The organism is Rhizobium sp. 10N427, from assembly GCF_056394605.1.
On record NZ_JBFTID010000010.1, the window covers coordinates 57,672 to 170,897 of the forward strand.

108 protein-coding genes (2 of these 108 running past the window's edge) are annotated in these 113,226 nt (G+C 61.1%); 46 read left to right on the top strand and 62 right to left on the bottom strand.

What is annotated here, in order from left to right; genetic code table 11:
- Positions 1–31: the final stretch of a sensor histidine kinase gene (locus AC1DIJ_RS20455; RefSeq protein ID WP_112385580.1), read on the top strand. It extends 1,628 nt beyond the left edge of the window; only the last 31 of its 1,659 coding nucleotides appear in the window; the start codon falls outside the window, past its left edge; its stop codon occupies positions 29–31.
- Between the two features lie 62 nt (positions 32–93).
- Positions 94–576, top strand: a complete 483-nt coding sequence (locus tag AC1DIJ_RS20460; RefSeq protein ID WP_112385581.1) for a DUF992 domain-containing protein — start codon at positions 94–96, stop codon at positions 574–576.
- A 116-nt stretch (positions 577–692) separates the two neighbouring features.
- Here the strand turns inward: AC1DIJ_RS20460 and AC1DIJ_RS20465 are convergent, their stop codons facing one another.
- From AC1DIJ_RS20465 to AC1DIJ_RS20490, 6 genes are all read right to left on the bottom strand, one after another.
- Positions 693–2,087: an NAD(P)(+) transhydrogenase (Re/Si-specific) subunit beta gene (locus AC1DIJ_RS20465; RefSeq protein ID WP_112385582.1), complete on the bottom strand. Its 1,395-nt coding sequence runs from the start codon at positions 2,085–2,087 to the stop codon at positions 693–695.
- Positions 2,088–2,097: 10 nt separating this feature from the next.
- Positions 2,098–2,496: a proton-translocating transhydrogenase family protein gene (locus tag AC1DIJ_RS20470; protein ID WP_112385583.1), complete on the bottom strand. Its 399-nt coding sequence runs from the start codon at positions 2,494–2,496 to the stop codon at positions 2,098–2,100.
- Positions 2,496–3,644 (bottom strand): Re/Si-specific NAD(P)(+) transhydrogenase subunit alpha, encoded by a 1,149-nt coding sequence (locus AC1DIJ_RS20475; protein WP_112385584.1) that lies wholly within the window; start codon positions 3,642–3,644, stop codon positions 2,496–2,498. The genes AC1DIJ_RS20470 and AC1DIJ_RS20475 overlap by 1 nt, the downstream gene beginning before the upstream one ends.
- A 96-nt stretch (positions 3,645–3,740) precedes the next feature.
- On the bottom strand, positions 3,741–3,965 hold the full coding sequence (locus tag AC1DIJ_RS20480) for an aa3-type cytochrome c oxidase subunit IV (protein ID WP_112385585.1): 225 nt from the start codon (positions 3,963–3,965) through the stop codon (positions 3,741–3,743).
- Positions 3,966–4,143: 178 nt separating this feature from the next.
- Positions 4,144–4,896, bottom strand: a complete 753-nt coding sequence (locus AC1DIJ_RS20485) for an N-acyl amino acid synthase FeeM domain-containing protein (RefSeq protein WP_112385586.1) — start codon at positions 4,894–4,896, stop codon at positions 4,144–4,146.
- 143 nt (positions 4,897–5,039) lie between these two features.
- Positions 5,040–7,337, bottom strand: a complete 2,298-nt coding sequence (locus tag AC1DIJ_RS20490; RefSeq protein ID WP_112385587.1) for an EAL domain-containing protein — start codon at positions 7,335–7,337, stop codon at positions 5,040–5,042.
- Between the two features lie 321 nt (positions 7,338–7,658).
- On the opposite strand from AC1DIJ_RS20490, the gene AC1DIJ_RS20495 reads away from it, so the two are divergent.
- Positions 7,659–8,198, top strand: coding sequence for a TRAP transporter small permease subunit (locus tag AC1DIJ_RS20495; RefSeq protein WP_112385588.1), 540 nt, complete (start codon positions 7,659–7,661; stop codon positions 8,196–8,198).
- A gap of 21 nt (positions 8,199–8,219) precedes the next feature.
- Complete coding sequence (locus AC1DIJ_RS20500) at positions 8,220–9,758, top strand: TRAP transporter large permease (RefSeq protein ID WP_112385589.1); 1,539 nt, start codon at positions 8,220–8,222, stop codon at positions 9,756–9,758.
- A gap of 214 nt (positions 9,759–9,972) precedes the next feature.
- On the opposite strand, the gene AC1DIJ_RS20505 is transcribed toward AC1DIJ_RS20500, so the two are convergent.
- Positions 9,973–11,079, bottom strand: a complete 1,107-nt coding sequence (locus AC1DIJ_RS20505) for a TRAP transporter substrate-binding protein (RefSeq protein WP_112385590.1) — start codon at positions 11,077–11,079, stop codon at positions 9,973–9,975.
- Between the two features lie 293 nt (positions 11,080–11,372).
- On the opposite strand from AC1DIJ_RS20505, the gene AC1DIJ_RS20510 reads away from it, so the two are divergent.
- Complete coding sequence (locus AC1DIJ_RS20510) at positions 11,373–12,143, top strand: gamma-glutamyl-gamma-aminobutyrate hydrolase family protein (RefSeq protein ID WP_112385591.1); 771 nt, start codon at positions 11,373–11,375, stop codon at positions 12,141–12,143.
- On the opposite strand, the gene AC1DIJ_RS20515 is transcribed toward AC1DIJ_RS20510, so the two are convergent.
- The 3 genes from AC1DIJ_RS20515 to AC1DIJ_RS20525 form a co-directional block, all read right to left on the bottom strand.
- Complete coding sequence (locus AC1DIJ_RS20515; protein WP_112385592.1) at positions 12,140–13,102, bottom strand: 2-hydroxyacid dehydrogenase; 963 nt, start codon at positions 13,100–13,102, stop codon at positions 12,140–12,142. The genes AC1DIJ_RS20510 and AC1DIJ_RS20515 overlap by 4 nt on opposite strands.
- Positions 13,103–13,117: 15 nt before the next feature.
- Positions 13,118–14,140, bottom strand: coding sequence for a LacI family DNA-binding transcriptional regulator (locus AC1DIJ_RS20520; RefSeq protein WP_112385593.1), 1,023 nt, complete (start codon positions 14,138–14,140; stop codon positions 13,118–13,120).
- A 119-nt stretch (positions 14,141–14,259) separates the two neighbouring features.
- On the bottom strand, positions 14,260–14,772 hold the full coding sequence (locus tag AC1DIJ_RS20525; RefSeq protein WP_112385721.1) for a MarR family winged helix-turn-helix transcriptional regulator: 513 nt from the start codon (positions 14,770–14,772) through the stop codon (positions 14,260–14,262).
- 72 nt (positions 14,773–14,844) lie between these two features.
- On the opposite strand from AC1DIJ_RS20525, the gene AC1DIJ_RS20530 reads away from it, so the two are divergent.
- The 3 genes from AC1DIJ_RS20530 to AC1DIJ_RS20540 all read left to right on the top strand — a co-directional run bounded on the left by AC1DIJ_RS20530 (position 14,845) and on the right by AC1DIJ_RS20540 (position 17,829).
- A complete protein-coding gene (locus AC1DIJ_RS20530; RefSeq protein WP_112385594.1) occupies positions 14,845–15,636 on the top strand; it encodes a creatininase family protein in 792 nt (263 codons plus the stop codon).
- Between the two features lie 127 nt (positions 15,637–15,763).
- Positions 15,764–16,840, top strand: a complete 1,077-nt coding sequence (locus AC1DIJ_RS20535; protein ID WP_112385595.1) for a CobW family GTP-binding protein — start codon at positions 15,764–15,766, stop codon at positions 16,838–16,840.
- On the top strand, positions 16,840–17,829 hold the full coding sequence (locus AC1DIJ_RS20540) for a WD40 repeat domain-containing protein (RefSeq protein ID WP_112385722.1): 990 nt from the start codon (positions 16,840–16,842) through the stop codon (positions 17,827–17,829). The genes AC1DIJ_RS20535 and AC1DIJ_RS20540 overlap by 1 nt, the downstream gene beginning before the upstream one ends.
- 23 nt (positions 17,830–17,852) lie before the next feature.
- Here the strand turns inward: AC1DIJ_RS20540 and AC1DIJ_RS20545 are convergent, their stop codons facing one another.
- A complete protein-coding gene (locus tag AC1DIJ_RS20545; RefSeq protein ID WP_477831537.1) occupies positions 17,853–18,818 on the bottom strand; it encodes a serine hydrolase domain-containing protein in 966 nt (321 codons plus the stop codon).
- Between the two features lie 179 nt (positions 18,819–18,997).
- Here AC1DIJ_RS20545 and AC1DIJ_RS20550 point away from each other — a divergent pair, with 179 nt between their 5' ends.
- Complete coding sequence (locus tag AC1DIJ_RS20550) at positions 18,998–19,954, top strand: NAD-dependent epimerase/dehydratase family protein (protein ID WP_112385597.1); 957 nt, start codon at positions 18,998–19,000, stop codon at positions 19,952–19,954.
- A 44-nt stretch (positions 19,955–19,998) separates the two neighbouring features.
- Here the strand turns inward: AC1DIJ_RS20550 and AC1DIJ_RS20555 are convergent, their stop codons facing one another.
- Together AC1DIJ_RS20555 and odc2 are read right to left on the bottom strand one after the other, a co-directional pair.
- On the bottom strand, positions 19,999–20,589 hold the full coding sequence (locus tag AC1DIJ_RS20555; RefSeq protein ID WP_112385598.1) for a GNAT family N-acetyltransferase: 591 nt from the start codon (positions 20,587–20,589) through the stop codon (positions 19,999–20,001).
- A gap of 188 nt (positions 20,590–20,777) precedes the next feature.
- A complete protein-coding gene (gene odc2 / locus AC1DIJ_RS20560; RefSeq protein WP_112385599.1) occupies positions 20,778–21,911 on the bottom strand; it encodes an ornithine/lysine decarboxylase in 1,134 nt (377 codons plus the stop codon).
- Between the two features lie 552 nt (positions 21,912–22,463).
- On the opposite strand from odc2, the gene AC1DIJ_RS20565 reads away from it, so the two are divergent.
- The 5 genes from AC1DIJ_RS20565 to AC1DIJ_RS20585 all read left to right on the top strand — a co-directional run bounded on the left by AC1DIJ_RS20565 (position 22,464) and on the right by AC1DIJ_RS20585 (position 25,733).
- Positions 22,464–22,679, top strand: coding sequence for an antitoxin MazE-like protein (locus tag AC1DIJ_RS20565; protein ID WP_310296888.1), 216 nt, complete (start codon positions 22,464–22,466; stop codon positions 22,677–22,679).
- A complete protein-coding gene (locus AC1DIJ_RS20570) occupies positions 22,676–23,002 on the top strand; it encodes a type II toxin-antitoxin system PemK/MazF family toxin (protein WP_112385724.1) in 327 nt (108 codons plus the stop codon). The genes AC1DIJ_RS20565 and AC1DIJ_RS20570 overlap by 4 nt, the downstream gene beginning before the upstream one ends.
- 26 nt (positions 23,003–23,028) lie before the next feature.
- A complete protein-coding gene (locus tag AC1DIJ_RS20575; protein ID WP_112385600.1) occupies positions 23,029–23,922 on the top strand; it encodes a LysR family transcriptional regulator in 894 nt (297 codons plus the stop codon).
- Between the two features lie 102 nt (positions 23,923–24,024).
- Positions 24,025–24,666 carry a DUF1007 family protein gene (locus AC1DIJ_RS20580; protein WP_477831533.1) on the top strand — a complete coding sequence of 214 codons (642 nt, stop codon included), beginning with the start codon at positions 24,025–24,027 and terminating at the stop codon, positions 24,664–24,666.
- Positions 24,667–24,686: 20 nt separating this feature from the next.
- Positions 24,687–25,733 carry a nickel/cobalt transporter gene (locus tag AC1DIJ_RS20585; RefSeq protein WP_477831538.1) on the top strand — a complete coding sequence of 349 codons (1,047 nt, stop codon included), beginning with the start codon at positions 24,687–24,689 and terminating at the stop codon, positions 25,731–25,733.
- 3 nt (positions 25,734–25,736) lie between these two features.
- Here the strand turns inward: AC1DIJ_RS20585 and AC1DIJ_RS20590 are convergent, their stop codons facing one another.
- The 4 genes from AC1DIJ_RS20590 to AC1DIJ_RS20605 form a co-directional block, all read right to left on the bottom strand.
- Positions 25,737–25,943, bottom strand: coding sequence for a hypothetical protein (locus AC1DIJ_RS20590; protein WP_112385603.1), 207 nt, complete (start codon positions 25,941–25,943; stop codon positions 25,737–25,739).
- A complete protein-coding gene (locus tag AC1DIJ_RS20595; RefSeq protein ID WP_112385604.1) occupies positions 25,940–26,629 on the bottom strand; it encodes a GNAT family N-acetyltransferase in 690 nt (229 codons plus the stop codon). Before AC1DIJ_RS20595 ends, AC1DIJ_RS20590 begins: the two co-directional genes overlap by 4 nt.
- A 63-nt stretch (positions 26,630–26,692) precedes the next feature.
- Positions 26,693–27,415 carry a tellurite resistance TerB family protein gene (locus tag AC1DIJ_RS20600; protein ID WP_112385605.1) on the bottom strand — a complete coding sequence of 241 codons (723 nt, stop codon included), beginning with the start codon at positions 27,413–27,415 and terminating at the stop codon, positions 26,693–26,695.
- A gap of 104 nt (positions 27,416–27,519) precedes the next feature.
- Positions 27,520–28,158, bottom strand: a complete 639-nt coding sequence (locus tag AC1DIJ_RS20605) for a 2-dehydro-3-deoxy-phosphogluconate aldolase (protein WP_112385606.1) — start codon at positions 28,156–28,158, stop codon at positions 27,520–27,522.
- Between the two features lie 151 nt (positions 28,159–28,309).
- On the opposite strand from AC1DIJ_RS20605, the gene AC1DIJ_RS20610 reads away from it, so the two are divergent.
- The 3 genes from AC1DIJ_RS20610 to trhO all read left to right on the top strand — a co-directional run bounded on the left by AC1DIJ_RS20610 (position 28,310) and on the right by trhO (position 30,676).
- Positions 28,310–28,798 (top strand): CYTH domain-containing protein, encoded by a 489-nt coding sequence (locus AC1DIJ_RS20610; RefSeq protein ID WP_112385607.1) that lies wholly within the window; start codon positions 28,310–28,312, stop codon positions 28,796–28,798.
- Positions 28,776–29,684 carry a CHAD domain-containing protein gene (locus AC1DIJ_RS20615; protein WP_112385608.1) on the top strand — a complete coding sequence of 303 codons (909 nt, stop codon included), beginning with the start codon at positions 28,776–28,778 and terminating at the stop codon, positions 29,682–29,684. Before AC1DIJ_RS20610 ends, AC1DIJ_RS20615 begins: the two co-directional genes overlap by 23 nt.
- A 62-nt stretch (positions 29,685–29,746) precedes the next feature.
- Positions 29,747–30,676, top strand: a complete 930-nt coding sequence (trhO, locus tag AC1DIJ_RS20620; RefSeq protein ID WP_112385609.1) for an oxygen-dependent tRNA uridine(34) hydroxylase TrhO — start codon at positions 29,747–29,749, stop codon at positions 30,674–30,676.
- On the opposite strand, the gene AC1DIJ_RS20625 is transcribed toward trhO, so the two are convergent.
- From AC1DIJ_RS20625 to AC1DIJ_RS20635, 3 genes are all read right to left on the bottom strand, one after another.
- On the bottom strand, positions 30,673–32,880 hold the full coding sequence (locus tag AC1DIJ_RS20625; protein ID WP_112385610.1) for an EAL domain-containing protein: 2,208 nt from the start codon (positions 32,878–32,880) through the stop codon (positions 30,673–30,675). The genes trhO and AC1DIJ_RS20625 overlap by 4 nt on opposite strands.
- A gap of 320 nt (positions 32,881–33,200) precedes the next feature.
- Positions 33,201–34,574 carry a GH1 family beta-glucosidase gene (locus AC1DIJ_RS20630; RefSeq protein ID WP_112385611.1) on the bottom strand — a complete coding sequence of 458 codons (1,374 nt, stop codon included), beginning with the start codon at positions 34,572–34,574 and terminating at the stop codon, positions 33,201–33,203.
- A 152-nt stretch (positions 34,575–34,726) separates the two neighbouring features.
- Complete coding sequence (locus AC1DIJ_RS20635) at positions 34,727–36,325, bottom strand: ABC-F family ATP-binding cassette domain-containing protein (protein ID WP_112385612.1); 1,599 nt, start codon at positions 36,323–36,325, stop codon at positions 34,727–34,729.
- A 239-nt stretch (positions 36,326–36,564) separates the two neighbouring features.
- Here AC1DIJ_RS20635 and AC1DIJ_RS20640 point away from each other — a divergent pair, with 239 nt between their 5' ends.
- A complete protein-coding gene (locus tag AC1DIJ_RS20640; RefSeq protein WP_112385725.1) occupies positions 36,565–36,969 on the top strand; it encodes a DoxX family protein in 405 nt (134 codons plus the stop codon).
- A 48-nt stretch (positions 36,970–37,017) separates the two neighbouring features.
- Here the strand turns inward: AC1DIJ_RS20640 and AC1DIJ_RS20645 are convergent, their stop codons facing one another.
- From AC1DIJ_RS20645 to AC1DIJ_RS20670, 6 genes are all read right to left on the bottom strand, one after another.
- On the bottom strand, positions 37,018–37,383 hold the full coding sequence (locus tag AC1DIJ_RS20645; RefSeq protein WP_112385613.1) for a hypothetical protein: 366 nt from the start codon (positions 37,381–37,383) through the stop codon (positions 37,018–37,020).
- 113 nt (positions 37,384–37,496) lie between these two features.
- The gene (locus tag AC1DIJ_RS20650) at positions 37,497–38,684 is read right to left on the bottom strand and encodes a Gfo/Idh/MocA family protein (protein WP_112385614.1); all 1,188 of its coding nucleotides are present in this window, start codon (positions 38,682–38,684) and stop codon (positions 37,497–37,499) included.
- 189 nt (positions 38,685–38,873) lie between these two features.
- Positions 38,874–39,926 (bottom strand): sugar phosphate isomerase/epimerase family protein, encoded by a 1,053-nt coding sequence (locus tag AC1DIJ_RS20655; protein ID WP_112385615.1) that lies wholly within the window; start codon positions 39,924–39,926, stop codon positions 38,874–38,876.
- Between the two features lie 250 nt (positions 39,927–40,176).
- On the bottom strand, positions 40,177–41,124 hold the full coding sequence (locus AC1DIJ_RS20660; RefSeq protein ID WP_112385616.1) for a substrate-binding domain-containing protein: 948 nt from the start codon (positions 41,122–41,124) through the stop codon (positions 40,177–40,179).
- A gap of 87 nt (positions 41,125–41,211) precedes the next feature.
- The gene (locus AC1DIJ_RS20665; protein WP_112385617.1) at positions 41,212–42,216 is read right to left on the bottom strand and encodes an ABC transporter permease; all 1,005 of its coding nucleotides are present in this window, start codon (positions 42,214–42,216) and stop codon (positions 41,212–41,214) included.
- Between the two features lie 80 nt (positions 42,217–42,296).
- The gene (locus AC1DIJ_RS20670) at positions 42,297–43,820 is read right to left on the bottom strand and encodes a sugar ABC transporter ATP-binding protein (RefSeq protein ID WP_112385618.1); all 1,524 of its coding nucleotides are present in this window, start codon (positions 43,818–43,820) and stop codon (positions 42,297–42,299) included.
- A gap of 165 nt (positions 43,821–43,985) precedes the next feature.
- On the opposite strand from AC1DIJ_RS20670, the gene AC1DIJ_RS20675 reads away from it, so the two are divergent.
- The 3 genes from AC1DIJ_RS20675 to AC1DIJ_RS20685 all read left to right on the top strand — a co-directional run bounded on the left by AC1DIJ_RS20675 (position 43,986) and on the right by AC1DIJ_RS20685 (position 47,733).
- Positions 43,986–45,017, top strand: coding sequence for a LacI family DNA-binding transcriptional regulator (locus AC1DIJ_RS20675; protein ID WP_112385619.1), 1,032 nt, complete (start codon positions 43,986–43,988; stop codon positions 45,015–45,017).
- Between the two features lie 373 nt (positions 45,018–45,390).
- Positions 45,391–47,346: a GAF domain-containing protein gene (locus tag AC1DIJ_RS20680; RefSeq protein ID WP_148194264.1), complete on the top strand. Its 1,956-nt coding sequence runs from the start codon at positions 45,391–45,393 to the stop codon at positions 47,344–47,346.
- Between the two features lie 3 nt (positions 47,347–47,349).
- Positions 47,350–47,733 carry a response regulator gene (locus AC1DIJ_RS20685; RefSeq protein WP_112385621.1) on the top strand — a complete coding sequence of 128 codons (384 nt, stop codon included), beginning with the start codon at positions 47,350–47,352 and terminating at the stop codon, positions 47,731–47,733.
- Positions 47,734–47,808: 75 nt separating this feature from the next.
- Here the strand turns inward: AC1DIJ_RS20685 and xylA are convergent, their stop codons facing one another.
- The 6 genes from xylA to AC1DIJ_RS20715 form a co-directional block, all read right to left on the bottom strand.
- Complete coding sequence (gene xylA, locus AC1DIJ_RS20690) at positions 47,809–49,119, bottom strand: xylose isomerase (protein ID WP_112385622.1); 1,311 nt, start codon at positions 49,117–49,119, stop codon at positions 47,809–47,811.
- A 184-nt stretch (positions 49,120–49,303) separates the two neighbouring features.
- Positions 49,304–50,758, bottom strand: coding sequence for a xylulokinase (gene xylB / locus AC1DIJ_RS20695; RefSeq protein ID WP_112385623.1), 1,455 nt, complete (start codon positions 50,756–50,758; stop codon positions 49,304–49,306).
- A gap of 18 nt (positions 50,759–50,776) precedes the next feature.
- On the bottom strand, positions 50,777–51,802 hold the full coding sequence (locus AC1DIJ_RS20700; protein ID WP_112385624.1) for a LacI family DNA-binding transcriptional regulator: 1,026 nt from the start codon (positions 51,800–51,802) through the stop codon (positions 50,777–50,779).
- Positions 51,803–51,902: 100 nt separating this feature from the next.
- Positions 51,903–52,895 (bottom strand): alpha/beta fold hydrolase, encoded by a 993-nt coding sequence (locus AC1DIJ_RS20705; RefSeq protein ID WP_112385625.1) that lies wholly within the window; start codon positions 52,893–52,895, stop codon positions 51,903–51,905.
- 91 nt (positions 52,896–52,986) lie between these two features.
- Positions 52,987–54,576 carry a DHA2 family efflux MFS transporter permease subunit gene (locus AC1DIJ_RS20710; protein WP_112385626.1) on the bottom strand — a complete coding sequence of 530 codons (1,590 nt, stop codon included), beginning with the start codon at positions 54,574–54,576 and terminating at the stop codon, positions 52,987–52,989.
- Between the two features lie 22 nt (positions 54,577–54,598).
- Entirely contained in the window at positions 54,599–55,819 is a 1,221-nt protein-coding gene (locus AC1DIJ_RS20715) for an HlyD family secretion protein (protein WP_112385627.1), read from the bottom strand.
- Between the two features lie 155 nt (positions 55,820–55,974).
- Between AC1DIJ_RS20715 and AC1DIJ_RS20720 the strand changes: the two genes are divergently transcribed.
- A complete protein-coding gene (locus AC1DIJ_RS20720; RefSeq protein WP_112385726.1) occupies positions 55,975–56,652 on the top strand; it encodes a TetR/AcrR family transcriptional regulator in 678 nt (225 codons plus the stop codon).
- A 158-nt stretch (positions 56,653–56,810) separates the two neighbouring features.
- A complete protein-coding gene (locus tag AC1DIJ_RS20725) occupies positions 56,811–57,560 on the top strand; it encodes a TerC family protein (protein WP_112385628.1) in 750 nt (249 codons plus the stop codon).
- 55 nt (positions 57,561–57,615) lie between these two features.
- On the opposite strand, the gene AC1DIJ_RS20730 is transcribed toward AC1DIJ_RS20725, so the two are convergent.
- Positions 57,616–58,539, bottom strand: a complete 924-nt coding sequence (locus AC1DIJ_RS20730; protein ID WP_112385629.1) for a phytanoyl-CoA dioxygenase family protein — start codon at positions 58,537–58,539, stop codon at positions 57,616–57,618.
- Positions 58,540–58,632: 93 nt separating this feature from the next.
- Between AC1DIJ_RS20730 and AC1DIJ_RS20735 the strand changes: the two genes are divergently transcribed.
- A complete protein-coding gene (locus AC1DIJ_RS20735) occupies positions 58,633–59,466 on the top strand; it encodes an AraC family transcriptional regulator (RefSeq protein ID WP_112385630.1) in 834 nt (277 codons plus the stop codon).
- Here AC1DIJ_RS20735 and AC1DIJ_RS20740 read toward each other — a convergent pair whose 3' ends face one another.
- Positions 59,467–60,012, bottom strand: a complete 546-nt coding sequence (locus AC1DIJ_RS20740; protein ID WP_112385631.1) for a glutathione peroxidase — start codon at positions 60,010–60,012, stop codon at positions 59,467–59,469. It abuts the gene before it with no gap.
- Positions 60,013–60,146: 134 nt separating this feature from the next.
- On the opposite strand from AC1DIJ_RS20740, the gene AC1DIJ_RS20745 reads away from it, so the two are divergent.
- The 4 genes from AC1DIJ_RS20745 to lysS all read left to right on the top strand — a co-directional run bounded on the left by AC1DIJ_RS20745 (position 60,147) and on the right by lysS (position 65,928).
- The gene (locus AC1DIJ_RS20745) at positions 60,147–60,902 is read left to right on the top strand and encodes a bestrophin-like domain (RefSeq protein WP_162705920.1); all 756 of its coding nucleotides are present in this window, start codon (positions 60,147–60,149) and stop codon (positions 60,900–60,902) included.
- Between the two features lie 91 nt (positions 60,903–60,993).
- Positions 60,994–62,763, top strand: a complete 1,770-nt coding sequence (locus AC1DIJ_RS20750) for an SLC13 family permease (RefSeq protein WP_112385632.1) — start codon at positions 60,994–60,996, stop codon at positions 62,761–62,763.
- Between the two features lie 194 nt (positions 62,764–62,957).
- Positions 62,958–64,415, top strand: coding sequence for a glutamate--tRNA ligase (gene gltX, locus AC1DIJ_RS20755; RefSeq protein ID WP_112385633.1), 1,458 nt, complete (start codon positions 62,958–62,960; stop codon positions 64,413–64,415).
- Positions 64,416–64,431: 16 nt separating this feature from the next.
- On the top strand, positions 64,432–65,928 hold the full coding sequence (gene lysS, locus AC1DIJ_RS20760; protein WP_112385634.1) for a lysine--tRNA ligase: 1,497 nt from the start codon (positions 64,432–64,434) through the stop codon (positions 65,926–65,928).
- Between the two features lie 87 nt (positions 65,929–66,015).
- Here lysS and AC1DIJ_RS20765 read toward each other — a convergent pair whose 3' ends face one another.
- Complete coding sequence (locus AC1DIJ_RS20765) at positions 66,016–66,765, bottom strand: hypothetical protein (protein WP_112385635.1); 750 nt, start codon at positions 66,763–66,765, stop codon at positions 66,016–66,018.
- 179 nt (positions 66,766–66,944) lie between these two features.
- On the opposite strand from AC1DIJ_RS20765, the gene AC1DIJ_RS20770 reads away from it, so the two are divergent.
- From AC1DIJ_RS20770 to AC1DIJ_RS20800, 7 genes are all read left to right on the top strand, one after another.
- On the top strand, positions 66,945–67,856 hold the full coding sequence (locus AC1DIJ_RS20770; protein ID WP_112385636.1) for a LysR family transcriptional regulator: 912 nt from the start codon (positions 66,945–66,947) through the stop codon (positions 67,854–67,856).
- A gap of 121 nt (positions 67,857–67,977) precedes the next feature.
- Positions 67,978–69,138, top strand: a complete 1,161-nt coding sequence (locus AC1DIJ_RS20775; protein ID WP_112385637.1) for an ABC transporter substrate-binding protein — start codon at positions 67,978–67,980, stop codon at positions 69,136–69,138.
- A 168-nt stretch (positions 69,139–69,306) separates the two neighbouring features.
- Entirely contained in the window at positions 69,307–70,290 is a 984-nt protein-coding gene (locus AC1DIJ_RS20780) for an ABC transporter ATP-binding protein (protein ID WP_112385638.1), read from the top strand.
- Positions 70,287–71,249 (top strand): ABC transporter permease, encoded by a 963-nt coding sequence (locus AC1DIJ_RS20785; RefSeq protein WP_112385639.1) that lies wholly within the window; start codon positions 70,287–70,289, stop codon positions 71,247–71,249. Before AC1DIJ_RS20780 ends, AC1DIJ_RS20785 begins: the two co-directional genes overlap by 4 nt.
- Positions 71,239–72,054 (top strand): ABC transporter permease, encoded by an 816-nt coding sequence (locus AC1DIJ_RS20790; RefSeq protein WP_112385640.1) that lies wholly within the window; start codon positions 71,239–71,241, stop codon positions 72,052–72,054. The genes AC1DIJ_RS20785 and AC1DIJ_RS20790 overlap by 11 nt, the downstream gene beginning before the upstream one ends.
- A gap of 48 nt (positions 72,055–72,102) precedes the next feature.
- Positions 72,103–73,530 carry a gamma-aminobutyraldehyde dehydrogenase gene (locus tag AC1DIJ_RS20795; protein WP_112385728.1) on the top strand — a complete coding sequence of 476 codons (1,428 nt, stop codon included), beginning with the start codon at positions 72,103–72,105 and terminating at the stop codon, positions 73,528–73,530.
- 173 nt (positions 73,531–73,703) lie between these two features.
- Positions 73,704–74,801 (top strand): helix-turn-helix transcriptional regulator, encoded by a 1,098-nt coding sequence (locus tag AC1DIJ_RS20800; protein ID WP_112385641.1) that lies wholly within the window; start codon positions 73,704–73,706, stop codon positions 74,799–74,801.
- Here AC1DIJ_RS20800 and AC1DIJ_RS20805 read toward each other — a convergent pair.
- The gene (locus tag AC1DIJ_RS20805; protein ID WP_112385642.1) at positions 74,798–75,430 is read right to left on the bottom strand and encodes a YjbE family putative metal transport protein; all 633 of its coding nucleotides are present in this window, start codon (positions 75,428–75,430) and stop codon (positions 74,798–74,800) included. The two genes, AC1DIJ_RS20800 and AC1DIJ_RS20805, sit on opposite strands and share 4 nt — an antisense overlap.
- A gap of 275 nt (positions 75,431–75,705) precedes the next feature.
- Between AC1DIJ_RS20805 and AC1DIJ_RS20810 the strand changes: the two genes are divergently transcribed.
- The gene (locus AC1DIJ_RS20810) at positions 75,706–75,879 is read left to right on the top strand and encodes a DUF1328 domain-containing protein (RefSeq protein WP_112385643.1); all 174 of its coding nucleotides are present in this window, start codon (positions 75,706–75,708) and stop codon (positions 75,877–75,879) included.
- 18 nt (positions 75,880–75,897) lie between these two features.
- Here AC1DIJ_RS20810 and AC1DIJ_RS20815 read toward each other — a convergent pair whose 3' ends face one another.
- Together AC1DIJ_RS20815 and tal are read right to left on the bottom strand one after the other, a co-directional pair.
- The gene (locus AC1DIJ_RS20815; protein ID WP_112385644.1) at positions 75,898–76,563 is read right to left on the bottom strand and encodes a DUF1345 domain-containing protein; all 666 of its coding nucleotides are present in this window, start codon (positions 76,561–76,563) and stop codon (positions 75,898–75,900) included.
- 93 nt (positions 76,564–76,656) lie between these two features.
- A complete protein-coding gene (gene tal / locus AC1DIJ_RS20820; protein ID WP_112385645.1) occupies positions 76,657–77,622 on the bottom strand; it encodes a transaldolase in 966 nt (321 codons plus the stop codon).
- 434 nt (positions 77,623–78,056) lie between these two features.
- On the opposite strand from tal, the gene AC1DIJ_RS20825 reads away from it, so the two are divergent.
- Entirely contained in the window at positions 78,057–79,037 is a 981-nt protein-coding gene (locus AC1DIJ_RS20825; RefSeq protein ID WP_112385646.1) for a sugar-binding transcriptional regulator, read from the top strand.
- Positions 79,038–79,209: 172 nt separating this feature from the next.
- On the opposite strand, the gene AC1DIJ_RS20830 is transcribed toward AC1DIJ_RS20825, so the two are convergent.
- Both AC1DIJ_RS20830 and AC1DIJ_RS20835 read right to left on the bottom strand, forming a co-directional pair.
- A complete protein-coding gene (locus tag AC1DIJ_RS20830) occupies positions 79,210–80,082 on the bottom strand; it encodes a bifunctional helix-turn-helix domain-containing protein/methylated-DNA--[protein]-cysteine S-methyltransferase (protein ID WP_112385647.1) in 873 nt (290 codons plus the stop codon).
- Between the two features lie 69 nt (positions 80,083–80,151).
- Entirely contained in the window at positions 80,152–80,649 is a 498-nt protein-coding gene (locus AC1DIJ_RS20835; RefSeq protein WP_112385729.1) for a DUF2244 domain-containing protein, read from the bottom strand.
- A 22-nt stretch (positions 80,650–80,671) separates the two neighbouring features.
- On the opposite strand from AC1DIJ_RS20835, the gene nth reads away from it, so the two are divergent.
- Positions 80,672–81,451, top strand: coding sequence for an endonuclease III (gene nth, locus AC1DIJ_RS20840; RefSeq protein WP_112385648.1), 780 nt, complete (start codon positions 80,672–80,674; stop codon positions 81,449–81,451).
- Here nth and AC1DIJ_RS20845 read toward each other — a convergent pair.
- A complete protein-coding gene (locus tag AC1DIJ_RS20845) occupies positions 81,416–81,991 on the bottom strand; it encodes a TetR/AcrR family transcriptional regulator (RefSeq protein ID WP_477831534.1) in 576 nt (191 codons plus the stop codon). The two genes, nth and AC1DIJ_RS20845, sit on opposite strands and share 36 nt — an antisense overlap.
- 81 nt (positions 81,992–82,072) lie before the next feature.
- On the opposite strand from AC1DIJ_RS20845, the gene AC1DIJ_RS20850 reads away from it, so the two are divergent.
- Positions 82,073–82,498, top strand: coding sequence for a VOC family protein (locus AC1DIJ_RS20850; protein ID WP_112385650.1), 426 nt, complete (start codon positions 82,073–82,075; stop codon positions 82,496–82,498).
- 1 nt (position 82,499) lies between these two features.
- Here AC1DIJ_RS20850 and AC1DIJ_RS20855 read toward each other — a convergent pair whose 3' ends face one another.
- Entirely contained in the window at positions 82,500–83,213 is a 714-nt protein-coding gene (locus AC1DIJ_RS20855) for a sulfate transporter family protein (protein ID WP_112385651.1), read from the bottom strand.
- A 235-nt stretch (positions 83,214–83,448) separates the two neighbouring features.
- Here AC1DIJ_RS20855 and AC1DIJ_RS20860 point away from each other — a divergent pair, with 235 nt between their 5' ends.
- Positions 83,449–84,306 carry a MurR/RpiR family transcriptional regulator gene (locus AC1DIJ_RS20860; RefSeq protein WP_112385652.1) on the top strand — a complete coding sequence of 286 codons (858 nt, stop codon included), beginning with the start codon at positions 83,449–83,451 and terminating at the stop codon, positions 84,304–84,306.
- Here the strand turns inward: AC1DIJ_RS20860 and AC1DIJ_RS20865 are convergent.
- The 9 genes from AC1DIJ_RS20865 to AC1DIJ_RS20905 all read right to left on the bottom strand — a co-directional run bounded on the left by AC1DIJ_RS20865 (position 84,303) and on the right by AC1DIJ_RS20905 (position 94,319).
- Entirely contained in the window at positions 84,303–85,889 is a 1,587-nt protein-coding gene (locus AC1DIJ_RS20865; RefSeq protein ID WP_112385653.1) for an FGGY-family carbohydrate kinase, read from the bottom strand. The two genes, AC1DIJ_RS20860 and AC1DIJ_RS20865, sit on opposite strands and share 4 nt — an antisense overlap.
- The gene (locus AC1DIJ_RS20870; RefSeq protein WP_112385654.1) at positions 85,889–86,578 is read right to left on the bottom strand and encodes an HAD family hydrolase; all 690 of its coding nucleotides are present in this window, start codon (positions 86,576–86,578) and stop codon (positions 85,889–85,891) included. The genes AC1DIJ_RS20865 and AC1DIJ_RS20870 overlap by 1 nt, the downstream gene beginning before the upstream one ends.
- A gap of 85 nt (positions 86,579–86,663) precedes the next feature.
- Entirely contained in the window at positions 86,664–88,145 is a 1,482-nt protein-coding gene (locus AC1DIJ_RS20875) for a mannitol dehydrogenase family protein (RefSeq protein WP_112385655.1), read from the bottom strand.
- Between the two features lie 102 nt (positions 88,146–88,247).
- Positions 88,248–89,246: an ABC transporter ATP-binding protein gene (locus AC1DIJ_RS20880; RefSeq protein WP_112385656.1), complete on the bottom strand. Its 999-nt coding sequence runs from the start codon at positions 89,244–89,246 to the stop codon at positions 88,248–88,250.
- Positions 89,247–89,264: 18 nt separating this feature from the next.
- A complete protein-coding gene (locus AC1DIJ_RS20885) occupies positions 89,265–90,095 on the bottom strand; it encodes a carbohydrate ABC transporter permease (protein ID WP_112385657.1) in 831 nt (276 codons plus the stop codon).
- 1 nt (position 90,096) lies between these two features.
- Entirely contained in the window at positions 90,097–90,969 is an 873-nt protein-coding gene (locus tag AC1DIJ_RS20890) for a carbohydrate ABC transporter permease (protein WP_112385658.1), read from the bottom strand.
- A gap of 139 nt (positions 90,970–91,108) precedes the next feature.
- A complete protein-coding gene (locus AC1DIJ_RS20895) occupies positions 91,109–92,419 on the bottom strand; it encodes an ABC transporter substrate-binding protein (RefSeq protein WP_112385730.1) in 1,311 nt (436 codons plus the stop codon).
- 145 nt (positions 92,420–92,564) lie between these two features.
- The gene (locus AC1DIJ_RS20900) at positions 92,565–93,518 is read right to left on the bottom strand and encodes a sugar-binding transcriptional regulator (protein WP_112385659.1); all 954 of its coding nucleotides are present in this window, start codon (positions 93,516–93,518) and stop codon (positions 92,565–92,567) included.
- 141 nt (positions 93,519–93,659) lie between these two features.
- Positions 93,660–94,319 carry an exopolysaccharide biosynthesis protein gene (locus AC1DIJ_RS20905; protein WP_112385731.1) on the bottom strand — a complete coding sequence of 220 codons (660 nt, stop codon included), beginning with the start codon at positions 94,317–94,319 and terminating at the stop codon, positions 93,660–93,662.
- Between the two features lie 185 nt (positions 94,320–94,504).
- Between AC1DIJ_RS20905 and AC1DIJ_RS20910 the strand changes: the two genes are divergently transcribed.
- The 3 genes from AC1DIJ_RS20910 to AC1DIJ_RS20920 are packed head-to-tail and all read left to right on the top strand — an operon-like array spanning position 94,505 to position 97,466.
- Positions 94,505–95,164 carry a response regulator gene (locus AC1DIJ_RS20910; protein WP_112385660.1) on the top strand — a complete coding sequence of 220 codons (660 nt, stop codon included), beginning with the start codon at positions 94,505–94,507 and terminating at the stop codon, positions 95,162–95,164.
- On the top strand, positions 95,161–96,495 hold the full coding sequence (locus AC1DIJ_RS20915) for a sensor histidine kinase (protein ID WP_112385661.1): 1,335 nt from the start codon (positions 95,161–95,163) through the stop codon (positions 96,493–96,495). The genes AC1DIJ_RS20910 and AC1DIJ_RS20915 overlap by 4 nt, the downstream gene beginning before the upstream one ends.
- 59 nt (positions 96,496–96,554) lie before the next feature.
- Entirely contained in the window at positions 96,555–97,466 is a 912-nt protein-coding gene (locus AC1DIJ_RS20920; protein ID WP_112385662.1) for an ROK family protein, read from the top strand.
- 49 nt (positions 97,467–97,515) lie between these two features.
- Here the strand turns inward: AC1DIJ_RS20920 and AC1DIJ_RS20925 are convergent, their stop codons facing one another.
- From AC1DIJ_RS20925 to AC1DIJ_RS20965, 9 genes are all read right to left on the bottom strand, one after another.
- On the bottom strand, positions 97,516–100,659 hold the full coding sequence (locus AC1DIJ_RS20925; RefSeq protein WP_112385663.1) for an efflux RND transporter permease subunit: 3,144 nt from the start codon (positions 100,657–100,659) through the stop codon (positions 97,516–97,518).
- A 24-nt stretch (positions 100,660–100,683) separates the two neighbouring features.
- Positions 100,684–101,820: an efflux RND transporter periplasmic adaptor subunit gene (locus AC1DIJ_RS20930; RefSeq protein WP_112385664.1), complete on the bottom strand. Its 1,137-nt coding sequence runs from the start codon at positions 101,818–101,820 to the stop codon at positions 100,684–100,686.
- Between the two features lie 48 nt (positions 101,821–101,868).
- The gene (locus AC1DIJ_RS20935) at positions 101,869–102,474 is read right to left on the bottom strand and encodes a TetR/AcrR family transcriptional regulator (RefSeq protein ID WP_112385665.1); all 606 of its coding nucleotides are present in this window, start codon (positions 102,472–102,474) and stop codon (positions 101,869–101,871) included.
- A 144-nt stretch (positions 102,475–102,618) separates the two neighbouring features.
- Complete coding sequence (locus AC1DIJ_RS20940; RefSeq protein WP_112385666.1) at positions 102,619–103,050, bottom strand: OsmC family protein; 432 nt, start codon at positions 103,048–103,050, stop codon at positions 102,619–102,621.
- Between the two features lie 119 nt (positions 103,051–103,169).
- Positions 103,170–103,949, bottom strand: coding sequence for an SDR family oxidoreductase (locus AC1DIJ_RS20945; RefSeq protein WP_112385667.1), 780 nt, complete (start codon positions 103,947–103,949; stop codon positions 103,170–103,172).
- Positions 103,950–103,960: 11 nt separating this feature from the next.
- A complete protein-coding gene (locus AC1DIJ_RS20950) occupies positions 103,961–104,836 on the bottom strand; it encodes an aldose 1-epimerase (protein ID WP_477831535.1) in 876 nt (291 codons plus the stop codon).
- The gene (gene araH / locus AC1DIJ_RS20955; RefSeq protein ID WP_112385669.1) at positions 104,833–105,783 is read right to left on the bottom strand and encodes an L-arabinose ABC transporter permease AraH; all 951 of its coding nucleotides are present in this window, start codon (positions 105,781–105,783) and stop codon (positions 104,833–104,835) included. Before araH ends, AC1DIJ_RS20950 begins: the two co-directional genes overlap by 4 nt.
- Positions 105,784–105,798: 15 nt before the next feature.
- Positions 105,799–107,304, bottom strand: a complete 1,506-nt coding sequence (gene araG / locus AC1DIJ_RS20960; RefSeq protein ID WP_112385732.1) for an L-arabinose ABC transporter ATP-binding protein AraG — start codon at positions 107,302–107,304, stop codon at positions 105,799–105,801.
- A 71-nt stretch (positions 107,305–107,375) separates the two neighbouring features.
- The gene (locus AC1DIJ_RS20965) at positions 107,376–108,359 is read right to left on the bottom strand and encodes an arabinose ABC transporter substrate-binding protein (RefSeq protein WP_112385670.1); all 984 of its coding nucleotides are present in this window, start codon (positions 108,357–108,359) and stop codon (positions 107,376–107,378) included.
- 211 nt (positions 108,360–108,570) lie between these two features.
- On the opposite strand from AC1DIJ_RS20965, the gene AC1DIJ_RS20970 reads away from it, so the two are divergent.
- A complete protein-coding gene (locus AC1DIJ_RS20970; RefSeq protein WP_112385671.1) occupies positions 108,571–109,326 on the top strand; it encodes a FadR/GntR family transcriptional regulator in 756 nt (251 codons plus the stop codon).
- Between the two features lie 55 nt (positions 109,327–109,381).
- Positions 109,382–110,530 carry a galactonate dehydratase gene (gene dgoD, locus AC1DIJ_RS20975; protein ID WP_112385672.1) on the top strand — a complete coding sequence of 383 codons (1,149 nt, stop codon included), beginning with the start codon at positions 109,382–109,384 and terminating at the stop codon, positions 110,528–110,530.
- An 80-nt stretch (positions 110,531–110,610) separates the two neighbouring features.
- On the opposite strand, the gene AC1DIJ_RS20980 is transcribed toward dgoD, so the two are convergent.
- A complete protein-coding gene (locus AC1DIJ_RS20980; RefSeq protein ID WP_112385673.1) occupies positions 110,611–111,834 on the bottom strand; it encodes an adenylate/guanylate cyclase domain-containing protein in 1,224 nt (407 codons plus the stop codon).
- A gap of 74 nt (positions 111,835–111,908) precedes the next feature.
- The gene (locus AC1DIJ_RS20985) at positions 111,909–112,934 is read right to left on the bottom strand and encodes a LacI family DNA-binding transcriptional regulator (protein ID WP_112385674.1); all 1,026 of its coding nucleotides are present in this window, start codon (positions 112,932–112,934) and stop codon (positions 111,909–111,911) included.
- Between the two features lie 96 nt (positions 112,935–113,030).
- Between AC1DIJ_RS20985 and AC1DIJ_RS20990 the strand changes: the two genes are divergently transcribed.
- Positions 113,031–113,226 carry the 5' portion of a phytanoyl-CoA dioxygenase family protein gene (locus tag AC1DIJ_RS20990; RefSeq protein WP_112385675.1) on the top strand. 992 nt of this gene lie beyond the right edge of the window, so the window shows 196 of its 1,188 coding nt (coding positions 1–196); the start codon lies at positions 113,031–113,033; its stop codon lies off the right edge, out of view.

Sequence of the window (113,226 nt, forward strand, 5' to 3'; positions counted from 1 at the left end):
GGCAACGCGCAGCACGCTGGCCCGCGATTAGAGCCGGCGGGAACAATAAAAAGCGCCGCCCGTTTCGAACAGGTCATTCAAAGGAGAAGGACCATGTTCAAGCAAACGATGATCGCAGCCGCCGCGCTGACCGCTGCAGCCTGCGCCACACCGGCGGCAGCTGCCGACTATGTCAGCCTCGGGCGCCTCGTCTGCGGCTCGGACGGCGGTCAGGGTCTCATCATCAAGTCCGAGAAGAACCTGATCTGCACCTACACGCCGGCAGGCGGCGGCGCGAAGGCCGTCTACGCAGGCAAGATCGAAAAATACGGCATCGATATCGGCCAGACCGGCAAGAGCGTGATGATCTGGCAGGTGCTCGCCAAGACCGGCACCGACTTCCCGCAATTCGCGCTTGCCGGCGAATATTACGGCGTCGGCGCCGATGCCAGCTTCGGCGCTGGGGCCGGCGCCAAGGTGATTGCCGGCGGCACAAACCAATCCTTCATGCTGCAGCCGCTCAATGTCCAGGCCCAGGAAGGCCTGAACCTCGCTGTCGGCGTGGAGAAAATGACGCTGGCGCCCGCTGCGACCTGATCACGGGTTCAGCGCGAGGAAAAGGCCTGCTCCGGCGGGCCTTTTCTGTGCCTGCGCCAGAAAAGCAAAGAGCCCGGCGAAACCGGGCTCTTTCCGTATAGTCACGTTCAAATCAATCAATGCCCGATGGACTTGTTGATCTCTTCGGTGACCTTCTTGGCATCGCCGAGCAGCATCATCGTGCCGTCCTTGTAGAACAGCGTGTTGTCGATGCCGGCATAGCCGGAGCCGAGCGAGCGCTTGACGAAGATGCAGGTCTTGGCCTTGTCGACGTCGAGGATCGGCATGCCGTAGATCGGCGAGGTCTTGTCGTCGCGCGCCGCCGGGTTGGTGACGTCGTTGGCGCCGATGACATAGGCAACGTCGGCCTGGGCGAATTCCGAATTGATGTCCTCGAGCTCGAAGACCTCGTCATAGGGAACATTGGCTTCGGCAAGCAGCACGTTCATATGGCCGGGCATGCGGCCCGCGACCGGATGGATCGCGTACTTCACCTCGACACCGGCCTTCTTGAGATTGTCGGCCAGTTCGCGCAGCGCATGCTGGGCCTGTGCCACCGCCATGCCGTAGCCCGGCACGATGATCACCTTCGAGGCATTGGCCATCAGATAGGCGGCATCCTCGGCCGAGCCGAGCTTGACCGTCTTGTCGGAATTGTCGGCCGCACCGCTCGATGTCTCGCCGCCGAAGCCGCCGAGAATGACCGAGATGAAGGATCGGTTCATGCCCTTGCACATGATGTAGGAGAGGATCGCACCCGACGAGCCGACCAGCGCGCCGGTGATGATCAGCGCTAGATTGCCGAGCGTGAAGCCGATGCCGGCCGCCGCCCAGCCCGAATAGGAATTGAGCATCGAGACGACGACGGGCATGTCGGCGCCGCCGATCGGAACGATCAGCAGCACGCCGAGCGCCAGCGCCAGCACGATGATCGCCCAGAAGTCGAAATGGCTTTCGGTGACGGCAAGGCCGATGATGAAGAAGACAATCAGCACCAGCAGAGCGGCGTTGATAACGTGGCGGAATGGCAGCATGATCGGCTTGCCGGACATCCGCCCGTCGAGCTTCAGGAAGGCGATGATCGAGCCGGTGAAGGTCAGCGCGCCGATGGCCGCACCGATCGCCATCTCGACACGCGCTTCGGCATGGATCGAGCCGATATCGCCGATGCCGAAGGAGAGCGGCGTATAGAGCGCCGATGCTGCGACGAGCACGGCGGCAAGGCCGACCAGCGAGTGGAAGCCTGCAACCAGCTGCGGCATCGAGGTCATCGGAATGACGCGGGCGATATAAGCACCTGCGCCCCCGCCGATCGCCAGACCGAGCACGATCAGGACGAAGCCGATGAAGGACGGTGTGGCCAGCACCAGCGTCGTGAGGATGGCGATCCCCATGCCGATCATGCCGTAGAGATTGCCCTTGCGGCTGGTGGCCGGATGGGAAAGACCGCGGAGCGCCAGGATGAACAGCACGCCGGAGACGAGGTAGAGGAAAGCTGCGATATTGGTCATGCGTCCGGCCTCACTTGTCCTTCTTGCGGTACATCGCCAGCATGCGCTGCGTGACGAGGAAGCCGCCGAAGATATTGACCGAGACGAGAACCAGCGCGACAAAGCCGAAACCGGTTGCCAGACCGCTGGCCGAGATGCCGACCGCGAGCAGTGCGCCGACGACGATGACCGAGGAGATGGCGTTGGTCACCGCCATCAGCGGCGTGTGCAGCGCCGGCGTCACCGACCAGACGACGTAGTAGCCGACGAAGATCGCCAGCACGAAGATCGCCAGCTGGAAGACGAAGGGATCGATCGCCCCGCCTGTCGCAGCACTGGCGACTTCGGGGGCATGCGCGGCAGCCGTTGCCACCGCCGTGACGGCCTGGTCGAGCTGCTCGAGGGCCTTGTCCATTGCTTCACTGGCCATCAGTTATCCCCCTTCTTGGCGCCGCCGAATGCCGGATGCACGACATCGCCTGCATAGGTCAGCATCGTCGCCTTGATCAGCTCGTCGTCGAGATTGATGACCACCGTCTTCGTGTCCTTGTTGACCATGGTCTCCAGGAACGTCAGGAGGTTCTTGGCATAGAGCGCCGAAGCGCTGGCCGCGACACGGCCCGGCATATTGGCATAGCCGATGACCTTGACGCCCTCGACCTCGGCCACCTGATCGGCCACAGCACCCTCGATATTGCCGCCGCGTTCGACCGCGAGATCGACGGCGATGGCGCCGGGCTTCATCGCCTTCAGCATCTCGCGCGTCACGAGACGCGGTGCCGGACGGCCGGGAATCAGCGCCGTGGTGATGACGATGTCCTGCTTGGCGATATGCTCGGCAACCAGTGCTGCCTGCTTCGCCTGATAGTCTTTCGACATTTCCTTGGCGTAACCACCAGCCGTCTCAGCAGCCTTGAACTCGTCGTCCTCGACGGCGATGAACTTGGCGCCGAGCGAGGCGACCTGTTCCTTGGCGGCCGGGCGAACGTCGGTGGCCGAAACCGCGGCACCCAGACGGCGCGCGGTGGCGATCGCCTGCAGACCGGCAACACCGGCGCCCATGACGAAGACCTTGGCGGCCGGCACCGTGCCTGCAGCCGTCATCATCATCGGCATGGCACGGTCATAGACCGCAGCCGCCTCGATGACCGCCTGATAACCGGCGAGATTGGCCTGGGATGAGAGAACGTCCATCGACTGGGCGCGGGTGATGCGCGGCATCAGTTCCATGGCGAAGGCGGAGAGACCGGCACTTGCCATCCCGGCAACCGCTTCGTCATTGCCGTAGGGATCCATGATGGCGATGACGACAGCACCGCTCTTGTATCCGGCAATCTCGGCCGCAGCCGGGCGGCGCACCTTCAGGACAACGTCGGCCGAAGCGGCATCGGCAGCCGTGCCGATCCTGGCACCGGCAGCCTCGAATTCCCCGTCCGGAATACGCGACAAACCACCCGCCCCCGCCTCGACGATCACGTCGAAGCCGAGGCCCTTCATCTTCTTGACGGTCTCGGGTGACGCAGATACGCGCGTCTCCAAGTCCGCCGCTTCACGCGCGACGAATACGATAGTGCCCAACTGCCCCCTCCTCCGGGTCAGCCAGACCGCCGCGGGTCTCCCCGCTTATGGCCAAGCGTCAGAAAATCTTTGGAAAATCGCCCCTCCCTGCCGCGATCAACGCAGCAGGACCAGACCGGCGACGAGAATGATAAGGAAAACCAGAATGCCGCCGAGCAGGCCGCCACCGGTGAAGAAACCAGCCGTCATACCGAGCAGCAGGGCGACGAGGAACATCGTGCCGTACTTTGCGGCAGCGATGAACGTATTGTAAGTGGCCTCATGTTCCTTGTAGTCCATCGGCGCGCCAACTTCGACGGGTCCGGTGTGATGTTCGGCCATGAATATCGTCTCCCTCAAATGCCCGGTCCGCACAGTGAGGCAGACCGCCTGAATGCCATGATCAGCAGCGCTTGCAGCGGATCAATCCCTGCTCAGGGCTTACACAAAGCTTCGGGAAAGCGCAATGCATGACAATGCCGCATGCAGTACGCGGAAACGGCTTTCTTGCGCCATAGCCTCAGAGCGGCAGATCAGTGCCAAGCTCGCCCTCGGGCACGAAGCGCGCCGTTGGGATGATGGTCAGCGCCGGCGGCCCCTGATCCGCGACCCGGCCGAACATCATGCGCTGCTCGCTGGCGCTCGACATAAAGAACGGATAGCGCGTCAGCAGCTTCCGTCCGACTTCGAGCACATTGGTTGCCATCAGCGTCAGGTCGAAGCCGTAGATATCGGCCATCCGCGACGCGACGACGGTATCGGCGTAGAAAACCCGCTTGTAGAAGGCAGCATGGGCCGGACGCACATGCTGCAATACACGGTCGGCGCGGAAATGCGCAGCGGCAACGATATTCGGGCGCAGCGTCAGATAAGGCAGCCAGGGAAGCTCGGCCGCCGCTTCGGGATCGGCCGCGAACCGGGCCGGATCGATCAGCGTCATTCCGGCATCGAGAAAGGCATCCATTTCGCCAGGAAAGATGCCGCCCGACTGCGACACGCGATGATCGGGCGTCACGTGATGAATGCGGATCGTGCTGACCAGTTCTTCATAATAATACAGCCCGAAAACATAGGCCTGACGGTCGAAATCGACATCATCGATCAGCGTGGTGGCCGCGACCGGCAGCACTTCGCGCGCCTTATAGGCCCGGAAGCGCAGGCGCTCCACATCTTCCATGTCCTCGGTGCTTTCAATGCGCCGGTATTCGACATGGTCGAGTATTTCCATCAGCTTCCTGCTGAAATCGCTGGTCGTCGAAAAACCGTCTGCCATCGTGCCCACCGCTTGTTAACGGATCATTAAGCATACCGCCCGTTCTCGCGCAATGATTGCAGACAATGTTAATCACATTTGAATCGTTAAGGTTAACGGCCGCCGCGGTTAGGGTCGCTATACCCCTGAATTCTGAGGGGAAATCAGGCGGCGCCGGTCTTGCGGCGGGACGCGGGGCGCAGATTCGCGGAGAGAATGCCGATGTTCTGCGATGGAACAGGCTGCGAGAAGACGTAGCCCTGGATCAGATCGGCGCTGCGCTGCTTGTTGAGGATGGCAAGCTGATCTGCCGTCTCGACACCCTCGACAACGATCTTCAAACCAAGCTCGCGCGCCAGATTGACCGTGCCACGCAGCAGTTTCAGCCTGCGGGTATCCTGAACGATGTTGCGCACGAAGGAACGGTCGATCTTGACGATATCGAGCGGCAGCGTGTCGAGATAGCTGAGGCTGGAGAATCCGGTGCCGAAATCGTCGATGGCGATGGTGATGCCGCGCGAGCGCAGTTCCGCAAGGATGGCGCGCACCGCCGCCGGCTCGTCGATCAGGCAGCTTTCGGTCACTTCCAGATGCAGGCGCGCGGGTGGCAGACCGGTTCGCGACAGCGCCTCGGAGACCAGCGAGAGAATATCGTTGTCACGCAGGTCACGCGCCGAAAGGTTGACGGAGACGGCGATATGCTCCGGCCAGGTCATGCAGTCGGCACAGGCGCGCAGCAGGATGAAGCGGGTGATATCGGAGATGATGCCCATTTCCTCGGCAAGCCGGATAAAGACATCGGGCGGGATCGAACCCCGTTCGGGATGCACCCAGCGCGCCAGCGCCTCCGCGCATCCGATCCGCGTTCCGTCGGTCTTGTACATCGGCTGGTAGACGGCGTTCAACGCGCCCGCCGCGACGGCATCGCGAAGATCGGCCTTCAGCTTCTGCTGCTCGACATAGCGGCCATCCATCTCGTGTTCGAAACCTGCGATACCGCCGCGTCCACGCGACTTGCTCTCGAACAGCGCCAGATCGGCCTTGATACTCCATTCGTCCATTGCGAACGCATTGCCTTCCAACACCGCGTAACCGGCGCTGAGCGAGATGAGGAAAGTCACCTCGTCGGCCTCGTAGTGGCCCTGGATTGCGGCATGCACGCCCCGCATTTCGCCTTCGAGCGAGTCGCGGCTCTTGGCATGCGGGAAGAAGATCACGAACTGGTCGCCCATCAAGCGCCCGACGATAGCGCTTCCGGCCTTCTCCTTCACCCGTTCGGCGATGGCACAGAGCAGCTTATCGCCAGTGATGTGGCCGCGCATGTCGTTGACATGCTTGAACTCGTCGATATCGATGACCATGAAGCCGAGCGGGCCTTTGCGGCGCGGATGGCGGCCAAGATAATCCTGGACGAGCTGGCCGAAATATTCGCGGTTCGGCAGGCCGCTCAACGCATCGAAGCGAACCATGTGCAGGATTTTCTGCTCCGCCTTCACTCTCCTCGACACATCCTCGAAGATCAGCACCGCGCCGCCATCGACCCGGCGCTTGGCAGAGAATTCCAGCGACAGGTCCTCGGGTAAGTGGATCAGCACTCGCGACATGCTCCCTTCCGCCACCTGCGATAGCTGGCGCAGAATGAGATCGGGCTGCGAGGAATCCATGAAACTGTAGCGGGCGCCATAGCGCAGCACCGCACCGAGATCCCGATCCTTCAGTCTTTCAGGGTCGCCGATCTTCAGGAGCTCACAGGCCTTGCGGTTGATCACCTGGATCCGGTTCGACGGGTCGACCATCACAAGCCCGTGCGGCATGTTGTTCAGCGCCGTATCGAAGCGGTCGGCGATCAGCGAGATCTGCCGGTGGGCGATGACATTTTCATAGAGAAACTCGCGCACCCCGTTTGCCATCGCCCGCGTCGTCAGGCCGAAAGGAATCAGGAAGGCCGACAGGATAGCACGGTAGAAATCCAGCGCCATCAGGCTGCAGATGATCATCGGCAGGCAACAGGCAAGCGTTTGCAGGTCGATCGCCCGCTGCGAACCATAGTTGCGCCCGACCACCGATACCATCGACGCCATCGTCACGGCGATACACGCGAGTTCGGCGAAAGGCTCCTTGAGGATGAAAATGGCGTAGCCGCTGCCGATGCCGAGAATGGCGGCAGTCGAGGTCGCTCCGGCGACGTAGATCGTCTCCCAGCGCTCGATATCGGCACGGGTCAGCGATTGCTTGTCCAGCTTGTCGAACTGGCGGAAGCTGAACATGCGTCCGGCGAAAATGATGAGAAATGCGAGCGCCAGCAGATAATAGAGCGGGGCATCGGCTTTTGCCGCCACTGCGGCGAAAGCGACAGCATGAACCACGACACCGGCCACAAGCGTCATGCGGTTCCCGAAGAGGGAACTCACGAACGACAGGTACACATCCTTCGGGACCCGGTTCGGGTTATGTGGCTTCATCCATATTTTCCCTGTGCGCGGGCACGATACTCAGAACCCTTTAAAATTTGATTGCATGAACCCTATGTATTTGGCTGGTTTTTCTAAAACTCCGGGGCGTATTTCAAAAACGGAGTGCGAATACACATCCGGGAGATGCATTATTCTTGACTTATATTAGGGCCAGCATCGGCCGCATACCGGCGAGCCCTCAGCGGCCACAACCATGGCGCCTACGACTAAACTCCTAGACGGGCCATTTCATCTTTCATTTTAGGGAACCCTCGTTTACACAAATTCCAACGAGGAGAACTTGCCGCAAAGGCAATACGGGGAGAAGAGATGGCGGCTCTGTTGAGTGTCAGCCGGCTGATCGATCGATTCAGCCAAGTCATCGGCAAGATTGCAGACTACATGGTGCTCTTCTGCTGCCTGATCAGCGCAGGCAATGCCATCGTCCGCTACACGTTCAATTACAGCTCGAATGGCTGGCTGGAGATCCAATGGTATCTCTTCGCCTATGTCGTCGTGCTCGGCGCCGCCCACACGCTGCGGAACAACGAGCATGTGCGCGTCGATCTAATCTACGGCTCGGTCTCGGATCGCGCGCGGCTCTGGATCGATATCATCGGCCTCATCGTCTTCCTGATCCCGGCCTGCATCTTCCTTTCCATTCTTTGCTGGCCCTATTTCATGCATTCGTTCCAACAGGGCGAAGTCTCCGCCAATGCGGGCGGCCTGATCCGCTGGCCGGTGAAGTTCATGCTGTTTGCCGGCTTCACGCTTCTCAGCCTTCAGGGCATTTCGGAGCTGATCAAGAGGATCGCGGCACTCGCCGGCAGCATCCAGATCGACACGAAATACGAAAAGCCGCTGCAGTAAGACATCCGGGGGAGAAAGCACGTGTTCGATTACGGTATCATTCCGCCCGCCATGTTCGTCGGCATGATCATTTTCATGCTCTATGGCTTTCCGGTCGCCTTCTCGCTGGCCGCTGTCGGCCTGTTTTTTGGCATCATCGGCATCATCACCGGCCATTTCAGCGAAGTGTTTCTGCAGGCGCTGCCGCTGCGCTTCTTCGGCATCGTCTCCAATGACCTGCTGCTTGCCATTCCGTTCTTCACGCTGATGGGCGCCGTGCTCGAGCGATGCGGGCTGGCGGAAGACCTGCTTGAGGGTACCGGCAAGCTGTTCGGCGCCATCCCGGGCGGTCTTGCCTATGCCGTCATTCTGGTCGGCGCCGTGCTTGGCGCCATCACCGGCACGGTCGCGGCTTCCGTCATCACCATGGGCGTCATCTCGCTGCCGATCATGCTGCGCTACGGCTACAGCCCGCGGCTTGCGACCGGCGTCATCGCCGCATCGGGAACGATCACCCAGGTCATTCCGCCCTCACTGGTTCTCGTCGTCCTCGCCGACCAGCTCGGCCGCTCGGTCGGTGACATGTATCTCGGCGCCATCGGCCCCTCGATCCTGCAGGTGGCGATCTTCGTCGGCTACATCCTGATCGTGTCGATCATCAATCCGAAGTCGATGCCGCCGCTGCCGAAGGAAGTGCGTGGCGACTTCGACTGGAAGCTGCTCGCCACCGTTCTCTGGGGCATGATCCCGTCGATCGTGCTGATCTTCCTGGTGCTCGGCACCATCTTCATGGGCCTCGCGACCCCAACCGAAGCAGGCGCCCTCGGCGTCGTCGGTGCCATCGCCCTTGCCGCCCTGCACCGCCGGCTGACCTGGCCATTGATCCGCGAAGCCATGACCTCGACCATGCATATCACCTCGATGGTGGTGATGATCCTGATCGGCTCGACATGCTTCAGCCTCGTCTTCCAGGGCATGGACGGCTCGCGCTGGATCGAGCACATGCTGTCGGGCATCCCGGGCGGCCCCGTCGGCTTCCTGATCTTCGTCAACATCTTCATCTTCATCCTCGCCTTCTTCCTGGATTTCTTCGAGATCGCCTTCATCGTCATCCCGATGCTGGCGCCGGTGGCCCACAGCCTCGGCATCGACCTGATCTGGTTCGGCGTCTTGATCTGCGTCAACATGCAGACGAGCTTCATGCACCCGCCCTTCGGCTTCGCGCTCTTCTATCTGCGCTCGATCGCCAGCAGGGACGTGAAGACCAAGGACATCTACATGGGCGCGATCCCCTGGGTCGGCATGCAGCTGATCCTGGTGGCGATCATTATCTTCTGGCCGCAGTCGGTCACCTACTGGCTGGACAAAGGTCCGCAGGTCGACCCGAACACCATCAAGATCGAAGTGCCCGGCTTCGGCGGCCAGCTCGGCCTGCCGCCGATGGACGCTCCCGGTGGCGCATCGCCGCAAATCCCGGGCCTCACCCTGCCGCCACTGGGCACCCCCGGCCAACCGCCAGCAGTCCCTGCCCCGGCAGCACCGGCGCAGCCCGACCTCAGCCAACCGCCGGTCATCAAGTAAGCAAAAAGCCCCGGCGAAATCCGGGGCTTTTTTTGTCTGGCTGCGACCATCGCCGTCATCCTCGGGCCTGTCCCGAGGATCTACCGTCGCATATTGGTGAGCACAGCAGATCCTCGGCACAAGGCCGAGGATGACGCGCGGAATGTATGTCAAAACAGAAAAACCCCGGACTTGCATCCGGGGCTTACTTTATTCGACTTCGAGGCCCGAAAGCTTACAGCTTGCCGGCGCGCTGCTGGATCATCATGAACGTGTCGAAGGTGTATTCCGAGAGCTGCATCCACAGATAGGCATCACGCTTGAACGCGGCCTGATCTTCATAGATCTTCTTGAAATACTGGTTCTTCGACGACAGGTCCTTGTAGAGGTCCATCGACGCCTGGAAGCAGGCTTCCATGATTTCCTGGCTGAACGGACGCAGCGTCGCGCCTTCGGCGACGAGCTGTTTCAGCGAGCCCGGGTTCTTCATGTCGTACTTCGCCATCATGTTGGTGTTGGCGTAGGCGCAGGCATCGGTCAGTGCTGCCTGATAGTGCTTCGGCAGGCTGTTCCACTTTTCGAGATTGAAGAAGGCGTGGACCGTCGGACCGCCTTCCCACCAACCCGGATAGTAGTAATACTTGGCAACCTTATGCAGGCCGAGCTTCAGATCGTCATAGGGACCGACGAATTCGGCCGCATCGATCGTGCCCTTTTCCAGCGCCGGATAGATGTCGCCGCCGCCGATCTGCTGCGGGATGACGCCGACCTTCGACATCACCTGACCAGCGATGCCGGCGATACGCATCTTGATGCCCTTGAGGTCATCGAGCGTGTTGATTTCCTTGCGGAACCAGCCGCCCATCTGGGCGCCGGTATTGCCGGCGGGCAGCGCGTAGATGCCCTGCGTCGCGTAGAACTCGTTCATCAGCGTGTTGCCGTTGCCTTCATAATACCAGGCATTGGTCAGACGGCCGTTGAGACCGAAGGGGATCGCCGTGCCGATGGCGTAGGTCGGGTCCTTGCCGACGAAATAATAGGAGCAGGTATGCGCCGCTTCGACCGTGCCGGAGCTGACAGCATCGGCCGCTTCGAGCGCCGGGACGATTTCGGCCGCGGCAAAGGTCTGGATCTGGAAGTTGCCATCCGTTGCAGCGGCAACATGCTTGGCGACATCATCGGCACCGCCGAAGATCGTATCCAGGCTCTTTGGAAACGAAGACGTCATGCGCCAGGAGATTTTCGGATTTTCCTGCGCGATCGCCGGTGCTGCCAATGCGCCAGCCGCGACGGCGCCTGCCCCCGTAGCACCCGCCTTCTTGATAAATGAACGACGATCCATCAAAAACCTCCCGTATAGATGGCAATGCGCGGCTAAACTCTTCCCTACCCGTCGCAATGGCGCCGAGCTAAGCATGCAGCCGTTCGCGTTTCAAGCTTTAGTCTATGAGACTTTGGCATCACGGCAGCAATGCGGCGTGACCGGCCTTTCCATCAAAATCAGCAGTTTAGCCTATTCTTCGCGGCCGATATCGGCCACTGCCCCAATTTGGCAAGCCATTGCGCCGAGAAGTTGACTTTGAAGCCGTTCTCGGCTCTCAAATAGGCATAACCAAGAGATTTTCCGGACAGACCATGACCAAGCCGATCGTTGCCGTTCCCGCCGACATCCGAACTCTCGATGGCGCCGTCTGGCACGCCGCCCAGCATCAATATGTCCGCGCCGCACTGAACGCAGCCGGCGTGATGTCGCTGATCGTTCCGGCTTTCGAGAAGGGCTATGATATCGACGCCGTGCTCGACCGTGTCGATGGCGTGCTGGTTTCCGGCTCGGCGAGCAACGTTCACCCCTCGCTCTATGGCGCAGAGGCGAGAGACAGCGACGGTCCGTTCGACCCGGCGCGCGATGCCACCAGCCTGCCGCTGATCCGCCGCGCCATCGACCGCGGCATCCCGCTGCTGGCCATCTGCCGCGGCATCCAGGAACTGAACGTCGCGCTCGGCGGCTCTCTCGCCAGCGAGATCCAGGAACAGCCGGGCATCTGGGATCACCGCAAGCCAGACGGCGTCGATCGCGACGGCATGTACGCGATCCGCCAGAGCGTCTTCGTCAAGGAAGGCTCCTGCATCGCAGGGATCATCGGTTCCGGCGAGGTTCAGGTGAACTCGCTGCACCGCCAGGCGATCGCCAAGACGGCGCCGCGGCTACAGGTCGAGGCATTGGCCGAAGACGGCACGGTCGAAGCCGTCTCCGTCATCGATGCCAAGGCCTTTGCCGTCGGCGTTCAGTGGCATCCGGAATATTGGGCCGAAACCGACAAGCCCTCGAACCAGATCTTCGCGGCCTTCGGCGATGCGGTGCGCGACTATGTCGCCGCGCGGACCGCCTCAAAGGCAATCGCCTAGGATTTGACGGGCGTTTCCGGCACCGGCGTCAACGGCGCACCTTTCTGGAACCAGTTGATCAGGTTGTCGGCCACCAGATCAGCCATGGCGTTGCGCGTCGGCACCGAACCCGAGGCCAGATGCGGCAGCAGCACGGTATTCGGCAGCGCGATCAGTCCTGCCGGCACATTCGGCTCGTCGTAGAAGACATCGAGCCCGGCTGCGCCGATCGTGCCGTTCTTCAGCGCCGAGATCAGCGCCGCCTCATCCACACTCCAGCCGCGGCCGACATTGATGAAGATCCCGTCGGGCCCAAGCGCTGAAAGGATGTCGGCATCAATGATCTTGTGCGTCGAAGGCGTCTTCGGAACGATGGCGATCAGCGTATCGACGGCAGACGCCAGCTCCTTCAGCGACGGGTAATAATCATAGGCGACGTCGGGGTTGCGCGTACGTGTATGGTAGCTGATCTTGACCTTGAACGGCTCGAGCCGCGCGGCAATCTCCTGGCCGATGCGGCCAAGGCCGAACATGCCGACATGCCGGCCTTTCAGCGAAAAGCGCGATAGCGGATAGTTCACGCCGGGCTTCCAGTTGCCGTCGCGCAGCCAGTTTTCGGCACGCGGGAATTCGCGGGCGGTGTTGAGCAGCAGCGCCAGCGCCGTATCGGCAACTTCGTCGTTCAGCACGTCGGGCGTGTTGGTCACGACGATATTCTTCGACGCCGCGTGCTTCACATCGACGCCATCATAGCCGACGCCGAAGCTCGAGATCACCTCGACCGCAGGCAGCCGGTCGATGTCTTCAGCCTTGATCAAACCCGATACCGCCACACCGCGAATGCGCGCCGCCGTCTCCGCATCGATCGCGAGCGCGCCATGCGCATCGCGTTCGGCCGTGATCAGCTCGAAATGCTCCCGCAGCCTGGCAGGAACGCGTTCGTGTATCTTCCCGGGAACGAGAATGGCGATGCGGGACATGGCTTTTCCTCTTGATTACGTGCGGGGTCTGTAGGGGCTGGTCGACTGGCGGATCCGCATCTCAGGCTTGATGAGATGGATGCCATCGGGTTCGTGGCTGCCGGCAAGACGGTCAAGCAGCGCGCGCGCCGCAAGCCGGCCGACTTCGGCCTGGCCGTTCCAGACGGTGGTCAGCGCCGGTGTTGCAATCGATGCTTCCTCGAGATCATCGTAGCCGGTTACCGAGATGTCGCCGCCGGGCACGAGGCCGGCGCGGGCGATGCCGTTCATCAGGCCGATGGCGACGAGGTCGTTCCAGCAGACGGCAGCAGTCGGCTTCTGCGGCAGCGACAGGAAGTGGACGGCGGCTTCGAAGCCACCCTGCTTCGAACGCGGGCCTGGAATGCGCAGGTTCGGATCGACCTCGATCCCTGCCTTGCGCAGCGCGTTGACATAGCCCTGGTAGCGGTCGCGGCCGGTCGAGGTCTGGTCCGTGCCGCCGATCATCGCGATCGAACGATGACCAAGGCCGATCAGATGGTTGGTGGCAAGCGAGATGCCGTAGCTGTCGTCGCCGCGATAGGTCGGCAGGTCCATCACATCCATCGAACGGGCAACGAGGATCGCCGGCATGCCGTTGTCCTCGGTCAGCTGCAGGTCTTCGGGCGGCGTGCCGATCGCCGGCGACATGATGACGCCATCGCCGCCAAGCTGCAGCAGCGTCTCGATGAAGGTGCGCTGCTTCTCTACCGAGTCATAGTGATTGGAGAGAATGAAGGTGTGGCGGCTGCGGTCGAGCTCGCTTTCGATCGCCTTCAGGATTTCCCCGTAGAACGGGTTCATGATATCGTGGACGACAACACCGATGATGCCCGATCGCGAGGTGCGAAGGCTGGCGGCGCGGCGGTTGTAGATATAGCCGAGCGCTCGCGCCTGTTCCTTGATCTTGTCCCGGGTGCTGCCCGCAACAAGCGGGCTATCGCGTAAGGCGAGAGAGACGGTTGCCGTTGAAATACCGAGTGTCTCGGCAATCGTCGAAAGCTTGATCTTCTGAGCCACGCATCCTCCCCAGGCAACGCGCTAGATATGGAGCGCTTGTGCGAACGGGTAGGCGCGCTCCTTAAAATATTTAATTAAAAGATTAAACGCAGGGAGGCAAACCTAAATTTCAATGGATCTCAGTTTTCGTCCGGCTCTTCGAAATGCGCGGCTTCGGCCTGCAGATTACTGTCGATCGCCTTCAGCAGCCGTACGAGATTGCGGATCTCCTTGTCGGAAAAGGCCTGCGTCGCCATCCCATCGCAACGCGATGCGGCGGTCTCGATCGACTGGACGCTGCCGCGGCCGAGTTCCGTCAGATAGACCTTGGTCAGACGCGCGTCCTCGGCATCCGGCTTGCGTTCGACAAAACCCTGCGCCTCCATGCGCCCGATCGTCCGCGTCATCGTCGGCGCCTTGACGCCGAGGCGCTGGGCAAGCCCGCCGGCGGTCATGCCATCCGTTTCCGAAAGCGACAGAATGACGCCGTCTTGTCCGGCATAGAGACCGCTCTCCAGCAGATTGCGGGACAGCACGGTGCGCATCGAGCGCGCCGCCTGCGTCAGGGCGGGCGAGAGATCAGCAAGCGTATATTCGGTCTGGTCCTTCTTCTTGGACTTGTTTTTCTTACCGTCTTTGTGCTTCTTGCCCATCGCCATCCCTTTGATCTTCTGCATTATGACATTGCGCAGCTTCACGTCATAAACAAGGGGCATTGAAACCGCATGACAGTCCCCTCTCTAAACTTCGCGGAAAACGATCCGTCGCTCACGCCTGACGAAAGAAAGGGCTGGATTGCCGTGTTGCCCCTCGGCGCCCATGAGCAGCACGGCCCGCATCTGCCTTTCGACACTGATACCCTGATCGCCGAGGGCATTGTCGAACGCCTGAAAACGGCGCTGCCAGCGGGCCTGCCCGTGACCTTTCTTCCGGCAGAGCCGATCGGCTATTCGATCGAGCATATGGATGTCGAGGGCACGAAGACGCTGACCTATGGCGAGGCGATCCATCGCTGGCTCGGCATATCGGGGATGTTGCATGATCTCGGCATCCGCAAGCTGGTTCTGCTCAACGCCCATGGCGGCAACTCACCGCTGACGACGATCGTGTCGACCGAAGCCCGCGTCCACTTCAACATGCTGACGGTGGCAACCAGCTGGACACGTTTCGGCGTGCCCGATGGCGTGATTGCGCCGGAGGCGAAGGCGATCGACATTCATGGCGGCGATATCGAAACATCGGTTATGCTGGCGCTTTACCCCGACAAGGTGAAGATGCAGAAAGCGGCCGATTTCCCGTCGCGGCAAAGCGAATTCGCAGAACGTTTCAAGCATCTGCGCGCCTATGGTCCGCACGCTTTCGGCTGGAAGATGTCCGATCTCAGCGCGAAAGGCGTGGCGGGCAATGCTTCGGCCGCGACGGCAGAAAAAGGCGAGGCACTGATCGCCCACTCCGTCAAAGGCCTGATCGAGCTGCTGCGGGATATCGATGCCTTCGACGCATCCGAACTCGGCTAAGGCGCTAGAGCGGCAGAATGTGATCTTATAACATTATAAAACCCTTTGAACTGCCGCTCCCAACTCCTTATATGAAACCGACCGTTTTTAGCCCCTGCGGCCGCACGCCCATTTCTTCGAGGTTCTCATGACCGACGCAATCTCCACCCAGCAGAAGCCCATTCCCGTTACCGTGCTCACCGGTTATCTCGGTGCCGGCAAGACGACGCTGCTGAACCGCATCCTGTCCGAAAATCATGGCAAGAAATATGCTGTCATCGTCAACGAATTCGGCGAGATCGGCATCGACAACGACCTGATCGTCGAGTCCGACGAAGAAATCTACGAGATGAACAACGGCTGTGTCTGTTGCACGGTGCGCGGTGACCTGATCCGCGTCGTCGAAGGCCTGATGCGCCGCCCCGGCCGCTTCGACGGCATCATCGTCGAAACGACGGGCCTTGCTGATCCGGTTCCGGTCGCCCAGACTTTCTTCATGGATGACGACGTCCGCGCCAAGACCGAGCTCGATGCCGTGGTCGCCCTAGTCGATGCCAAGCATCTGCCGYTGCGCCTGAAGGACAGCCGCGAAGCCGAAGACCAGATCGCCTTCGCCGACGTTATCCTCATCAACAAGACCGACCTCGTGACCGCCGAAGAGCTGGCGCAGATCGAGGATATCGTCCGCGCCATCAACCCATCGGCCCGCGTCTACAAGACCAACCGCTCCGGCGTCGATCTCGCCCGCGTGCTCGATCAGGGCGCCTTCAATCTCGAGCGTGCGCTGGAAAATGACCCGCATTTCCTCGAGCATGGCCATGACGACCACGTCTGCGGCCCGGACTGCGATCACGATCATCACCACCATGATCACGACCACGGACACGACCATCATCACCATGGCGCCGTATCGCCGATCCATGACGTGACGGTGCAGTCGGTATCGCTGCGCGGCGGCGAAATGATTGCCGAACGCTTCTTCCCCTGGATCCAGAAGATCACCCAGACGCAGGGTCCGAATATCCTGCGCTTGAAGGGCATCATCGCCTTCAAGGACGATGCCGAGCGCTATGTCGTTCAGGGCGTGCACATGATCGTCGAAGGCGATCATCAGCGTCCGTGGAAGGACGGTGAGAAGCATGAGACCCGTCTCGTCTTCATCGGCCGTGAGCTCGACCGCGAAAAGCTCGAAGCCTCCTTCAAGGCATGCGAGGCCGCGGCCTGATGCCAACAGTTGCTCCGCTTGATCTCGACGGCCACATCCTGGCCGTCGAATTTTTAGGTGACACCCCCTTCTTCGCCAATGCCAATGGCACGTTCCACCGGCTGGATGGCGCCGAGAAGGTTTCCGAAGCCCACCAGGGCATGCTCACCTGCATCCGCGATCCCTATAGCGAAAGCCTGATTTCAGGCGGCGAAGACGGCAAGGTGCTGCGCATCGGCGCCGATGCTTCCGTGACCGAGATCGCCAGCGCGCCGCGCAAGTGGATCTCGCAGCTTGCCGCCGGCCCGCAGGGCGCCATTGCCTATTCCTATGGCAAGAGCGCCTTCGTGCGCCTCGCCAATGGTGAGACCAAGGAATTCACCGAAGAACGCACCGTCGAAGGCCTGGCCTTCGCGCCGAAAGGTCTGCGCATTGCCGCTGCCCGCTACAATGGTGTGTCGCTGCACTGGGTTTCGACGGCAGCCAAGCCTGTCGACCTCGAATGGAAGGGCGCCCATACGGGTGTCACCTTCTCGCCCGATGGCAATTTCCTCGTCACCTCGATGCAGGAAAACGCCCTGCACGGCTGGAAGCTGGATATCAAGCCCGGCACCGAGGCCCGCCACATGCGCATGACCGGCTATCCGGCCAAGGTGAAGTCGCTGTCGTGGTCCGCCAAGGGCAAATGGCTCGCCTCGTCAGGTGCTCCCGCTGCCATTGTCTGGCCCTTCCAGGGCAAGGACGGCCCGATGGGGAAATCGCCGCTGGAACTTGGCACCCGCGCCAACATCATGGCAACTGCGGTCAAGTTTCATCCGGCAGAGGATATCCTGGCGATCGGCTTCATCGACGGCATGATCCTTGCCGTTCGCCTTGCCGACAACAAGGAAGCCCTGATCCGCCGCCCCGGCAAGGGTTCGATCACCGCCATGAGCTGGAGCAAGAACGGCAAGCTGCTGGCCTTCGCCTCCGAAGCCGGCGATTGCGGCGTGGTCGATATCTCGGCCTGAGTTGATGGCGGCGCCAGCCGCCTTCACGACGTCTTCGCCGTCTCGATAATATCCGCCAGCAGCTCATGCAGCGCGTCACGATAACCGTTGCGCGCTGACGGGCCGCTTTCCGCGGAAGTCATCGCCACCGTGAGGTTCAGCGACGGAACGATGTAAAGCATCTGCCCGCCATAGCCCCAGGCGAAATGGACCGTCTCACCGCCGATCTGCCGCTCGAACCAGCCATAGCCGTAACCGTCTCCCGAAAAGCGCGAATTGGTTCGTTGCTGCCACGACTGGGCAATCCAGTCCGCGGACACGACCTGCACACCATCAGCCGTCTTGCCGCCATTGCGGTAAAGCTCGCCGAAGGCCAGCAGCGATCGTGCGCTCATCGCCATCTGATTGCCGCCGAGATAGATGCCTTGCGGATCCCGCTCCCATGCGCCGATGCGGAAACCTTGAACGGGCTCCAGCCATTCGCGCGCCAAGGCTAAAGTCGATTTGCCGCCGACTTTGGTGAGGATCGCCGAGAGCAGGTGCGTCGATGCCGTGGAATAGAGCATCTGGCCGCCCGGCGCGTCATCGAAAGGCTGGGCCAGTGCGAAGCGGACCCAGTTTCGGCTGGAGACCCATCGTCCATAGTTCGGCCCCGACATGCGCCCAAGCCCTGCCTGCATCGAGAGCAGGTTGCCGATTGTGATGTCATTGAGCCGCGGATCGGGATTATCAGGGAGATCGGCCTTGAGGATCGGCGTGATCTTCTGATCCGGCCCTTCCAGCAGGCCCTTCGAGATGGCGATCCCGACCAGAGCCGAGATGATCGACTTCGAAGCCGATTTGATATTCGCGGACTCAGAGGTCGTGTGGCCACGATACCCCTGCTCGGCAACGATCTCGCCATTCCTGGCAATAACGACGGTCTTCAGCGGCACCAGTTCCTGTCTGTTACCGAGGCTATTGAGCAATCCTGCCAGCTGCTTGTCCTCCGCGAAAGCGGCAAGCGGCATGGCGATGACAAAGAGGGCGGCGGCGATAATTCTTAGCATGCCCCTCACCTAGGGCCATCGCGACAGAAAATCACCACCGAGCCGAGCCGTTTCACGTGGACGTGAAACGTTATGAAGCCCCTTGCCCCCAGCATGCCCGGCGCGACATAGTCGCGGCCGGATGGATGGAGGAGAAGGTCATGGCAGGCGTCGTCGTTATCGGAGCAACGGGTCACGTCGGCACCTATCTGGTGCCGCGGCTTGTCGAGGCGGGCCACCAGGTCATCGCCGTCAGCCGCGGCACTTTAGAGCCGTATTTGCCGCACGCGGCCTGGAAGAGCATCGAGACCAGGCAGATGGACCGCGCCGCTCTTGAGCGCGACGGCAGCTTCGGCCGGGCAATCCGTGCGCTGAAGGCGGATATCGTCATAGACAAAATCTGTTTCACCCTTGATAGCGCCCGCGAACTCGGCGAAGCGCTGAACGGCCATGTCGGCCATCTGCTGCACACCGGCACGATCTGGACGCATGGCCATTCGCTTGCCGTGCCGACACGCGAAGACGCGCCGAAAGCTCCCTTCGGCGAATACGGCATCCAGAAGAAGGCGATCGAAGACTATCTGCTGGAAGCCGCGAAGCTGCGCGGCCTGCCAGTAACACTGATCCATCCGGGCCATATCGTCGGCCGCGGCTGGGCGCCGCTCAATCCGGCCGGGCATTTCAACCTCGCAGCCTTCGAGACCATCGCCCGCGGCGAGCAGCTGACGCTCGCCAATTTCGGCCTGGAAACGGTGCACCATGTTCACGCCGATGATATCGCAGCACTCTTCATGGCGGCGATCGGCAACTGGCGCGCTTCGACCGGCGAGGCTTTCCATGCCGTTTCCGAACAGGCGCTGACACTGCGCGGCTATGCCGAAGCGATGTATCGCTGGTTCGGCCATGAGCCGAACCTGGCCTACAAACCGTATGATGCGTGGAAGGCAGATGAGACGCCCGAGGATGCCAAGGCGACGTGGGAGCACATCGCCCGCAGCCCGAACTGCTCGATGGCGAAGGCCCGGCATCTCCTGGATTTCCGGCCGCGCTACAGCTCGCTTGAAGCTGTCCAGGAGTCAGTCGACTGGCTGATCGACAAGGGCAAGATCAAGGGCTGAAACAAAAAAGCCCCTCTCCTTTCGGGAGAGAGGCTTGTTACCGGTCAGGCCGCCTTCCGGACCGGCGCGCTCGTCAGCATGCGCCCCGTGGGAACGATCATGCCGGCTGCGCCGTCAAGCCAGCCTTCGACGAGTTCAAGCGCCAGAAAGCGCGAACGTTCGAACGGGCCGGGCATGACGAGATGGCAGGCGCCTTCGGCAAAGAAGCCGAAGCGCTCGTAATAGGCCGCATCGCCGACCAGCAGGATTGCGCCGTGCTGACGGTTCTTGGCTTCGAGAATCGCAGCGCGCATCAGCGCCGCACCAATGCCCTTGCCTTCAAAGGCGGCATCGACGGCGAGCGGTCCGAGCAGAAGCGCATTGATCGGCGTGCCTTCGCTGTTGACGCCGGCTTCGACATTCCAGAGACGGACAGTGCCGATGACATGGCCGTCGCCATCACGGGCGACGAGAGCCAGGCCTTCGGCCGGAATACGGCCGCGACGGATCTTTTCCGACGACTTCTTGCGGCGGTTCGGACCCATGGCACGATCGAGTAAATTCTCGCGGGCTACGACATCCGAGGGATTTTCGGCGTCGATGGTGAAAACAGAGGGCGCAAAGAATGCGCGGACAGAATCAAGAACAGCGGCCATCGTGGCCTCCCGTACCTGTGCATGTCGAATTCAGGCGAAGCCTGAATTGTACGAACATGCGCCACTAAAGGTTTTTGGAGCCAAGCTTTGCGCGGGCCTCGGCCCGCGCGCGGCTCCAATACCGTAGTTAGCGGCGATGAAAAGGAATTGTGAGTTTGCCGCCCCGGCTGGCCACGGGGCGAGCTAGATCAGATAATGTAGGCCTTCAGCGGCTCGAAGCCGTTGAACGCGACAGCCGAATAGGTCGTCGTGTATGCGCCGGTGCCTTCGATCAGGATCTCGTCGCCGATCGAAAGAGTGAGCGGCAGCGGATACAGGTTCTTCTCGTACAGCACATCTGCGGAATCGCAGGTCGGGCCGGCGATGACGCATGGCTCCATTTCGTCGCCGTCGCGCTCGGTGCGGATCGGGTAACGAATGGCTTCGTCCATGGTTTCGGCCAGACCGCCGAACTTGCCGATGTCGAGGAACACCCAGCGGGCAGCATCGTTGTCCGACTTCTTCGAGATCAGCACGACTTCGGTCTTGATGACACCCGCATTGCCGACCATGCCGCGGCCCGGCTCGATGATCGTCTTCGGCAGGTTGTTGCCGAAGTGGTCACGAAGGCTCTGGTAGATCGCACGGCCATAGGCTTCCGCCGTCGGAACGTCACGCAGGTACTTGGTCGGGAAGCCGCCGCCCATGTTGACCATCTGCAGGTGGATGCCCTGCTTGGCCAGCTGAACGAAGACGCGCTTGGCATCGGCGAGCGCCGAATCCCAGGCATCGACCTTGGTCATCTGCGAACCGACGTGGAACGACACACCGTAGGACTCGAGGCCGAGCTGGTGAGCGTAGACGAGAACGTCGACGGCCATCTGCGGCACGCAGCCGAACTTGCGCGACAGCGGCCATTCGGCGCCTTCGCCATCTGTCAGAACGCGGCAGAAAACACGGGCGCCGGGAGCGGCACGCGAGATCTTCTCGACTTCCTCATGGCTATCGACGGCGAAGAGGCTGACGCCGAGCGCATGCGCGCGGGCAACGTCGCGTTCCTTCTTGATCGTGTTGCCGTAGGAAATACGGGCAGCGGTCGCACCGGCATTCAGCGCCATTTCGATTTCGGCGACGGACGCGCAATCGAAGTTGGAGCCCATGTCGGCGAGCAGCTTCAGGACTTCAGGAGCCGGGTTTGCCTTGACGGCGTAGTAGATGGCGCTGTCCGGCATGGCGTGACGGAAAGCGGAGAAGTTGTCACGCACGACGTCGAGGTCGACCACGAGGCAGGGACCGTCGGGACGTCGGGTTGCGAGAAAGTCGCGGATGCGCTGAGTGGTCATGTCAATCCCTTTTCAATTCCAGAGCTCCGGTAAAAACCGGAGGACAAAGGGCATACGGGAACTCGCATTGGAACCAGCCGGTGGAGACCCCGGAACCATAGCAAGCGCTCGATGCGCAAATGATGAATCGACGCCGCATACGCGACATGGATTCGGCTTTGTCTGCCATGGATTGGAGGGGGTTCCCTACCGCACTTCCGGCAATGAAGGTGTGCCTCTTCAGTAACCCCCGCTGATGGAAAGCAGGGAGAGAACAAAAAGGCCCGCACCGTCGTTGCTTCAGGCGTCCTCGCATTTTCCGGTTGGCCGGAATAGCGACTGGAGGGGTTAATTCCAGGTACCTTACCGATTTCCTCACCAATTCGAGGGTTCGGCGGACACCCATGGGCACGTGCGACTTTGGGCTGAGGACGAGATAAGAATATTCGTCGTCATAATCAAGAATTTTTTTGACCCCTGCCGCAAAAAATCAAAGCCGCGAAAAATGCGCCGAATTGCGTGCCGAGACGTCACGCGTTACACTTATCCTTGGAAAAATCGGAGGAAGTGCCAATGTCGGCCGCCGCAGAACGCATGAAGGCGATGAGAGAGCGGCGGAAGGCCAACCACCTTCGCGAAGTGCGCATCGTTGCGCTCGATGCCCGCTCTCCCGAAGTGAGAAGGCGCATTGCAAAGCAGGTCGCCGCTCTTAACAAGGATGATGAGCGGGAAGTTCTGGAGTGGATTGAGGCAGCTGCCGACCTCCGTGGCTGGACATGGCCGGAATGAAACGTGGCGACATCGTCACGATCGCGATATCCGGCGATTATGGAAAGCCTAGGCCCGCTGTCGTTGTGCAAACCAACGCCATTTCCCAGGAACATGCCTCTGTCGTCGTCTGTCCGATCAGTTCAACAATCGTGGAATCTGATTTCCGGCCGATTCTGGATGTGGCCGAAGGAACGGGTTTGCGAATTCGTTCTCAGATTATGACCGACAAGGTTATCGGCGTGCCGCGAGAGAAAGTCGGAAAGATCATCGGACACATGACCGAAACCGAGCTGCGCCAGCTCGATGCCGCGCTTGCATTCCTTCTCGGTCTCGTAGATTGACCTCCTAGAACCTGGATAAAAGACATATGGACACGCTCACCCGCATACGTGCCTTCATCGATGTCGTCGAAGCCGAGGGCTTTTCCGCCGCCGCGCGCCGGACCGGCCGCTCCAAGGCGCTGCTGTCCAAATATGTCCGGGAACTGGAAGACGAGCTCGGCGCTCTGCTGCTGAACCGCACCACCCGCCAGTTCTCGATGACCGAGGCCGGTCATACCTATTACCGGACGGCATCAGACATCCTGAAGGAGATCGACAATCTCGCCGATCTCGTCCGCGAGAATAACGCGCAGCTGAAGGGGCGCCTGAAGATCTCGGTCCCGCGCACTTTCGTCGATGCCGATGTCGGCCAGTGCCTGATTGATTTCGCCAAGGAGAACCCGGATCTGCAGCTAGAGATCGCCGCCGATGACCGCTTCGTCGATCTGATCGAGGAAGGCTTCGATCTGGCGATCCGCGTCACCAAACTCGAAGACTCCGGGATGATCGCCCGCAAGATCTCCGATTTTCGCGTCCATATCTGCGCGACGCCGGAATTTCTGGAGCGCTATCCTGATATCGAGCATCCGTCCGATCTCGCCAATGTACCGTTCATCGTCGACCGGAACTCGCGCACACAGGCGAGCATCCACTTCTACAATCCGGACAGCACGACGTTTACCGTCGCCGTCTCCGGGCCAATGGAGGTGAACAGCCCGCATGCGACATTACGCGCAGCGCTGTCAGGCCTCGGCATCGCGCTGATCCCTGATTTCATCGCCCGCAAGCCGATCGAGGACGGCCGTCTGGTGACGCTGTTCAACGACTATATCCCCACCGATCGCGGCATTTACGCCGTCTATCCGCACCGGCGCTATCTCCCGGCCAAGGTCCGCATCTTCGTCGATTACCTGCACGGCTGGTTCAAGAAGCATAGCTGAGCCACGGCTGATTCACTTTGCCACCTTGAGACCGGTCCCAATTCCGTCCCATTGTCAGGCAAGAAAACTCCAACCGATTTGGGCAGAGCGATAAGCCGACGCATGAAAAAATCCACGCTTCCGATCGCCGGCCTGCTGGCACTCGCGCCCGTCGCAGCCATGGCGCATCCGCACATCTTCGTGGAAGCCCGGCTCGAGGTGGTCGCAGCACCGGATGGCACGATCCAGGAGCTGAGAAACATCTGGCGCTTCGACGAGGTCTTCTCATCGTCCGTCGTCATGGATTTCGACAAGAACACCGACCTGAAGCTTGAGCCGAACGAACTTGCCGAAGTCGGCAAGACAGTGCGGGATTCGCTGGCCGACTACGACTACTACATGAACATGACCGTCGATGGGAAAAACGTCACGGTCGAGAAGCCCGACATCATCCATGTCGATTACAAGGAGGGCCAGCTGCTGATGTTCTTTGCAGTCAAGCCTTCGCAGCCGATGCCGCTGAAAAGCAAGTTGACCTTCGGCGTCTACGATCCAACGCTCTACACTTCGATCGACTTTCCGTCCGACAACGAACTCGTGCTGGTCGGCGATGGCTTCAAKGGCTGCAAGCATGACGTTCTGCGCCCCGACCCCGACCAGGTCATTTCAGAAAACAAGCAATCCCTGACCGACGCCTTCTTTAACGACCCGACCGGCACCAACATGTCGAAACTCTTTGCCACCAGGCTTGAGATCTCATGCTGAAACGATCCATCCCGTTCCTCATGCCCGCGGCGGCCCTGATGATGGCCGTGGCCGTCAGCGCCGCGCACGCGCAGTCTCCACTCGGGATTGGAACCGCAGAGCCGAGCTTCCAGCCTATCGGCGGCCCGCTTGCACCTCTTCTTGCCTATGTGAATTACGAACAGCAGGCCTTCTACCGGGCGCTGACCGGCGCCCTGAAGGCGATGCGCCAGGATCCCTGGCAGTTGACGTCACTGATCGGCTTGTCCTTTGCCTATGGCGTCTTTCACGCGGCCGGCCCCGGTCACGGCAAAGCGGTCATCTCGTCCTATATGATTGCCAACGAAGTCGAGCTTCGCCGCGGCGTCGTCATCTCCTTCATCTCGGCCTTCATCCAGGGCATCGTCGCCGTCGCGCTCGTCGGCGGAGCGTGGCTGGTGTTGCGCGGCAGCGGGATCACGCTGACTCAGGCAACGCATGCCATGGAGATCGCCAGCTTCGTCATGGTGATTGCCTTCGGCGGCTGGCTTCTCTTCCGCAAGCTACGCTCGATGATCTCAGGCATGCCGAAACGCGAAGTCGTGGCGACGCCGGAAGGGCCGGTCAGCATGATGCTCGACTGGAAAGATAACGAGACGGAAAAGAACGCCTACGCATTCGGCGAGACCCAGGCTCGCAGCGCCGGCCATAATTTCATATCGGGCATGGCCTGCGAAACCTGTGGCCAGTCGCATATACCGGATCCGTCATTGCTTGGCTCCGATACGTTCAGCATCCGCGAAGCCTGGTCGGCGATCATCGCCGTCGGACTGCGTCCCTGCTCCGGCGCGTTGCTGGTCATGACTTTTTCGCTGCTGAACGGGCTTTATCTCGGCGGCATGCTTTCCGTGCTCGCCATGTCCTTCGGCACGGCGATCACCGTCGCGATCCTCGCAACGCTTGCCGTGACAGCCAAGGGTGCTGCCGTTCGCATCGCCGGCCGGGGCTCGGTGACATCTGTCTGGATCGGCAATGCGATCGAGATTCTCGGCGCCATACTCGTCATCTGCTTCGGCGCCCTGCTTCTCGGCGCCTCCCTGCAGGGCTGACGCTCAGCGGCTCTTGTTTCGCTGATAGCGGGCGCGCAACCAGAAGATCGCGAAGAAACCAAGCAGCAGGATCGCACCGACCGCGAAGGCGAGCGGCGGCGAATACTGGCCGATCCACAAAACCAGGGTTGGCAGGAAATAGATGACCAGCCCTGCAACCAGGAGAATGACGGCTGCGGCAACGGCCTGCGAACGGCTTTCGGGGCTCATGCCAGCCGTTCCTTTTCCAGATCGGCGCGAATGTCCTGCAGCTTGCGCTTCTGGTCTCCGTTTCCATCGAAATTATCAGGCGACAGCCATGCCTTGAAGGCATCGTCGAGCAGCGGCCACTCGCTGTCGATCATCGAAAACCAGGCGGTATCGCGGTTGCGGCGCTTCGAGATCATGTGCTGGCGGAAGACGCCTTCGAAGGTGAAGCCATAGCGGGCCGCGGTTGTCTTGCTCGGCTCGTTGTTGTTGTCGCACTTCCATTCGTAGCGGCGGTAGCCGAGGTCCTCGAACACATGCTTGGCCATCAGGTAATGCGCTTCGGTGGACAGCGGTGAACGCTTCATCGCGGCGCCATGAGCAACACCGCCGATTTCGACAACGCCATTCGCGGGATCGGCGCGCATATAGTTCGCCATCCCGACGATTTCGCCCGTCGCATTGTCACGGAAGATATGCGTCAGCCAGCCGCCTTTCTTGGCGTTGTCGAGCCACGTACCGAAATCCTCGATACCGCCGAAATCGTCCTGTGCGAAATAGAGAAGCAGCGGATTGATGCCCATGCCGCCAAGCCCATCCCACAAGGCCTGCAGATGCTGTTCGCGGACGAACGGCTCAACCGTCACATAGCGGCCCTTCAGCGTCACATAGCCGGGGGCGGAAACCTTGTAGGTGGAAAGATCGCGCATGGTCACTCCTCTGGTGGAAGAGTGGATAGGCCAGCCGCCCCGGAAAGGCAACCGGCCCCTTTGTCACTGTGACAGCGTCACCTTCGCGGAAGACACAGTTGCCTCGATATGATCGACCAGCGCATCGGCAAGACCGAGACGGCCCGCCAGCAGATCGAGATAGCCGCGCTCGGCACGGGAATCCGGCTCGATCGTCAGGCGCGAGGCGGTATAAAGTTCCACCTTCTGCTCCTCAGTCCGGGCAGCGCCAACAAGCGCGTCGAGATCGGTTGGCGAGGCCAATTCCTTCTCAATGAAAGCGGCAGCTTCGCCGCTGACATCAGCGGCCTTCATCTTGCCCATGATCAGTGCACGTTCGGCATCATCGATATGCCCGTCGGCCTTGGCAGCGGCGATCATGGCACGGATCAGCACCAGCACGAACTCATTGCTGGCAGCAGGCGACTGCGGGCCAAAACCGGAATCGACAGGCGGAGCAAGAACAAGCGGCGTCGATGGTTGCTGTGAGGGCGCCGCAGGAGCGGCAGGCGTCTGCCCGGCCTGATAATTCTTGTAGGCCTGATAGCCGAGGCCGGCGATAGCGGCCAGCCCGCCGATCGTCAGCGCATTGCCGGCAATGCTGCGGCCGGTCTTGGTGCCGAGAAGGGCTGTCGCCAGCGCTCCGGCCTTCCATGGATTGTCCTTGGCAAGCTGCACCGCACCGCCCGCGCGATCGCGAACACTGCCGCCAACACCCGGGATCTGCGATCCCAAAAACTGATCAAGAAGCTTCTTTGCGTCGAACATTCCCCGTCGTCTCCCTGTTTTAAGGCTGGGATGAAGATAGGAAGTGCAACTGTAAATACAAATGCAGGCGCAAGGCGCCTGCATCAATAGCGATCACTTAAATGTCAGGCCTGCAGCGCTGCAGCTTCGGCTGCAAGCTTGGTGATGCCTGCCCAGTCGCCCGCGGCAACCAGCTCCTTCGGCGCAACCCAGGAGCCGCCGACGCAGACAACGTTCGGCAGCGACAGGTAATCATTGGCGTTCTTCAGCGAGATGCCGCCGGTCGGGCAAAACAGCATGCCGGCGAGCGGCGAAGACAGAGCCTTGAGATAGGCGGCGCCGCCTGCCTGTTCGGCGGGGAAGAACTTGAGGACCTGGTAGCCCTCTTCGCGAAGTGCCATCACTTCACTCACCGTTGCTGCGCCCGGCAGCAGCGGAACGGGAGACTGGGCCGCGGCATCGAGCAGTTCCTGCGTCGCGCCGGGGCTGACGATGAACTTCGAGCCTGCGGCAACGGCAGCTTCCCAATGGGCGGCATTAAGGATCGTCCCGGCACCAACTTCAGCGCCTTCCACTTCGTCGGCAACGGCGCGCACGGCTTCGAGCGCGACCGGGGTCCGCATGGTGATCTCGATGGCCTTCAGACCGCCGGCGACCAGCGCACGCGCCAGAGAAACGCCGGACTTCACGTCGTCGATGATGAGCACCGGAACGACCGGCTGAAGCTTGAGGATGGAAAGGAGCTTCTGTGTCTTTTCGCCCATGGCCAAGATCCTTTGAAACGATTGAAATTCGGGCTCCGAGATACGCCCAAGGGTACACTTTGTCGAGACCAAACCGATCTTTGGCATAAATGGGTTTGAACCATTATTTTTTTGCGCTAGCTTAGCCCCTCGTCACGAAAGGTCACTGGCAATGGCGAAGGAAATCGAGCGGAAGTTTCTGGTACGCACCGATGGATGGCGCGCCAAGGCCGTATCGAAGGCAATTCTCAAGCAGGCTTACGTCGCCTCGATGGACGACCGTTCCGTCCGGGTGCGTATCCTCGATGACAGCAGCGCCCGGCTGACAATGAAGATCGGCCGCAGCACCCTGACGCGCGACGAATTCGAATATGATATCCCCGTCCCCGATGCCGAGGAACTGATGGAAAACGCCATCGGTATCGTCATCGAGAAGACCCGCTACCGCGTGCCCCACGAAGGCTTCATCTGGGAAGTCGATGTCTTTGGCGGCCCCCATCGCGGCCTCGTGATTGCGGAAGTCGAACTGAAGGCGGAAACCGACAGCCCCTCCCTGCCCTCGTGGCTAGGCCGCGAGGTCACCGGCGATTTCCACTACTCGAACCAGGCGCTGGCGACCGAATACCAGTACGACCGCCATGCCCTTCCGCATTCGGCCTGACGCGGATTTTACCGAGAGCTTCAAGGATGCTGCGACCGGCGAACTGCTGGAAGCGATCCGCATGCTCGAACAGCGGCCGGATGGCACACACGAGGCGATTCATGCCTTCCGCAAGAACCTGAAAAAGGTGCGCTCGCTCTACAGGCTGGTGGCCCGCGAGATGGGCGCAATCCGGAAACGCGAGAATATCCGGCTAAGGGATGCCGCCAGGGCGCTCTCCACCATTCGCGATGCCGAAGCGCTGATCGAAACCGTCCGCTATCTGCAATCTCATGCGCGCGATGAAGACGAGCGCGCCTCACTCGAGCGGATAGCAGTCATTCTCGAAACCCGTCGGAACTGGATGACAGAGGCAGAGGCGGGGATCGAGCCGAAGCTTCTGGAAACCAGCGGCATTCTGAAAGAGGCGATCGCAGCGCTGGACGGTCTCTCTTTTCCGGGCAAACGCGACAAGACTGCGAAACTGATTGCCAAGGGATGGGAGCGGACGGCGGCGAAAGCACGAGCCGCACTTGACGCCTGCCATGGCGAGGCGTCCGACAGCGCCTTCCATGAACTGCGCAAGCGAACGCAGGATTACCGCGCCAACCATAAACTCCTGACCGCCCTCTGGCCTACTGCCATGAAAGCCAAGCGCGATGCGGCCAAGGCACTGGTGGATCGTCTGGGACACGTCCACGATCTGTCCGTGCTCAGCGATCTGGTAGAGGCCGAGCCGCAGCTCTTTACCCGCAACGACGATCTTGCGCGCCTGCTCGATGCGATCATCCACCGCCAGCAGGACGACCGCCGCGAGGCGTTGATCATCGCAGGGACCATCTTTGCCGACGATCCCCGTGAAGAAGCAGGGCGCATCCAGCTCCTCTGGCGCGCAGCGGAAAAGTGACTTGATCGCCTTCGCCAACAGGCAATTGCACTGACGGGCCGAAAGCTGTATTTCCACCGCCCATGACCGACAGCATCAATAGCTCAAGCTCGTTCCTCGTGGCGGCGCTCTATCATTTCGTTTCCGTGCCGCGCTTCGAAAGCCTGCGTGAGCCGCTGCAGGCGCTCTGTGAGGCAAACGGCGTGAAGGGCACGCTGCTGCTTGCCCATGAGGGCATCAACGGCACGATCGGCGGACCGGATGAAGGCGTCAGGACGGTGTTGGCCTATCTGCGAGACCAGCCGGAATTCGCGACACTGGAGCACAAGGAAAGCCGCGCATCGAAGATGCCGTTCCTGCGCATGAAGGTGAAGCTGAAAAAAGAGATCGTCACCATGGGCGTCGAAAACATCGACCCGAACAAGGTGGTTGGTACCTATGTCGCGGCAAAGGACTGGAACGAATTGATTTCCGATCCCGACACCATCGTGATCGACACCCGCAACGACTACGAGACGGCGATCGGCGTCTTCCGCGGCGCCGTCGATCCGCAAACCAAGACCTTCCGCGAATTTCCCGATTGGGTGCGCAACAATCCCGGCCTGCACAACAAGCCGAAGATCGCCATGTACTGCACCGGCGGCATCCGCTGCGAAAAGGCGACAGCCTTCATGAAGGAACAGGGATTCGAAGAGGTCTATCACCTCAAGGGCGGTATCCTGAAATACCTTGAGGAAGTGCCGCAGGAAGAAAGCTTGTGGGAGGGCGCCTGCTTTGTCTTCGACGAGCGGGTTTCGGTCGAGCACGGCCTGAAGGAAGGCGAGCACAAGCTCTGCCACGCCTGCCGCAACCCGATCACCGCGGAAGAGATCACCTCACCACACTATGAGGAAGGCGTTTCCTGCAGCCATTGCTACGGGACGCGTAGTGAAGAAGATCGCCTGCGCTATCGGCAGCGCCAGCACCAGATCGCGCTTGCCAGGAAACGCGGCCAGAAGCACATCGGAACCTAGGCTGCACTCGTCCGGCGCGGCGGGCGGCGCTGCTCGCGCCGCTCCTCCAGCATTTCGGTGATCTTGTCGGCCGTCACCGGCCGGCTGAAGTGATAGCCTTGCAGGCTGTCGCAACCGAAGAGACGGACGGCGACCGCCTGGGCTTCCGTCTCGATGCCCTCGGCCGTCACCGGAATATTGAGCGATCGTGCAAGGGCGACAGTTGCCTGCAGCATCTCGCGCTGGCTCTCGCTCTCGGTAACGCCATCGACAAGCGAACGGTCGATCTTGATGCGATCGAAACCGAACTGGCGCAGATAACCGATCGACGAGAAGCCCGAGCCGAAATCATCCAGCGCAATCTTCACGCCGAGCGTCTTCAGCCGTTCGATCGACTGGCGCGTCCGCTGCGGATTCTGGATCATGTAGCCTTCGGTGATCTCGAGCGTCACCCGGCGCGCTTCGATCTCCGTCTGCTTCAGAACGTAGCGCACATAATCGGTAAATGCCGGATTGCGGAACTGGCCGGGTGAGACGTTGACCGAGATCCGCAGATCCGGCCACTGCTTGGCGGTCTCGCATGCCTTGCGCAAGACGAACAGGCCGAGCGCTTCGATCAGGCCGCTGGTCTCGGCAACCGGAATGAAGACATCGGGCGAAATAGGACCGAAGCCTGGACGGTTCCAGCGCACCAGCGCTTCCACGCCATTCATCTCATAGGTCTCCGCATCGATCAGCGGCTGATAGGCAAGCGTCAGATCGCCGCTCTCGATCGCAGCGCGCAGATCGATCTCCAGCGCGTTGCGCTCTTCGCGGTCTGCATCCATCTCCGGATCATAAAGCATCATCCGGGCACGGCCGGCTTCCTTGGCCTTGTACATCGCGAGGTCGGCGCGGCGCACCAGCTCTTCGCGGTCAGCAACGCCTTCGGGCGACATCGCGATGCCGATGCTAGCGCCGATGACGACGACACGGCGGCCGATTTCCAGCGGCTCGGCGAGGAAGTCGAGAATCTGTTCCGAGAGCTGCAGAGCTTCGGCATTGCCGCCTTCAGAATGGAAGGCAATGGCAAACTCATCGCCACCGATACGCGCGAGAACAGCATGCGGTGGGATCAGAACCTTCAACCCGGCCGCGACGGCACGGATCAGCTGATCGCCAGTGCCGTGGCCGTAGCTGTCGTTGACTTCCTTGAAGCCATCGAGATCGAGGTAGAGAATGAGGATGTTCTTCTTGTTCTGCTGGGCTTCCTCGACCATGGCGTCAATGGCGATCCCCAGCCCCTCGCGGTTCCAGAGACCACTCAGCCGGTCGCGAAGCGCCTCCTCGCGGGCGGTGATTTCTTCCGCCTTGAGACGCCGTCCGGCCATCCAGCCGATCACCAGAAGCACGGCGAAGAACAAGCCCACTAGGCCCAAGGCTTTCACCACGGTCGGCCGCACCTGATCATAGCCGATGTCTCCCGGCGACCGCGACGTCCAGACGAGCTTACCGAGTGTGACACCCGCAGCATCATCGATCCTGACGGAATATTTTGCGGCGTAGTCCGCGGGCACGAGCTTCATGCCATGGATCACATAGGTGTCGCCAAGACCGGTCACCTTGGCATCATCGAGATGCCGCGCGAAAATCAGGTAGCGGCGGCTGCCAGCTGGCTTGTCCAACGCGCCGGATTTCTCGCGTACCAGCGCGATGCCTGCAGCGGCGATGCCCGACTTCGTACCGACAAAACCGACAGCCTCCGGATCAGTAAGATCTGCCGCTCGAACCTTGTCGAGCAGGGTCCAGAGCGATGGTGCGAAGAAGTCGTCGAGACGGCCCTCCATCGCCTTGCCATCCCGAAAGGCCATCAGCGGTTTCTTGTTGTCATCGATGACAATGGCCATGTCGAACAGCGAACTGTTGACGGACATCTCGCCGTAATTGCTGATCGTCCATGCCATGCCGCCATCAGCATAGACATTGGCTGCGGCATCGTCCCATGCGGCATAATCGTTGAGAGTCGCGCCAAGCTGCTCTTCGAAGGTCTTCAGCGCTCCAGCGGTGGTCTCCCGCGAGCGCTCGTCGTCGAGCACGTTGGCATTGTCTGCGACGCGTGAAATTGCGGTCAGGATCATCACAGTGACGATCGCGACGATGACGGCGAAGGTCAGCAACACGCCCGTGACGGTCGTGTGCCGGCCTATCCCCAAGGCCTGATTTTTTTGCCCGAATAACTTAGGCATTTATTGCTCCCCGATGGCAGGGACTGTGCCAGTCAAGAGTTCAAGAAACTGTTAAAAATCACGGCAAAACGATTAATCAGCGGGTATTTTAAAGATAAATTTCGCTATCTATGCAAAAACCGCCCCCGGAGCACCGGAAGCGGCTGACTTTGCTGCATATTTTGCGGCCGCACCATGCTGCTTATTCAGCGCCGTGACGCGGAAAAACCGGATCAGAAACCGATTTCTGGACCCCATTCCGGTGGCCAAAACCACTCGTAAAACCAAGAGGCGATTTTCCGCATTTCTTGCTAAACGCCAGAGTAGAGCCAAGGCTTCGGTCAGGCTGTCTTATGGTTGCCCTTGGGGAACTGGCCGGCGAGTTCGCCATACCACTTTCCGCTCTTCTTCACCGTACGAACCTGCGTTTGATAATCGACATGGACGAGGCCGAAACGCATCTTGTAGCCTTCCGCCCATTCGAAATTGTCCATCAGGCTCCAGGCGAAGTAGCCGCGCATCGGATAACCGTCCTTGATCAGGTTGGCGACGACATCGAGGTGATCGCTGACATAGTCGAGGCGCATCGTGTCATCGACCTGGCCATTGACGACATCGGTATTGTCGCAGGCACCGTTCTCGGTGATGTAGCATTCCGGCAGTTCGTAGCGGCGGTAGAGATCCTCGACCAGATGCTTGAGACCGGGCGCATAGACTTCCCAGCCGATATCGGTCTTCACGTCGCTCGCCGGCGCCGCCTCGACAGTCCAGGGGAAATCACCCTTCTTCGAGGCATCGTCGTGGACGCGGTCCGGCTTGTAGTAGTTGAGGCCCCACCAATCGAGCTTCTGGTTGATGATCTTCAAGTCACCGTCTTCGATGACAGGCATGCGATCGCCGAGCGCCTCGACGAACTCCTTCGGATACTCGCCCTTGAAAACCGGATCGAAGAAGGCGCCGTTATGAAACTGATGGGCGCGCTCGGCAGCAGCCAGATCGGCCGGGCTGTCGGAACCCGGAATGATCGACGAGGCGTTGAGCACCAGACCGACAGGAACATTCGGCGCCTCGGAGCGGATCGCTTCGACACCGAGACCATGGGCGAGGTTCATGTAATGCATCGCATGCAGCGCTGCCTGCATGTTGCGTTCGCCCGGAGCATGGATGCCGTAGAGGTGGCTGAGCCAAACGATGCACCACGGCTCGTTGAAGGTTGCGACCGTATCGAGGCGGTCGCCGAGGCGGGCCATGACGGTCTTCGCATAGCGCTGGAATGCATAGGCGGTCGAGCGCGCCGTCCAGCCGCCGTCGCCGGCGAGCAGCAGCGGCAGATCCCAATGGTAAAGCGTCGCGAAGGTCTTGATGCCGCGCGCCTTGCAGCCGTCGACGAGGCGGTCGTAAAAATCGAGACCAGCCTCGTTCACCGGGCCGGTACCGTCAGGGATGATGCGCGGCCAGGCGATCGAGAAGCGGTAGGCCGAAACGCCCATCTCCTTGATCAGGTCGAGGTCTTCGTCGAGGCGGTTATAGTGATCGCAGGCGACATCGCCGTTGTCCCGGTTATAGACGCGGCCGGGCATGTTGCAGAACGCATCCCAGATGGAGGGCTTGCGGCCATCGGCCTTGGAGGCGCCTTCGATCTGGAAGGCGGCTGTCGCCACGCCGAAGGTGAAGTCGCCCGGGAAGCGGGCTGCGAGAAGCTTCGGATCGATCATGATGTTTTCCGTCTTTAGTGCTGTTCAGGTCGGCCGGCGCGGCCATCGTTGGCGGCGGTTTAGCCAAGCCGGAATGTCTTGTACAGGCCTCGAATGTCAAAACTGTAACGTTGCAGATAGATTCCGGCTTCCCGGTCAGCTTCATCCCGCCATCAGAGCACGGTGGCACCCGACGGCATCAGAACCCGTCTCGTGATCCCGATATTGTCCAGAAACACTTCGTCATGGCTGACGACCAGAAGCGCGCCGTCATAGGCCGCGAGCCCGGCTTCTACGGCCGTGATCGAGTCGACGTCCAGATGGTTGGTCGGCTCGTCCAGGATGAGCAGCGGCGGCGGCTTCGGTCCGCCGAGCACGCAGGCAAGCCCGGCTCGCAGCAGCTGCCCACCGCTCAGCGTCGAGACCTGCTGCAGGGCAGCGTCCGCGCGGAACATGAACCTTGCCAGCGCCGCCCGGCAGGCAATCTCATCCGCGCCGGGATTAAGGGCACGGAAATTCTCCCGGACACTGAGCCCGGGATCGAGCAGGCTGACGCCCTGATCGAAGAACGCATACCCGGCAGGAACCGAAACCGTGCCGCCCCACGGGTCAAGCACACCGGTGATCAGCGCCAGAAGCGTCGTCTTGCCGGAGCCGTTCGGGCCTGAGATCGCCACACGCTCCGGCCCTGTCAGCGACAGCGACAGATTGCGGATGGCAGGCCGCCCCGGCGCATATCCGGCCGTGACGCCTTCGAGCCTCAGCACCACACGCGACAGCGGCAAGCCGGTCGGTTCCAGCCTGACGGCGAAAGGCTGCAGGACTTCGATCTTGCCGCGCGCCGCCGAAGCCGCGCCAAGTGCGTGCTCCCGCCGTTTCTCGCCGAGCCGCACTCTCTCACCCCGGGTATTCTCGGCCTTGCGTTTCAGCCCGCCGGCGACAATGCGGGGCATGTCGCCACGCGCCGCCTTGATCCGCCCGCCGCGGTCGCTTCGCGCCTGCCGCTCGGCCACCAGCTGGGCGCTCCGATTGACTCCGTCGATCCGCTTCTCGGCGTCGGCGAGATCGTGTTCGGCGGCGGCAAGCTCAAGCGCCTTGCGCTCCTGAAAAGCGCTCCAGCCGCCGCCATAGCGCCTTGCGCCAAGCGTCGTCAGCTCGACGATCGCATCCATCGTCTCCAGCAACTCGCGGTCATGGCTAACAACAAGCGCGCCGCCGCGCCAATCGCGCAGCAACGCGATCACCGCTTCCCGGCCCTCGCGGTCGAGATTGTTGGTCGGCTCATCAAGGATGAGAAAATCGGGTTCGGCAAAAATCAGCGCCGCCAAACCCGCTCGGGTGCGTTGACCGCCGGAAAGCGACGCCAGCACCGTTTCCGGCAGAGCATCGAGGCCGACGCGTTCGAGGGCCGAAGCCATGCGGGACTCGAGCGTCCAGTCGGCGTGGGCAAGCTCCTCGCCACTCGCCTCGCCACGCTCGGCCCTCACCAGGATGGCGAGCGCATCACGCACGTCGAAGAGATCGGCGATTGTCGCCCCGGCTTCGACCTGAACCGACTGGCGGAGAACGCCGAGGCGCCCGTCGAAGGCAATGTTGCCGGACAGCGGCTGCAGCTCGCCGGTCACCAACTTCAGCAGCGTCGTCTTGCCGGCGCCATTGCGCCCGACAAGTCCTGTGCGCTCGGCACCGAAGCTCAGATCGAGACCAGAAAGAAGCGGCCGCCCGTCAGGCGTCGACCACGAAAGATTGGAAAGAGTGATGGAGGCAGGCATGGATAGAGAACTCCCGGATGGCAAGGCGAGACGGCATTGCGATCTGGGTGAAATCCATGGTGGCACACATCCTGTTGGTATTGCGGGATGACGGCAATCTAGGCAGGCAAGGCGATCAAATCAAGGCGCATGCGGATGGCGCGGTCGCAGCGTGATAACGCTGATGTCAGAAGTCGTGACTTGAGATCGGCGATGCGCCGGGTGAGAGCGGAATGGGAGATAACAACGAAAGGAACCCGATGCTCGCTTCCATCCACCTGCTGCAGCCGCATCTTCTCAGCCTGCTGCGCATCGTCTCGTCGCTCGTACTCTTCAGCTACGGGACGCAGAAGATTCTGCATTTCCCTGCCGCGGCAAGCGTGCCGCCGGTTGGCTCCATGTCATGGATTGCCGGCATGCTGGAACTGGTTCTCGGTTTCCTGGTGCTGATCGGCTTCAAGACGCGGGCCGCCGCCTTCGTTCTCTCGGGCCTGATGGCCTTCGCCTATTTCATCGCTCATGCGCCGAAGAGCTTCTATCCGGCGCAGAACGGCGGCGTCGCCGCTATCCTGTTCTGCTTCGTCATGCTCTATTTCGTCGCCGCGGGCGCCGGCCCCTTCAGCGTCGATGCGCTGCTGAAGCGCAAGCAGGCCACAGCCGCCTGAAGCAAACGGCAAGGCTGAAGCGGTTATCCGCTTCAGCCGAATGCGATCTCAAGGCTTGTCAGCCTGACCCTTGAGCTTGACGGCCATCGTAACGGTACCGCGCACCGTGATGAAACTGCCATTGCCGCGATTAAGATCGGCATTGTTGCTGAGATTGGTGATCTGGCAGCTCTCGCCCACCGTCTCCAGAACCAGCGAGCACTGCCGTCCGGCCATCGCATAGAAGGTCTTCTGCGCCAGTTCGATCTGTTCGGAGGGATTTTGCGTTGCATCGGCCGGAACCGACATCGACATCGTCGATTGAACGTTGACGGTTCCGGGCATGCGCTGCCCGCCAGGAATGAGCTGTTGCGCCGATGCCGGAACGGCTGCCAGCGCCAGAATGCACGTCATGATGCGGAAAGAGAATGTCATCGGGCCTCCCCATATGGTTGCGGCCTTCTTCTTTCACAATCCCCTTAAACGCGAATGAGCGCATTCCCTAAGATTTAAGGGAATGCGCTCATTCGAAACGAACCGGCCGCGGATCAGACCTTGACCCAGCCGCCGTTCTTCTTGGAGGACGCGACGCAGGCTTCGACGAAGGCCACACCCTTCACGCCGTCATCGACGGTCGGGTAGACCACAGCCTTGTCGACGGGCTTGCCCTTCTTGGCAGCGTTGATGGCATGGGCCGCTTCCGTATAGATCGTCGCAAAGGCTTCGAGATAGCCTTCCGGATGACCGGACGGGACGCGCGAGACGCGGGCAGCCGCAGCGCCCGAACCGGCCCCATTGCGGGTGATCAGCCGCTTCGGCTCGCCGAACGGCGTGAACCAGAGATAGTTCGGATCGGCCTGGACCCACTCGATACCACCCTTGGTGCCATAGACGCGAACCTTCAAGCCGTTCTCATGGCCCGGCGCTACCTGGCTGCACCAAAGCATGCCCTTGGCCGGCTTTTCCTTGCCCTTCGCCTTGTAGCGCAGCATCACATGGGCGTTGTCGTCAAGACGGCGTCCTTCGACAAAGCTGTCGAGATCGGCAGCGAGGCTGTCGAGCTCCAGGCCGGAGACGAAGCAGCCGAGGTTATAGGCATGCGTGCCGATATCACCGGTCGAACCGCCGGCGCCGGATTGGGCCGGATCGGTGCGCCAGACCGCCTGCTTGGCGCCCTGCTGCTCGACAGCTTCCGTCAGCCAGTCCTGCGGATACTCTGCCTGCACCAGGCGGATATCGCCGAGTTCGCCATTGGCGATCATCTCGCGCGCCTGGCGGACCATCGGATAGCCGGTGTAATTATGCGTCAGGATGAAGAGCGCACCGCTCTCGTCGGCGATCTTCTTCAGCTTCTTGGCGTCGGCGAGGTTCGACGTCAGCGGCTTGTCGCAGATGACGTGGATGCCACGGCGAAGAAACTCCTTGGCCGCATCGTAATGCACATGGTTCGGCGTCACGATCGACACCGCCTCGATGCCGTTCTTCAGCTTCGCTTCGCGGATCGCCATCTCGCGATAGCTGGAATAGGTGCGCGACGGATCGAGACCGAGATCGCGGCCGGAGGCCTGCGCCTTTTCCGGCGTCGAGGACAGCGCCCCGGCGATCAGTTCGTATTGGTCGTCCAGACGGGCCGCCATGCGGTGCACGGCGCCGATGAATGCGCCAGCCCCGCCGCCGACCATGCCGAGGCGAATGCGCGGTTCGCGCGTCTGTTCGTTTGATGCTTCGATTGCCATTGTGTCCTCCTCGAAAGTATTTCCCCTTCTCCCCAGCGGGGAGAAGGTGGCCCGGAGGGTCGGATGAGGGGGCTACCCGCGAAACGCCTTTCGCTTCCCGCTCAAGGCATTCGTCGCTGACGCTCCTCACCCCCCTCATCTGCCCTGACGGGCATCTTCTCCCCGCTGGGGAGAAGGGAGTTTCAAAGCTTAAATCCCCAGCATCCGCCGGTTGGCGGCCTGATCTGTGCCGCCCGCGGCAAAGTCGTCGAATGCCTTTTCGGTGACGCGGATGATATGTGCCTTGACGAATTCGGCGCCTTCGCGGGCACCGTCTTCCGGATGCTTCAGCGCGCATTCCCATTCGACCACGGCCCAGCCGTCGAAATTGTTGGCGGTCATCTTCGAGAAGACGGCGCCGAAATCGACCTGGCCATCACCCAGCGAACGGAAGCGGCCCGCGCGCTCGACCCAGCCCTGATAGCCGCCATAGACGCCCTGGCGCCCGGTCGGATTGAACTCGGCATCCTTGACGTGGAACATCTTGATCCGGTCTTTGTAGATGTCGATGTTCTCAAGGTAGTCCAGGCACTGCAGGACGTAGTGCGACGGGTCATAGAGCATGTTGGCGCGCGGATGGTTCTTCACGCGCTCCAGGAACATCTCGAAGGTGACGCCATCATGCAGGTCTTCGCCCGGATGGATTTCGTAGCAGACATCGACGCCGCAGGAATCGGCATGATCGAGGATCGGCGTCCAGCGCTTGGCGAGTTCGTCGAAAGCGGTTTCGACCAGACCGGCCGGGCGCTGCGGCCACGGATAGATGAACGGCCAGGCCAGCGCGCCCGAGAAGGTCGCATGCGCCTTGATGCCAAGATGCTTGGACGCCGTCAGCGCCATCTTTACCTGCTCGACAGCCCATGCCTGGCGTGCCTTCGGATTGCCGCGCACTTCAGGCGCCGCAAAGCCATCGAAGGCTTCGTCATAGGCCGGGTGAACGGCAACCAGCTGGCCCTGCAGATGCGTCGAAAGCTCGGTGATCTCGACGCCGTTCTGGCGCGCCACACCGGCAAACTCGTCGCAGTAATCCTTCGAGGATGCGGCCTTCTTGAGGTCGATGAGCTGGCTTGCCCAGGTCGGAACCTGGACGCCCTTATAACCGGTATCGGCCGCCCATTTGGTGATCGCATCCCATGAGTTGAAAGGCGCTGTATCGCCTGCGAACTGGCCGAGGAACAGGCCCGGCCCCTTGATCGTCTTCATGTCAGAAATCCTCCCTGATTAGCGACCGTAAACGTTTATGATAATCTGTCACACGCATTTTGGCGGGAGCAAGGCGCCTCCACGCACTTGCGGCAAATGTGGCTGGATAGCCGGAAGTCAAATGGTGAGCGAACTAAACACGCCTCACCGGCAGCTGCAAGAGGTACGTGCCGCAAATTCGTCCGCATGCGAAATCGGAACATGAAAAATGCGCCCATCCTTGCGAATGGGCGCATCTGAAGGCGAATGATCAGAACGGAGAATCCGGGAAGTAGAAGTCCTTGGCGTTGTCCTTGGTGACGAGCGTCGCATCAAGAACGAAGGTGCCGCGAACCGGAACCTGATCGTAGAGACCAGCAGCCGTCAGTTCCATGGCCGTACCGACCATTGCCGGCGGATAGAGAACGTCGACCGGGATCATCTTGTCGCCGTCCATGACCTTCTTGATCATGTCCTTGGAGCCTGCACCGGCGACGACATACTTGATGTCGGTGCGCTTGGCCTGCTCGATGGCCTGGAGAACGCCGACAGCCATGTCGTCGTCCTGGCACCATACAACGTCGATCTTCTGGTACTTGGTCAGGTAGTCCTGCATGACCTTGAAGGCATCGTCGCGGTTCCAGTTGCCGTACTGGCGGTCGAGAACCTTGACGTTAGAGCCTGCAATGCCCTTGTCGAAGCCATCCTGGCGCTGCTGATCGATCGGGATCGGCAGACCGCGGATAACGACGACCTGTGCGTCCGGCGTCTGAGCGGCAATGTACTTGCCGGCGACCTCGCCGAGCGCCGGGTTGTTACCGGCAACATAGAGGTCGCGGACGGAATCGTCGTTGGTCGAAGGAGCACGGTCGACGAGAGCGACATACTTGCCCTTGCCCTTGACTTCCTTGATGGCGTTGACCAGCGGATCCGGATCCGACGGCAGGATGACGAGGGCGTCGATGCCCTGCGTATCAAGGTCCTGCACGGCGTTTGCCTGGCTGGCAGCGTCCGGCGAGGTCTTGACGATGACGTTCAGGCCAGGATGCTCTTCCATCAGCTTCTTGGCGACGCGTTCGGCATGGAACACCACACCAGAGGTCCAGCCGTGGTCTGCGGCCGGAATGGACACGCCGATGGTGAACTTCTTGTCCTGTGCGTATGCGGAACCCGCCACTGCGACGGCCGCAACCGCAAGACCCAACATGAGTTTGCGCATGCTATTCTCCTCCCAACATAACTTCAGGGACTTTCCTACCCGTAAACCGGACGCCCTGTGAGCCCGGCCAATGGCTGTTGCGGTCCGTTATCCCTTCCGGACCAGCGAGCGCTGCACCAGCATGGCGATAATGATGATCGCACCCTGGATCGCACCGATGAGATATTCGCTGATGAAGTTCGACAGCAGCATGATGTTGCCGACGAGCTCGAGAATGAAGGCGCCGCAGATCGTGCCCCAGACGCGCCCTGCTCCACCCTTCAGCGCCGTACCGCCGACGACGACAGCCGTGATTGCCTGCAGCTCCCAGAGAATGCCGGTGGTGGCCGAGGTCGAACCGAGACGTGGCACGTAAAGAAGAACGGCGATCGCCACGCAAAGCCCCTGGATGACGAAGGCAATGGTGCGCACCTTGTTGACCGCGATACCCGAGTAGCGGGCGACATCGCTGTTCGAACCGACGGCAACCACATGGCGGCCGTAGCGCGTGCGGTAGAGAATGAAGGCGGCAACGGCGGTGACCGCCAGAATGACGACGATCGGAACCGGCACGCCGAGGAAACTGCCGAAATAGGCCGGACGGTAGAGCGTCTGGATTTCAGGCGAGCGCAGCGTGATGGCGCCGCCCTGCGACAGCCACGTCGTCAGGCCGCGATAGATGCCCATCGTGCCGAGCGTTGCAATGAACGGCTCGATCTTGCCCATCGTGGTGATCAGACCGTTTGCCAAGCCGCAGAGCGCCCCCGCAACGACAGCGAACACGACGGCGACGACAAGCATCATCGTCGGATCGGCGATGACGCCGGAATTGAGCAAAAGGATCATCAGACTCGCGACGAAGGCCACCATCGAGCCGACGGACAGATCGAGGTCACCGGCGGAAATGACGAAGGTGGCACCGACTGCGATGATCGCGATGAACGCACAGCGCGTCGCGACATTGGCAAGATTGGTGATGCCGATGAAATTCGGATTGACCAGGGCGCCGACGATCAAAAGCAGGAAAAGCGCGGCGAACGGTGCCACGGCGCGCAGATCGACGTCCCGCCAGGAGCGGCGCCGGATCTCTCTGGTCTCCTCGTTGATGCTCATTGTCAAAACCAACCTCCCGACCCAAACCCTGTGGGTATCTTATCGTTGAAACGCGTGCCGAAGCGGCGCCTGCCGGATTGTCAGGCGGCCTTCCTCTTCAGGCCCGCGGCATATCGCATGATTTCCTGTTCGGAGATTTCGTCGCCCTCCAGCACGCCGACAATGCGCCCCTCGCGCATCACACAGACCCGGGTGCAGAGGCCGATAACCTCCGGCATTTCCGACGAGACGACAATGATCGACCGGCCATCGCGGGCCAGCGCCGAAATGAAATGATAAATCTGCTGCTTGGTGCCGACATCGATACCGCGCGTCGGCTCGTCGATGATGATGATGTCGGGCTCGGTCTCCATCACCTTGGCGAGCAGCAGCTTCTGCTGGTTGCCGCCCGACATGCGGCCGGCAACGATATTGGCGTCGCGTACACGGATATCGAAACGGCGCTTTGCCTTGGCCAGCGCCGCAGCCTCGCTGTTGGGGCTGAGATAACCGTGGGCCACATGCTGTCCAAGCGACTGCAGCGTCAGGTTCGTCACCATGTTGGAGCGCAGCAGCAGACCCTTCGACTTGCGGTCCTTGGTCATATAAGCAAGGCCGGCGCGATTGGCGGCATGCACGTCGCCAGACGCAACCTCTTGCCCCTTGATCACGACATCGCCGGAAACGCGCGAACGCAGTCCGGCGATCGCTTCCATTAACTCGGTCCGCCCGGAGCCGATCAGGCCCGAGAAACCGATGACTTCGCCCTTGCGAACCTCGAAACTGGCATCCTGCACGTAACCGGTCGAAACGCCGCTGACGCTCAGCACCACTTCTTCATCGACATTGGGCTCGACCTTGGTCGGGTAGAGACTGGAAAGCTCACGGCCGACCATCAGCTGCGCAATGGATTCCCCATCGAGAATAGAGGTCGGCGCCGTCTTGACCCACTGCCCGTCACGCAGAACCGTGACCCGGTCGGTCAACTCCATGACTTCGTCGAGCTTGTGCGAGACGAACACGAAGCTCGTCCCCTTGTCGCGCAGCTTGCGGACTTGCTCGAAGAGAATGTTGGTTTCTTCGCGCGACAGAACCGCCGTCGGCTCGTCCATGAACACCACGCGCGCATCGCGGCTGATCGCCTTGGCGATCTCGACCATCTGCTTGTCGGCGATCGACAGCGTGCTGATCAGCGCGTCTTCATCGACATGCGAACCGAGCATATCGAGCACACGGCGCGTTTCCTTGCGCATGTAGCGCCGGTCAAGCACACCGAAATGCGTCACTTCACGGCCGAGAAACAGGCTTTCGGTGACCGTCAAATGGTCGGCGAGATTGAATTCCTGGTGAATGATGACAATGCCGAGCGCCTCGGCGCCGCCATTGGGCGGCAGCACGATCGGCTGACCGTCGAGAAGGATCTCGCCTGAAGTCGGCTGCTCGAAACCGGAAAGAACTTTGACGAGGGTGGACTTGCCCGCGCCATTCTCGCCCATCAGCGCATGGACTTCGCCGGCGCGCAGATCGAAGTTGACGCTGAAGAGAACCTGTACCCCATTGAAGGATTTGCAAATTCGCTTCGCGGACAGCACCAAAGGCGCGGCCTCTGCAGGCTCCACAACCATCATTTCCTCCCTGCGGCTCCCCACCGCTTGAGAATGATGTAAACCTTTACATATGGGATGTAAAGGTTTACATCATTGATTTACACAGATCTGTGACTGGCTGCCTTTGACCTGTCGGCAAGTCTGTGTAGTGTCGCGGCGAAGACAGCCTATGGCGAGCCCCCAGTGTCGAATTCCACGCCCGCAACGATCGAAGACGTCGCCCGGATTGCCGAGGTTTCCATCGCGACCGTATCGCGCGCGATCCATATGCCTGAGAAGGTTGCGAACTCGACGCGCCTGAAGGTCAACCAGGCAATCGCCATCACCGGCTATACGACGAATGCCATGGCGCGCAGCCTGCGCCTCGGCCGGTCGAACATGATTCTGGTGGTGGCGCCCGATATCGGCGACCCGAATTTCTCCAACATTCTCGTCGGCCTTGAAAACGAGGCGCGCGCCCATGGCTACGGGGTGCTGATCGGCCATACGCAGAACGACGCCCAGCGCGGCCTCGAATATCTGAAGTTCTTCAATTCGAACCAGGCGGCAGGTCTCATCCTGTTCACCGGCATCCTGCCCTTCGGCCACCAGACGATGACCGCCCGGCTGCCGCCGAGCGTCGGCGTCTTCGAACCTGTCTTCAATGGCGGCATTCCCTATGTCGGCGTCGATGATACCGAAGGTGCGCGCAAGGCTGTCGATCTCCTGCTGGCCGAGGGCCACCGCAAGATCGCCTTCATCGGCGATTCCCGCACCCGCCTTGCCTACACGCGCCGCCGCGAGGGCTATGAAGCAGGGTTGGACGCTGCAGGCGTGCCGAAGGAAACGCGCATCGTTCTCGAAGGCGACGGCACGATAGAAAGCGGCCGTCATGCTGTCGAGCAGCTGTTCATGCGCGATACGCTGCCGACGGCCTTCATGTGCGTCAACGACCAGACGGCGATCGGTGTGATGATCGGCCTCAATGCGCGCGGCTACGATATCCCGCGCGACTTCTCGGTGACCGGTTTCGACGACGTGCCGCAGGCCGTGTTCATGAGCCCGTCGCTGACCACCATCCGCCAGCCGCGAACGGCGATCGGCAAGCAGGCGATGGCGCTGCTGCTCGAACTCTTGGGCGACGGCCAGCCCTCCGAGACGGAAATCCTGCTGCGCCCGGATCTCGTCGTGCGCAACTCCGTGTCATCGCCACCGAAGAACTGGCAGAGGCGATAATCGCGCAGCATTGCTGCCAAAATCCGGAAATCGGCGAAAGCCGCCGGAACAATTGCGAGGTTCAGCCGTTTGCTGACCCGGACGCTGGCTGCATCAGTCGATATTGTGGTTTGCACCCAGCGGCTGGCGTCCAATCAAAATGCGAAAGCCGGTCAGGCATTCGTTGTCCTTAATGCCGGGCGCTCGTTCCGGCTCACTTCCATTGAGTAGCAATCTATCGAGGCCAAAGATCTTTTTTGGACTCTCGGATGTTTCCGCTAGAAAATTCCGCCACCCGCCTACATTCAAGAATTGAAACAGCCACATAGGACCTGGGAATTCTGTGCCGCCGATACCCGATCGACACCATGCCGAAAATCAGAAGCGACTTGATGTGCTTGAAGCCTTCGACATTCTCGACACGGCTCCGGAACCGGAATTCGACGACATTGTCTTCGTTGCCTCCTCGGTTTGCCATACGCCCGTAGCGCTGATCAGCCTCGTCGAGATCGACCGGCAATGGTTCAAGGCGGCAGTCGGACTTGAAAGCTGCGAGACGCCGATCGACCAGTCCGTCTGCGCTCATGCGCTATCGAGTCCCCAGCCGCTCATTATCCCCGATCTGACGAAAGACGAGCGAACCAGGGACAATGTGCTGGTGACAGCACCGCCCGGTATTCGTTTCTACGCCGGAGCACCGCTGGTGACCGCTGACGGTACGATCATCGGCACGCTCTGCGTCATCGACACGGTTCCACGCCCTGAAGGCTTGGCCCCGGATCAGCTGAAGATCCTCCAGGCACTCTCCCGGCAGGTGGTGGCGCTGCTGGAGGCACGGCGCATTTCGAGCCGCAAGGACGAACTCTTCCGCCGCCAGAAAAGCATCAGCTCGGCGATGCGCTCGTCCGTGAACAAGAACATGGCGGCGCAGGAAGCCGGCCGTATCGGAACGTTCGATCTCGATATCGCCACAAGCCAGATGCGCGTGTCACCTGAATTCTGCAGGATCTTCGACGTGCCGATCGCCGAAAGCTATCCGGCTTCGACATTCGAAGACATGGTGATTCCCGACGACCAGTCCGTCAAGACGAGTGCCTCGACTCGGATGGACGGCACGGCGCTGCTGGATGTGGAATACCGTATCAGCACCAAGCATCGAAGCGTGCGCTGGATATCGCGGCATGCCGCCTTCACGACCGACGCGGACGGCAAACCGATTGCTCTTCGCGGAACCGTCCAGGACGTCACCGCCGAGAAGCGCGCCAGCGCCCGCGCGCAGGCCCTGCTCGATCTTGGCGACCGGCTGAGAAATCTCGACGATATCGAATCGATGGCAATCGCCGCAGCAGACCTGATGGCCAAGGCGCTGGATGCCACGCGGGCCGGCTTCGGTCTGGTGGATGCAGGCAATGAGACAGTGTCGGTGCAACCGGAATGGCAGGCACCCGGCATAGCCTCGCTTGCAGGCATCCATAGTTTCCGCGATTACGGAAATTTTATCGACGATCTGAAACTTGGTGACACCGTGATCATCGAGGATGTCAGGTCGGATCCCCGAACCAGCGATCACGCCACAGCGCTCCTGGATCTGGATATCCGGGTCCTAGTCAATGTGCCGATCTTTGACCACGGACATTTCAGCCTGGTGGTTTTCGTTCATCATAACCACCCCTACGACTGGTCGAACGAGGAGCTCGCCTTCGTCCGCAGCTTCGGCGACCGCATTCAGCTCGCCATTGCCCGCGTCAGGGCCGATGCCGAGCAGGATATTCTCAACCGCGAGATCAATCACCGACTGAAGAACACCTTCGCGATGATCCAGGCCATTGCCACCCAGACCCTCAAACCGGTGGCCGAGCGGGAACATGTCGAGAATTTCGAGCGCCGCCTGCATGCGCTGAGCCGCGCCCACGATATCCTGCTGCAGGACAACTGGCTGAGCGCCAATGTCCACGACCTCGTCGTCAAGGCGATCGAATCGCTGGGCGTCATCGATCGTGTCACGATCGCCGGGCCGAAAACCGCTGTTGGCCCCAAGGGCTCGCTATCGATTTCCCTGCTTCTGCACGAGCTCGCCACCAACGCTGTCAAATACGGTTCTCTTTCGGCCGAAGGCGGCGCAGCTTATGTGCACTGGACCATTGAAGGTCGAGGTGAACAGGCTACATTCCACCTATCGTGGCGTGAAGAAGGCGGCCCGACCGCCTTCGAACCAACCAAAAAGGGCTTCGGTTCCAAGCTTATAAAAATGGGCCTCATAGGGTCCGGCGGGACGGAAACCAGTTACAGCCCGGATGGCTACTCGGTCAAAATGTCCGCGTCGCTCTCGCAAATGCAAAGGAGCGACTGAGTTATGGGAGATGATCACACAGACACGAGACTACACGTTCTCGTTGTCGAAGACGAGCCGCTGCAGCGGATGATGGCCATCGACCTTGTGGAAGACGCCGGTTTCGAGGCGATCGGCGCCGCCGATGCGGAGGAAGCGGTGCGCATTCTGGAAGCGCGCAGTGATATCCGTATCGTCTTCACCGATATCGACATGCCGGGAAGCATCGACGGAATGATGCTGGCCGCCGCGATCCGCGATCGCTGGCCGCCGATCGAAATCATCATCACCTCTGGCCATATCCGCGAAGAGGAAGTGGTCATTCCGGTGCGCGGCGTATTCTTCCCGAAGCCTTACGATACCCGCCGGGTGACGCAGAAACTCGTCGAGTTCGGCGCACCGCACTGATCGGTCTGTTGTTGTCTCATGAAAAAAGCCGGGAAGCCTTTGCTTCCCGGCTTTCTGTTTAGACGATCGACGCAATCAAACGTAACGGTTGACGACGTTCTCGAGCAGTTCCTGCTTGCCGGAACGCGGCTGCGGGTTGATGTCCTTGCTCTCGACCCAGCCGGTGATCTCTTCCAGCGAGTATTCGCCGCGGAAAAGCTTCTGTCCCTCGGCCGAATCCCAACCGGCATAGCGGTCGGCGAGCGGCTTGGAGAGGGCCTTTTCCTCAACCATCTTGGCAGCGGCCTTGAGGCCACGGGCGCAGCAATCCATGCCGCCGATATGGCCGATCAGCAGGTCTGCCGGGTCGAGCGACTGTCGGCGCAGCTTGGCGTCGAAATTCGTGCCGCCGGTCGTGAAGCCGCCTGCCTGCAGAACCTGGTAGTAGGCGAGCGCCATTTCCGGAACGTTGTTCGGGAACTGGTCAGTATCCCAGCCGGACTGGTAGTCGTTGCGGTTCATGTCGATCGAACCGAAGACGCCGAGCGCGTTGGCCAGTGCCAGCTCGTGCTCGAAGGAGTGGCCGGCAAGGATCGCGTGACCCTGCTCGATGTTGAGCTTCACTTCGTTCTCGAGGCCATGCTTCTTCAGGAAGCCGTAAACCGTCGCGACGTCATAGTCGTACTGGTGCTTGGTCGGCTCCTGCGGCTTCGGCTCGATCAGGATCGTGCCCTTGAAGCCGATCTTGTGCTTGTACTCGACCACAAGGTTGAGGAAGCGGCCCATCTGGTCGAGCTCGCGCTTCAGGTCGGTGTTGAGAAGCGTCTCATAGCCTTCGCGGCCACCCCAGAGAACGTAGTTCTCGCCACCGAGCTTCTGCGTCGCGTCAAGGCAGGTCTTCACCGTTGCAGCGGCAAAGCCAAACACTTCGGGATCCGGGTTGGTCGCAGCACCCGACATGTAGCGGCGGTTCGAGAACAGGTTCGCCGTGCCCCAGAGCAGCTTGGTGCCGGTCGCGGCCTGCTTTTCGGCGAAGTAATCGACGATCTCGTTCAGGTTCTTGGTATTCTCGGCAAAGTTATTGCCTTCCGGGCGCACATCGGCGTCGTGGAAGCAGTAATAGGGGGCGCCGAGCAGCTGGAAGAATTCGAAGGCAACGTCAGCCTTCAGCTTCGCAGCCTTCATCGTGTCTTCGAACCACGGACGCAGGAAGGTCTGACCACCGAAGGGGTCGCCGCCCGGCCAGGTAAACGTGTGCCAATAGGCTACGGCGAAGCGCAGATGGTCTTCCATCCGCTTGCCGAGAACGATTTCGTCCGGCTGGTAGTAACGGAAGGCCAGCGGATTGGTGCTGTCAGGGCCTTCATACTTGATCTTCTGGATATCGCCGAAAAATCCGGTGCTCATTTTGATCCTCCTTGGGTTGTTTCAGTCTTGTCTGTTGTTTCGTGCGGCCCCCCTCATCCGACCCCTTCGGGGCCACCTTCTCCCCGAGGGAAGAAGGGAACTGAGGCGGCAATTGCGTGTCTCTTCTCCCCAGCGGGGAGAAGGTGCCGGCAGGCGGATGAGGGGGGGCCGCCGGCTCTGAGCTTCAATGCGTCAGCGACTTGATCGCCGGATAAAGCGCGCGGTAGCGCTTGTAGGCGTCCTCGTAGGCGCCCGTCAGCGCCGTATCAGGCTCGATCGTGCCATCCGTCTCCGGCGGCGTGCAGACGGCAACCGGGTCTGCCCCTGTCGCTGCGATCAGGCCGAGACGCGCAGCACCGAAGGCCGCGCCGAAATCGCCATCCGCCGGCAGATCGACCGGCACGCCGAGTGCCGTCGCGATCGAGGCCAGCCAATAACGCGAACGCGAGCCCCCGCCGATCGCCGTGACCCGGGCAATATCGGTGCCTGCAGACCGCAGGGCTTCGAGATTGTCGCGGATCGCGAAGGACACACCTTCGAGTACGGCCTGGGTGAGAACAGCACGGCTGCTCTCATGCTCGAGGCCGATGAAGGCACCGCGGATGACCGCATCGTTATGCGGCGTGCGCTCGCCGGAGAGATAGGGAAGGAAGGTGACACCCGACGGCCCCTTCAGCGTATCGCCAAGCTCGCTGGTCAGATCCGCGGCGGACTTGCCAGTCACATGCGAATGCCAATTCAGCGCATCCGTGGCCGAGAGAATGACGCCCATCTGGTGCCAGGTGTTCGGAAGCGCGTGGCAAAAGGCGTGAACGGCACTTTCCGGCTTCGGCAGATAGGAACCGTTGGCCGCAAAGAGCACACCCGACGTGCCGAGCGACACGAAGGCAGCACCATGGCTGACCGTACCCATGCCGCAGGCCGAGGCCGCATTGTCCCCTGCCCCACCGGCGACGACAACGGTACCTGCAATGCCCCACTTGGAGGCGAGTTCGCCGCGCAGCTTGCCGGCTTGTTCCGTGCCTTCGACCAGCGACGGCATCTGCTTTTCATCGAGGCCGGTTGCGGCAAGCAACTCGGACGACCAGGCGCGCTTGCCGGTATCGAGCCAGGACGTGCCGGCAGAGTCCGACATCTCGGAAATATGCTCACCGGTCAGCCAGAGGCGCAGATAGTCCTTCGGCAAGAGAACCTTGGCGACCTTGGCGAAAATCTCCGGCTCGTTCTTGGCGACCCAGACGAGCTTCGGCGCGGTGAAACCGGGGAAGACGATGTTGCCGGTCAGCTTGCGGAAGCGCGGATCGGCATCGAGTGCAGCGGCTTCATGATAGCTGCGGGTATCGTTCCAGAGGATGCAGGGGCGCAGCACCTTGTCGTCGGCATCGAGCAGCGTCGCGCCATGCATCTGGCCGGAGAGGCCGATGCCCTTGACGGCGGCAAGCTCCTTCGGATGCTTGGCCTTCAGACCGGCCACCGCCTCTTCGGTCGCGCGGATCCAGTGCGACGGCTCCTGCTCCGACCAGCCGGAATGCGGACGCGAGATATCGAGTGCGCCATTGGCCGAACCGATGATCTTCTGATCACCGTCGATCAGCATCGCCTTGACGCCGGAGGTTCCGAGATCGAGCCCCAGATACATGTCATTCTCCCTTTGCCGTTACGGCAGATTGTCTTTCAAGAATATGTCGAGGCGGATGCGTTCCTGCGCATCGATCAGCGAAAGCCCGTCCGCCTTTGCCTTCAGAACACGGATGGCGCTGCGCACCTCATGTCCGGCATCCTGGTTCAAGATTGCGTCAATCGTTCCGTCGAGAAGGGCGGCGCGCGTATTCGGCGTCAGCTCATGCGCCACGACAGTCACCTGCCGCCCCGCGCCCTTGGCCTTCAAAGCCTTGATCAGGCCACGGTTACCGGCGCCGAGGCTGTAGATGCCGACGATGCGATCGTTCTTCGAAAGCGCGTCGGAGACCAGCATATGCGCCATCTCCGGATCGTCGCGCCCTTCGATGACGGGCAGGATGGAAAGATCCGGGAATTCCTGCGCCATCAGCGCCGCAAAGCCCTCCAGCCGCTCGCGATGGTCGCGCACCAGCATGGAACCGGCAAGCACCGCGATCTCACCCTTCGCGCCGCCAAGGAAGCGGCCAAGCAAACGGGCCGCCGTGCGCCCGGCTGCGATGTTGTCGACACCAGCATAGTGGTGACGCAAGGAGCCCGTCAGATCGGAAACGAGGGTGACGACAGGAATGCCGTCGCGCACCAGCGCATCGACGGCAGCAACGACTTCGGGCGCATCAGTCGCCACCAGCGCGATGCCTGCCGGACGCTCGGCGCCAAGCGCCTGCAGCGCCTTGACCAGCGCATCTGGATCGAACGCCGGAACTTCGACCGTACGGATCTGCGTGCGCTCCACCGGCGAACGGGCAACGGCATCACGGATCTCCGCCGTCAGTCCATGCATGAAGGAATTGTTGGAGGCAGGAAGGATGAAGACGAAGGAATAGGTCCGGCCCTTGGCGAGATTGGCGGCAGCGACATCCCTGACATAACCGATCTCGCGGATGGCGTTTTCCACCTTCTCGCGGGTCACGTGGCGCACGCCCGGACGCTGGTTCAGCACGCGATCGACAGTCGCAAGGCTGACCCCCGCATGAGCGGCGATATCGTGGACAGTAGGCTTCATCACTCCTCCTGACGAAACCCTTTAGCGCCAATTTTGATGTACGTAAATCAGAAAATCTCGTCGAAGTGGAGGCGTCGATACCGGCCTTTGAAAAGCTTGACTATTTCTTGCCGTCAGCGGCAATACGCGCCTCGATCTCCAAGGCGATCTTCCCTAGATTCCGGCGCTTTCCGCCAAGCGTTTCGATGGCAGTCACGGCAAGGTCGCGGGCGACATAATCGGACTTGTGCCCGAGATTATGGACCACAATCAGCCGCGCGTCCTTGATATCCCTGGCCAGATGGGCGGAGTGGATGGTTGGCGAGACGACACCATCGGTATCGCCGGTGATGATAATCGTCGGCGCCTTGATCTGCCGGTAGCGCAGCGAGGCCTTCTTGGTCCACTCCAGCAGGTTCGCGACATCCGTGGCATTGTTGTAGAACTCCGCCGGACGGAGCGCCAGAAGCGTTCGCGCCTTGGAAATATAGCCGGGCGGCCGCTTGTTCGGCGCAAATACACTATTCGTTGCACCGTTGACCATCGCCAGCCCGACCGGCGGCACGACCAGCGCACTAAACAACGGACCGGTCAACGGCGCCGTCGCGGCGTCGTAATACCAGGCGATCCCGCCCGGCCACGGATAGACGGCAGGCGACAGGAACACCAGACCGGCAACCATATCGGGATGATCAAGCGCGAAAGCTGCAGCAACGGCGCCGCCGAAGGAATGGCTGACGATGATCGCGCGGCCGATACCGCGCTTCTTCATCAACGCCGCAATCGCATCCGCCTGCCCATCCGGGAAGGCATTCTGCGGCCCGCCCCGATCGGAGTGGCCATGACCCGGGCGATCGACGAACAGCAGATCCGCCTTGCCCTCCAGCTTTTCGCGGAAGGAAAACATCGGGTCATAGAGATTGGCGCTGGCGCCATGGATGAAGACGATGGGTGGAAGCGACGGCTTGCCGGATGCCGGAATGAAGACGCTGTTCAGCTTGTAGCCGCCGACATCTATTCTCTCTTCCTTGACGGCCGCCTTGGCAGGCGCGGATGCGAACAGGGGCAGGACGATGCAGAGCCAGGCAATTGCCCTGGCGGAAGACTGAAACATAAGGCGGCATCCGCTGGAGAGATATGCAGCCCTATACGCAAAACGGCCGGCTTTGGTTTCCCAAGCCGGCCGTTATTTTGAAACTCAGACGTCAGTGGCCTCCGCCACCGCCACCGCCGCCTTGCGGTGCGGGCTTGGCAATCATCGCAACGCCGAGAACCATCGCAAGGAACAGCACCGTCAGCATCAGGAAGATATCGCTGAAGGACAGGATCACCGCCTGCTTCGTCGCCAGCCCGACCATCTGCTTGATCGCCACCGACGCGCCATCCATCCCGTAGGAATTGAAGTTAGCGGTCAGATTGTTCAGCTGGTCGATCGCGGCCGGATGACCCCAGTCCATGTTTTCACGCAGACGCTCGTAGTGGACGTCCTGGCGGTTGGTGAGCACGGTGTTGATGATTGCCAGACCCACGGCGCCGCCGAGGTTACGCGTCAGGTTGAAGAGGCCGGAGGCGCCGCGCATACGGGCCGGCGGCATCGTGCCGAGCGCGATATTGTTGATCGGCACCATGCACATCATCAACCCGAAACCACGGAACAGCTGCGGCACGAGAAGCTCGTAGAAGTCCCAGTCGTCGGTCAGGCCGGTCATGATATAGGTACCGGCCGCAAAGCTGACGAAGCCAATGACCATCATCAGGCGCAAGTCCATCTTCGTCGAAAGCTTGCCGGCGATCGGCGCAGTGAAGAACATCGCGAGACCCGAGACGAACATCGTCTCACCGATCATCAGCGAGTCATAGCCGCGGATGCGCCCGAGATAGACCGGGTAGATATAGGTCAGGCCATAGAGACCGATGCCCATGACGAATGAGAAGACCGAGCCGAAGGCGAAGTTCCGATTGGCGAAGGCCCTGAGATCGACCACCGGAAAATCGACGGTGAACGCGCGGTAGAAGAAGACGATACAGGCGATCGCCGAGGCGATGGCGCCGATGACGATATAATTGTCGTTGAACCAGTCGTTCGAATTGCCCTCTTCGAGAACATATTCCAGCGCGCCCAGAAACACGCCCATCGAGATCAGGCCCCACCAGTCGAACTTCTTGAACAGCGAAAGCTCAGGCTTGTCGAAGTCGATGAAGTTCCAGGTGACGGTGGCGACGATGATGCCGGGAATGACGTTGACGAGGAACAGCCAGTGCCAGGAGAAGGCGTGGCTGAGATAACCGCCGACGGTCGGGCCGATGGTCGGCGCCAGCGTGGCGATCAGGCCGATGATCGGCGAGACGACGCTGCGCTTCGACGGCGGGAAGATGGTGAAAGCAGCCGCAAACACCGACGGGATCATGCCACCGCCGATAAAGCCCTGGATCGCACGGTAGACGATCATCTGGTCGATATTCGTCGCGGTGGCGCAGAGCACGCTCGACAGTGTGAAACCTGCTGCCGAAACGGCGAAGAGATAGCGCGTCGAGACGATGCGGGCGAGCGTGCCCGACAGCGGAATCATGATGACTTCCGCGATCAGGTAGGAGGTCTGCACCCAGCCGATCTCATCCGAGCCGGCGGAAAGGCCGGCCTGGATTTCGGCAAGCGAAGCCGAGACGATCTGAATGTCGAGGATCGACATAAACATGCCGAGCACCATCGCAAAGAATGCGATGAGCTTGCGGGGGTCCATCCGTTCCTCGGCACCTACGCCGGGAACGGTTCCTGCAGTGGTAGCTGCGGCCATTGGCCTTACTCCGGCTGGCTGATTACTTTGCCTGCTGTGCGTCCGGCGCCGTGCGCGTGTCGACATCGACGACGACGCTCAGGCCTGCACGCAGACGGCCGGTATCCAGTGCATCCTGCGGGAGCGCGATACGAACCGGCACACGCTGGATGATCTTGGTGAAGTTGCCCGTCGCATTTTCAGGCGGCAGCAGCGAGAAGACCGAGCCGGAGGCCGGCGAGATCGACTCGACGGTGCCGACGATCGCATGATCGTCATAAGCGTCGACATGGACATTGACCTTCGAACCCGGAACCAGATGCTGGATCTGCGTTTCCTTGAAGTTCGCGTCGATATAGAGCTGGCGGGTCGGGACAAGCGCCATCAGGCGCTGACCGGGCGAGACAAGATCACCTTCCTGAACCGAGCGATTGCCCACGACGCCGTCATAAGGCGCCTTCAGAATCGTGAAGGACAGGTCGCGGGCGGCCTTGTCGCGCTGCAGTTCCAGCGTCCGGACAGAACCTTCGGCTTCCTTGCGCTGCGCTTCCAGGATGGTGATGTTGGCTTCGGCCGACTTGATGTTGGCGTCACCGCCAACGAGGTTTGCCTTGGCCTGATCGAGCGCGATGTTGGCGGTATCGAGATCGGCAGCGGTGCCGACCGACTTCGCCTGCAGGTCGCTCTGGCGCTTCTGGGTGATCTCGGCGCCGCGAACGGCGGCATCGAGAGATACCTTCTGTGCCTGGGCCTGGGCGAGAGCCGCCTTGGCACCGTCAACCTGTGCATCGATACGGCTCAGCGACAGCTTTTCCGTGGCGATCTGCGCTTCGGCCTGATCGAGAGCGTTCTGATAGTCGCCGTTGTCGAGGGTTGCCAGAACGTCACCGGCCTTGACCAGCTGGTTAGCAACGACATTGACCTTGGCAACATAGCCGGTGACCTTCGGCGAGATGGTCGCGATATCGCCTTCGATATAGGCATCATCGGTCGAGACCATGAAGCGGCCGTTGGTCCACCATTCGTAGCCATACCAGCCACCGCCTGCGAGGATCGCGAGCGCCACGATCGGCAGCACGAGGCTGCGCTTCTTCTTCGCGGGCGCCTGTTCGGCAGCCTTCACTTCAGGTGCGGGCGCCTGCTGAGGAGCACTGCGAGCCTCCGCGGTGGGGGTGTCCGCGGAGGCTGCAGTTTCCGGCTTAGCCGCTTCGGCTTCGGCGGAATCGCTAACAATGCGTGCGACATTGGTTTTCTGAGTGGACATAGACGGACACCGGATAATGGAGTAGATTTAATCGAACTGAACGGTTCGGTTCAGTTGACATAGGCTCTTTTTACATCCATATCAAGTCATATCGAACCGAGCGGTTCGATTTTAGTAAAGAATCTTCGCAAGTGCGAAAAATGGTTAAGGAGAAGATGACAGAAGTGTCCAAGGTTTCAGCCGCCGAAACATCAGCAGCCACTGGCCGCTGGGCAGCCGGAGAAGATCCGGCCAAGCGCACGCAAATCCTCGAGGGCGCCAAGAGCGTCTTCATGAAGATGGGCTTCGACGCGGCGAGCATGAACGACGTGACCCGCGAAGCCGGCGTCTCGAAAGGCACTCTCTATGTCTACTTCGCCAACAAGGAAGAGCTCTTCACGGCAATGATCGAGACCGAACGCGCCGCCTTCGTGGCCGCGCTGCGTGTCGCTCTCGAGCACCATGATAACATCGAGGAAGGCCTTTACGACTTCGGCCTGAGCTTCATTGCTCACGTGACCAGCGAGAAGGTGATTAGCGCCATGCGCACGGTTCTCGGCGTTCGAGATCGGATGCCGGTGCTCTGTCAGCGCTTCTTCAATGGCCCGGAAAATCTGCGCACGGTCTTGCACGACTATCTCACGCGATATGTGAAGGCGGGTGAGCTCAATATCGATGACGTCGATCTTGCCGCCGGACAGTTCCTCGATCTAGCCAGCGGCAGCTTCTTCAAGTTCCGCCTGTTCGGCAGCATGCCCGAGCCGCCATCCGAGGCCGAGAGGAAGCGTGTTATCGACGGTGCTATCCGCGTCTTCATGGCCGCTTATGGCGCCAAGCAGAACGAGCCCGCCTGACGAAGTGGGCCTCGCGGCATCGGAACTGCGTCATTCTTCATATCACTGACGGAATAAATACCGTCCAGCTTTCGTATACCCCTTGCGGCGCTTGCATCTCTGCGCCTTCACTCTAGATTTCGGCGTCAGCTGTCTGTGGCGCAAGGGAAAGACAATTCATGCAAGATATCATGATCCTGGTTCAGGATCCGGCCGCCTGGGTGGCGCTGGTGACCCTGGTCGTCATGGAAGTCGTTCTGGGTATCGACAACCTTATCTTCATCTCCATCCTCACCAACAAGCTGCCGCCCGAACACCGTGAAAAGGCCCGCAAGGTCGGTATCGGTCTGGCGCTGATCATGCGTCTGGCGCTGCTCGGCACCGTCGCCTGGATCGTCAAGCTCACCACGCCGGTCTTCGAGGTCTTCGGCCACGGCTTCTCGTGGAAGGACCTGATTCTGATCGCCGGTGGTCTCTTCCTGCTCTGGAAGGCGACGAAGGAAATTCACCACAGCGTCGATCCCGCCGATCACAACGAGGATTTCATCGCAAACTCTGCGACGACGACCTTCAGCTCGGCGATCGTGCAGATCCTGATCCTTGACCTTGTCTTCTCGGTCGACAGCATCATCACCGCCGTCGGCATGACGCCGCATCTGCCGATCATGGTCATCGCCGTGCTGGCCGCCGTCACCGTTATGCTTGTTGCCGCAACGCCGCTGGCAAACTTCATCGAGAAGAACCCGACCATCGTCATGCTGGCGCTTGCCTTCCTGATGATGATCGGCACGACGCTGATCGCCGAAGGCATGGGCTTCCATGTTCCGAAGGGCTACGTCTACGCCGCCATGGCCTTCTCGGCGCTGGTCGAGGTGCTGAACATGTTTGCGAGAAATGCCCGAAAACGAAAGAAGGGCGAGAGCCACTAGCTCTACAACAGGCGCGGCTCCGGCCGCGCCTTAGGACCCCGGCAGACATCCGGTCCTAGAGCATGTCCCCCAGGCTCCAATGATTGCCCCAGCGCGCATCGATCTCGTCGTCGACATTCTGGTAGCGGATATCGGTCGACAGACGGATCAGCCGCCCGGGGCTTTCATTCGCCGTCGAGGCATGGATCATGTAGGGGCTGTGCAGCATCACATCGCCGGCCTCGTAGTCGGCGATCAGCCAGCGCGTATCGAAGCGCTCGGCCATATCGGGAAGGTCTTTCGATACCCAGCCCCCTTCGGTCATGTTGCGATTATAGGCGCTGATCCGCTCTTCGGCCGAAAGCCCGGCACTCCCGGCGGCAAACTCCTTCTCCATCTGCCTGCCGATCGCATGCGATCCCTCGAGATAGACGAGCCCGCCCATATTGACGGGAACATCGCCGAGCGGAATCCAGGCAGTGACGATGCGGCTTGTCCCGCCTCTGAGATAGACGAGATCGTAATGCGCCGGCGTCGTAGTAAAACTACCAGGCAGGGTGTGACGCATGATCTTGCGCTTATGCAGATAGGAAATGCCAGACAGGAATTCGTCCATGAAAGCCGCAAGCCGCGGCTGGGCGCAAAAACCTTCATAGGCGACGGAGCGGACGAGCGACATGAGGATGCGGTTGGCCTGCTGCGGATCGCTCTCTGCAGCGGCGGCCAGACCAAGACGCGGATCTGATCCTGGCTCGATCAGCCCCGCCCCTGCCAGATGCCCGAACACCCAGCCGCGAAACGCATTGACGGCATCAGGATCGAGAAACCGCTTCAGCCAGACATAACCATGCTCTTCGTGGCGCTCGCGGATCGCCGCGATGCCGATCGCTGGATCGGTTGGAGCAAGATAGCTAAGCCTGTTCCCGGCCGTCGAGAGCACCTTGCCACCGGCCCTCAGCACCGGCATCTCAGAAATGGTCTTCATGGCCAAACTTGACATTTCGATCGTCCTCCTCTCCGAATTCAGGCCACAATGCTGCAGCGATGAAGCGCAGATGGCCATGGACAGAATTCACAGCTGGACTTTTCGCTCATGAAATCCGCGCCGCTCGCGCTCTACCGCTCGCCACCATCGATCAACCCGCCCGCCTTGTCGGTGACGGGCTTCGGGCGGCAGCGGATCGCCGTGCACGTCCGGGAGCGACGCCTGCCTTGCCATGCGGTGGTGCTCGTCGAGTCGGGGCACGGCACGCTGGAAACCGAACAGGCAGGCAGGCTCGCAATCGAAGCGCCCGCGCTCTTCTGGCTGACGCCGGGCAGCCGGCATTCCTATGGCCCGGCCGAGGGCGAAAGCTGGGAAGAGCAATGGGCGCTGTTCGAAGGCCCTTTCGCTTCGAGCCTGATCCGCCAGCGTCTGATCTCCGAGACGGCACCGCATGTGGCACTCAACAATCTGCACGAGATGCAGCAGCTCTTTGCGGCGCTCCGCGCGGATTTCACCGAGGGCAGCACATTGGCGCTGAGCTCGGCCGCCGCCACGCTTCACCGCATCGTCATCCAGGCCGCAAGGCAGGTGGATTCAGCCACAAACGACACTGTGAATGGCGCCAGGATCGAGGCAGCCGTTTCCGCCCTTGCCGGGCGCGCCTTCGAAGATCTCGACATGCAGAAATTCGCCGCCGAATTCGCAATGTCACCGGCAACGTTCCGCCGCCGCTTCATGGCGGCAACCGGACTTTCGCCGAAAGCATTCCAGCTCCGGCTGCGGATCGACCATGCCAAACAATTGCTGACCACCTCCGATCTCCCGATCGAAGCGATCGCGCGGGAGATCGGCATCGTTGATGCCTTTTATTTCTCGCGGCTCTTCCAGAACCGCGAGGGCATGGCGCCGACCGCTTTCCGCAGCCGCTTTCGCAGGCAGTAATCAGGCCTTGGACAATTCCTTGTCGATCGCCGTCACCAGCCGCTGATCGTCGGCGGTCACATCGGGCGCAAAACGCGCAACGATGTCGCCGTTGCGGCCGATCAGGAATTTCTCGAAATTCCAGAGAATTTCACTGTCAGCATCGCCTGCAAGGCCGTTGCCGCGCAATCGCTCGCGCATCGGTCCTTCGCCGGTGGTTGGCAAAGGTGCGGCGGTCAGCTGACGGTAGAGCGGATGCTTGTCGTCGCCCTTGACGGAAATCTTCGAATAGATCGGGAATTTCACATCATAGGTCAGCTGGCAGAACTCGACGATCTCGGCATCGGTTCCCGGCTCCTGACCCTTGAAATTGTTGGCCGGGAAGGCCGCAATGACGAAGCCGCGCTCGCGCTTGTCCTCGTAGAGCTTTTCCAGACCTTCATACTGCGCCGTCAGCCCGCATTTCGATGCAACATTGACGACGAGCATAACCTTGCCGCGATGTTCGTTGAGGCTTGTCTCGCGGCCGTCTGCGAGCTTTACGGCGATGTCGAGGATCTCGGTCATATCAGTCTCCATTCACGTCGGGCGGTGAAGCTATACCCGTGCTGCGCTTTGTCCAGCCTTCAAAACCGCCCTGATGCCAAAATCTTCCGCATGCGCTAACGTGCCCCACGGAGAGAAGAGAGGGGAAATCTCGGGTGCGTGAGATCATTGTTGCGGGATCAGTGTTCGTCTGCCTGACTATCGCCTCGATCGGCACCATGGTCGCCTATCCGCGGCTGCCGGCGCGCCACCGCGAAGAAGAAACCAATACCGTTGTCCGCCTCGTCGCCAACATCTTCGTCGTCATGACCTCGCTGGTCTTCGGTCTGATGATCAATTCCTCGAAGAACACATTTGCCGGCATCGACGACAGCGTCCATTCCTTCGCCACCGAAATCATCCTGCTCGACCGCACCTTGCGAACCTATGGCCTGGAAGCCGACGACACCCGCGCCAGCCTGATCCACTATGTCGAGCAAGCGCTGGCCAGCCCGATGCGCCTCGTGGATCCGGTACTCCAGAGCGATCGCAAATCGGAAATGGCACTGAATGCCATCGGCAACAACATTGCCGTCATGAACCCGACCGATCCCAATCACATGGCGCTCTGGACCGACGCCCGGCAACAATACAAGACCATCGTCGAGCGGCGATGGGTGATCGTCGAGCAGTCGGAAGGCGTCATTCCGATGCCGCTGGTCTTCATGCTGATGGCCTGGCTGACGCTGATCTTCGCGAGTTTCGGGTTCCGGGCGCCCAAGAATATCATCGTGCTGTCGATGTTCCTGATTGCTGCCTTTCTGATTTCCGCGTCGATCTACCTCGTGCTCGATATGGATATCCCCTTTGCCGGCATGATCCAGATTTCCGACGCGCCGCTTCGCCGGGCGCTCGCCGAACTGCAGCAATGATGCACGGGCGGGATTGATAAGCGCAGGCGGCGTTACAGTTACTCCTGTCGCGGAGCTTCTTCGCGTTCGGAATTCCAGCCTCTGGAGCAGCATGACCACCCCGCAGATTCTCGCCTTCGGCGTCATTGGCCTGATGATGGCCGTCTTCATCTGGGACCGCTTCCGTTATGATCTTGTCGCCTGCTGCGCGCTGGTGCTGGCGATCTGTGTCGGCATCGTCCCCTTCGACAAGGCCTTCTCGGGGTTCAGCGATGACATCGTCATCATCGTCGGCAGCGCCCTGGTGGTGAGCGCAGGCGTCGCCCGCTCCGGCATCGTCGACAGCGCCATCAAACGCTTCTTCCCGAACCTCAATTCGCTGCATACGCAGCTGGCGCTGCTGTTGATCGTTGTCGCCGTGCTCTCCGCTTTCATCAAGAATATCGGCGCATTGGCGATCATGATCCCGGTCGCCTTCCAGTTCTCGAAGAAGACAGGGAAATCGCCCTCGCTCTATCTGATGCCGATGAGTTTTGCGGCCCTGCTCGGCGGCCTGATGACGCAGATCGGCACCTCGCCGAACATCGTCGTCTCGCGGCTGCGGGAGGAAATCACCGGCACATCCTTCACCATGTTCGATTTCACCCCCGTCGGCGCGACACTGGCCGTCGTCGGCGTGCTCTTCCTGATCTTCTTTCACTGGCTGGTCCCGGAGCGGGAAAACGAAAACCCGTCGCTGGAAGAAGCGCTGGGTTTGAAGACCTATTTCTCGGAAGCCACCGTCGTCGATGACTCCGGCTTCGATGGCAAGAAGCTCCGCGATATCCTCCAGCTCGGCGATGGCGAGGTGGTGGCGACAGCCATCCTGCGCGGGCATTCCCGCTTGTCGCCTTTTCCCGATGTGACGCTGAAATTAGGCGACACGATCCTGCTCGAAGGCGGCCCGGAGGCACTCGACCGTGTGGTTTCCAACGCCAAGCTCAAACTGTCAGGCAAGCAGATACCGGCAGCGAAAGAAGAAGGCGACGTTACCTCCATCGAAGCCGTCGTGTCGTCGGAATCGACTCTCATCGGCTGGTCGGCGCGCCAGCTTTCGCTTTTCAATCGCCGGCGCATCAATCTGCTGGCCGTCAGCCGCCAGGGTCACCGGCTCACCGAACGGCTGAGCGAAGTCACGCTCAAATCCGGCGACGTCCTCGTCCTCCAGGGCAGCCGCAAGAGCCTTCCGGCGTTCCTCCAAGAGTTTGCCTGCCTGCCGCTTGCCCAGCGCGATATCCTGCTCGGCACCCAGCGCCGCGCCTATGTGCCGCTGCTGATCCTCGCGGCCGCCATGGGCGCCACGGCAGCAGGCCTTGCGCCGGTCGCAACCGCCTTCTTCTGCGCCGCATTGGCCATGATCGTCTTCCGCGTCATCCCGCTGGCCGATGTCTACAAAGCGTTTGACGGCCCTATCCTGATCATGCTTGCCGCCCTGATCCCGGTCTCGGACTCGCTGCGCACCACCGGCGGCAGCGAGCTGATTGCCGGCTGGCTCGGCCACTTCGCCGCACAGATGCCGCCATTCGGCGCGCTGGCACTCATCCTGATCACCGCGATGGCGGTGACGCCCTTCCTCAACAACGCCGCCACCGTGCTGGTGATGGCGCCGATTGCCGCCAGCTTCGCTCAGACGCTCGGTTACAAGCCGGAGGCCTTCCTGATGGCGGTGGCGATCGGCGCCGGCTGCGATTTCCTCACCCCGATCGGCCACCAGTGCAACACGTTGGTCTTCGGCCCGGGCGGTTATCGCTTCAGCGATTACCCCCGTCTCGGCCTGCCGCTTTCCTTCATCATCATCCTCGTCAGCGTTCCCATGCTGCTCTATGTCTGGCCGCTGCAATGAGCCGGAGCGCCCATTTTTCTTGACGTCAGCGGTCGAATATGGCCTTAAGGCCAGCCAAACGGACAATCGCCGGGCGAAGTGCGCAACTTGCCCTTATCCGGCCGGTTTCCTGATCCAGTTATCTGCATTCTTCCTGCCGCGCGCCGCTTTTCACAGCAAAAGCCGTCGGCATTCATTTGACGGGCACAAAACAAATGACAGCTTCCGGCGTCCGCGTCCGCATTGCTCCCTCGCCGACCGGCGAGCCGCATGTCGGCACCGCATATATTGCACTCTTCAACTATCTCTTCGCCAAGAAGAACGGCGGCGAGTTCATCCTGCGCATCGAAGATACCGATGCCACCCGCTCGACCCCGGAATTCGAGCAGAAGGTGCTGGACGCGCTGAAGTGGTGCGGTCTCGAATGGTCGGAAGGTCCTGACGTCGGCGGCCCCTACGGCCCTTACCGCCAGTCCGACCGCAAGGACATGTACACGCCCTACGGCCAGGAACTGCTCGACAAGGGCCATGCCTTCCGCTGTTTCTGCACCCCCGAGCGTCTGGAGCAGATGCGCGAAGCCCAGCGCGCCGCCGGCAAGGCGCCGAAATACGATGGTCTCTGCCTGAAATACTCGGCCGAAGAAGTCAGCGCCAAGATGGCTGCCGGCGAAAGCTCGGTCATCCGCATGAAGATCCCTGCTGAGGGCTCCTGCGACTTCAACGACGGCGTCTATGGCGACGTGTCGATCCCGTGGGACAGCGTCGACATGCAGGTCCTCATCAAGGGCGACGGCATGCCGACCTATCACATGGCAAACGTCATCGACGATCACCTGATGAAGATCACCTACGTCGCCCGCGGCGAGGAGTGGCTGGCTTCGGTGCCGAAGCACATCCTGCTGTACCGTTATTTCGGTTGGGAAGCGCCCGTCTTCATGCATCTGTCGCTGATGCGAAATGCCGACAAGTCGAAGCTTTCGAAGCGCAAGAACCCGACCTCCATCTCCTATTACTCCGCTCTCGGCTACATCCCGGAAGCGCTGATGAACTTCCTCGGCCTGTTCTTCGTGCAGATCGCCGAAGGCGAGGAGCTGCTCGATATCGAGGAGCTCGCCGCCAAGTTCGACCCGGAGAACCTTTCCAAGGCCGGCGCCATTTTTGACATTCAGAAGCTCGACTGGCTGAACGGCCGCTGGATCCGCGAGAAGATGTCGGAAGAGGAATTCCAGGCCCGCGTCCTGACCTGGGCCATGGAAAACGACCGCCTGAAGGCCGGTCTTCGCCTGTCGCAGTCGCGCATTTCCAAGCTCGGCGAACTGCCGGAGCTCGCCGGCTTCCTGCTGAAGTCTGATCTCGGCCTCGATCCCTCGGCCTTTGCCAAGATCAAGTCGCCGCCGGAAGAGATCCTCGAGATCCTCAACACCGTTCAGCCGGATCTCGAAAAGATCCTCGAATGGAATGTCGAGACGATCGAAGCCGAACTGCGCGCGATTGCCGACCGCATGGGCAAGAAGCTGAAGGTCGTGGTAGCGCCGCTCTTCGTTGCCGTCTCCGGCTCGTCACGCTCGCTGCCGCTCTTCGATTCCATGGCGATCCTCGGCCGCTCGGTCGTGCGCCAGCGTCTCAAGCTCGCCTCGCAGGCAGTCGCCTCTCTCGTCGGCCCGAAGAACTGAACCGGACATTTGCACCATGACCGAAAAGACCGAAACAGCGACCCTTTCCTCCGACGCCACTGAAGTGCGCGCCCAGAAGCTCAAGCTGCTACGCGAGCAGATCGGCGACGTCTATCCGGCGCATTTCCACCGGACGATGACCAACGCCGAGCTGTCGGAAAAGTACAAGGATCTGGAATCCGACGTCGAGACGCAGGATGTCGTCACCGTCGCAGGCCGTGTCTATTCCTCGCGCAACTCGGGCATGTTCATGGATATCCATGACGCCGGCGGCAAGATCCAGATCTTCAGCCACAAGGACGTGACGCCGGAAGCAGCCCGCAACATGCTTGGCATGATCGATATGGGCGACATCATCGGCGTCACCGGCACCGTGCGCCGCACCAAGCGCGGCGAGCTGTCGATCAACGCCCGCGAAATCACCATGCTGACGAAGTCGCTTCTCCCCATGCCGGAGAAGTGGCACGGCATTTCCGACATCGAGATCCGCTATCGCAAGCGCCATCTCGACATCATGACCAATGAGGAGTCCAAGCTCCGCTTCCAGCAGCGCTCGAAGATCGTTTCGGGCGTGCGCCGCTTCATGGAAAATGACGGCTTCATGGAAATCGAGACGCCGATGCTGCATTCGGTCTATGGCGGCGCCACAGCCGAGCCGTTCAAAACGCATCACAACACGCTGAAGCTCGACATGTACCTGCGCATTGCGCCGGAACTTTTCCTGAAGCGCACGCTGGTTTCGGGCCTCACCGACAAGGTCTTCGAAATCAACCGCAACTTCCGCAACGAAGGCGTTTCCACCCGGCACAATCCTGAATTCACGATGATGGAGTGCTACTGGGCCTATGCCGACTACGAGGACATCATGGACCTCGTCGAGCGGCTGTTCGAAACCCTCGCACTGCAGATCCACGGCGCGACCGAATTCCCGTTCGGCGACAAGACGCTGTCCTTCAAGGGTCCGTTCAAGCGCGTGCCGATGCCGGATGCCGTTAAGGAAGTGACCGGCATCGATTTCCTGGCGATGAAGACCGACGAAGAAGCACGCGCTGCCGCCAAGGCTGCCGGTTTCGAAGTCGAGAAGGATTGGACCTGGGGCGAATGCCTGGCCTTCATCTTCGAAGAGAAGGTCGAGGCCACGCTGATCCAGCCGAGCCACGTCACCCACTTCCCGAAGGACATCTCGCCCTTCGCCAAGGAAGTGCCGGGCGAACCGCGCCTCGTCGAACGCTTCGAGACCTATTGCAACGCCTGGGAACTCGGCAATGCCTTCTCGGAGCTCAACGATCCCGAAGAACAGCGCCGCCGCATGGTCGAGCAGCTGGAGCAGGCCCACGCACGCGGCGAAAAGGACAAGCAACTCGACGACGAATTCCTTGATGCCATCGACCAGGGCATGCCGCCCGCGGGTGGTCTTGGCATCGGAATCGATCGCCTGATCATGCTGCTCACCAACGCACCATCGATCCGCGACGTCATTCTCTTCCCGGCCCGCCGCGCCAAGGCAGACTGAGAACAGCCATCCTAAACGACAAAAGCGGAGCGCCCGAAAGGACGCTCCGCTTTTTCTTTGCCGTCACCGGCTAAACTGTTGAAAATCTCAGTGCCCGCTTTTGGCAGGCGCGGCCTCGCTGCCTTCGCCGCCACCTTCGGCTGCTGGCGCTTCGCCTTCCTTGCCCTCGGCCGCAGGTGCTTCGCCCTCGCCCTCGCCGCCCTTGGCCTTCTGGCCCTTGCCGCCCTTCTTGCCGCCACCCTCTCCGCCTTCGGTCGAGGCGACAGCGGTCGGGTCGATGCAATCGGAATGCTCGTTAAACGAGGCGTTCAGCGCCTGGATTTCGGTTTCGGGAAGATCGACGCGCTCGCCGAAGAACAGCCCGTTGGCACTTGCCTGGCCGTCGTAGTAGCGCGCCGTGAACGGCTTGTCGTCGATACCCTCGATCATCTTTTCCGGATGCGGAATATAGACGACATCGGCGCCGATCGCCCGGCCGCGGATATCCGAACGCACGGTCGGGCCGTTCTGATCCAGCACCACGACCTGCACCAGATCGGGCTTGCTGTCGTTATAGAGTGCCTGCGCCACGCGAAGCGCGGTGCGGACACGCGTCACGCCATCGGTCGGTTCGGTCTTGATGTATTTGCGGAGCCAGACATGGTCCTGTTTCTTGATCGTCACCAGCGTGACATCGGTACAGGAAACGCCGTTGACCTCCTCTGCCGGAGGGCCAAGAATCTTGTCCTTGCCAATATAAAGCGCTGCGCCGCCGGAAGCGCCCGCGAAAAGCGCCATGCCGCCGATAACGATTGCCAGCTTCCGGGAAGGCCGGAATATGCGCAGTAAGGCCTTCACGCCAACTGCTCCGCCATCGACAAGACTCCAACTCGATACATGTTCGGAAAGCTAGTGAAACGACGTTTCGGAATGCTTAAGTGGCATCAGTAAAAACGCATCGGTGAGAATAAAACACCAAAAAAGGTCCGGATATTCACAGACTTGTCAGGCTGTATTTCGGCATGCTCTAAAGCCGCATGGCCTTCACGCTTCGTCAGCTCCAATATTTTGTCGCCGTTGCCGAACAGGGTTCGGTGACGCGCGCCGCGCAGAACCTTTCGATCTCGCAATCGTCGGTCACCGAAGCCCTGAAAGAGCTGGAAACGGATCTCGGCGTCACGCTCTTCGATCGCCACCCGCGTGGACTGACCATCACGCATAATGGCCATCAGTTTCTCCGCCATGCGACGAAAATCCTGGCAACGGTCTCGGATGCCCGCACCAGTTTTTCTGGTCAGCAAAGCGCGCTGTCGGGAACACTCAATATTGGTGTGACCTCGCTTGTCGCCGGCTATGTGCTCTCCGATCTGCTGGCCCGTTATCGCCGCGCCTGCCCGGGTGTCGATGTCAGCGCCATTGAGGACAATGGCGGCTATCTCGAACATCTTCTCGTCGGCGGCGAGCTCGATGTCGCCGTCATGGTGATCTCTAATCTGCGCGACCGCATGGCGCTTCAGGCGGAAATTCTTGAGACCTCGCCCTACCGCCTCTGGCTGCCGATGGGCCATCCGCTCGTCTCCGCCGACATCATCTCGGTTGCCGATATCGCCCGCGAGCCGCTGATCATGCTGACGGTCGATGAAATCGAGGAGAATACCGGCAAGCTGCTCTCGGCGCTCGGCGCCCGCCCGCACGTCGCCTTCCGCACACGCTCCGTCGAAGCGGTACGAAGCCTGGTTGCGACCGGCGCCGGTGTCGCGCTGCTGCCCGACCTCGTCTATCGGCCCTGGTCGCTGGAAGGCGACCGTATCGAGAGCCGCGATGTCTCGGGTTCTCTGCCGGTGGTGCAGGTCGGCATGGTCTGGCGCAAGGGATCGAGCCTGCCGCAGGCGGCGCGGGATTTCGTCGGCATCGCTGAAAGCATGCGCTCCGGCCGCATACGCTCCTGATCTATCGGAATTTCCGATATCACCTTTCTGATAAATGAATTTGCGAAAGCGGATTTTTCATCGCAACTTTTCAACCGGGAACAAAATGCCGCAACAAGCGGCTCAAACCGGGAGACAGACGATGACGAATCTCTTGAAATCCTGCACGGCCGCACTCGCGTGCCTGAGTTTCGCAACGCAGGTTATTGCCGCAGAACCGCTGAAGACGTTGGGCAAGGGTGAAGGTGCTGTCAGCATCGTCGCCTGGGCCGGCTATATCGAGCGCGGCGAAACCGACAAGAATTACGACTGGGTCACCGGCTTCGAAAAGGACACCGGCTGCAAGGTCACCGTAAAGACCGCCGCGACATCAGACGAAATGGTCTCGCTGATGAACGAAGGCGGCTTCGACCTCGTCACCGCCTCCGGCGACGCTTCGCTTCGCCTCATCGCCGGCAAGCGCGTCCAGCCGATCAACACCGATCTGATCCCGAGCTTCAAGAATGTCGATCCGCGCCTGCAGCAGGGTCCGTGGTACACGGTCGGCGGCGTGCATTACGGCGTTCCCTACCTCTGGGGACCGAACGTGCTGATGTACAACACCGACGCCTTCAAGGATAAGGCGCCGACCAGCTGGAAGGTGGTCTTCGAGGAAGAAACCCTGCCGGACGGCAAGTCCAACAAGGGCCGCGTCCAGGCCTATGACGGCGCGATCTATATCGCCGATGCCGCCATGTATCTCATGGCCCACAAGCCGGAGCTCGGCATCAAGGATCCCTACGAACTGAACGAAGATCAGTACAAGGCAGCGCTCGACCTGCTGCGCGGCCAGCGCAAGCTCGTCTCCCGTTACTGGCACGATGCGATGATCCAGATCGACGACTTCAAGAACGAAGGCGTCGTCGCTTCCGGCTCCTGGCCGTTCCAGGTCAACCTGATGCAGGCAGACAAGCAGAAGATTGCCTCGACCTTCCCCGAGGAAGGCGTCACCGGCTGGGCCGATACGACGATGCTGCATGCCGACGCCGACCACCCGAACTGCGCCTATATGTGGATGGAACACTCGCTGTCCGCCAAGGTTCAGGGCGACGCCGCCGCCTGGTTCGGCGCCGTTCCCTCGGTTCCGGCAGCCTGCAAGGGCAACGAGCTGATGACCGACACCGGTTGCGCCACCAACGGCTTCGACCACTTCGACAAGATCAAGTTCTGGAAGACCCCGGTTGCCAAGTGCACGACGCAGAGCGAATGCGTGCCGTACCATCGCTGGGTCTCCGACTATGTCGGCGTGATCGGCGGGCGGTAAGTCCCCTCCCCAACCCCTCCCCACAAGGGGGAGGGGCTACTCGATGCACCGCTCCGCTCCAATCTCAACGTCTGAGTTCGCCAAGAGGGAATGGCGGGGTTAAGCCCCTTTGGGGCGGGGTATTTTGCCAAGATTGAAGCATCACTTAGACACGCCCGGAGCCCCCACATGACACCCGCCGTCCGTTTCCAGAAGGTCTCGCGTCACTTCGGCCAGGTCCGCGCCGTCGATGGCGTCGATCTCGAGATCGCGCCGGGCGAGTTCTTCGCCATGCTCGGCCCCTCCGGCTCCGGCAAGACCACCTGCCTCCGGCTGATTGCCGGCTTCGAGCAGCCGACCAGCGGGCATATCCAGATTTTCGGCGAAACCGCCGAGGGCGTTCCGCCCTATCGCCGCAACGTCAACACCGTCTTCCAGGACTACGCGCTCTTCCCGCATCTCAACATTCTCGACAATGTCGCCTATGGCCTGATGGTCAAGGGCGTCGGCAAGGCTGAGCGCCTGCGGGAAGCCGAGAAGGCGCTGGAGCTGGTCAAGCTCCCCGGCTACGGCACCCGCCGGCCCGGCCAGCTCTCGGGCGGCCAGCGCCAACGCGTGGCGCTGGCGCGCGCCCTCGTCAACAAACCGAAGGTGCTGCTCCTCGACGAGCCGCTCGGCGCGCTCGATCTCAAACTCCGCGAACAGATGCAGGAGGAACTGAAGAGCCTGCAGCGCGCCCTCGGCATCACCTTCGTCTTCGTCACCCACGATCAGGGGGAGGCGCTGTCCATGGCCGACCGTGTTGCCGTCTTCAACGATGGCGGCATCGTTCAGGAAGGCACGCCGCACGATATCTACCGTCGCCCGAAAACCCGGTTCGTCGCCGATTTCGTCGGCTCGTCGAACGTCATCGCCCCGGAATTCATGGCCTCTCTCGGTGGCGAAAAGCGCTGGGCGAGCCTTCGCCCCGAGGCAATCCGCCTCGGCGATGGCGCAGAAGCAAAGGTCGAGAACGCCAGCTTCCTTGGCGCCGCAACGCGGCTCACCGTCGATATCCGCGGCACCCGCCTGCATGTGATGCTGCCCGCCGGCGCCGATGTGCCCGACGTTGGCTCCAGCGTCCGCCTCGGCTGGCAGCCGGGCGACGTCCACTACATGGATGACGCGGCATGAGCGCCATTGCGATGACAGGCAAGGACACGTCGATCCTGCCCGGCCGAGGCGGGTTTTTCGGCAGCCTCTCCGACGCCTTCTGGCGGCACCCGAAACTGCTGCTGTTCCTGATGCTGACACCGCCGCTGCTCTGGCTTGGCATCATCTATATCGGCTCGCTGATCGCTCTTTTGCTGCAGAGCTTCTTCTCGATCGACGATTTCTCGGGGATGATCAGCTACGAGTTCACGCTGTCCACCTATGCGCAGCTGCTGAACCCGACCAATTTCGACATCATCGTCCGCACGGTGGTCATGGCGGCGCTCGTCACCGTCGCCTCCGCCTTCATCGCCTTCCCGATCGCCTATTATGCGGCGCGCTATGCGCAGGGAAAATGGAAGGCGCTCTTCTATCTCGGCATCATGCTGCCGCTCTGGTCGAGCTATCTGGTGAAGATCTACGCCTGGAAGCTGATCCTCGCTAAGGAAGGCATCCTCACCTGGTTCTTCGACAAGCTCTATCTCTCCTGGCTGCTCGACGGCATCCTGAACCTGCCCGTCATCGGCGGCAATTCGCTCTCCGTCAGCTACCTCGGCACTTTCATCGTCTTCGTCTATATCTGGCTGCCCTACATGATCCTGCCGACGCAGGCCGCCCTCGAGCGCGTGCCCGGTAACCTGATCGAGGCCTCTTCGGATCTCGGCGCCACCCCGCGCCAGACCTTCCGCACCGTGCTCTTCCCGCTGGCACTGCCGGGCATCGTCGCCGGTTCGATCTTCACCTTCTCGTTGACGCTCGGCGACTACATCATCCCGCAGATCATCGGTTCCTCGCGTCTTTTCATCGGCCAGGCGGTCTATACGCAGCAGGGCACGGCCGGAAACGTGCCGCTCGCCGCCGCCTTCTCCGTCGTGCCGATCGTCATCATGGCCATCTATCTCTGGCTTGCCAAAAAACAGGGAGCTTTCGATGCGCTCTGATCGCGGACAACGATCCCCTCTGATCCTCAAGATCGCCGCCGCAGGCGGGCTGCTCTTCCTGCATCTGCCGATCCTGCTGATCTTCGTCTATGCCTTCACGACGGAAGAGAAGAGCTACCAGTGGCCGCCGCCCGGCCTGACCCTGCAGTGGTTCGGCATTGCCTGGAACCGCCCGGACGTCTGGTCCGCATTGGGGCTGTCCGTTCAGGTCGCCTGCATCGCCACCGCGATCGCGCTCGTGCTGGGCACGCTCTGCGCCGCCGCCGTCAGCCAGACGAAATTCTTCGGCCGTGAGGCGATCTCGCTGCTCGTCATCCTGCCGATCGCCCTTCCCGGGATCATCACCGGCATTGCGCTGCGCTCGGCCTTCAGCCTGTTCGATATCCCGTTCTCGGTCTGGACGATCGTGCTCGGTCACGCCACCTTCTGCGTCGTCGTCGTCTATAACAACGCCGTCGCCCGCTTCCGGCGAACGTCGGGCTCGCTGATCGAGGCCTCGATGGACCTCGGCGCAGATGGCTTCCAGACCTTCCGCCATGTCGTGTTGCCGAATATCGGCACGGCGCTCTTGGCCGGCGGCATGCTGGCATTCGCGCTGTCCTTCGACGAAGTCATCGTCACCACCTTCACCGGCGGGCAGCAATCAACGCTGCCGATCTGGATGCTGGAAGAGCTGATCCGCCCGCGCCAGCGCCCCGTCACCAACGTGGTCGCCATGGTGGTCGTGCTGGTTACCTTCCTGCCAATCCTCGCAGCCTATTACCTCACCCGCGACGGCGACCAGATTGCCGGCGCCGGAAAATAACCAGAGTGGGATGCCCCCATCCGCTCGATGAACAAAAGGGAGAACATCATGGACACCCAAATGCTGATCGGCTCGCGCTTCGAAGCGGGCACGGAAACGGAAGAACACGTCCTGAACCCGAAGACGGGCGAAAAGGTGCTGGATCTGCCGGAAGCGTCGCTCGGCCAGGTCGACGCCGCCGTAGATTCCGCCGATAAGGCCTTCAAGAGCTGGTCGCAGACGACGCCCGGCGAGCGCTCCTCCTACCTCCTGAAGATCGCCGACGCGATCGAGCGGGATGCGCAGGGTTTCGCGGCGCTGGAAGCGCTGAACTGCGGCAAGCCGATCAACGCCGTCCTCAACGATGAAATCCCGGCGATCGTCGATTGCTACCGCTTCTTTGCGGGCGCCGTGCGCAATCTGCATGCCCCAGCCGCCGGCGAATACCTGCCCGGTCACACCTCGATGATCCGCCGCGATCCGATCGGCATCGTCGGCTCGATCGCGCCCTGGAACTATCCGCTGATGATGATGGCCTGGAAGCTGGCACCGGCGATCGCCGGCGGCAACACGGTTGTCTTCAAGCCCTCTGAACAGACGCCGCTAACGGCGCTGAAGATGGCGAAGCTGCTCTCCGAAATCCTGCCCGAAGGCGTCGTCAACGTCATCCTCGGCCGCGGCGAGAGCGTCGGCAACGCGCTGATCAACCATCCGAAGATCGGCATGGTGTCGATCACCGGCGATGTCGCCACCGGCAAGAAGGTGTTGCAGGCCGCCGCCAAGACCGTCAAGCGCACCCATCTGGAACTCGGCGGCAAGGCGCCGGTCATCGTCTTCGACGATGCCGATATCGACGCCGTCGTCGCCGGCATCCGCACCTTCGGCTATTACAATGCCGGTCAGGACTGCACCGCCGCCTGCCGCATCTATGCCGACGCCAAGGTCTACGACAAATTCGTCGCCGACCTCTCCTCCGCCGTCTCCTCGATCAAGTTCAATCAGGCCGAAGACACCGAAAACGAGATCGGCCCGCTGATCTCCAAGCGCCAGCGCGACCGCGTGGAAAGTTTCGTCGCCCGGGCATCCGAGCACAAGCACATGGAAGTCACCACCGGTGGCAAGGCCTCCGGCGACAAGGGCTTCTTCTTCACCCCGACCGTCATTGCCGGCGCGACGCAGGACGATGAGATCGTCCGCCGCGAAGTCTTCGGCCCCGTCGTCTCGGTCACCCGCTTCAGCGATGTCGAGGATGCCGTGACCTGGGCGAATGACAGCGACTACGGCCTGGCCTCTTCCGTCTGGACCAAGGATATCGGCCGCGGCATGAAGACGGCCGCCCGCCTGCAATATGGCTGCACCTGGATCAACACGCATTTCATGCTGGTCAACGAGATGCCGCATGGTGGCGTCAAGCAATCCGGCTACGGCAAGGACATGTCGGTCTATGCTTTGGAAGACTACACGGCGGTCCGCCACGTAATGATCAACCACGGATGAAATAACCCGAAGGGGTTATTGCAATAACATATCTGTGATACGAGGCCGCCGTGAACAACTACGGCGGTCTTTTTGTTGATATATTTCAATATTGCGTTGAACGAACATCTGCTCCATATTTGAGCAAAGCCTTGGCAATGGCCGCGGGGGGCTACGAAGGCTGATAAGTTTCAATGGCATCGGTAATTAATATTGCAGAACTCGAGCGCGCACTTGCCGGTTTGATGGATTCCGCATTGATGCCGGAGACTTGGGCCGGCACGCTGGAGGCGATCAGCCGCGCGACCGGTTCGGCCGGCGCGCACATCATGCCCGTGCGCGGAAAATTCGAAGCTGGCGTGCTGACCACCCCCAATTTTCTGGAGGCCTTCGACGTCTATTTCGCCGAAGGCTGGTACAAGCGCGACTTTCGCGAGCGCGGTCTGCCGATCGGCCTCAGCAAGGGCGTGGTGATCGAGCACGACATCGCAGACAGCGCCGATTTCGAGCGCCAGGCCTTTTATACCGATTTTCTGGCGCGCTTCGGCATGCGCTATTCCGCGATGGTCCTCTTCGAAATCAGGGGCAGCACCCTCAGCATCAATCTGCAGCGGGGCATGAACGACACGCCCTTCGACCGCTCTGATGAACCGCTGCTGCTCGCCATGCAATCACGGCTCTCGGCCGCCGCGGAGATCGTCCGGACCCTTGATGCGGCAAAGGTCGGCGGCATGGGAGACGCCTTCGACCTCACTGCCGCCGCAGCAATCTTCTTCGACCGCAAGGGCCGGATCACCTATCTCAACAGCCGAGCCGAAAAGCTGCTCGATGACGAAGTCCGCGTCGCAGGCGGCGAGTTCTTCTCGGTAAAACAGAGCGAGGCGGCGCAGCTGCAGCGGCAGGTCCTGTCGGCGGCCGATGGCGCGCTGTTCATCGATCTTCCGTCTGTCCGCATATCCCGAACCGGAAAGCCGCCGCTGGTCGCCCGCGTCCAGAAGCTTCAGGGTCTCGCCGCAGACCTCTTTGCCCATTCCAGCGTTGTCGTCCTGATCACCGACCTCGCAGAACGCGAAGGGCCGAGCATTGAGCTGCTGCGCAGCACCTTTGCGCTGACGCCGCAGGAAGGCACGGTGGCAAAGCTGCTGCTTGACGGCTCCTCGCCGCGAGAAATCGCCACCATTTGCGGACTGCAATATGAAACGGCGCGCGGCTACGTCAAACGCGTACTCGCCAAGACGGGCACTCAAAGGCAGGCGCAGCTGATCGCCCTGCTCTCAGGTCTGAAGTCTTAGGTGACCACCTGGGCACCATAGAGCGCCCATAGCTCCCAGCCGCCTTCCCAGATCATGTCGAGCGCCACATAGACGATGATGGCAAGACCGATCCAGCCGATCCAGCGGAAGCGGCTGAGCAGCTTGGCGACGAAATTCGAGGCGACGCCCATGAGAACGACCGAGAGAATGAGGCCGAAAACCAGCGCCGTCATGTTCGATTTCGCGGCACCCGCCACCGCCAGAACGTTATCGAGCGACATCGAGAGATCGGCGAAGATGATCTGCCCGATCGCCTGACGCAGAAGCTTCGGCTTGTGCGCATGATGCCCGGCCGCGTCATCTCCACCCTCTTCTTCGCCCGCCTCCCGAAGTTCCTTGAACATCGTCCAGCAGATCCAGAGCAGCAGGAAGCCGCCGATCAGGTTGATCCCCTTGATGACGAGCAGTTCGGCGGCGATGACGGCGAAGACGATGCGGATCACCGCAGCTGCGGCAATGCCTGCGACGATCGCCTTGCCGCGCAGCTCCGGCGCCAGACCCGCCGCCGCCATGCCGATGACAATCACATTATCCCCGGAGAGGATGATGTTGATCATGATGACTTCGAGATAGATGGAAATGACGGCGGGATCAAAGAAGGAGGACATCAAGGCACTTTCGTCGATGGGGCAAATCGATGAGAAAATCCCCACGCCTTCAGCGCGCCTGCAGCGCAGATACGCGGCAGATCGTGACCCTTAGGAATTGGGGGCTCTTCCTAGAAAAAGTTTGAAACAGATCAAGGCCCGGTTGAAAAGCCCTGCGACCGGCCGATGAAGGCAGATTGGAAAATCGCCTGTTATTTCAATCGATTTTATTATGCGACGGGAACAAATTGCCGTCTTCCGCGTCTTCTTCTGCGTCCAACACAGAGGAAACCTCCATGCTTAAGTGGGCTCTCATATTTTTCGTCATTTCGCTGATCGCCGGCTTCTTCGGCTTCTCGGGCATATCCGCTGCGACCGCGACGATCGCGCGCGTCCTCTTCGGCATCGCCCTGGTGATCTTCCTGATCTTCCTCGTCCTTGCACTGATGGCGGGACAGGCGATCCTCTAGCGCAAAAAGCGGCGAGCCTCAGAGCAGGCTCGCCCCGACATTGATCGCCAGCGCCAGGATTGTCGTGTTGAAGAGAAACGACAGCACGGCATGCAGCAGCGCGATCTTGCGCATCGTGCGCGACGACAGGCCGATATCGGCCGTCTGTGCGGCGACACCGATGGTGAAGGAGAAATAGAGGAAGTCCCAATAGATGGGCTCCTCTATCTTGTCTGGAAAAACCAGACCTTCAGCCTTGTCCCGCCCGCCATAAAAACGGTGGGCATAGTGGATCGTGAAGAGCGTGTGCAGGAAAACCCAGGAAATCAGGATGGTGACGATCGCCGCCATGGCCCGTCCCAGCGCCACATCGGCCGGCGCGTCCTTGACTGAATGCAGCTCGAGACCGATACCGGCAATGCTCGCAACGGCGGCGGCGATCGACAGGAACAGTACGAACGTATCGGAAAAATCGAGGTCTTCGGAGCGGCGGCGAATATCGGAAACGGTCGCCCGCAGCATCTTGCGCCAGCTTATCACGATGAAGACGATCGCTGTCACATTCCAGCCGACCAGCACATTCTTGGCATTCACGTCGCGGGACGTCAGCAGCAGGAACACAGCAAACCCGGCAGCGAAAGCGATGATGAAACTGCCATGCCTGATTGCGTAGCTCATAAACCCGGAGCGCTTCCCGCCTGCCATTCCGCTTCTCCCGTCTCAGCTGATGATATGAAACATGAAAAAGGCCCGGACACCATCGGCGTCCGGGCCTTTTCAAGGACTTGTGTAAAGGCCTTAGGCAGCAGCGAGCTGCAGTTCCTTCTGCACCATGCCGCGCAGCGTGCCGAGATCCTTGGCGAACGCGCGGATGCCTTCGGCGAGCTTTTCGGTCGCCATCGCATCTTCGTTCATCATCCAGCGGAACGTCTTTTCATCGACGCTGATCTTCGCAGCCGGCTTCACCGTCTCCGGCGACAGCTTGCGCTCGAGCTTGCCCTGGTCGTTCGACAGTTCATCGAGCAGGTTCGGCGCAATCGTCAGGCGATCGCAACCGGCCAGCGCTTCGATTTCACCGGCGCTGCGGAACGAGGCACCCATGACGATCGTCTTGATGTCGTTGGCCTTGTAGTAGTTGTAGATATCGCGAACGGAGACCACGCCCGGATCTTCCTCAGGCGTGTAATCCTTGCCCGTCGACTTCTTGTACCAGTCGAGAATACGGCCGACGAAGGGCGAGATCAGGAACACCTTGGCGTCAGCGCAGGCGACGGCCTGTGCCTTCGAGAAGAGCAGCGTCAGGTTGCAGTCGATGCCTTCCTTCTGCAGCACTTCGGCAGCGCGGATGCCTTCCCAGGTGGATGCGAGCTTGATCAGGATACGGTCCTTCTCGATGCCACGTTCCTTGTAGCCGGCGATGATGCTGTGAGCCTTGTCGATCGAAGCCTTGGTATCGAAGGAAAGGTCGGCATCGACTTCCGTCGAGACGCGGCCAGGCACCAGCTTCGAGAGCGCGGCACCAACGGAGATCGCCAGGCGATCGGCAACGGCGGCCGAAACAGCCTCGGCATTGCCGCCCTGCTTCTTGCCCCAGGCAACACCTTCCTTGATCGCATCGGCAAACATAGGCGTGCCGAGTGCCTTCAGAACGATGCTCGGGTTAGTCGTGCAATCGACGGGCTTCAGGCGCGCCACGGCCTCGATGTCGCCGGTATCGGCAACCACCGTGGTTATCTCGCGGAGTTGGTCAAGCTTGGATGTCATGGTCAAAATCCTTTGTGACTGAGCTGCGAACCGGCGCGACCTTCGCCCGGAAAAGAGGTGATCTACGGAATGCTGACGTTCGTGTTGCAGGCGAAGAAGCGCGGCTCCATCACGGCTGTTGAGCTAACGGGAGTTGCACCGGCAATGTTCCGGGCCGGAGCCGAAAGAATGGCGCGATAATTCGGCGCAGGCAATGCCTGCGGCACCAAGGCCGGTCCTGACTTTCCGTATGCCCGCACACTGTCCTCCTCGGACGGACAAGAACGACGTCTGTCGCGGATAATATCGCAATTCCGTTCATCGAAAGTCAAGGACATTTGTGCATTTCAATTGACATAAGTGTCACACCCGTCATTATCGGCGGGAACAATGCGATGCCCGAGCGCCTTTCGCTTGCTGCAGGCAATTAGGGTGAAATTCTCGCGGGAGAAGATGTGGTCAAGCTGAAGCGCGGCACGCACACCGCTTATTCCGAAGCTTCCTCGCTGAGGCTCAGGGCGGCGTGGCTCTACTACAATCAGGGCCTCACGCAGAAGGACGTTGCCGAGCAACTCGGCATCAGCCGCACCACCGTCATCCGCCTTCTCGACGAAGCGATGAAGCGCAGCGAAGTGCAGATCTGGATCAACGATTCGATCGGCGACTGTGTCGAGCTTTCGGTCAAGCTCGAGCGCGCCTACGGCCTTGATGAGGCAATTGTCGTCCCCTCCCCCGCAAACAGCGACGTTAATGCGCTGGCGAAAAGCGTCGGCCTGGCGCTCGGCCAGTTTCTCTCCGAAGCCATCCCCGACAACTACACGATCGGCGTCGGCTGGGGCCGCACGATGACAGCCTCGCTCTCAAGCTTCCGCTCGCCCCGGCGCGACAATTGCAAGGTCGTCTCGCTGCTCGGTGGCGTCGTTGCCGTGCACCAGACCAATCCAATCGACTACACCTGGCGCCTGGCGAGTCAGCTCGGCGCCGAGTGCTACATGTTCCTGGCGCCGCTGCTGGTCGATTCCATCGAGACCAAACGCAACCTGATCGATAAATGCGGCCTTGACTCGATCTACCGGCTTGCCGAGAATCTTGACCTGGCAATCGTCTCCTGCGGCGATATCGGTCCGCATTCGACGTCGCTCTCCGAGGGATGGATTTCGAAGGCCGAGCTGCAAGAGCTGATCGACGCCGGCTGCGTCTGCGACACGATGTTCAACTTCCTCGACAAGGACGGAAACACCGTCGATCACTCGATCAACAGCCGCGTCATGTCGGTCGATCTCGACACGTTGAAAAAGGCAAAGCACATCGTGCTCTCCTCCGGCGGCGCACACCGCGCCACCGCTATTCGCGCCACGATCAAGCGGATCGGCTGCAATACGCTGATCACGGATGAGAGCGCGGCGAAAGCATTGTTGGAATTGGCCGAAGGCTAGCTCGCGGACTTGGCGCCCTCATCCGCCCTTTGGGCACCTTCTCCCCGGGGAAGAAGGGAAAAGAACCGCCTACCCCGAAATCTGAGACGGAACGGCACGCCGCCACGAGTCGCTTCTCCCCTCTGGGAGAAGGTGGCGGCAGCCGGATGAGGGGGCCGCTCGCGCAAACTTTTCAGGCGTGCGCCGACTCCCAGCCAAGCATGGCGCGCTTGCGCGTCAAACCCCAGTGATATCCCGTCAGCGCTCCGCTCTTGCCGAGCGCGCGGTGACACGGCACCACGAATGAGATCGGGTTGGCGCCGACAGCCGCACCGACGGCACGCATGGCTTTCGGGCTACCAATGTCGCTGGCGATGTCGCTATAGGTCACGGCCTTGCCGAAGGGGATCTTCAGCAGGCTTTCCCAGACGCGCACCTGAAAATCGGTACCGATCAGCACGACGCGAAGCGGCTGCTCGGACGACCATTTGCCGGGCTGGAAGATCCGCTCGGCATAAGGCGCCGTCGCCTGCCGGTCTTCGACATAGTCGGCATTCGGCCAACGGCAGGTCATATCCTCCAGGCAGGCCGCCTCGTCGCCGAGATCGCTGAAGGCGAGCCCGGCCAGCCCGCGATCGGTGGCCATCACCAGCGCGACGCCGAAGGGCGAGGTGTGGAAACCGTAGCGAATGGTCAGCCCGCCGCCCCTTGCCTTCCACTCGCCCGGAGACATGGCCTCATGGGTGACGAACAGATCGTGCAGACGGCTGGGGCCGGAGAGACCGACCTCGAAAGACGTCTCCAGCAAAGGCAGCTCTTCCTGGCGCAACAGGCGCTTGGCGTGATCGAGCGTCACCGCCTGCAGGAAGGCCTTGGGCGAAAGCCCGGCCCAGCGCGTGAAGGTCTTCTGCAATTGCGTCGGCGATTGGTTGAGGCGCGCGGCGATGTCTTCCAGCGAAGGCTGGTCGCGATAATCCTCGGTGATCAATTCGATGACCCGCCGAACGGTCTCGTAATCGGGACCATCAGGCGTGATGTCTCTGTTCAGATTTGCGATCATGTTCATCGTATTTCTCCTTGTATCAAGGAGATAATCAAGCGGGATCTGCGAAACCACCCGTTTCTTGCGCGGCTTTCAGATCCGCCGCTTCACCGTCGCCAGCGCGCCCTTGAAGGCCTTGGCGAAACTTTCGCGATCATCGGGATTGAGGAATGAGCCGATATCCGTGCGCCGCCCCTCACCCGCAACATGCATGGAGAGAATGCCGATCTCCTCATGCCGCCGCACCAGGAAGCGCGTCCAGAACGGATTAAAATGGTGCTCGATCATCTTGCCCGACGGCGCAAACTTGCGGATCGCCACGTCGCTTCGCGAAACGGTGACCTCTTCCCGCGCACGTCCGGAGCGGTAGTTCAGCCAGAAGGCACCGTAGAGAAGCGCGAAATCGAGACCGAAGAAAAAGCCGATCGGCCAGGCACCCGTCACGACGAAGAACATTCCGTACATCAGGCAGACGGCACCGGAAAGCGCGAGCAGCACACGAAACCCCTTGCGGCCGAGCGACCGGTAGGGGAAGAGTTCGGCGGCGAAAACAGGCTGTTCGACCGCGCTGTCGGCGTTGCTTTCCGTCATGGCTGATGAGTATAGATTGTCGATGGCCGAACCGAAACTCAAATCCGCTTCCCGCATTTCGCAAAACTCAAAAGTGATCGCCCGCCGCAAGACGGCGGCGGTCCGAAGCGCCTATTCCGAAGCCGAGCGGGAGGAGATTTTCCGCCGCTTCTCGATCCAGCGGCCAGAACCGAAGGGCGAGCTGGAACACAGCAACCCCTTCACCTTGGTGGTTGCCGTGGCGCTCTCGGCGCAGGCGACCGACGCCGGCGTCAACAAGGCGACACGGGCGCTTTTCAAGGCCGCCGATACGCCGGAAAAGATGCTTGCCCTCGGCGAGGAAAAGGTTCGCGATTACATCAAGACGATCGGCCTCTATCGCAACAAGGCGAAGAACGTCATTGCGTTGTCGCAGATGCTGGTCGATGAATTCGGCGGTGTCGTGCCGCAGACGCGCGAAGAGCTGATCCGCCTGCCCGGCGTCGGCCGCAAGACCGCGAATGTCGTGCTCTCCATGGCATTCGGCCAGGCGACGATGGCCGTCGATACCCACATCTTCCGCATCGCCAATCGCATCAGGCTCGCGCCCGGCAAGACGCCCGATGAAGTCGAAGAGCGGATGATGAAGGTGGTGCCGAAGCAGTATCTCTACCACGCTCACCACTGGCTGATCCTGCATGGCCGCTACACCTGCAAGGCAAGACGCCCCGAATGCGAGCGCTGCGTCATCGCCGATATCTGCAAGTCTGCCGAGAAGACGTGGGACATCCCCGCGCCGCTCGTCGAGCTACCGCCGCAGATGATCGGCGAGGCCATCGACTAAGCTGGCAATCGCCTGCTCGTAATCTGCCCGCACCCCACCCTGCTCGATCTCGATCGCAGCACGATCGAAGGCGGCCGACAACAATGCCGTCAGTGCTCCCAGCTGCATCGTTCCGGCGGGCAGCATCGCCGCMAAGCCCCGGCGCAGGCTTTCCTCCGCATTCTCCCGGTCGATCGCCGAAGCCTCGGCGCCGAGAACCGCTGGCGCCTCCAGCAGCAGCAGCCGTGTACGTCCCTCAGCCGCCATCGCATCGAAATAGGCCGATGCACCCGTGAGCAGTGCATCCCTTGGAGATTGCGCATCCGCCGAGCGGCTCTCGATCTCCTCCGCCACCTTTCCCGCCTCCAGCTCGATGACCGCCCGGAACAGCGCTCGCTTGTCTTCGAAATGGTGATAGAGCGCGCCGCGCGTCACGCCCGCCGCCGAGACGATGTCCGGCGTCGCGGTCTCGGCATAGCCTTTGTCGACAAAGAGGCGCCGTGCAGCCGCGATCAGTGCCTGCTGCGTCTGTTCGGTTCGTTCGCGATTGGTCCTGGTCATATCACCTATTTACATACACACCGCATGTATGTTAAACGAAAAAACATACAAACTGTACGTAAATTAAAAAGGAGCGATGAAATGAAATCGACGAGCTATTATCCGGTCATCATGACCGGCGATGTGGCGGCAACGGCGGCTTTCTACATGACGCATTTCCGCTTTCAGGCGCTGTTTGAAAGTGACTGGTATGTCCACCTGCAATCCGCCGAAGACGAGCGGATCAACCTCGCGATCCTGGACGGCAGCCACGAGACCATCCCCGAGCAGGCGCGCGGCAGGGTCTCCGGCCTGCTTCTGAATTTCGAGGTCGAGGATGTCGATACCATTTACGCGGCCTGCAAGGCCGCGGGATTGCCGATCATGCGCGATTTGCGTGACGAGGATTTCGGCCAGCGGCACTTCATCACCGCCGACCCCAACGGCGTGCTGATCGACATCATCAAGCCGATCCCGCCGAGCGCCGAATTCGCCGCCATGTACGACGCTTCGGCACTGCCAGCTTGACCTAGCCTCTGAAGGCTGGATCCTTCTGCGAGACCAGCTTGTGCAGGTGCACCATCATGCCGGCGGCAAAGAGCGGCGTCAGAAGGTTGAGAAACGGCACAGCAAGGAAGGCCGCGATGACAAGGCCGCCCAGGAAGACCGTCGATCCGTGCTTTGCCCGGAAGGCGCGGGCCTCCTCGGGCGGCCGGAAGCGCATCGCTGCAAACTCGAAGAATTCCCGCCCGAGCAGATAACCGTTCACCACGAAGAAGGCGATCAGATTGACGCCGGGGATGAAGAGCAGAAGCAGCGCGATGATATTGCCGAGAACCACCACTCCGAGGAACTTGATCGAACTCGTCAACGCCGGTCCGAGCGGCATTGCCGTGCCCGGCCGGTCGTTCGGATAATCGCGCTTCTCCACAACCTCTGCAACGTCATCCAGAAACAGACCGGCAATCAGCGCCGTCACCGGAGACAGAAGAAGGGCAAGGCCGAGCGCCAACCCAAGACCGGCGAGAATGGCTAAGACGAAGCTCAGCCACCCCGCCCATTCGGGCATCTGTGGAAAGAAACCAGCAATCCAGGGAAAGAGCAGCGTCGCAAACAGGCTGCGCAGCACGAACCACAGCCCGACCAGCACCAGAAGCGTCAAACCCAGCACCTTCCAGAACACTGAGCGTGTCTCGGGAGCAAGCAGGTTGCGGAAGGACAGGCGGGCGGCGTCAAGGATCATGCGTGGCGTCTCCGTGGTTTGACCCAGGATGTAGGAATCCCCGCGCAGAACGGCAAGCGGAAATAAAAGTACATGCAGCAATGGAAAACTTGTCTGCAATTGAACACTAATATATACTGGAAAATATTCGATCTAAACTTGAGCCTGAGACGCAGCTTCCGGAAATAGTTGCAAACGGCAAGTCTCGCCCGCGCGCATCCGCAAGACGCGTTTTCGCCAGTGAGGGGCCCGTTGCGTGGAAGACTTCGTCCAGAAGCTCAGGCATTACGTGAAGTCCGGCACGCCAGCGGAGCGCCGGATCGCGAAGTATTTCACCGAGCATCTGAACGACCTGCCCTTTGAAACCGCGGCCTCGGTGGCCGACCGGCTGGATCTCAGCCCAATGACGGTCGGGCGCTTCCTGCGCGCGCTCGGCTATCAGGGCCTCGACAGCGTCAAGATCCATATCCGCGAAACGGCGGTCACATCGCCGGTTCAGTTGCAGACCTCGCTCAACGAGCTGCAGACCGACGCATCGAGCGGCAAGCCGCTAGCGCTGCTGGTTACCGAACAGATCCAGGCGATGCACCATATCTACCACCTGACCGCGCAGCCCCAATGGGCTGAGGCGGCGTCAATGATTTCAAGCGCCCGCGAAGTCTTCATCGCCACCCATGTACGCCTGACCGGTTTCGCTTCGCATTTTGCCCAGCGCCTTACCCACGCCCGCGATGGCGTTCGCGCGCTCGATGGATCGGGGAGCCGCTTTGCCGAACTCTTCGCCCGACAGACCGGCGAAGGCGCACTGCTCGTCATCATCGATTGCCGGCGCTTTGCCCGCGCCAGGCTACTTGCCAGAACAGCAAGGCGCTACGGCTACCGGGTGGTGCTGATCACTGCGGAAAACAATGACTGGATGCCGGAGCAGTCGAACATCATGCTGACACTGCCTCCGTCACGCGTGCCGGACGAAGACAACCTGCCGCCGCTGATGGCACTGCTCGATTGCCTGTCGGAAACGGTGATTGCCGCGGCCGGCGACGAGGCCTTCCAGCGCGAACGCCGCATGGCGGAATTCGGCGCCATCCTCGGCGAAGGCCGCGGCGGCGGCTAATCCATCGCTTCCAGCTCGGCGCGATGCCGGTACATGGCCAGCAGCCGCCGGTATTCGCGGTCGTACATCGCCCGCTTGGCCGCGTTCGGGCTGCGTTCGTCGCCGCCGGGATACATTGCGGTCCCGGCCGCTGCCAGATCCTTGTGTAATCCGCAGGCGGCGGAAGCCGCGATCGCCGTACCGAGCAGGACGGCTTCGTTCATTTTCGGCACCACAACCTTACATCCCGTCGCGTCGGAATAAAGCTCCATCAACACCGGGTTCTTCACGTGGCCGCCGGCCACATGTAGCGTATCCGGAACGTAGCCGTACTCTTTCATCGTCTCGAGGATATGGCGGATACCAAGCGCAATCCCGACGGCAGTCCGCCAATAGAGCGCGCAAAGACCGTCGAAGGAGGTATCGAGCGTCAGCCCGCTGACAACGCCGACGGCGTGGGGATCTGCAAGCGGCGAGCGGTTGCCATGAAAGTCAGGCAGTACGAAGATCCTGGCGCCAAGCGCATCGTCGCCTTCTTCAGCACGGAGCTGAGCGACACGGGCTGCGATCTTCTGATGCAACGCCGCCGTCGGCTCGCCGCCGGCCGCATGCATGCGCACGATATGATCAAGCAGGGCGCCGGTCGCCGACTGGCCGCCTTCGACAAGCCAGGACTGCGGAAACACCGCTTCGTAATATGGCCCCCACATGCCGTGGCTCGGCCGCCGTTCGCGCGAAAACGAAACGATGCAGCTTGATGTGCCTGCAATCAGCGCCAGCTGGCGTTCAAGCTCGCGCGGGTCGGCCGCATAGCCGCCGAGTGTGCCAAGCGCACCGGCATAGGCATCGACCATCCCGGCTGCAACATGGCAGGCGGTCGTCAGCCCCAGCGCCGAGGCAGCCTCCTGCGTCAACGTCCCGACGCTGGAGCCGACCGGCACCGTCTCGTCAGGCAGGTGCCCCCGCTCCAGCAGATCGTCGAGACCGATCTGCGCCAGGAAGTCCTTACGCCAGCCGTCTTTCTCATGGGAAAGATAGTTCCATTTCGCCGTCAGCGTGCAGCGCGAGCGGCTGAGGGATCCCGTGGCCTTCCAGGTCATGAAGTCGGCAAGATCGAAGAAGTAGCCGGCATTCATCCAGGTGCCCGGAAGCTTCGTCTTCAGCCACATCAGCTTCGGCATCTCCATCTCGGGAGACATGAAATGCCCGGAATGTTCGAGAACGGCATGCTGCGTCGCCGTGCAGAAATCCGCTTCCTGCAGCGCCCGGTGATCCAGCCAGACGATGGTGTCAAAGCGCTTCTCGCCGCCGGTCGAAACAGAAATCTGCCTGCCCTCGACATCGCGCACGACGAGCGAGCACGTCCCGTCAAAGCCGATCGCACCGATTGAAGCAGGCGCCACGCCCGATTGCTCAACGGCCTTGCGCACCGAGATGCAGACGGCGGACCAGATATTTTCGGAATCGTGCTCGGCGTGGTTTTCCCGCGGCCTGTTCATGATGATTGGATGCTCGGCCTTGCCCAGCAACCGGCCGCCGGCATCGAAGACGCCGGCGCGCGCACTGCCGGTGCCAACATCCACCGCAACCACGTGATCATGCATCAGGGGTGCATCCCATCCAGCTTTTGTTTCTGGATAAGGTGTATCAATTCAGGCATCACGTCAAACACGGCTTCGGGCGAAAGCCGGTCAAGTTCAGCACGATAGCCTTCGAAATTCGCATGCGAACCGCCGGTAAAGGCAAAGACGCGCATGCCGGCGGCCTTCGCCGCCTCGATGCCCGCCGGGCTGTCCTCGACGACCACGCAATTCTTCGGCTCGACCTGCATTTCACGCGCGGCATGCAGAAAAAGGTCCGGCGCGGGCTTGCCGTTCTTCACCATGCTGGCGCTGAAAATATGCGGCAGCTTGCTGATGAGACCGGTGACCGACAGCGACAGCTCGATGCGTTCGACCTGACTGGAGGACGCAACGCAACAGGGAATGTCGAGCGCATCGATGGTCTCGCCGATACCGTCGATCGGTTTCAGCTCGTTGCGGAAGCGGCTGTAGAGATCGATCCGCATCCGCTCGAGAAATTCCTCGCCGGCATGAACGTGGTAGTCGCTCTTCATCGTTTCGATGACGGTCGCCAGGCTCTTGCCGAGGAAGCGGCCATAGACCTCCTCTTCGGTGATCGGCACGCCAAGACCGTTCATCGCCGCGACGAGGACATTGACCGAGATCGGCTCGCTATCGACAAGCACGCCGTCGCAATCGAATATGACCAGCCGTGTCTCAGCATCAGTCATGGAAGACCAACCATCGTTCTAGGACGCATGACCGTCCTGCATCCCGCCAGGCGGCAACGGCGGCATGTGCCGCCGTCATATCTGCTTACACTGCAAGCTTGCCGTCGAGATAGAGCTGCAGCGTCTCGCGAGTGCCCTTTTCCCACAGCGTTTTCAGGGCATGGGCGAAGCGCTTGCGGAAGAGCTCCGATTTCGCGACTTCGCCGAAGATATCGTCAAAGGCGAGGAAGGCCGCCGGATCGTCCTTGGCCTTGACCGCAGCCGCGTGCAGACGGTCGGCGCTGGCATCGTTGAAGACGATCTCCTTGCCGCTGTCTGTCTTGCCGGCGAAGTAGCGGCACCAGAGCGCCGAGACCAGCGACAGACCCACCACGTCCCTGCCCTGGCTGAGATTGTCGAGCGTCGAGGGCAGGATGAATTTCGGCTGCCGGTTGGAGCCGTCCTGCGCCAGACGCGGGATGGTGTCGGCGATCTTCGGGTTCARCAGGCGGCGCTCGATCAGCTCGAAATAGTCCTGCAGCGAGGTATTTGGCACCGGCGGCACGATCGGAATGATCTCGTCCTTTTCGAGCTTCGCCAGGAAGGCGCGGATCAGCGGGTCTTCCATCGAATCGTGAACGAAGTGGATGTCCATCAGCGCTGCCGGATAGGCAATCGCCGCATGCCCACCGTTCAGGATGCGGATCTTCATATGCTCGTAAGGCGTGACATCAGGCACGAAGGTGACGCCGACCTTTTCGAGCGCCGGACGGCCTGCGGTGAACTTGTCTTCCAGCACCCACTGCTTGAATTCTTCGCAGTAGACGGGCCAGTTGTCCTCGATGCCGAACTGATCCTTCAGCAGGTCGATCTCGCGCTGGCCGGTTGCCGGCGTGATGCGGTCGACCATGGCATTCGGGAAGGCAACGTTGGCCTTGATCCAATCGGCGAAGGCCGGATCCGACAGCTTCGCCGTACCGACAACGGCGTTGGTGGTGACCACGCCGTTATGCGGAATGTTGTCGCAGGACATCACCGTGAAGGGAATAATGCCCTTGTTCTTGCGCGCCTTCAGACCGGCGACGATCAGGCCGAACACGGTCTTCGGCTCGGACGGGTTCTTGCCGTCGGCGGCGATCGCCGGATGCTCAGGATTGAACTTGCCGGAAGCGTCGATGAAATAGCCACCCTCGGTAATCGTCATCGAGACGATGCGGATGGAGGGATCCGCAAGCTTGGCGATGATCGCCTTGGAATCGCCGACCGGCAGGATGTCGATCATCGGTCCGGTGACCCGGGCCGCCGTCTTGTTGTTATCCTGCTCGACCACCGTCGTCAGGAAATCCTGCGCCGCGAGCTTTTCGCGCATCGACGCATCCGACGGCAGCATGCCGGCGCCGACAAGCGCCCAGTCGTGATCCTGCCCCTCGTTAAAGAGATCGTCGAGATAGATCGCCTGGTGGGCGCGATGAAAATTGCCGACGCCGAAGTGCACGATGCCGGCTGAGAGCGACGCCCGGTCATAGGCCGGAACCGTGGCCGTCTTGGCCGCCTCGGCAAGCGTTGCCAGCGATAGTTTGCACGTCATGATACAGTCCTCTTGAGGTCTTCCGGAGCGGCCTCCCGCTCCAGGTCTCGGCGGACCGGGCACCGCGCCCGCTCCGCATGGCCACCCCGGCCCGGTCCCGCCTTAGATGGCGAGGCCGCCCTCGTTGAATTTGTGGATACGCGCCTTGTCGGGCGTCATATAGACGGTGTCGCCCGCCTTGGCAGCGAAGTCGCCGCCGGCACGCGCGGTCACCGCACCGATGCCCTCGACATCGATATGCAGGAACGTGTCGGAGCCGAGATGTTCGGCAACCGTGACCCGGCCCTTCCAGTCGCCGCTTTCCAGCGACAGCAGCACATGTTCGGGGCGAACGCCGATCGTATGCGCGCCGAGCTGAGCGGCGAGCTGGCCCTTGACGAAATTCATCTTCGGCGAACCGATGAAACCGGCGACGAAGAGGTTGCGCGGGTTCTTGTAGAGCTCCAGCGGCGAGCCCACCTGCTCGATATTGCCGCGGTTGAGAACGACGATCTTGTCGGCCATGGTCATGGCTTCCACCTGGTCGTGGGTGACATAGATCATCGTCGTCTTCAGCTGCTGGTGCAGTTCGCTGATCTCCAGACGCATGTTGACGCGCAGCGCCGCATCGAGGTTCGACAACGGCTCGTCGAACAGGAAGGCCGACGGCTGGCGAACAATGGCGCGGCCGATGGCGACACGCTGGCGCTGACCACCCGAAAGCTGGCGCGGCTTGCGCTCCAGATAGTCGGTGAGGTTCAGCACGCGCGCGGCATCGCCGACCTTGCGGTCGATCTCAGCCTTGTCCATCCCTGCCATCTTCAGCGGGAAGGCGATGTTGTTGCGCACGCTCATATGCGGATAAAGCGCATAGGACTGGAACACCATCGCCAGGCGGCGTTCGGACGGCGCCTGTTCGGTCGCGTCCTTGCCGTCGATGACGATCTTGCCGCCGCTGACATCCTCGAGCCCGGCGATCAGCCGCAGCAGCGTGGACTTGCCGCAGCCCGATGGTCCGACGAAGACGACGAACTCGCCGTCCTTGATCTCAAGGTCGATCGAAGGGATGACCTTGGCTTCGCCGAAGACCTTCGAGACTTTCTGAAGGGTAATGCTGCCCATGTTTCTCTCCCTGTCGTCTTATTTCACCGCGCCGAAGGTCAGGCCGCGGACGAGTTGTTTCTGCGAGAACCAGCCGAGGATCAGGATCGGGGCAATCGCCATGGTCGAAGCTGCCGAGAGCTTGGCGTAGAACAGGCCCTCGGGGCTGGAATAGGAAGCGATGAAGGCCGTCAGCGGCGCTGCCTTCGAGGCAGAGAGGTTGAGGGTCCAGAAGGCTTCGTTCCAGGCCAGGATGATGTTGAGCAGCAGCGTCGAGGCAATTCCGGGAATGGCCATCGGCGTCAGCACATAGATGATTTCCTTGGCGAGCGATGCACCGTCCATGCGGGCGGCCTCGAGAATTTCGCCAGGGATTTCCTTGAAATAGGTATAGAGCATCCAGACGATGATCGGCAGGTTGATGAGCGTCAGCACGATCACCAGGCCCATGCGGCTGTCCAGCAGTCCGGTGTTGCGGAACATCAGGTAGATCGGGATGAGCGCGCCGACCGGCGGCATCATCTTCGTCGACAGCATCCACATCAGAACGTCCTTGGTCCGCTTGGTCGGCGAAAACGCCATGGCCCAGGCGGCCGGAATGGCGATGATCAGGCCGAGCAGCGTCGAGCCGAAGGAGATGATCACTGAGTTCATGAAGTGGCCGAGATAGTTCGACCGGCTCTGCACTTCCGCATAATTCTCCGTCGTCCAGTGGAAGAACAGGAACTGCGGCGGCGAGGCGATCGCATCGGCTTCGGACTTGAAGCTGGTCAGGAACGTCCAGAGGATCGGGAAGAAGATCAGTATCCCGAGCGTCCAGGCGATCGCGGTCATGATGACCTTGCGTTGGGTGGTGACTTTACGGGCCATCTTACGCCTCCAGGTTCTTGCCGACGAGGCGGACAAGGAAGATCGCGACGATATTGGCGAGGATGACAGCGACGATACCGCCTGCCGAAGCACCGCCGATATCGAACTGCAGGAGCGCCTGGACATAGACCAGATAGGTCAGGTTGGTGCTCTGCGTGCCGGGGCCGCCATTGGTGGTGACCAGGATTTCGGCGAAGACCGAAAGCAGGAAGATCGTCTGGATCAGGATGACCACGGTAATGGCGCGCGCCATATGCGGCAGAACGATATAGATGAATTTCGAAACGACACCCGCGCCATCCATTTCGGCGGCTTCCTGCTGTTCCTCATCGAGCGACTGCAGTGCCGTCAGCATGATCAGCGTGGCAAACGGCAGCCACTGCCAGGCGACGATCAGGATGATCGAGAAAAGCGGCGCATTGGCCAGCCAGTCGTAAGGCTGCAAACCTAGCGCCTTGGCGAGATGCGCGAAGAGCCCGTTGACCGGGTTCATGAACATGTTCTTCCAGACAAGCGCAGCCACCGTCGGCATGACGAAGAAGGGCGCGATGACCAGGATGCGAACGATGCCCTGCCCGTAGATGTCCTGGTTCAGCAGGATCGCGAAGGCGATACCGCCGACGACCGTGATCAACAGGACGCCGAGCACCAGCAGCAGCGTATTTGCCAGAGCGGAGAAGAAGGCTGGATCCGTCAGGAAGTACTGATAGTTCAGGAAGCCGACAAAGCTTTCCATGCCTGGGCTGAGCAGATTGTAGTTCAGCAGCGAGAAGTAGATCGTCATCGCCAGCGGGATGAGCGACCACAGCAGCAGAAGAATGACCGAAGGTGCCATCATCATGCGCGCGGCTGAGCGGGTGTGTAACGTTGCCATGGCAATTACCGATCATGTCTGGAGTGGCGAACGGCTGCAGGGCAGCAAAGAAAAAAAGGGGGCCGCCGATGCAGTTCGGGCAATTCGGCGGCCCAGTTGAGTGGAATGTCAAGCATTCCAACTCGTTCTCAGGAGGTTATTACTTGATGTAACCAGCCTTGGTCATTTCGCGGGTGGTCAGCTGCTGTGCGCTCTGAAGAGCCTGGTCGACCGAAAGCTGGCCGGCAAGCGCTGCGGAGAACTGCTGCCCAACGGCCGTACCGATGCCCTGGAATTCCGGGATCGCCACGAACTGGACGCCGACATAAGGGACCGGCTTGACGGTCGGCTTGGTCGGGTCAGCCGAGTTGATGCTATCAAGCGTCATCTTCGCGAAAGGTGCTGCCTTCTGGTAATCGGCATTCGCATAGAGCGAAGAACGGGTACCGGGAGGTGCATTCAGCCAGCCTTCCTTTGCAGCGACCAGCTCGGTGTAGTGCTTGCTGGTAGCCCAGGCGACGAACTTTTCAGCCGCTTCGACCTTCTGCGAGCCTGCCGGGATGGCGAGGTTCCAGGCCCAGAGCCAGTTGCCGCGCTTGCCGAGGCCCTTGTCCGGAGCCAGAGCGAAACCGACCTTGTCGGCAACCTGCGATTCCTTCGGGTTGCTGACGAAGGATGCTGCCACGGTGGCATCGATCCACATGCCGCACTTGCCGGTCTGGAAGAGCGCCAGGTTTTCGTTGAAGCCGTTGGAAGAAGCACCCGGAGGGCCGGCTTCCTTCATCAGGTTGACGTAGAAGTTCAGCGTGTCCTTCCACTCGGGCTGGTCGAACTGCGGCTTCCACTGCTCATCGAACCAGCGTGCGCCGAAGGAATTCGACATGGCCGTCAGGAACGCCATGTTTTCGCCCCAGCCGGCCTTGCCGCGAAGGCAAATGCCGTAGACTTCCTTGTCCTTGTTGGTGATCTTCTTCGCAGCGTCTGCGATGAAATCCCAGGTCGGAGCGTCGGGCATCTTGAGACCGGCAGCTTCGAACAGGTCCTTGCGGTACATGACCATCGAGCTTTCGCCGTAGAACGGCGCTGCATAGAGCTTGCCGTCTGCAGTCAGACCGCTGCGGATTGCCGGCAGCAGGTCGTCGGCATCGTAGTCGGCGCCGAGATTGTCGAGCGGCAGAAGCCAGCCCTGCTTTGCCCATATCGGAACTTCGTAAGTGCCGATCGTCAGAACGTCATACTGACCGCCCTTGGTGGCGATGTCAGTGGTGACCTTCTGGCGGAGCACGTTCTCTTCGAGCGTGACCCATTCCAGGTCGATGTCGGGATTGGATTTTTTGAAGTCATCCGTCAGCTTCTGCATACGGATCATGTCGCCGTTGTTCACGGTCGCGATTGTGAGCGTTTCAGCCGAAGCCATGCCCGCAAACGCCAGTGCCGAGCAAGCGCCCAGCAGAAGAGTTCTCAATGTCATATCTTCCTCCCAGAAGATGAGTGTGAGCATTCGCTTTGCTCATGGGCAATTACTCATAGGAGGTCACAGAATGTCAATCCGCATTCGTTGCTGCGGTAGCGAAAGGGACACTTATGGCGTTGATTTAAAACAAAATAATTTTTGCTCAGACTGTGAGCAAAAACTCGGCAGTTGCCTCATCGGTGATCAAAGCGTTGATCTGGCGGCCGACGATGGCGGCTCGTATCGCCTTGAATTTGCGCTTTCCCTTGGCGATTCCGATCACGGTCGATGAGTCGCGCGGCGGAATTGGCGCCGAGGCAACGCGCTCGTTGATCGGGTTGTCGAGAAGCTTGCCGTCACCGTCGAAAATCCAGCCACAGATCTCGCCGACGGCGCCATTGCGCATCAGCTCCATCATCTCGTCCTTCTCGAGGAAACCGTCGACGCAGAGCGGCCCGTCGATGCCCAGTTCCCCGATACCGACGAAGGTGACATCCGACTGCGAGCTGATCTCCAGCGTCGAGCGCACCAGCTGCTGGCTGTGCAGCATTTCACGCTCTTCTGCCGACGTGACGAGAACCGGTAGCGGCATCGGGAAATGCCGCGCCTTGACCGCATCGGCCATGCTGAAGATGACGTTGTAATAGGCTGCCGACCCATCGGGCGTGATGTTTCCGGTCAGGGAGACGATGCGGTGTTCGGGACATTCGAGCTGCGGCAGCTGATCGACGGCCGCTTTCAACGTACGGCCGGTACCGACGGCAAGCACGATCGGTTCGGGCCGCTTCAGCCAACGCTCGATTTCCGCAGCCGCCGCCTCGGCAATGCCGATCGTCGTTGAAGAAGAGCCTGGATCGCTGGGCACGATTTCCACGGAACGCAGGTCGAATTTCTTGCGCAGCTGATTGCCGAGTTCGAGACAGGCGGCGATCGGATGATCGAGCCGCACCTTGATCAGCTTCTCGGCAACGGCAAGCGAAACGAGACGCTGTGCCGACTGGCGCGAGATGCCCATCGTCGAAGCAATCTCATCCTGCGTCCGGCCCGCAACATAATAGAGCCACCCTGCTCGCGCCGCGTCATCCAGCCGTCCCGGAGTATCGGTTCTCTTTGCCATCTAGCTTCTACCGCGCAAAATAAGCCGGCGTTCTACCGGGTGAATATGACCATGAATCTCTAATGCGCCAGATCAAAACAAAAATGGGCAAATGTCGAGTGTGTTGAAGAAATGCGTGACAGATTTCGTCTTGGCGACCTGTCAGGCAAACCAGTTGGCGATGACGAAAGCTGCCGCCTTGATGATCCCATAGACCATCCCGCCGACGACGGTCGCCGACAGTCCGGCAGCGATCACGCCGAGGATTACGAACAAGCCGTCGCGGCCGAGAATACCGAAGGAGAACAGGCAGATCGCCAGCGCCGGCAGCATATTCCCAAGCGGAATCGGCAGCGTCAGGATGATCGCCATCACCAGACAGAGGAAGCCGGCAAGATATTCTGCCGGCGGCTCGACAAGCACCGAAAGCCGCGGCTTCAGCATCCGCTCGGCGAAAGCAAGCTTCCGATGGATACGCGAAATGATCGCCTCGAAATCCTCGCGGCGCATCGACCGGTCGGCAATCACCTTCGGCAGCCATGGTCTGAGGCCGAAGGTCAACTGGGCGGCAAGAAAGAGCAGCGGCGCCCCGAGGATCGCCGAGGTGCCGGGCGGCGTCGGCACGAGGTTCGGCAGCGCGAAAACCAGCATCAGAGCGCCGATCGCCCGGTCGCCCATCGTTTCGAAAATATCCCGGATGGAGATGCGCTCGCGCGAGCGGTCACTGGCCATCTGCCTGAGAATTGCAGACAGGCGGCGCGCCCTCGGCCGTGGATTACGCGGCAGGCGCCCCCGCGCCATATCCATGCTTTCGATCGTCATAAAACCCCAGAAACTCGATTTCGTGTGCTTGATACCATCCAAATATGAACCTTCTCTGCTGAATGTGCCGCCATCATGACGGCGCCGGTTCCCGATCGCGGCCATTGCAAGGCCATTTTTCGCCGTCACGCCATGCTTGACCCCCGCCAGCGCCAGGCGCTACTCATTCCCCAGGGAGAAATTGCGTGCGAATTCTGTTGGTTGAAGACGATGGAATGATTGGCGAAGCGGTGCGCGACCATGTGGCCGCCGCTGGCCACGCCATCGACTGGATGCGCACGATCGGCGATGCGCAGGCGGCGGAAAAATCGGTCGATTACGGGCTGATCCTGCTCGACCTGCAGCTGCCTGACGGTACAGGCATCGAATTCCTGAAAGCGCTGAGGGGGCGCGGCAAGACCGTGCCCGTCATCATCCTCACGGCGCGCGACCAGATATCCGACCGCATTGAGGGGCTGAATGCCGGTGCCGACGATTATCTCGTCAAGCCGTTCAATCTCGGAGAACTCGAAGCCCGGATCATGGCGGTGGCCCGCCGCTACGGCGCCAATCCGCACCCCATCATCAAGATCGCCGATATCGAGATCGATCGCCCCCAGCACAAGCTTGCGGTCGCTGGTGAGTCGATCGTCCTGACCAGCCGTGAATGGGCCGTGCTCGATCTGCTGGTTGCCCGGCCCGGCGCGATCGTGCCCAAGGATCGGATCGAAGAGGCGCTCTACGCTTTCGGATCGGAAATCGAGAGCAACACCGTCGAGGTCTATGTCAGCCGGCTGCGCAAGAAGATCGGCAAGGACCGCATCCGCACCGCCCGCGGCATCGGCTACACGCTGGGCGAAGCATGAGACGCGAACCGAGCATCACCCGGCCGCTGATCCTGGCGCTGACCAGTATCGTCGTGCTCTTCTGGCTGATTGCCATCGGCCTCAGCATCCGCGTCATGCAGCACGAGTTCTCGGAGATATTCGACAGCGCTCAGGAAGAAACGACGCAGCGGCTGCTGGCACTGATCGTCGACGATCTCGACCAGCGCACCGTTACCGACCCGCGCAGCGTTGCGATGCTGAACACCGCCGCCAGCCGCGAATATCTGACCTATCAACTGCGGGATAAAACCGGCAAGGTCGTGCTCCGCTCCAACGACGCGCCGGCCGAGCCCTTCAATGCGCCACTCGTCCACGGCTTTCATGACACCCAGACGCATCGGATCTACACCGAGGCAACGACGGATGGCACGCTGTTCATGCAGGTGGCCGACCGCTTCGGCAATCGCCGCGAGGCCGTGCGCGAAAGTGCCGCCACCCTGCTCTGGCCGCTCATCGTCCTCATCCCGGCCAGCATCTTCGCCGTCTGGTTCGTGGTCGGCCGCGCGTTGAAACCGATCGAAACACTGCGCCAGGACATTGCCACCAAGGACGGTGGCAACATGGCGCCGATCGAGAGCGGCAGCCTGCCCCGCGAGATCAAACCGATCGGCCGTTCCGTCAATCTGCTGCTGGCCCGGCTGCGGTCGGCGCTGGAAGCCGAGCGAGAATTTACAGCCAACAGCGCGCACGAGCTGCGCACCCCGATCGCCGGTGCTCTGGCGCAGACGCAGCGACTTGCAGAAGAGCTTCCGCCCGGCCCGGTGCGGCAGCGGGCCAAGCAGGTTGAGACTTCATTGGTCAATCTCAGCCGGCTGGCGGAGAAGCTGCTGCAGCTCTCCCGCGCCGAAGCCGGGATCGGCAAGAGCGATGTAGCCTCCGACCTGAAGCCGGTGCTCGACATGCTGATGACCGACTATGCCCGCGACAGCCGCACCGAGGGCCGCATCGCCTATGAGGCCCGAAACGGCGCAACGCTTGTGCGCAACGCCGACGTCGATGCCTTCGGCATCGTTATCCGCAATCTGGTCGAAAACGCCCTCTCTCATGGAGACCCCGGGCAGGAGGTTTCGGTCTCACTGGATGGGGAAGGCACCATTCGCGTGGTCAACGACAGTCCGGTGATTTCTGCGGCAGACCTCGGCAATCTCAAGCGGCGCTTCCGCCGGGGGGCGACCAACGCGCCGGGATCTGGTCTCGGTCTGGCGATTGCCGACCGCATCACCACCCAGATGGGCGGGACGCTGGAACTGCTGTCACCGGCAAGCGGCAGGCAATCCGGTTTCGAAGCACGGGTCACGCTCCCTGCATAGGGCTTGCAAATCCACTCAAACGATGCGAGCAGACGCCGGTAATCGCGAGGCGGCAAGACATGATCATTTCCTTCGACATCGGCGGCTCGGCCATCAAGGGCGGCATCGCCCGCTCCGAAGCGGACATCACTCCCATGGGCCGCAAGCCGACGCCCAAGGACGACTTTGCGGCCTTCGTCGAAACCATCCGCAGTTTCATCACGGAAAGCGACGAACAGCCCTCGCGCGTTGCGCTTTCGATTGCCGGTGTCGTCGATCCGGATACTCAGCGGCTCACCTGCGCCAACATTCCCTGTATCCACGGCCGCGATCTCGCAGCCGAACTGGAGGCGGAACTCGGCCTGCCGGTGCTGATCGCCAATGATGCCGATTGTTTCGCCATGGCAGAGGCCGAACTCGGAGCCGGACGCGGCCACCGCATCGTACTTGGTGCCATTCTCGGCACCGGCGTCGGTGGCGGCCTTGTCTCCGACGGGCGATTGATCAATGCCTCGGGCGGCTTTGCCGGTGAATGGGGCCACGGCCCGGTCATCGCCTCGGAAGCAGGAAACCCGCCCGCCAAAATCCCGGCCTATCCCTGTGGCTGCGGTCAGAAGGGCTGTGTCGACACCGTTGGCGGCGCCCGCGGCCTCGAGCGACTGCACAAGACGCTGCATGACCTGGATTTCTCCAGCGAGGAGATCATTGCGCAATGGCAGCAGGGCGATGAAAAGGCGACGCGCACGATCGACGTCTATACCGATCTCGTGGCCTCACCGCTGGCCCTGACAGTCAACATCACGGGCGCAACGATCGTCCCGGTCGGCGGCGGCCTGTCGAATGTCGAACAGCTGCTTGCCGAACTCGACAAGGCGGTCCGTCAGCGAATCTTGCGCAAGTTCGACCGGCCGCTGGTCGTTCGCAGCGAATGCCGCGTCGAGCCCGGCCTGATCGGCGCCGCCATCCTCGGCCTCAAGGCCGAGGCAGCCTGAACACACCTGATCTGAAAGCGAAAACGGCGCGGCCGGAGCCGCGCCATCCTCACTCTGCGGCCATCGCCGGCGGATGATGCTCATCCGCGTCTTCCTGGTCGGCGCTGGCCTGCCCGCCCGTCGCATCCTTCGGCTCACGGCCGAAGAACAGCGCATAGCCGGCGGGCAGAACGAAGATCGTCAGCAGGGTGGCAACCAGAATGCCGCCCATCATGGCGTAGGCAAGCGGACCCCAGAAAACGCCACGTGAGATCGGGATCAGCGCCAGAACGGCCGTCAGCGCCGTCAGCATGATCGGCCTGAAGCGGCGGACAGCAGCACCGACGATCGCCTCCTGCCGATGCATCCCCGCCTTGATATCCTGGTCGATCTGGTCGACGAGGATGATCGAGTTGCGGATGATGATCCCAAGCAGCGCGATGACGCCAAGGATCGCCACGAAGCCGAACGGCGCACCGCTGATCAGCAAGGCGCTAGCCGCGCCGATGATGCCGAGCGGACCGGTCGCGAAGACCAGCATCGCCTTGCCGAAGTGCTGCAGCTGCGCCATCAGCAGGATCATGATGACGACGAGCATGATCGGCGCCTTGGCGGCAATCGAATCCTGGCTCTCGGCAGCATCTTCAGCACCGCCCTGGATCTGCACCTGGTAGCCGGCGGGCAAGCTGTCGCGCAGACCCTTCATGTCGGCATACATCTTCATGGCAACGTCGTTCGGCTGCACGCCGTCAGGCAATGTGGCACGCACGCTGATCGTCGGCAGGCGGTTGCGGCGCCATTCGATGCCCTGCTCCATCACTGGAACCACCTTGGCGATTTGCGACACCGGCACGAAGCCGCCGAAATCGGTCGGCACATAGACCGAGTTGACGGCCGAGAGCAGCGAACGGCTCGTCTCCGGCTCCCGGGCAACGATCGAGACCGTCTCTTCGCCATCACGGAAGTCATCGAGCGGCGCCCCGGACATCGCGGTCTGCAGCATCTGCCGGACGCGCTGCGAGGTAACACCCAGCGAACGGGCGCGATCCTGGTCGATGACGAGCTTCATCGCCGGTACCGGTTCCAGCCAGTCGTCGTGGATGGCACCGAGTTCGGGGTTCTCGGCAAACTTGGCCTTCACCTCGTCGGCAATCCGGCGCACTTCCTGGCGGTCGGGCCCCATGACGCGCATCTGCACGGGCCAGCCGGTCGGCGGTCCCAGGAACAGGCGATCGACCTTGCCGCGGATATCGGGGAAGTCTTCGGCCAGGATCGTCCTGAGCTTGACGATCAGACGCTCACGCGCCGGTTCATCATTCGCCATGATCAGGAGCTGGGCAAAGTTCGGATTGGCAAGCTGCTGATCGAGCGGCAGGAAGAACCGCGGCGCGCCTTCGCCGATATAGGTGGCGATGAACTTCTTGTCGGTATCCGCCATCATCTTGGCTTCGAGAGCCTTCGCCTTGGTCTCGACGTCCTTGATGCTGGTGCCCTCGGGCAGCCAGAGATCGACAAGGATTTCGGGACGCGAGGACTGCGGGAAGAAGTTCTGCGGAATGAACTGGAAGCTCCAGAGACTGGTGACAAAGGCACCGACGGTGATCAGGAGCACGATGGCGCGATGGCGCACCGCCCAGCCGACGCTGTTGCGCAGGCCGCGATAGAAGCGCGTGTCGAAGACATCGTGATGCTCGCCGGTGTGATGCCGCTGCTTCAGGATCATGTAGCCGAGCCATGGCGTGAAATAGACCGCCACGAACCATGAAACGATAAGCGCGATACCGACAACATAGAAGAGCGAACGGACATATTCACCCGCCGTCGATGCCGCAAAACCGACGGGAATGAACCCGGCCGTGGTGATCAGCGTGCCGGTCAGCATCGGGAAGGCTGTCGATGAATAGGCGAAACTTGCCGCCTCGACCTTCACCAGTCCCTCTTCGAGCTTTCGCTCCATCATCTCGACGACGATCATTGCATCATCGACGAGAAGACCGAGCGCGATGATCAGCGCGCCGAGCGAGATGCGCTGCAGGTCGATGCCGAGCTCGTACATGATGGCGAATGTGGCCGCGAGTACCAAGGGGATCGCGATCGCGATCACCAGGCCGGAGCGCCAGCCGATCGACAGGAACGAGACGATAAGCACGATCACCAGCGCTTCGCCCAGCGCATGCATGAACTCGCTGATCGCATCTGTCACGACATCGGGCTGGTTGGAGATCTGATCGACAGCCACGCCATAGGGCAGCGCCTTCTCGAAGCGCTCGTAGGTCGCTTCGACATCCTTGCCGACATCGGTGACCTTGAAGCCCTTGGCCATGACGACGCCGACCTGGACGCTCTCATGACCGTTGAAGCGGTACTTGCGCTGATAGGGATCCTCGAGACCCGAATAGACGGTGGCGATATCGCCGAGGCGGGTCACCTGATTGCCGGAGCGCAGCCGCAGTTCCCGGATATCCTCGACCTTGCGGACATCGCCTTCGACCGAGATGCGCACGGACCGCAGACCGGTATCAACCGAACCTGCCGGATCGACATTGTTCTGGCCCTTAATCGCGTTCTGTAGATCGATGACGGTCAGGCCGCGCTCGGCCAGCGCCTTGGAGGAGACGTCGATATAAATCTTCTCCGGCTGATCGCCGATGATGACAGCCTTCTCGACGCCCGGCGTCGTCAGCAGCATGTCACGCGCCTGGATCGCGAATTTCTTCAGCTCCGGATAGGAATAACCGTCGCCACTGATCGAATGCAGGGTGATGAAGGTATCGCCGAATTCGTCGTTGAAATAGGGGCCGAGCAGGCCCTGCGGCAGCTCGCTGGCGATATCGCCGACCTTCTTGCGAACCTGGTAGAAAGCGTCGGCGACGTCGGCCGAACTGGTGTCGCCCTTCACCTGAACGGTGATGATTGAGCTGCCGGCACGGGTATAGGATTTCACCCAGTCGAGATGCGGGGTTTCCTGCAGCTTGCGCTCGATCTTGTTGGTGACCTGGTCTTCCATCTCTTGAATGGAGGAGCCCGGCCAGACGGCCTGCACGACCATCACGCGGAAGGTGAAATCCGGGTCTTCCTTCTGGCCCATGCGCATCAGCCCGAGCACCCCGGTGATCAGGATGAGGCCAAAGAGGAAGCGGGCGATGCTCGGATGGCCGATTGCCCAGCGCGACAGATTGAACGGGCGCTTCTCGGTGGTGTCGTTGCTGTCCATGACCTGTGTCCCTCTCGCTACGCCTTACTCGACGGCGCTGGTCGCTTCGGTGGAAGCGGCCTGCTGATCGGGCAGCTTGACCTTGAGGTTCTCGGTCATGAACTGCGTGCCGGCAGCAACGACGATATCGCCGCTCTGCAGGCCTTCGGTGACGCTGACGCCATCGCCGGTGAAATCGGCAATCTTGATCTCGCGGGCATGGACAGTCGCAGCATTGCGGTCGACGATCCAGACGATCTTCTTGCCATCCTTTTCCGCCAACGCCGTCAGCGGCACGGCGACATCAGGATTGGTATTGGTGACATTGGCCTCGACGGTCGCGGTCATGCCAAGAAGCACGCGCGGATCATTCGGCAGGCTGACCCGGACAGAGAAGGTCCGCGACTGCGGATCGGCGGCACCCGAGACTTCGCGAACCTTGCCCTGCAGAACCAGCTTGTCATCGGACCAGAAGCTTGCCTTGACGGGCTTGCCAGGCTTGAACTCGGCAATATCGTTCTCCGGCACGGCGATCTGCACTTCTTTCTCGCCATCGACGGCTACCGCGACGACCGGCGTACCAGAAGCCACGACCTGCCCGGTATCGGCATTGATTGCGGTCACGATACCGTTCTGATCGGCCTGCAGCGCAGCGTAGCTCACCTGGTTTTTCGCCTGGTCGAGCGACGACAGAGCGGCATCGCGCGTCGATACCGCCTGATCGTAGGTCAGCGACGCTTGCTCAAGTTGCGATTTCGAGGCGACGCTCTTGTCGAAGAGCTGGATGGCGCGCTTGTTGGCCAGATCGGCGGTCTGTACGCCCTTCTCGGCCGCAGCCAGATTGGCTTCAGCACTCTTCACGGCAAGCTCGTAGTCGGTCGCATCGACGCGCGCCAGAAGGTCGCCGGGCTTCACCCGGTCGCCGATATTGACGGCGCGTTCGGTGATCTTGCCGGCAACGCGGAAGCCGAGATTCATCTCGGTGCGCGCCTTGACGGCGCCGGAATAATCAAGCGCCCGCGTGTCGCCGGCCTTGGTGATCTCGACGACCTTCACGGGCCGCAACACTTGCGGGGCTTCGGCCTTCTTCTCGTCGCTGCAGCCGGAAAGGCCGAGACTGAGAGCGCCGGCGAGCGCAAGGCTGAAAATGGACGGCATGAGGCGGCTATTGAGCGAAATCATCTTCGCGCTCCCGATCTTTCGAATGTTATACGGCGGCTGAACCGCCTGTTATTTCAATGCTTTCAGAGAGAATTCGACGAGCTCGTCAATCGTCGCCCGATTAGTCTTGGCAAGACACTGAGCAACGATTTGCGGATGGCACAGGGTGACCGTCGCCGCACCGAAACAACGCGAAGCCGCATCCGCGTCCTGTTCGGCAAACTCACCGGCCGCAATCCCCTCGCGGATCACGTCGGCAAGCAATGCATGAATGCTGTCGATATGCTTGTCGATCACGTGCCAGTCGCGCTCGATCGCGACGACCACCATTTCGTGAACCTTTTCGCGATCGAGCATGGTGTCGACCGTCATCTGATACTGGCCATGCACGAAAAGCCGCAGCCGCTCCGAAGCGCTGAGCGGCAAATGGCAGGCGTCATAGGCCTGCTTGTAGCCTGCGGCCAGCATGCGTCCGCAGATCGCCTGGTGGATTTCCACCTTGGATGCAAAGAAGCGGTAGATGTTGGCAGGCGACATGCCCAGATCACGGGCAACGTCGGCAACGGTCGTCTTGGCATAACCGTAGTGACGGAAAAGCTTTTCCGCCGAATCCAGAATGCGCGTCACATTCTCCTGACGGCTGCTTTCGATCGTGGCTTCTGCAATTTCGCCCATGCTTCGAGTGGCCTCACTTACGACTGACGAATTTTGAATTTCGTCAGTCGTAAGATATCAGCCATCACATGTCAATCAGTGAATCAAACGTAAAAATGCCGCGGCCATTTGGCGCGCGGCATTGTATGAATGTTTTCAAATGGATCAGGAAAGCGTGACGTCGAGCGTGATCGGCACGGCCGACAGCGCCTTGGAAACCGGGCACCCGGCCTTGGCCTTGTTGGCAAGCTCGGTGAACTTCGCCTGATCGGCGCCCGGTACCTTGCCGGACAGCGAAAGATGGATGGCGGTGATCGCAAAGCCGCCTTCGACGCTTTCCAGCGTCACCTTCGCCGTCGTCTCCATGCGCTCGGCCGTCAGCCCGGCTTCACCGAGGATCAGTGAAAGCGCCATCGTGAAGCAACCGGCATGCGCCGCGCCGATCAGCTCTTCCGGGTTTGTGCCGGGAACGCCTTCGAAACGCGTTGCAAAACCATAGGGCTGCTCCTTGAGAGCGCCGCTCTGGGTCGAAATCTTGCCCTTGCCATCCTTGAGCCCGCCGGACCATTGGGCCGATGCTGTGCGATTGATCTGCATGCCGTCCTCCGTTGCGATTGAAACCTGAAGTGGCCAATGCCGCCACCGCGGAAGGCATCACCTTCCTTGGCGCAATATAAGGCTCGATCTCGCGTTGGCGACCACCACGCGAAAATCATTCAGGCCGGATGCTGCTGCACGCTCAAACCGCCATCAACAGTCAGGCAGGTGGCATTCATGAACGGGCATTCGTCAGAGATCATGAAGACGGCGGCCATGGCGATCTCCTCCGGCGTGGCGATCCGCCCGCCGGGATGAAGCTTCATCGTTTCGGCCTTGGCCGCCTCCGGATCGGGAAAACCGTTCCAGTAATCAATGACCTTCTGGGTCGCGACATAGCCCGGCGCCAGCGCGTTCACGCGGATGTTCTTCGCCGCATATTCAAGCCCCAGCGACTTGGTCATGCCGAGTAGCGCATGCTTTGCAAGCGGATAGGGAAATGTATGCTGGATGATGGTGAAGGCATGCGTAGAGGCGATATTGAGGATCACGCCGCCGCCCTGCTCGATCAATCCCGGCAGCACGGATTTCGTGCAGTTCCAGGCGCCCTTGAGGTTGATGTCGAAGCAGCGGTCCCATTCCGCATCGCTCGTCTCGAGCGGCTCGGCAAAGACATTGACGCCGGCATTATTGACCAGCGCGTTGATCGGCCCGATTTCCGAGACAGCCTGTGAAACGGCAGCCGCGATCGCCGGAACATCGGTAATATCGGCGCGCATATACCCAACGCGGCCGCCCTTTGCACGAAGCCCAGCTGCAGCAGCCGCAAGCCGCGCCTCGTCGGTATCGATGAGAAAGACGGCAGCATCCTCGCGCACGAAGGCCTCGGCAATCGCCAGACCGATGCCCTGCGCCGCACCTGTGATCAGTACGCGCTTTCCCTTGAGACGCTCCACCAAAATGTCCTCCGTCAGATTTCCAGGGCCGAAAGGCTGATCGCCATTTGCCCCGCAAGGCTCTCGCCGGGCTGCAGCACGACAAGGCCGCCAAACTCGGGCATATGATGGCCATTCGGCAAGTGGGTCATCGGCTCGAAGCAGAAGAAATCCGCCTCGCCGCCGGGCGTATAGATCATGTAGTTGCCGAAGACCGGATCGGCTTCGATATCAGCCACGAGCTTCAGCTCCGGCCAGACGATCCGGGCACGGCCATCCCAGCCTTCGAAGGCATTGTTGACCCACTGCGGCGGAATGGTTCGGGGCCGCGAAAAGCCGAGCAGTTCGGGCACCACTCCCCGCTTTTCCGGCAGATGGCCCTCCCGCTCCGTCCAGAAATGCTGCGCTGGAGCGGTCAAAGTCATCTGCGGCGTCAGCAGGAAATAGGGGTGAAAGCCGAGACCGAACGGCATCGGCGCATCACCGCTGTTCGTCACGCTGAGCGTATTCACCAGGCAATTTCCGGAAATCGAAAAACGCTGCGACGCCTGATAGCGATACGGCGAAAGATGATCGGCAGCGTGGCGGAAGGTCATTTCCGCCTTCTGGCGGCTGTGGGAGACGATATCCCAAAGCCCGAGCCAGCCATCGCCATGCAGATAGAGCGGGTCGGCCATGTTGGGGCGGAAGCAATAATCGCGGCCGCCAACGGTCATAACGTTGTCGCCGACCCGGTTGCCGAAGGGCACCAGAGGGAAACTGGCGGCGCCGCCATCGGCACCGCCAGCGGCCACCATGAAGGCACGGCCGCGAAAACTGGCGCTGTGGATCGCGCCGCCAAGACGGGACAGGGAGATTTGAAGATCGCCATCGGCGATCCGGATCTCCTCCATGTCCGCAGACCCGCTCACCCGCGCCGTCCGGCCGCCGACGATCTCAGATTATCGAGCAGCACGGCAATCAGCAGGATCAGGCCGCGCACGACATACTGGTAGAAGGCCTGAATGTTCAGCAGGTTCATGACGTTTTCGGCAATCCCCATGATCAGCACGCCGACAATGACACCGGTCATCGCCGCACGCCCACCGGCCAGCGACACGCCGCCGAGGACGCAGGCGGAGATGACCGAAAGCTCAAGCCCGGTCGCCGCGTTCGGCTGACCGGAGGTGATGCGTGAGGCAAGCAGAATACCGGCGATGGCGCAGACCAGACCCTGCAGCGCAAAGATCCAGATGCGCATGTTGACGACGTTGACGCCGGCAAGGCGTGAGGCTTCCGGATTGCCGCCGATGGCGAGCGTGTTCTTGCCGAAGACCGTGCGGTTCAGCACGAAGCCGAAGACGATGAACAGCGCGATCATGATCCAGATCGGCGTCGGCACCGTCAGGAAACGCGACAGCGCCAGCTGGTAGAAAGAAGGATCGTTGATCCCAACAGCACGGCCATCCGACGCAATCAGCGCGAAGCCGCGAACGATCTGCATCGTTGCCAGCGTGGTGATCAGCGCATTGATGCGGAACTTGGCGATGACCACGCCATTGATGACCCCGACGATGCTGCCGCAGATCAGCGCCGCCAGCAGGCCGAGCGGGATCGAGCCGGTCGAATTCGACACCATGACCGCGATCATGCCGGAGAAGGCGACCGTTGAGCCGACGGACAGATCGAAGTCGCGCGACGCCAGGCAGAACATCATCGTGCAGGCAACGATGCCGATGGTGACCACCGACTGCAGCAGGCCGAGCATGTTGCGTTCCGTCAGGAAGCTCGGAACAAAGATCGAGACGATGACGAAGGCAATGGCGAAGATCACCACGAGGCCCTGTTCGCCGAGAAGGATTTTTTTCAACGAGTTCATCGTGCTGTTCCTGAATTAGATTGTGCCGGCGGCATTCTTGTCGGGCAGGGCCGCGGTCAGAATGCTGCGTTCGTCGAAATCGGCGCGTGCGACATTGGCGGCAACGCGGCCCTGGCACATGACCATGATGCGATCCGAAATACCCATCACCTCAGGCAATTCGCTGGAGATGACGACGATCGCCATGCCACCGGCCGCAAGCTCATAGAGGATTTCGTAGATCTCGGACTTGGCGCCGACATCGATGCCGCGTGTCGGCTCGTCGATGACGAGGACCTTGACGCCCTGTTCCGAAAGCCAGCGGCCAAGGATGACCTTCTGCTGGTTGCCACCCGACAGATTGATGATGTCCTGCTTGCGCGACGGCGTGCGCACCCGAAGCTTGGCGATGAATTGATCGGCGACCGACGCTTCCTTCTTCGGGTTCAGCACACCGAAGGGCGAGAAGTGGCGGCGCGAGGAAATCGCGATATTTTCCTGGATCGACCGTCCCTGGATGATCCCGTCGAACTTGCGATCCTCAGGGCAGAGAACCATGCCGGCATTGATCGCCGCCTTGGGATTGTTGGGCGAGACGGCAACGCCGTCGATCGTCACCGCGCCCTGATGCCGGTGGTCGGCGCCATAGAGTAACCGCGCCATTTCACTACGCCCCGCCCCAATAAGGCCGAAAAAGCCGAGGATCTCGCCCTGACGGACAGAGAAGCTGATCGGGTTGCGTAGCTTCGAGCCGGAGAGGTTCTTGACCTCCAGCCTGACGTCGCCAAGTAGCCTCTCGCGCCAGCCCCAGATATTGCTGATCTCGCGCCCGACCATCTCGGCGATGATCTGGTCGCGCGTCGTATCGGCGACTTTTGGATGATGGGCCGCGAGCTTGCCGTCACGCAAAACGGTCAGGCTGTCGCAAAGCCGGAAGATTTCGTCCAGCCGGTGCGAGACATAGAGAATGACAGTGCCTTTGGACTTCAGCTTCTCGATCAGCGAAAAGAGGATCTCGCTTTCACGCGACGACAGCGAAGATGTCGGCTCATCGAGCGCGATTACCCGCGCGTCGAGCATCACAGCCTTGGCGATCTCCACCATCTGGCGGGCACCAATCGACAGCGTCGCAACCTTTGCCGAAGGATCGACATCGATGCCGATATCATCGAGCCTGGCGCGCACCGTCTCGATCAGCGTCTTGCTGTCGATGACCCCGGCCTTGCCCGGGAAGCGTCCGAGCCATAGGTTTTCGGCAACAGTCAGTTCGGGAACGAGCTGAAGTTCCTGGTGGATGACGATAACGCCGGCGTTAAAGGCATCGCGGACGGAGCTGTATTTCTGCTCCTCACCATCGATGACGATCGTGCCCTCATCGGCCGACTGATCGCCCGAGAGGATCCGGATCAACGTCGACTTGCCGGCGCCGTTCTCACCCATCAGCCCATGGACAGCGCCCTTTTCGACACCGAACGAGACATTGGAGAGCGCCTGCACGCCCGGATAGCCTTTGGAAATGGTCTTGAATTCGAGGAAAGCCATCATCGCTCCATCGAGAAAGAGCCCGGCGGCAGACATGCGCCGCCGGGATTAAAATCACCTTGGGAGGATGATTATTCGATGCCGAGGTCCTTGCGAACCTTTTCATAGTCGCCGCGCAGTGCCAGCGAACCGGAGGTCAGCGTCAGCTTGGCCGGTTCCTTGCCGTTGGCGATCCAGTCGTACATGTTCATGGCGGTTTCGTAGCCATGACGCTTCGGCGAGATGATGACGGTGCCGAAGAAGCCGGTTGCGGCAGGCTTCTTGAACTCGTTGATCGCCGAGTCTGCGCCACCGATGCCAACCCCGATCACGTGGTCGGCAGCGATACCGACCGATTCCGATGCGCGGACCGCGCCTAGAACGGCTTCGTCATTGAGACCGAACGCGACCCAGTACTTCACGTCGGCATGCTTGTTGAGAACGGTCGTCGCCGCGTTCAGAGCAGCTTCCGTATCAGTCTTGGCCTGCGGCGCATCGAAGATGTTTTCAGCCGGGAAGCCGGCGGTCTTCAGAACCGAAATCGCGCCTTCGACGCGGTCAACAGCGGTCGGCAGCTGGTCGTAGGAAACGCGGATTGCGCCGACATTCTTCATGTCCCAGCCGCGCTTCTTGATCTCATCGACCAGAGCCTGACCGACAGTCTCGCCGATCTTGGTGGCTGAGATACCCATATGCGGAACATCTTCCAGCGGCTTGCCATCGGCATCGACCAGGCGGTCGTCGACGGTCATGACCTTGAGCTGGTTGGCGGCAGCCTTGGCGACGATGCCGGGGCCGAGCTTGACGTCAGGCGTGCAGACGATGAAGCCCTGAGCGCCCTGGGCGCCAAGATTGTCGATCGCCGACTGAACCTTCTCACCATCTTCGGCGCCGATCTTGACGACCGTGAAGCCCTTTTCCTTGGCAGCCTGGTCGGCGAACTTCCATTCGTCCTGGAACCACGGCTCTTCCGGCTGCTTGACGATGAAGCCGATCTTGACGTCTTCGGCAAAGGCGGAGCCGGCGGCCAGAATGGCAAATGTGCCAGCCAGGATGGCTGCTTTGAACAAGCGCATGTCTCTCTCCCTAACTCTCAAAAATGAGCATCTGCCTCCCAGGCAGTGCGCTAGAATTAAATTAAATCATCATACCAGTCAATTGCCTTTGTATGATGATTGGAATAATAAGATAATATCAAGCGTGCCGGGAGGAGCCGTCGCAAAGGAAATCGAATTCGGCTAAGACGGTTCGGTTTGCTTCGCGGGCAAGGGAAAGCGGAGAAGTCATTTGGATTCCATCGAGCAGCAGAGTGGGGATGCAAATCCGCGCATCGGAAGCCGTCCGCGCGTCCGCAAGAATGTGACAGCTGCCATGGCCGAGGACATCTTCTCCGAGCGCTATCCGGCCGGATCGCCTTTGCCGCGCGAAAACGATCTCTGCGAGCTCTATGGCGTCAGCCGCACCGTGATTCGCGAATCCCTCAAGGTGCTGGAATCCAAGGGGCTGGTGCGCGGCAAGCCGCGGATCGGCACCTCGGTTTGCGACCGCGACGACTGGAATATCATCGACGCCGAAGTGCTCGAATGGATGGGTCCCTATATCAAGGACTTCGATCTGCTCGGCTGCATTCTGGAAGCGCGCCGCACGATCGAACCGGCAGCCGCGGAATATGCCGCCGAACGGGCAACCACCCAGGAAATCGCCGATCTCGACAGCGCCTGGCGCCAGATGCGGGATTCCGCCGGCGATCCCGAAGCCTTCACCGACGCCGACGTGACCTTCCATGCCGTGCTTCTCAAGGCGAGCCATAACCAGGTCTTCCGCCGCCTGCTCAGCGCCATCCATGCCGCGCTGAAATATGCGCTGCATGCCTCGAACATTGCCGTCGAAAGCCGCGAGGACGCCGTTGCCGTGCATGGCGAGCTTGTCGAGGCGCTGAGGCTGCGCAACCGCGCCAAGGCACGTGAATGCGCCAATCGCATGCTGGATCTGGCCGTGCGCGATCTCGCTGCCGCCGAAAAGGCGATCGGCCGGACCAAGTAAACAGACAGGCGGCACCGCCGCAGACGCAACACGAGAAGAATGAAAGCCCGACTCCATGAAGATCACCAAGCTCACGACCTACATCGTTCCGCCGCGCTGGCTGTTTCTGAAGATCGAGACGGATGAGGGTGTCGTCGGCTGGGGCGAACCGGTGGTCGAAGGACGCGCGCTGACGGTCGAGGCCGCCGTCCACGAGCTGGCCGATTATCTCGTCGGCAAGGATCCTTTTTTGATCGAAGATCACTGGACGGTCATGTATCGCGGCGGCTTCTACCGCGGCGGCGCCGTCCACATGAGCGCGATTTCGGGCATCGACCAGGCGCTGTGGGACATCAAGGGCAAGGCGCTCGGCCAGCCCATCCACTCGCTCCTCGGCGGCCAGGTGCGCGACCGCATCAAGGTCTATTCCTGGATCGGCGGCGACCGCCCCTCCGACGTTGCCCGCAACGCCAAGGACGTCGTCGCCCGTGGCTTCAAAGCGATCAAGCTCAACGGCTGCGAGGAAATGCAGATCGTCGATTCCAACGAAAAGATCGATCGCGCCGTCGAGACCATCGCCACTATCCGCGAAGCGATAGGCCCGCATATCGGCATCGGCGTCGATTTCCACGGCCGCGTCCACAAGCCGATGGCCAAGGTGCTCGCCAAGGAACTCGAGCCCTACAAGCTGATGTTCATCGAGGAACCGGTGCTCTCGGAACACCGCGAAACGCTGAAGGAAATCGCCAACCATTGCTCGACGCCGATCGCGCTCGGCGAGCGGCTCTATTCGCGCTGGGACTTCAAGTCGGTTCTGACAGACGGCTATGTCGATATCATCCAGCCGGATCTCTCCCATGCCGGCGGCATCACCGAATGCCGCAAGATCGCCTCGATGGCCGAAGCCTATGACGTGGCGCTCGCCCCGCATTGCCCGCTCGGCCCGATCGCACTTGCCGCCTGCCTGCAGGTCGATGCGATCAGCTACAACGCCTTCATCCAGGAACAAAGCCTCGGCATCCACTACAACAAGGGCAACGACATTCTCGATTACATCGCCAACAAGGAGGTGTTCCAGTATGCCGATGGTTTCGTGTCCATCCCGCAGGGACCGGGCCTCGGCATCGAGGTGGACGAAGCCTACGTCATCGAGCGCGCCAAGGAAGGCCACCGCTGGCGCAACCCGATCTGGCGCCACGAAGATGGCAGCTTCGCTGAATGGTAAGATGGCAAGGGCCGCGAAAGCGGCCCTTCTGCTTTCCGGAACGGTGACAGGTGCCAGGCAACGGCGCCAAAATTGCGCCGTTAGTTGCCTGCGCCCAGCCAGGCAGTCTCCAGCGTATAAAGAGCCTGCGGGCGCTTGACGCCGCGCAACGCATATCGCCCGATGCAGGCGAGTTCGGCGCGATCCTCGCTCGGGATCGTATCGGCGAATTCTGACGAGATCAGCACGTTAAAATCCACCGACCGGCACATCGAGGCGATGCGGCTGACCTCGTTGACGGCAGGGCCGATGACGGTGAAGTCGAGCCGCTCCTGGCTGCCGATATTGCCGTAGAACACATCGCCAATATGCAGGCCGAGATAGACATCGGTCGTTGGCCGGCTATCGATCGTGCGCGCCGCATTGAGCTTGGCGAGCTTTTCGCGAAGCAGCCGTTCGGCCTTCAGCGCCGCGCAACAGGCTTCCGAGGGATCCTCGCCCTTGAAGATCGCCAGCACGCCATCGCCGATCAGCTTCAAAACGTTGCCGCCGGACTCGTGGATCGCCGAAATCACCACTTCGCTGTACTCGTTCAGAAACGGCAGGATCTCTTCCGGCGAAGCGTTGTCGGAAATCTTCGTATAGTTCAGCAGATCCGAGAACCAGAGAGCCGCCGAAATCCGCTCCGACTTGCCCCGGCTGATCTTGCCTTCCATCACCTGACGCGCCGCGTCTTCCCCGAGATAGACCTCGGCAATGGTGCGGGCGATGCGGCCGAGCGCGATGCATTTGATCGCTAGCGCCAATACCGGCACCAGCTTGCGCAGGATGACGAGATCATGGTCCGAAAAGCCTTCCGGGTGACGCGTCGAGAAATGTGAGAAGAAACAGTCCATCTCGCCGATGGTGCCTTCCTTCTCGAAGCGGTGGATCAACGCGACGTAATCGGTATGGCCGAGCTCGGCCATCTTCTCCAGCATCTGGAAATCGGCGGGATCGCCGAAGCCAATACGGCGGCGAACCTCGTTTTCGGTGCCGGCCCAGAGATAATAGAAGGCGGACCGCTTCCAGCTTTCCAGCGCTTCCCCCTCACCGGTCGGTCCATATTCGAATTCGGATTCGATCTCCTGCTCGCTGTCAAAGCGAAAGGCGCGTCCCTCGTGAACTGGATGCAGCGTATCCATCAGCGCCATGCCGCGGTCGATCTGCAGACCCTTGTCACGGCAGGCGATGCAGAAGCCGTCGAGCAGCTCGGACTCCGTCGCGCCCTTCAAGCCCTGTTCCGTCAGCCAGGTCGCGATGGTTCCAATGTCGCTGTATTCCATGCCATCCACCTCCCTGTTCGGCCAACAACTATCCGGATTTCGTCCCATGAGAAAGAAAAACAAGAGAGTGGCGGTCACCCGCCGGATGGCATGTTGAACGGCGTGATAATCTCGACGGCCGAAAGCGGCCCGTGGCCGTTTCGCTGCGCCTTCGAGGAGCGGTCGAGGATGGCGCGAAAAGCCGAGCGCGCATCGGTGCGCAAATCATGGTGCAGGACGAAATTGATCTTGCCCGCTGCCAGCAGCGTGCGATTATCGGCATCGAGATCATGCGCCACAAACACCCGCAACGGCCGCCCCGACGCCTCGAAGGCGGCAAGCACCGCCCGGTTGCCGCCACCGATCGAGTACACGGCATCGATCGCCCGGTTCGCTGCGAGCGCCTCGGCCGCCAGCGTCCCCGTCGCCGCATCCGTCCCATGTCCCTCGCTGATTTCGGTGATCCCGATCGACGGATAGCGCTCGCGGATGATGCGGCGAAAGCCGATTTCGCGCTCTTCCTCCCCCCTGAACCGTCCGCTTGACAGCGTTACCAGCACATGGCCCGGCCGCTCTCCCATCTGCGAGCCGATCAGATAGGCAGCCGTCTCCCCGGCCGCCCGGTTGTCGGCGCCGGCATAGGCCGCGCGCGGCGAGTTCGGCAGATCGGTGACCAGCGTGACGACAGGAATCTTTGCCTCGTCGGCACGCCGCACGGCGGCAATGACATCGGGCACATCGGGCGCTTTCAGCACGATGCCGTGCGTTCCGCGAAGCCGGATGCGATCGATCAGCTGCACCAGCTCGGCCGGCCTCATGACTTCGGCGAAGTGGAACCGGCAGCGGAACACGGTCGGCAGCAGCGTCGCGACCTCCGCCTCGAAGGCGGCCCGGACAGCATCGCTGAACCGCTCCGGCGTTTCCATGACGATATCGATCGATAGCTTCCGGCTGGCTGCCTCGGCACCCGCCTGCTGCTTTTCCAGTTCGGCAATCGCCGCCTTGACGCGCTGCTCGGTCTGGCGGCGCACTCCGGGCCGCCCGTTCAGCACCCGATCGACGGTCGCCGTGCTGAGCCCGGCCTGGAAGGCGATATCCTTGACGAGGAAATGGTGAGGCATCGGCACAGTTCTGATGGTTTTTTGATGGATCGCTGATCTATATCAGCAAATGCTGCGGCGTATAGTGCCCTCCATCAGCGATTGGAGGAGCACCTGATGAAAACCGACAACCTGCAGAAACTGCGAGCCGACCGCGTCTGGCTGACCGAAGACGCTTGCGATCTCGGCGATTTTCGCGATCTGGCCGAGAAGACGACCTTGCTCGCAGACTACCCAAATGCCGATAGCGTCGAGAAGAACGTGCTGATCTATGACAGCCGTAAGGTCGTCGCGGCGATCGCCGATCCCGAAG

Excerpts from the sequence above, each read along its gene's own strand:
- AC1DIJ_RS20460 (WP_112385581.1), top strand. The coding sequence starts at position 94 with ATGTTCAAGCAAACGATGATCGCAGCCGCCGCGCTGACCGCTGCAGCC.
- AC1DIJ_RS20465 (WP_112385582.1), bottom strand. The coding sequence starts at position 2,087 with ATGACCAATATCGCAGCTTTCCTCTACCTCGTCTCCGGCGTGCTGTTC.
- AC1DIJ_RS20470 (WP_112385583.1), bottom strand. The coding sequence starts at position 2,496 with ATGGCCAGTGAAGCAATGGACAAGGCCCTCGAGCAGCTCGACCAGGCC.
- AC1DIJ_RS20480 (WP_112385585.1), bottom strand. The coding sequence starts at position 3,965 with ATGGCCGAACATCACACCGGACCCGTCGAAGTTGGCGCGCCGATGGAC.
- AC1DIJ_RS20485 (WP_112385586.1), bottom strand. The coding sequence starts at position 4,896 with ATGGCAGACGGTTTTTCGACGACCAGCGATTTCAGCAGGAAGCTGATG.
- AC1DIJ_RS20490 (WP_112385587.1), bottom strand. The coding sequence starts at position 7,337 with ATGAAGCCACATAACCCGAACCGGGTCCCGAAGGATGTGTACCTGTCG.
- AC1DIJ_RS20495 (WP_112385588.1), top strand. The coding sequence starts at position 7,659 with ATGGCGGCTCTGTTGAGTGTCAGCCGGCTGATCGATCGATTCAGCCAA.
- AC1DIJ_RS20505 (WP_112385590.1), bottom strand. The coding sequence starts at position 11,079 with ATGGATCGTCGTTCATTTATCAAGAAGGCGGGTGCTACGGGGGCAGGC.
- AC1DIJ_RS20510 (WP_112385591.1), top strand. The coding sequence starts at position 11,373 with ATGACCAAGCCGATCGTTGCCGTTCCCGCCGACATCCGAACTCTCGAT.
- AC1DIJ_RS20515 (WP_112385592.1), bottom strand. The coding sequence starts at position 13,102 with ATGTCCCGCATCGCCATTCTCGTTCCCGGGAAGATACACGAACGCGTT.
- AC1DIJ_RS20525 (WP_112385721.1), bottom strand. The coding sequence starts at position 14,772 with ATGGGCAAGAAGCACAAAGACGGTAAGAAAAACAAGTCCAAGAAGAAG.
- AC1DIJ_RS20530 (WP_112385594.1), top strand. The coding sequence starts at position 14,845 with ATGACAGTCCCCTCTCTAAACTTCGCGGAAAACGATCCGTCGCTCACG.
- AC1DIJ_RS20540 (WP_112385722.1), top strand. The coding sequence starts at position 16,840 with ATGCCAACAGTTGCTCCGCTTGATCTCGACGGCCACATCCTGGCCGTC.
- AC1DIJ_RS20545 (WP_477831537.1), bottom strand. The coding sequence starts at position 18,818 with ATGCCGCTTGCCGCTTTCGCGGAGGACAAGCAGCTGGCAGGATTGCTC.
- AC1DIJ_RS20550 (WP_112385597.1), top strand. The coding sequence starts at position 18,998 with ATGGCAGGCGTCGTCGTTATCGGAGCAACGGGTCACGTCGGCACCTAT.
- AC1DIJ_RS20555 (WP_112385598.1), bottom strand. The coding sequence starts at position 20,589 with ATGGCCGCTGTTCTTGATTCTGTCCGCGCATTCTTTGCGCCCTCTGTT.
- odc2 (WP_112385599.1), bottom strand. The coding sequence starts at position 21,911 with ATGACCACTCAGCGCATCCGCGACTTTCTCGCAACCCGACGTCCCGAC.
- AC1DIJ_RS20565 (WP_310296888.1), top strand. The coding sequence starts at position 22,464 with ATGTCGGCCGCCGCAGAACGCATGAAGGCGATGAGAGAGCGGCGGAAG.
- AC1DIJ_RS20570 (WP_112385724.1), top strand. The coding sequence starts at position 22,676 with ATGAAACGTGGCGACATCGTCACGATCGCGATATCCGGCGATTATGGA.
- AC1DIJ_RS20575 (WP_112385600.1), top strand. The coding sequence starts at position 23,029 with ATGGACACGCTCACCCGCATACGTGCCTTCATCGATGTCGTCGAAGCC.
- AC1DIJ_RS20585 (WP_477831538.1), top strand. The coding sequence starts at position 24,687 with ATGCCCGCGGCGGCCCTGATGATGGCCGTGGCCGTCAGCGCCGCGCAC.
- AC1DIJ_RS20590 (WP_112385603.1), bottom strand. The coding sequence starts at position 25,943 with ATGAGCCCCGAAAGCCGTTCGCAGGCCGTTGCCGCAGCCGTCATTCTC.
- AC1DIJ_RS20595 (WP_112385604.1), bottom strand. The coding sequence starts at position 26,629 with ATGCGCGATCTTTCCACCTACAAGGTTTCCGCCCCCGGCTATGTGACG.
- AC1DIJ_RS20600 (WP_112385605.1), bottom strand. The coding sequence starts at position 27,415 with ATGTTCGACGCAAAGAAGCTTCTTGATCAGTTTTTGGGATCGCAGATC.
- AC1DIJ_RS20605 (WP_112385606.1), bottom strand. The coding sequence starts at position 28,158 with ATGGGCGAAAAGACACAGAAGCTCCTTTCCATCCTCAAGCTTCAGCCG.
- AC1DIJ_RS20610 (WP_112385607.1), top strand. The coding sequence starts at position 28,310 with ATGGCGAAGGAAATCGAGCGGAAGTTTCTGGTACGCACCGATGGATGG.
- AC1DIJ_RS20615 (WP_112385608.1), top strand. The coding sequence starts at position 28,776 with ATGCCCTTCCGCATTCGGCCTGACGCGGATTTTACCGAGAGCTTCAAG.
- trhO (WP_112385609.1), top strand. The coding sequence starts at position 29,747 with ATGACCGACAGCATCAATAGCTCAAGCTCGTTCCTCGTGGCGGCGCTC.
- AC1DIJ_RS20625 (WP_112385610.1), bottom strand. The coding sequence starts at position 32,880 with ATGCCTAAGTTATTCGGGCAAAAAAATCAGGCCTTGGGGATAGGCCGG.
- AC1DIJ_RS20630 (WP_112385611.1), bottom strand. The coding sequence starts at position 34,574 with ATGATCGATCCGAAGCTTCTCGCAGCCCGCTTCCCGGGCGACTTCACC.
- AC1DIJ_RS20635 (WP_112385612.1), bottom strand. The coding sequence starts at position 36,325 with ATGCCTGCCTCCATCACTCTTTCCAATCTTTCGTGGTCGACGCCTGAC.
- AC1DIJ_RS20640 (WP_112385725.1), top strand. The coding sequence starts at position 36,565 with ATGCTCGCTTCCATCCACCTGCTGCAGCCGCATCTTCTCAGCCTGCTG.
- AC1DIJ_RS20645 (WP_112385613.1), bottom strand. The coding sequence starts at position 37,383 with ATGACATTCTCTTTCCGCATCATGACGTGCATTCTGGCGCTGGCAGCC.
- AC1DIJ_RS20650 (WP_112385614.1), bottom strand. The coding sequence starts at position 38,684 with ATGGCAATCGAAGCATCAAACGAACAGACGCGCGAACCGCGCATTCGC.
- AC1DIJ_RS20655 (WP_112385615.1), bottom strand. The coding sequence starts at position 39,926 with ATGAAGACGATCAAGGGGCCGGGCCTGTTCCTCGGCCAGTTCGCAGGC.
- AC1DIJ_RS20660 (WP_112385616.1), bottom strand. The coding sequence starts at position 41,124 with ATGCGCAAACTCATGTTGGGTCTTGCGGTTGCGGCCGTCGCAGTGGCG.
- AC1DIJ_RS20665 (WP_112385617.1), bottom strand. The coding sequence starts at position 42,216 with ATGAGCATCAACGAGGAGACCAGAGAGATCCGGCGCCGCTCCTGGCGG.
- AC1DIJ_RS20670 (WP_112385618.1), bottom strand. The coding sequence starts at position 43,820 with ATGGTTGTGGAGCCTGCAGAGGCCGCGCCTTTGGTGCTGTCCGCGAAG.
- AC1DIJ_RS20685 (WP_112385621.1), top strand. The coding sequence starts at position 47,350 with ATGGGAGATGATCACACAGACACGAGACTACACGTTCTCGTTGTCGAA.
- xylA (WP_112385622.1), bottom strand. The coding sequence starts at position 49,119 with ATGAGCACCGGATTTTTCGGCGATATCCAGAAGATCAAGTATGAAGGC.
- xylB (WP_112385623.1), bottom strand. The coding sequence starts at position 50,758 with ATGTATCTGGGGCTCGATCTCGGAACCTCCGGCGTCAAGGCGATGCTG.
- AC1DIJ_RS20700 (WP_112385624.1), bottom strand. The coding sequence starts at position 51,802 with ATGAAGCCTACTGTCCACGATATCGCCGCTCATGCGGGGGTCAGCCTT.
- AC1DIJ_RS20705 (WP_112385625.1), bottom strand. The coding sequence starts at position 52,895 with ATGTTTCAGTCTTCCGCCAGGGCAATTGCCTGGCTCTGCATCGTCCTG.
- AC1DIJ_RS20710 (WP_112385626.1), bottom strand. The coding sequence starts at position 54,576 with ATGGCCGCAGCTACCACTGCAGGAACCGTTCCCGGCGTAGGTGCCGAG.
- AC1DIJ_RS20715 (WP_112385627.1), bottom strand. The coding sequence starts at position 55,819 with ATGTCCACTCAGAAAACCAATGTCGCACGCATTGTTAGCGATTCCGCC.
- AC1DIJ_RS20720 (WP_112385726.1), top strand. The coding sequence starts at position 55,975 with ATGACAGAAGTGTCCAAGGTTTCAGCCGCCGAAACATCAGCAGCCACT.
- AC1DIJ_RS20725 (WP_112385628.1), top strand. The coding sequence starts at position 56,811 with ATGCAAGATATCATGATCCTGGTTCAGGATCCGGCCGCCTGGGTGGCG.
- AC1DIJ_RS20730 (WP_112385629.1), bottom strand. The coding sequence starts at position 58,539 with ATGTCAAGTTTGGCCATGAAGACCATTTCTGAGATGCCGGTGCTGAGG.
- AC1DIJ_RS20735 (WP_112385630.1), top strand. The coding sequence starts at position 58,633 with ATGAAATCCGCGCCGCTCGCGCTCTACCGCTCGCCACCATCGATCAAC.
- AC1DIJ_RS20740 (WP_112385631.1), bottom strand. The coding sequence starts at position 60,012 with ATGACCGAGATCCTCGACATCGCCGTAAAGCTCGCAGACGGCCGCGAG.
- AC1DIJ_RS20750 (WP_112385632.1), top strand. The coding sequence starts at position 60,994 with ATGACCACCCCGCAGATTCTCGCCTTCGGCGTCATTGGCCTGATGATG.
- gltX (WP_112385633.1), top strand. The coding sequence starts at position 62,958 with ATGACAGCTTCCGGCGTCCGCGTCCGCATTGCTCCCTCGCCGACCGGC.
- lysS (WP_112385634.1), top strand. The coding sequence starts at position 64,432 with ATGACCGAAAAGACCGAAACAGCGACCCTTTCCTCCGACGCCACTGAA.
- AC1DIJ_RS20770 (WP_112385636.1), top strand. The coding sequence starts at position 66,945 with ATGGCCTTCACGCTTCGTCAGCTCCAATATTTTGTCGCCGTTGCCGAA.
- AC1DIJ_RS20775 (WP_112385637.1), top strand. The coding sequence starts at position 67,978 with ATGACGAATCTCTTGAAATCCTGCACGGCCGCACTCGCGTGCCTGAGT.
- AC1DIJ_RS20780 (WP_112385638.1), top strand. The coding sequence starts at position 69,307 with ATGACACCCGCCGTCCGTTTCCAGAAGGTCTCGCGTCACTTCGGCCAG.
- AC1DIJ_RS20785 (WP_112385639.1), top strand. The coding sequence starts at position 70,287 with ATGAGCGCCATTGCGATGACAGGCAAGGACACGTCGATCCTGCCCGGC.
- AC1DIJ_RS20790 (WP_112385640.1), top strand. The coding sequence starts at position 71,239 with ATGCGCTCTGATCGCGGACAACGATCCCCTCTGATCCTCAAGATCGCC.
- AC1DIJ_RS20795 (WP_112385728.1), top strand. The coding sequence starts at position 72,103 with ATGGACACCCAAATGCTGATCGGCTCGCGCTTCGAAGCGGGCACGGAA.
- AC1DIJ_RS20800 (WP_112385641.1), top strand. The coding sequence starts at position 73,704 with ATGGCATCGGTAATTAATATTGCAGAACTCGAGCGCGCACTTGCCGGT.
- AC1DIJ_RS20805 (WP_112385642.1), bottom strand. The coding sequence starts at position 75,430 with ATGTCCTCCTTCTTTGATCCCGCCGTCATTTCCATCTATCTCGAAGTC.
- AC1DIJ_RS20810 (WP_112385643.1), top strand. The coding sequence starts at position 75,706 with ATGCTTAAGTGGGCTCTCATATTTTTCGTCATTTCGCTGATCGCCGGC.
- AC1DIJ_RS20815 (WP_112385644.1), bottom strand. The coding sequence starts at position 76,563 with ATGGCAGGCGGGAAGCGCTCCGGGTTTATGAGCTACGCAATCAGGCAT.
- tal (WP_112385645.1), bottom strand. The coding sequence starts at position 77,622 with ATGACATCCAAGCTTGACCAACTCCGCGAGATAACCACGGTGGTTGCC.
- AC1DIJ_RS20830 (WP_112385647.1), bottom strand. The coding sequence starts at position 80,082 with ATGAACATGATCGCAAATCTGAACAGAGACATCACGCCTGATGGTCCC.
- AC1DIJ_RS20835 (WP_112385729.1), bottom strand. The coding sequence starts at position 80,649 with ATGACGGAAAGCAACGCCGACAGCGCGGTCGAACAGCCTGTTTTCGCC.
- nth (WP_112385648.1), top strand. The coding sequence starts at position 80,672 with ATGGCCGAACCGAAACTCAAATCCGCTTCCCGCATTTCGCAAAACTCA.
- AC1DIJ_RS20850 (WP_112385650.1), top strand. The coding sequence starts at position 82,073 with ATGAAATCGACGAGCTATTATCCGGTCATCATGACCGGCGATGTGGCG.
- AC1DIJ_RS20855 (WP_112385651.1), bottom strand. The coding sequence starts at position 83,213 with ATGATCCTTGACGCCGCCCGCCTGTCCTTCCGCAACCTGCTTGCTCCC.
- AC1DIJ_RS20865 (WP_112385653.1), bottom strand. The coding sequence starts at position 85,889 with ATGCATGATCACGTGGTTGCGGTGGATGTTGGCACCGGCAGTGCGCGC.
- AC1DIJ_RS20870 (WP_112385654.1), bottom strand. The coding sequence starts at position 86,578 with ATGACTGATGCTGAGACACGGCTGGTCATATTCGATTGCGACGGCGTG.
- AC1DIJ_RS20880 (WP_112385656.1), bottom strand. The coding sequence starts at position 89,246 with ATGGGCAGCATTACCCTTCAGAAAGTCTCGAAGGTCTTCGGCGAAGCC.
- AC1DIJ_RS20885 (WP_112385657.1), bottom strand. The coding sequence starts at position 90,095 with ATGGCCCGTAAAGTCACCACCCAACGCAAGGTCATCATGACCGCGATC.
- AC1DIJ_RS20890 (WP_112385658.1), bottom strand. The coding sequence starts at position 90,969 with ATGGCAACGTTACACACCCGCTCAGCCGCGCGCATGATGATGGCACCT.
- AC1DIJ_RS20895 (WP_112385730.1), bottom strand. The coding sequence starts at position 92,419 with ATGACATTGAGAACTCTTCTGCTGGGCGCTTGCTCGGCACTGGCGTTT.
- AC1DIJ_RS20900 (WP_112385659.1), bottom strand. The coding sequence starts at position 93,518 with ATGGCAAAGAGAACCGATACTCCGGGACGGCTGGATGACGCGGCGCGA.
- AC1DIJ_RS20905 (WP_112385731.1), bottom strand. The coding sequence starts at position 94,319 with ATGACGATCGAAAGCATGGATATGGCGCGGGGGCGCCTGCCGCGTAAT.
- AC1DIJ_RS20915 (WP_112385661.1), top strand. The coding sequence starts at position 95,161 with ATGAGACGCGAACCGAGCATCACCCGGCCGCTGATCCTGGCGCTGACC.
- AC1DIJ_RS20920 (WP_112385662.1), top strand. The coding sequence starts at position 96,555 with ATGATCATTTCCTTCGACATCGGCGGCTCGGCCATCAAGGGCGGCATC.
- AC1DIJ_RS20925 (WP_112385663.1), bottom strand. The coding sequence starts at position 100,659 with ATGGACAGCAACGACACCACCGAGAAGCGCCCGTTCAATCTGTCGCGC.
- AC1DIJ_RS20930 (WP_112385664.1), bottom strand. The coding sequence starts at position 101,820 with ATGATTTCGCTCAATAGCCGCCTCATGCCGTCCATTTTCAGCCTTGCG.
- AC1DIJ_RS20935 (WP_112385665.1), bottom strand. The coding sequence starts at position 102,474 with ATGGGCGAAATTGCAGAAGCCACGATCGAAAGCAGCCGTCAGGAGAAT.
- AC1DIJ_RS20940 (WP_112385666.1), bottom strand. The coding sequence starts at position 103,050 with ATGCAGATCAATCGCACAGCATCGGCCCAATGGTCCGGCGGGCTCAAG.
- araH (WP_112385669.1), bottom strand. The coding sequence starts at position 105,783 with ATGAACTCGTTGAAAAAAATCCTTCTCGGCGAACAGGGCCTCGTGGTG.
- araG (WP_112385732.1), bottom strand. The coding sequence starts at position 107,304 with ATGGCTTTCCTCGAATTCAAGACCATTTCCAAAGGCTATCCGGGCGTG.
- AC1DIJ_RS20965 (WP_112385670.1), bottom strand. The coding sequence starts at position 108,359 with ATGCGCTTGTTCAAAGCAGCCATCCTGGCTGGCACATTTGCCATTCTG.
- dgoD (WP_112385672.1), top strand. The coding sequence starts at position 109,382 with ATGAAGATCACCAAGCTCACGACCTACATCGTTCCGCCGCGCTGGCTG.
- AC1DIJ_RS20980 (WP_112385673.1), bottom strand. The coding sequence starts at position 111,834 with ATGGAATACAGCGACATTGGAACCATCGCGACCTGGCTGACGGAACAG.
- AC1DIJ_RS20985 (WP_112385674.1), bottom strand. The coding sequence starts at position 112,934 with ATGCCTCACCATTTCCTCGTCAAGGATATCGCCTTCCAGGCCGGGCTC.